The 115343-nt window shown below is 63.4% G+C and carries 99 protein-coding genes and 1 tRNA gene (2 of these 100 running past the window's edge); 45 read left to right on the top strand and 55 right to left on the bottom strand.

The features are described from left to right. A protein-coding gene (locus tag ABDW57_RS08255; RefSeq protein ID WP_343729726.1) for a cation:proton antiporter crosses the window boundary here: on the bottom strand, window positions 1-378 show its 5' end (the start). The gene continues 807 nt to the left of window position 1, outside the view; only the first 378 of its 1185 coding nucleotides appear in the window; the start codon lies at window positions 376-378; its stop codon lies off the left edge, out of view. Window positions 379-464: 86 nt separating this feature from the next. On the opposite strand from ABDW57_RS08255, the gene fghA reads away from it, so the two are divergent. Next, a complete protein-coding gene (gene fghA, locus ABDW57_RS08260; RefSeq protein WP_343729727.1) occupies window positions 465-1307 on the top strand; it encodes an S-formylglutathione hydrolase in 843 nt (280 codons plus the stop codon). Here the strand turns inward: fghA and ABDW57_RS08265 are convergent. Together ABDW57_RS08265 and ABDW57_RS08270 are read right to left on the bottom strand one after the other, a co-directional pair. Further along, window positions 1297-1878 carry a DJ-1/PfpI family protein gene (locus ABDW57_RS08265; RefSeq protein ID WP_343729728.1) on the bottom strand — a complete coding sequence of 194 codons (582 nt, stop codon included), beginning with the start codon at window positions 1876-1878 and terminating at the stop codon, window positions 1297-1299. The genes fghA and ABDW57_RS08265 overlap by 11 nt on opposite strands. A gap of 154 nt (window positions 1879-2032) precedes the next feature. Further along, entirely contained in the window at window positions 2033-2302 is a 270-nt protein-coding gene (locus tag ABDW57_RS08270; protein WP_343729729.1) for a hypothetical protein, read from the bottom strand. A 222-nt stretch (window positions 2303-2524) separates the two neighbouring features. Between ABDW57_RS08270 and ABDW57_RS08275 the strand changes: the two genes are divergently transcribed. Together ABDW57_RS08275 and ABDW57_RS08280 are read left to right on the top strand one after the other, a co-directional pair. After that, window positions 2525-3058, top strand: coding sequence for a DUF1993 domain-containing protein (locus tag ABDW57_RS08275; protein WP_343729730.1), 534 nt, complete (start codon window positions 2525-2527; stop codon window positions 3056-3058). 2 nt (window positions 3059-3060) lie between these two features. Next, complete coding sequence (locus ABDW57_RS08280) at window positions 3061-3804, top strand: LuxR family transcriptional regulator (protein WP_343729731.1); 744 nt, start codon at window positions 3061-3063, stop codon at window positions 3802-3804. 88 nt (window positions 3805-3892) lie between these two features. On the opposite strand, the gene ABDW57_RS08285 is transcribed toward ABDW57_RS08280, so the two are convergent. The 3 genes from ABDW57_RS08285 to ABDW57_RS08295 form a co-directional block, all read right to left on the bottom strand. After that, window positions 3893-4060, bottom strand: a complete 168-nt coding sequence (locus ABDW57_RS08285; RefSeq protein WP_343729732.1) for a Flp family type IVb pilin — start codon at window positions 4058-4060, stop codon at window positions 3893-3895. A 239-nt stretch (window positions 4061-4299) separates the two neighbouring features. Beyond that, window positions 4300-5268, bottom strand: coding sequence for a chemotaxis protein (locus tag ABDW57_RS08290; RefSeq protein WP_343729733.1), 969 nt, complete (start codon window positions 5266-5268; stop codon window positions 4300-4302). A 136-nt stretch (window positions 5269-5404) separates the two neighbouring features. Further along, window positions 5405-5480 (bottom strand) — tRNA-Gly (locus ABDW57_RS08295). Window positions 5481-5595: 115 nt separating this feature from the next. Between ABDW57_RS08295 and ABDW57_RS08300 the strand changes: the two genes are divergently transcribed. The 5 genes from ABDW57_RS08300 (at window position 5596) to ABDW57_RS08320 (ending at window position 12270) form a co-directional block, all read left to right on the top strand. Then, window positions 5596-7230 carry a Na+/H+ antiporter gene (locus ABDW57_RS08300; RefSeq protein WP_343729734.1) on the top strand — a complete coding sequence of 545 codons (1635 nt, stop codon included), beginning with the start codon at window positions 5596-5598 and terminating at the stop codon, window positions 7228-7230. A gap of 3 nt (window positions 7231-7233) precedes the next feature. Further along, on the top strand, window positions 7234-8292 hold the full coding sequence (locus ABDW57_RS08305) for a histidine kinase (protein WP_343729735.1): 1059 nt from the start codon (window positions 7234-7236) through the stop codon (window positions 8290-8292). After that, on the top strand, window positions 8280-8999 hold the full coding sequence (locus ABDW57_RS08310) for a response regulator (protein ID WP_343729736.1): 720 nt from the start codon (window positions 8280-8282) through the stop codon (window positions 8997-8999). Before ABDW57_RS08305 ends, ABDW57_RS08310 begins: the two co-directional genes overlap by 13 nt. A 69-nt stretch (window positions 9000-9068) precedes the next feature. Next, on the top strand, window positions 9069-10958 hold the full coding sequence (locus ABDW57_RS08315; RefSeq protein WP_343729737.1) for a DUF3857 domain-containing protein: 1890 nt from the start codon (window positions 9069-9071) through the stop codon (window positions 10956-10958). A gap of 103 nt (window positions 10959-11061) precedes the next feature. Next, window positions 11062-12270, top strand: coding sequence for an acyltransferase family protein (locus ABDW57_RS08320; RefSeq protein ID WP_343729738.1), 1209 nt, complete (start codon window positions 11062-11064; stop codon window positions 12268-12270). On the opposite strand, the gene ABDW57_RS08325 is transcribed toward ABDW57_RS08320, so the two are convergent. Together ABDW57_RS08325 and ABDW57_RS08330 are read right to left on the bottom strand one after the other, a co-directional pair. Next, window positions 12206-14614 carry a penicillin acylase family protein gene (locus ABDW57_RS08325; protein ID WP_343729739.1) on the bottom strand — a complete coding sequence of 803 codons (2409 nt, stop codon included), beginning with the start codon at window positions 14612-14614 and terminating at the stop codon, window positions 12206-12208. The two genes, ABDW57_RS08320 and ABDW57_RS08325, sit on opposite strands and share 65 nt — an antisense overlap. A gap of 70 nt (window positions 14615-14684) precedes the next feature. Next, window positions 14685-15623, bottom strand: a complete 939-nt coding sequence (locus ABDW57_RS08330; RefSeq protein ID WP_343729740.1) for a bifunctional helix-turn-helix transcriptional regulator/GNAT family N-acetyltransferase — start codon at window positions 15621-15623, stop codon at window positions 14685-14687. A 127-nt stretch (window positions 15624-15750) separates the two neighbouring features. Here ABDW57_RS08330 and ABDW57_RS08335 point away from each other — a divergent pair, with 127 nt between their 5' ends. From ABDW57_RS08335 to ABDW57_RS08345, 3 genes are all read left to right on the top strand, one after another. Then, the gene (locus ABDW57_RS08335; RefSeq protein ID WP_343729741.1) at window positions 15751-16254 is read left to right on the top strand and encodes a GAF domain-containing protein; all 504 of its coding nucleotides are present in this window, start codon (window positions 15751-15753) and stop codon (window positions 16252-16254) included. Next, window positions 16247-16669, top strand: a complete 423-nt coding sequence (locus ABDW57_RS08340; RefSeq protein ID WP_343729742.1) for a response regulator — start codon at window positions 16247-16249, stop codon at window positions 16667-16669. Before ABDW57_RS08335 ends, ABDW57_RS08340 begins: the two co-directional genes overlap by 8 nt. Before the next feature lie 71 nt (window positions 16670-16740). Then, the gene (locus ABDW57_RS08345; protein WP_343729743.1) at window positions 16741-17070 is read left to right on the top strand and encodes a four-helix bundle copper-binding protein; all 330 of its coding nucleotides are present in this window, start codon (window positions 16741-16743) and stop codon (window positions 17068-17070) included. Window positions 17071-17295: 225 nt separating this feature from the next. Here the strand turns inward: ABDW57_RS08345 and ABDW57_RS08350 are convergent, their stop codons facing one another. The 19 genes from ABDW57_RS08350 to ABDW57_RS08440 form a co-directional block, all read right to left on the bottom strand. Further along, entirely contained in the window at window positions 17296-18234 is a 939-nt protein-coding gene (locus ABDW57_RS08350; protein ID WP_343729744.1) for a LysR family transcriptional regulator, read from the bottom strand. 56 nt (window positions 18235-18290) lie between these two features. After that, on the bottom strand, window positions 18291-19232 hold the full coding sequence (locus ABDW57_RS08355; RefSeq protein ID WP_343730007.1) for a glycoside hydrolase family 43 protein: 942 nt from the start codon (window positions 19230-19232) through the stop codon (window positions 18291-18293). Window positions 19233-19270: 38 nt separating this feature from the next. Further along, window positions 19271-20248 carry a galactofuranose ABC transporter, permease protein YjfF gene (gene yjfF, locus ABDW57_RS08360; RefSeq protein WP_343729745.1) on the bottom strand — a complete coding sequence of 326 codons (978 nt, stop codon included), beginning with the start codon at window positions 20246-20248 and terminating at the stop codon, window positions 19271-19273. Between the two features lie 5 nt (window positions 20249-20253). Next, window positions 20254-21342, bottom strand: coding sequence for an ABC transporter permease (locus tag ABDW57_RS08365; protein ID WP_343729746.1), 1089 nt, complete (start codon window positions 21340-21342; stop codon window positions 20254-20256). Next, complete coding sequence (locus ABDW57_RS08370) at window positions 21335-22870, bottom strand: sugar ABC transporter ATP-binding protein (protein WP_343729747.1); 1536 nt, start codon at window positions 22868-22870, stop codon at window positions 21335-21337. Before ABDW57_RS08370 ends, ABDW57_RS08365 begins: the two co-directional genes overlap by 8 nt. 5 nt (window positions 22871-22875) lie before the next feature. After that, entirely contained in the window at window positions 22876-23832 is a 957-nt protein-coding gene (locus ABDW57_RS08375) for an ABC transporter substrate-binding protein (RefSeq protein WP_343730008.1), read from the bottom strand. A gap of 106 nt (window positions 23833-23938) precedes the next feature. Next, window positions 23939-26365 (bottom strand): glycoside hydrolase family 127 protein, encoded by a 2427-nt coding sequence (locus ABDW57_RS08380; protein WP_343729748.1) that lies wholly within the window; start codon window positions 26363-26365, stop codon window positions 23939-23941. After that, on the bottom strand, window positions 26365-27378 hold the full coding sequence (locus tag ABDW57_RS08385) for an arabinan endo-1,5-alpha-L-arabinosidase (protein ID WP_343729749.1): 1014 nt from the start codon (window positions 27376-27378) through the stop codon (window positions 26365-26367). Before ABDW57_RS08385 ends, ABDW57_RS08380 begins: the two co-directional genes overlap by 1 nt. Window positions 27379-27391: 13 nt before the next feature. Beyond that, window positions 27392-28975 (bottom strand): glycoside hydrolase family 43 protein, encoded by a 1584-nt coding sequence (locus ABDW57_RS08390; RefSeq protein WP_343729750.1) that lies wholly within the window; start codon window positions 28973-28975, stop codon window positions 27392-27394. 4 nt (window positions 28976-28979) lie between these two features. Then, window positions 28980-30521 (bottom strand): alpha-L-arabinofuranosidase C-terminal domain-containing protein, encoded by a 1542-nt coding sequence (locus tag ABDW57_RS08395; RefSeq protein ID WP_343729751.1) that lies wholly within the window; start codon window positions 30519-30521, stop codon window positions 28980-28982. A 15-nt stretch (window positions 30522-30536) separates the two neighbouring features. After that, window positions 30537-32471, bottom strand: a complete 1935-nt coding sequence (locus ABDW57_RS08400) for a glycoside hydrolase family 97 catalytic domain-containing protein (protein ID WP_343729752.1) — start codon at window positions 32469-32471, stop codon at window positions 30537-30539. Between the two features lie 83 nt (window positions 32472-32554). Continuing rightward, entirely contained in the window at window positions 32555-33322 is a 768-nt protein-coding gene (locus ABDW57_RS08405) for an SDR family oxidoreductase (RefSeq protein WP_343729753.1), read from the bottom strand. 93 nt (window positions 33323-33415) lie between these two features. Beyond that, the gene (locus ABDW57_RS08410) at window positions 33416-34984 is read right to left on the bottom strand and encodes an aldehyde dehydrogenase (NADP(+)) (RefSeq protein ID WP_343729754.1); all 1569 of its coding nucleotides are present in this window, start codon (window positions 34982-34984) and stop codon (window positions 33416-33418) included. Next, complete coding sequence (gene araD1 / locus ABDW57_RS08415; RefSeq protein ID WP_343729755.1) at window positions 34981-35973, bottom strand: AraD1 family protein; 993 nt, start codon at window positions 35971-35973, stop codon at window positions 34981-34983. The genes ABDW57_RS08410 and araD1 overlap by 4 nt, the downstream gene beginning before the upstream one ends. Before the next feature lie 99 nt (window positions 35974-36072). After that, window positions 36073-37815 (bottom strand): IlvD/Edd family dehydratase, encoded by a 1743-nt coding sequence (locus ABDW57_RS08420; RefSeq protein WP_343729756.1) that lies wholly within the window; start codon window positions 37813-37815, stop codon window positions 36073-36075. A gap of 131 nt (window positions 37816-37946) precedes the next feature. Beyond that, window positions 37947-39005, bottom strand: a complete 1059-nt coding sequence (locus ABDW57_RS08425) for an aldose epimerase family protein (RefSeq protein ID WP_343729757.1) — start codon at window positions 39003-39005, stop codon at window positions 37947-37949. A gap of 71 nt (window positions 39006-39076) precedes the next feature. Then, complete coding sequence (locus ABDW57_RS08430; protein ID WP_343729758.1) at window positions 39077-40024, bottom strand: glycoside hydrolase family 43 protein; 948 nt, start codon at window positions 40022-40024, stop codon at window positions 39077-39079. 16 nt (window positions 40025-40040) lie between these two features. Beyond that, entirely contained in the window at window positions 40041-41393 is a 1353-nt protein-coding gene (locus ABDW57_RS08435; protein ID WP_343729759.1) for an MFS transporter, read from the bottom strand. A 70-nt stretch (window positions 41394-41463) separates the two neighbouring features. Next, window positions 41464-44091, bottom strand: a complete 2628-nt coding sequence (locus ABDW57_RS08440) for a TonB-dependent receptor (RefSeq protein ID WP_343729760.1) — start codon at window positions 44089-44091, stop codon at window positions 41464-41466. Between the two features lie 293 nt (window positions 44092-44384). Here ABDW57_RS08440 and ABDW57_RS08445 point away from each other — a divergent pair, with 293 nt between their 5' ends. From ABDW57_RS08445 to ABDW57_RS08455, 3 genes are read left to right on the top strand one after another with little or no spacing between them, the layout of a single operon-like run. Beyond that, a complete protein-coding gene (locus ABDW57_RS08445; protein WP_343729761.1) occupies window positions 44385-46499 on the top strand; it encodes a TonB-dependent receptor in 2115 nt (704 codons plus the stop codon). Between the two features lie 13 nt (window positions 46500-46512). Further along, the gene (locus ABDW57_RS08450) at window positions 46513-48273 is read left to right on the top strand and encodes a PepSY-associated TM helix domain-containing protein (RefSeq protein ID WP_343729762.1); all 1761 of its coding nucleotides are present in this window, start codon (window positions 46513-46515) and stop codon (window positions 48271-48273) included. Then, window positions 48270-48590, top strand: coding sequence for a DUF3325 domain-containing protein (locus ABDW57_RS08455; RefSeq protein WP_343729763.1), 321 nt, complete (start codon window positions 48270-48272; stop codon window positions 48588-48590). Before ABDW57_RS08450 ends, ABDW57_RS08455 begins: the two co-directional genes overlap by 4 nt. Here ABDW57_RS08455 and ABDW57_RS08460 read toward each other — a convergent pair. Then, window positions 48568-50073: an AMP nucleosidase gene (locus tag ABDW57_RS08460; protein WP_343729764.1), complete on the bottom strand. Its 1506-nt coding sequence runs from the start codon at window positions 50071-50073 to the stop codon at window positions 48568-48570. The two genes, ABDW57_RS08455 and ABDW57_RS08460, sit on opposite strands and share 23 nt — an antisense overlap. 127 nt (window positions 50074-50200) lie before the next feature. Here ABDW57_RS08460 and ABDW57_RS08465 point away from each other — a divergent pair, with 127 nt between their 5' ends. From ABDW57_RS08465 to ABDW57_RS08480, 4 genes are read left to right on the top strand one after another with little or no spacing between them, the layout of a single operon-like run. Next, entirely contained in the window at window positions 50201-54262 is a 4062-nt protein-coding gene (locus ABDW57_RS08465; RefSeq protein ID WP_343729765.1) for a Pls/PosA family non-ribosomal peptide synthetase, read from the top strand. Further along, window positions 54259-54861 (top strand): 4-phosphopantetheinyl transferase, encoded by a 603-nt coding sequence (locus ABDW57_RS08470; protein WP_343729766.1) that lies wholly within the window; start codon window positions 54259-54261, stop codon window positions 54859-54861. Before ABDW57_RS08465 ends, ABDW57_RS08470 begins: the two co-directional genes overlap by 4 nt. Next, on the top strand, window positions 54858-55574 hold the full coding sequence (locus tag ABDW57_RS08475) for a polysaccharide deacetylase family protein (RefSeq protein ID WP_343729767.1): 717 nt from the start codon (window positions 54858-54860) through the stop codon (window positions 55572-55574). Before ABDW57_RS08470 ends, ABDW57_RS08475 begins: the two co-directional genes overlap by 4 nt. A gap of 11 nt (window positions 55575-55585) precedes the next feature. After that, window positions 55586-56167, top strand: a complete 582-nt coding sequence (locus tag ABDW57_RS08480; protein WP_343729768.1) for a DUF1801 domain-containing protein — start codon at window positions 55586-55588, stop codon at window positions 56165-56167. A 23-nt stretch (window positions 56168-56190) separates the two neighbouring features. Here ABDW57_RS08480 and ABDW57_RS08485 read toward each other — a convergent pair whose 3' ends face one another. Genes ABDW57_RS08485 through bla form a run of 5 tightly spaced genes read right to left on the bottom strand, consistent with a single transcriptional unit; the run spans window position 56191 to window position 58434 of the window. Next, window positions 56191-56538: a type II toxin-antitoxin system ChpB family toxin gene (locus ABDW57_RS08485; protein ID WP_343729769.1), complete on the bottom strand. Its 348-nt coding sequence runs from the start codon at window positions 56536-56538 to the stop codon at window positions 56191-56193. After that, window positions 56532-56783 carry an AbrB/MazE/SpoVT family DNA-binding domain-containing protein gene (locus tag ABDW57_RS08490; RefSeq protein WP_343729770.1) on the bottom strand — a complete coding sequence of 84 codons (252 nt, stop codon included), beginning with the start codon at window positions 56781-56783 and terminating at the stop codon, window positions 56532-56534. The genes ABDW57_RS08485 and ABDW57_RS08490 overlap by 7 nt, the downstream gene beginning before the upstream one ends. Window positions 56784-56843: 60 nt before the next feature. Continuing rightward, entirely contained in the window at window positions 56844-57341 is a 498-nt protein-coding gene (locus ABDW57_RS08495) for a GNAT family N-acetyltransferase (RefSeq protein WP_343729771.1), read from the bottom strand. Further along, window positions 57338-57556: a hypothetical protein gene (locus ABDW57_RS08500; protein ID WP_343729772.1), complete on the bottom strand. Its 219-nt coding sequence runs from the start codon at window positions 57554-57556 to the stop codon at window positions 57338-57340. The genes ABDW57_RS08495 and ABDW57_RS08500 overlap by 4 nt, the downstream gene beginning before the upstream one ends. Beyond that, on the bottom strand, window positions 57553-58434 hold the full coding sequence (bla, locus tag ABDW57_RS08505; protein WP_343729773.1) for a class A beta-lactamase: 882 nt from the start codon (window positions 58432-58434) through the stop codon (window positions 57553-57555). Before bla ends, ABDW57_RS08500 begins: the two co-directional genes overlap by 4 nt. Window positions 58435-58543: 109 nt before the next feature. Between bla and ABDW57_RS08510 the strand changes: the two genes are divergently transcribed. The 4 genes from ABDW57_RS08510 (at window position 58544) to ABDW57_RS08525 (ending at window position 64253) form a co-directional block, all read left to right on the top strand. Then, window positions 58544-60046, top strand: a complete 1503-nt coding sequence (locus ABDW57_RS08510) for an FAD-dependent monooxygenase (protein ID WP_343729774.1) — start codon at window positions 58544-58546, stop codon at window positions 60044-60046. Between the two features lie 67 nt (window positions 60047-60113). Continuing rightward, window positions 60114-61964: a DUF885 family protein gene (locus ABDW57_RS08515; protein ID WP_343729775.1), complete on the top strand. Its 1851-nt coding sequence runs from the start codon at window positions 60114-60116 to the stop codon at window positions 61962-61964. A 48-nt stretch (window positions 61965-62012) separates the two neighbouring features. Further along, entirely contained in the window at window positions 62013-63272 is a 1260-nt protein-coding gene (locus ABDW57_RS08520; RefSeq protein ID WP_343730009.1) for a D-amino acid dehydrogenase, read from the top strand. A 42-nt stretch (window positions 63273-63314) separates the two neighbouring features. Beyond that, window positions 63315-64253, top strand: a complete 939-nt coding sequence (locus tag ABDW57_RS08525; RefSeq protein ID WP_343729776.1) for a tetratricopeptide repeat protein — start codon at window positions 63315-63317, stop codon at window positions 64251-64253. Between the two features lie 5 nt (window positions 64254-64258). Here ABDW57_RS08525 and ABDW57_RS08530 read toward each other — a convergent pair whose 3' ends face one another. Further along, a complete protein-coding gene (locus tag ABDW57_RS08530; RefSeq protein WP_343729777.1) occupies window positions 64259-65233 on the bottom strand; it encodes a LysR family transcriptional regulator in 975 nt (324 codons plus the stop codon). Between the two features lie 121 nt (window positions 65234-65354). Between ABDW57_RS08530 and ABDW57_RS08535 the strand changes: the two genes are divergently transcribed. Next, complete coding sequence (locus ABDW57_RS08535) at window positions 65355-66287, top strand: MBL fold metallo-hydrolase (protein ID WP_343729778.1); 933 nt, start codon at window positions 65355-65357, stop codon at window positions 66285-66287. 1 nt (window position 66288) lies between these two features. Further along, a complete protein-coding gene (locus ABDW57_RS08540) occupies window positions 66289-66912 on the top strand; it encodes a response regulator transcription factor (RefSeq protein WP_343729779.1) in 624 nt (207 codons plus the stop codon). On the opposite strand, the gene ABDW57_RS08545 is transcribed toward ABDW57_RS08540, so the two are convergent. Genes ABDW57_RS08545 through ABDW57_RS08560 form a run of 4 tightly spaced genes read right to left on the bottom strand, consistent with a single transcriptional unit; the run spans window position 66909 to window position 70159 of the window. Beyond that, on the bottom strand, window positions 66909-67565 hold the full coding sequence (locus ABDW57_RS08545) for a YoaK family protein (RefSeq protein ID WP_343729780.1): 657 nt from the start codon (window positions 67563-67565) through the stop codon (window positions 66909-66911). The genes ABDW57_RS08540 and ABDW57_RS08545 overlap by 4 nt on opposite strands. Next, window positions 67552-67977, bottom strand: coding sequence for a DoxX family protein (locus tag ABDW57_RS08550; protein ID WP_343729781.1), 426 nt, complete (start codon window positions 67975-67977; stop codon window positions 67552-67554). The genes ABDW57_RS08545 and ABDW57_RS08550 overlap by 14 nt, the downstream gene beginning before the upstream one ends. Further along, complete coding sequence (locus ABDW57_RS08555) at window positions 67977-69896, bottom strand: amidohydrolase (protein WP_343729782.1); 1920 nt, start codon at window positions 69894-69896, stop codon at window positions 67977-67979. Before ABDW57_RS08555 ends, ABDW57_RS08550 begins: the two co-directional genes overlap by 1 nt. Then, on the bottom strand, window positions 69896-70159 hold the full coding sequence (locus ABDW57_RS08560; protein WP_343729783.1) for a DUF1427 family protein: 264 nt from the start codon (window positions 70157-70159) through the stop codon (window positions 69896-69898). Before ABDW57_RS08560 ends, ABDW57_RS08555 begins: the two co-directional genes overlap by 1 nt. A gap of 141 nt (window positions 70160-70300) precedes the next feature. Here ABDW57_RS08560 and ABDW57_RS08565 point away from each other — a divergent pair, with 141 nt between their 5' ends. Continuing rightward, entirely contained in the window at window positions 70301-73300 is a 3000-nt protein-coding gene (locus ABDW57_RS08565; RefSeq protein ID WP_343729784.1) for a two-component regulator propeller domain-containing protein, read from the top strand. Window positions 73301-73309: 9 nt separating this feature from the next. On the opposite strand, the gene ABDW57_RS08570 is transcribed toward ABDW57_RS08565, so the two are convergent. Beyond that, window positions 73310-73963, bottom strand: coding sequence for a response regulator transcription factor (locus ABDW57_RS08570; RefSeq protein WP_343729785.1), 654 nt, complete (start codon window positions 73961-73963; stop codon window positions 73310-73312). A 204-nt stretch (window positions 73964-74167) separates the two neighbouring features. Between ABDW57_RS08570 and ABDW57_RS08575 the strand changes: the two genes are divergently transcribed. From ABDW57_RS08575 to ABDW57_RS08640, 14 genes are all read left to right on the top strand, one after another. Then, the gene (locus ABDW57_RS08575; RefSeq protein ID WP_343729786.1) at window positions 74168-74476 is read left to right on the top strand and encodes a hypothetical protein; all 309 of its coding nucleotides are present in this window, start codon (window positions 74168-74170) and stop codon (window positions 74474-74476) included. A gap of 27 nt (window positions 74477-74503) precedes the next feature. Next, the gene (locus ABDW57_RS08580) at window positions 74504-75193 is read left to right on the top strand and encodes a response regulator transcription factor (protein WP_343729787.1); all 690 of its coding nucleotides are present in this window, start codon (window positions 74504-74506) and stop codon (window positions 75191-75193) included. 35 nt (window positions 75194-75228) lie between these two features. Continuing rightward, a complete protein-coding gene (locus ABDW57_RS08585) occupies window positions 75229-75543 on the top strand; it encodes a hypothetical protein (RefSeq protein WP_343729788.1) in 315 nt (104 codons plus the stop codon). A gap of 69 nt (window positions 75544-75612) precedes the next feature. Next, the gene (locus ABDW57_RS08590) at window positions 75613-77724 is read left to right on the top strand and encodes a TonB-dependent receptor (protein WP_343729789.1); all 2112 of its coding nucleotides are present in this window, start codon (window positions 75613-75615) and stop codon (window positions 77722-77724) included. A gap of 51 nt (window positions 77725-77775) precedes the next feature. Then, the gene (locus ABDW57_RS08595) at window positions 77776-78429 is read left to right on the top strand and encodes a MarR family winged helix-turn-helix transcriptional regulator (protein ID WP_343729790.1); all 654 of its coding nucleotides are present in this window, start codon (window positions 77776-77778) and stop codon (window positions 78427-78429) included. Window positions 78430-78464: 35 nt separating this feature from the next. Then, entirely contained in the window at window positions 78465-79007 is a 543-nt protein-coding gene (locus tag ABDW57_RS08600) for a carboxymuconolactone decarboxylase family protein (protein WP_343729791.1), read from the top strand. A 9-nt stretch (window positions 79008-79016) separates the two neighbouring features. Further along, a complete protein-coding gene (locus ABDW57_RS08605; RefSeq protein WP_343729792.1) occupies window positions 79017-79529 on the top strand; it encodes a redoxin domain-containing protein in 513 nt (170 codons plus the stop codon). Window positions 79530-79605: 76 nt separating this feature from the next. Next, window positions 79606-80301 (top strand): type II CAAX endopeptidase family protein, encoded by a 696-nt coding sequence (locus tag ABDW57_RS08610; RefSeq protein ID WP_343729793.1) that lies wholly within the window; start codon window positions 79606-79608, stop codon window positions 80299-80301. Continuing rightward, window positions 80288-81121 (top strand): rhombotarget lipoprotein, encoded by an 834-nt coding sequence (gene rhlP, locus ABDW57_RS08615; RefSeq protein WP_343729794.1) that lies wholly within the window; start codon window positions 80288-80290, stop codon window positions 81119-81121. The genes ABDW57_RS08610 and rhlP overlap by 14 nt, the downstream gene beginning before the upstream one ends. Continuing rightward, on the top strand, window positions 81099-81650 hold the full coding sequence (gene rrtA, locus ABDW57_RS08620) for a rhombosortase (protein WP_343729795.1): 552 nt from the start codon (window positions 81099-81101) through the stop codon (window positions 81648-81650). The genes rhlP and rrtA overlap by 23 nt, the downstream gene beginning before the upstream one ends. Window positions 81651-81715: 65 nt before the next feature. Then, a complete protein-coding gene (locus ABDW57_RS08625; RefSeq protein ID WP_343729796.1) occupies window positions 81716-84109 on the top strand; it encodes a TonB-dependent receptor in 2394 nt (797 codons plus the stop codon). Between the two features lie 38 nt (window positions 84110-84147). Further along, window positions 84148-85479 carry a serine hydrolase gene (locus ABDW57_RS08630; RefSeq protein ID WP_343729797.1) on the top strand — a complete coding sequence of 444 codons (1332 nt, stop codon included), beginning with the start codon at window positions 84148-84150 and terminating at the stop codon, window positions 85477-85479. Beyond that, window positions 85476-86366 carry a MaoC/PaaZ C-terminal domain-containing protein gene (locus tag ABDW57_RS08635; protein WP_343729798.1) on the top strand — a complete coding sequence of 297 codons (891 nt, stop codon included), beginning with the start codon at window positions 85476-85478 and terminating at the stop codon, window positions 86364-86366. Before ABDW57_RS08630 ends, ABDW57_RS08635 begins: the two co-directional genes overlap by 4 nt. A gap of 25 nt (window positions 86367-86391) precedes the next feature. Beyond that, window positions 86392-86967 (top strand): NnrU family protein, encoded by a 576-nt coding sequence (locus tag ABDW57_RS08640; protein WP_343729799.1) that lies wholly within the window; start codon window positions 86392-86394, stop codon window positions 86965-86967. Here ABDW57_RS08640 and ABDW57_RS08645 read toward each other — a convergent pair. The 6 genes from ABDW57_RS08645 to ABDW57_RS08670 form a co-directional block, all read right to left on the bottom strand. Further along, window positions 86964-87341, bottom strand: a complete 378-nt coding sequence (locus tag ABDW57_RS08645; RefSeq protein WP_343729800.1) for a hypothetical protein — start codon at window positions 87339-87341, stop codon at window positions 86964-86966. The two genes, ABDW57_RS08640 and ABDW57_RS08645, sit on opposite strands and share 4 nt — an antisense overlap. Next, window positions 87338-88357 carry a GGDEF domain-containing protein gene (locus tag ABDW57_RS08650; RefSeq protein WP_343729801.1) on the bottom strand — a complete coding sequence of 340 codons (1020 nt, stop codon included), beginning with the start codon at window positions 88355-88357 and terminating at the stop codon, window positions 87338-87340. Before ABDW57_RS08650 ends, ABDW57_RS08645 begins: the two co-directional genes overlap by 4 nt. Before the next feature lie 8 nt (window positions 88358-88365). After that, complete coding sequence (locus ABDW57_RS08655; RefSeq protein ID WP_343729802.1) at window positions 88366-91437, bottom strand: efflux RND transporter permease subunit; 3072 nt, start codon at window positions 91435-91437, stop codon at window positions 88366-88368. Between the two features lie 12 nt (window positions 91438-91449). Next, on the bottom strand, window positions 91450-92595 hold the full coding sequence (locus ABDW57_RS08660) for an efflux RND transporter periplasmic adaptor subunit (protein ID WP_343729803.1): 1146 nt from the start codon (window positions 92593-92595) through the stop codon (window positions 91450-91452). Between the two features lie 23 nt (window positions 92596-92618). Then, complete coding sequence (locus tag ABDW57_RS08665) at window positions 92619-94076, bottom strand: efflux transporter outer membrane subunit (RefSeq protein WP_343729804.1); 1458 nt, start codon at window positions 94074-94076, stop codon at window positions 92619-92621. Between the two features lie 181 nt (window positions 94077-94257). Next, window positions 94258-94896 carry a hypothetical protein gene (locus ABDW57_RS08670; RefSeq protein WP_343729805.1) on the bottom strand — a complete coding sequence of 213 codons (639 nt, stop codon included), beginning with the start codon at window positions 94894-94896 and terminating at the stop codon, window positions 94258-94260. A 371-nt stretch (window positions 94897-95267) separates the two neighbouring features. On the opposite strand from ABDW57_RS08670, the gene ABDW57_RS08675 reads away from it, so the two are divergent. From ABDW57_RS08675 to ABDW57_RS08695, 5 genes are all read left to right on the top strand, one after another. Continuing rightward, window positions 95268-95822, top strand: a complete 555-nt coding sequence (locus ABDW57_RS08675) for a PEP-CTERM sorting domain-containing protein (RefSeq protein ID WP_343729806.1) — start codon at window positions 95268-95270, stop codon at window positions 95820-95822. A 27-nt stretch (window positions 95823-95849) separates the two neighbouring features. Beyond that, the gene (locus ABDW57_RS08680) at window positions 95850-99389 is read left to right on the top strand and encodes a pectinesterase family protein (protein WP_343729807.1); all 3540 of its coding nucleotides are present in this window, start codon (window positions 95850-95852) and stop codon (window positions 99387-99389) included. Window positions 99390-99490: 101 nt separating this feature from the next. Then, window positions 99491-99670 carry a DUF3311 domain-containing protein gene (locus ABDW57_RS08685; protein ID WP_343729808.1) on the top strand — a complete coding sequence of 60 codons (180 nt, stop codon included), beginning with the start codon at window positions 99491-99493 and terminating at the stop codon, window positions 99668-99670. Next, window positions 99670-101145 (top strand): sodium:solute symporter, encoded by a 1476-nt coding sequence (locus ABDW57_RS08690; protein WP_343730010.1) that lies wholly within the window; start codon window positions 99670-99672, stop codon window positions 101143-101145. The genes ABDW57_RS08685 and ABDW57_RS08690 overlap by 1 nt, the downstream gene beginning before the upstream one ends. Window positions 101146-101229: 84 nt before the next feature. Continuing rightward, complete coding sequence (locus tag ABDW57_RS08695) at window positions 101230-102888, top strand: alkaline phosphatase family protein (protein WP_343729809.1); 1659 nt, start codon at window positions 101230-101232, stop codon at window positions 102886-102888. A 146-nt stretch (window positions 102889-103034) separates the two neighbouring features. Here ABDW57_RS08695 and ABDW57_RS08700 read toward each other — a convergent pair whose 3' ends face one another. From ABDW57_RS08700 to ABDW57_RS08745, 10 genes are all read right to left on the bottom strand, one after another. After that, a complete protein-coding gene (locus ABDW57_RS08700) occupies window positions 103035-103403 on the bottom strand; it encodes a response regulator (RefSeq protein WP_343729810.1) in 369 nt (122 codons plus the stop codon). Between the two features lie 75 nt (window positions 103404-103478). After that, complete coding sequence (locus tag ABDW57_RS08705; protein WP_343729811.1) at window positions 103479-103952, bottom strand: VOC family protein; 474 nt, start codon at window positions 103950-103952, stop codon at window positions 103479-103481. A gap of 89 nt (window positions 103953-104041) precedes the next feature. Continuing rightward, a complete protein-coding gene (locus ABDW57_RS08710) occupies window positions 104042-106420 on the bottom strand; it encodes a glycoside hydrolase family 3 N-terminal domain-containing protein (RefSeq protein WP_343729812.1) in 2379 nt (792 codons plus the stop codon). A 27-nt stretch (window positions 106421-106447) separates the two neighbouring features. Then, window positions 106448-107587 carry a sugar ABC transporter permease gene (locus ABDW57_RS08715; RefSeq protein ID WP_343729813.1) on the bottom strand — a complete coding sequence of 380 codons (1140 nt, stop codon included), beginning with the start codon at window positions 107585-107587 and terminating at the stop codon, window positions 106448-106450. 15 nt (window positions 107588-107602) lie between these two features. Continuing rightward, on the bottom strand, window positions 107603-109129 hold the full coding sequence (xylG, locus tag ABDW57_RS08720; RefSeq protein WP_343729814.1) for a D-xylose ABC transporter ATP-binding protein: 1527 nt from the start codon (window positions 109127-109129) through the stop codon (window positions 107603-107605). 9 nt (window positions 109130-109138) lie between these two features. Continuing rightward, the gene (gene xylF / locus ABDW57_RS08725; protein WP_343729815.1) at window positions 109139-110143 is read right to left on the bottom strand and encodes a D-xylose ABC transporter substrate-binding protein; all 1005 of its coding nucleotides are present in this window, start codon (window positions 110141-110143) and stop codon (window positions 109139-109141) included. Between the two features lie 34 nt (window positions 110144-110177). Further along, window positions 110178-111953, bottom strand: a complete 1776-nt coding sequence (locus ABDW57_RS08730) for an IlvD/Edd family dehydratase (RefSeq protein WP_343729816.1) — start codon at window positions 111951-111953, stop codon at window positions 110178-110180. Window positions 111954-111961: 8 nt separating this feature from the next. Next, window positions 111962-112837, bottom strand: a complete 876-nt coding sequence (locus ABDW57_RS08735) for an SMP-30/gluconolactonase/LRE family protein (protein WP_343729817.1) — start codon at window positions 112835-112837, stop codon at window positions 111962-111964. Beyond that, window positions 112834-113601, bottom strand: a complete 768-nt coding sequence (locus ABDW57_RS08740; protein WP_343730011.1) for an SDR family oxidoreductase — start codon at window positions 113599-113601, stop codon at window positions 112834-112836. The genes ABDW57_RS08735 and ABDW57_RS08740 overlap by 4 nt, the downstream gene beginning before the upstream one ends. 29 nt (window positions 113602-113630) lie before the next feature. Beyond that, window positions 113631-114818: a fumarylacetoacetate hydrolase family protein gene (locus ABDW57_RS08745; RefSeq protein WP_343729818.1), complete on the bottom strand. Its 1188-nt coding sequence runs from the start codon at window positions 114816-114818 to the stop codon at window positions 113631-113633. Between the two features lie 167 nt (window positions 114819-114985). Between ABDW57_RS08745 and ABDW57_RS08750 the strand changes: the two genes are divergently transcribed. After that, a protein-coding gene (locus tag ABDW57_RS08750) for an SGNH/GDSL hydrolase family protein (protein ID WP_343729819.1) crosses the window boundary here: on the top strand, window positions 114986-115343 show its beginning. 842 nt of this gene lie beyond the right edge of the window; 358 of the gene's 1200 nt are visible here — the first part of the coding sequence; the start codon lies at window positions 114986-114988; its stop codon lies beyond the right edge, outside the window.

Raw genomic sequence — 115343 nt, forward strand, 5'->3', positions numbered from 1 at the left:
CGAGGCCAGCAGCAAAGAGGTCAGCGGCGGCATGCCGGTCAGATGCGAGATCAGGTAGACCACGCCAAAGGTCGCGGCCGATTCGACCAGCCCGCTGACCGCGATCCAGGGATTAATCCGCAGCCAGTGCAGATTGATGCGATATCCAAATTCAAACAGGATCAGACCAAAGGCGAGGTTCGCCAAGACCGTCACATTGCTGGACGCGCCGCTGCTGAGCGCCTCCGGGAATGCCTGTGCCAGTAAAAACCCAATCAAACCGTAGACACTGATGCGCGGCAGCCGCGTCCACCGGTGCACGAATTCGCCCGACAGCCACGCCACGGCAACCGCCAGCGGCCAGCCCAGATCGGCCAAGATGCCTTGAATATCCGGCATGCACTTCTCCTTTGTAAAGATACTTGTACAATTCTGGGCTAATGCCAGCTTTTTCACTGTGCGCTGGGGAACATAAGGAAACAAATATGCTGGAAATCGTTAGTGAACACGTCTGTTTCGGCGGCGTTCAACGCTTTTACCGTCACGATTCGCGCGAGATCGGTTTGCCGATGCGCTTCTCGGTGTTCATGCCGCCGCAAGCGGCGCACGGCCCGGTGCCGGCGCTGTTCTACCTCGCCGGCCTGACCTGCACCGAAGAGACTTTCATGATCAAGGCCGGCGCGCAGCGCGTCGCCGCTGAGCTGGGCCTGATGCTGATCGCGCCGGACACCAGCCCGCGCGGCGCCGGCGTGGAAGGCGAAACGGCCAGCTGGGACTTCGGCGTCGGCGCCGGTTTCTATCTCGACGCCACGCAGCCGGCATGGTCGCGGCACTACCGCATGTACAGCTACCTCCACGAGCTGCGCGAACTGGTGGCGCGGGAACTGCCGGTTGATGCGCAGCGCATCGGCATCTTCGGCCATTCCATGGGCGGCCACGGCGCGCTGACCGTGGCGTTGAAGCGTCCGGACCTGTTCCGCTCCGTCTCCGCGTTTGCGCCGATTGCCGCACCGTCGCAATGTCCTTGGGGCGTGAAGGCGTTCAGCGGTTACCTGGGCGAAAACCGCGCCGCTTGGGCGCAGTATGACGCCAGCCTGCTGATGGCGCAGCTGAAAACGCCCTTCCCGGCCGGCATCCTGGTTGACCAGGGTCTGGGCGACAAGTTCCTGCAAGAGCAGCTGCATCCGGAAGCATTTGAAGCCGCCTGCCAGACCGCAGCGCAGCCGCTGACCTTGCGTCGGCACGCTGGCTACGATCACGGCTACTACTTCATCTCAACCTTCGTAGAAGACCACCTGCGCTTCCACGCGAAGAACCTCACAGCTTGATCTCGGTGCCCAGCTTCTGCAGGAATTGGGCAATCCACGCCGGATGCGCAGGCCATGCCGGCGCGGTGACGAAGATGCCATCAGTGACGGCCTGATCGACCGGAATATCGGCATAGTTGGCGCCGGCCAGCTTGACCTCCGGTGAGCAGGCCGGATAAGCAGAGATAGTCTTGCCGCGAATGACCTCGGCCGCCGCCAACAGCTGCGCGCCATGACAGATCGCCGCAATTGGCTTATTGGCGGCAGCGAACTGCTGCACCAGCGAGATCACGCGCGGATTCAGGCGCAGGTATTCCGGCGCGCGGCCGCCGGCAATCGCCAGCGCATCGTATTTGCTGACATCGGCGTCGGCAAAACTGGCGTTGAGGGTGAAGCGGTGGCCCGGCTTCTCGGTGTAGGTCTGATCGCCTTCAAAGTCGTGAATGGCGGTCTTGATGGTGTCGCCAGCCTGCTTATCGGGGCACACGGCATGCACCGTATGGCCCACCGCCTGCAGCGCCTGGAACGGCACCATAGTCTCATAATCTTCCGCAAAATCGCCGGTCAAAAACAGTATCTTTTTCGCTGCCACGGTAGATCCTTTCATAGAAGTTAAAAGGGCCGCAATGCTCCCATTGTGACCACAACATACTAACCTCTTTGCCCGCTCTTTGCTCACGAACACCGCGACAACCGGGGACGTTTTGCCCAAATGAAAACTCATGAACTTTACTATCGCGCAACTGCTATACCGGGAGCCAATTAGTCGTGGCGGCCGTCGCCGGTCCGTCCTGCCAGGGACAGGGCGGCGTCGACGGCAGTCTTCGGTTCTCGTGTGTAGGCGGATAGCGAAGGTGATAGGTCGGATGGGCCTCAAGATGATGCCGCGCGACGACTCCGGTCTGCGCGAGGTTCGCCAGCACAGGCACGACCACCACCCAGGCGGCGGCATACCCTGCCAGAATGATCACGAGGCTGAGACGCCGCCGCTCGCTGGCGGCTGGGTGGATGTGCATGCTGGCTCCTCCGGTTGGGTTGATTCAAGAGCCATTCTGAGGCGCTGCCTGCTGCATGTGAAGCTGTCAGATCTCCCTGTTAGATGTGGCAGGGAGCGCTGTGTCAGATCTGACAGGTGAGCAGGCCGGGGCACTTCGCTATAGTATCGGGGGCGGCGCGGCAAAACGCGGTTACGTGCCGCCATCGACATGCTAACCGTGCCGGGAACAGGAGTAGACAACGTGGTCGTGCCAACCAAAATTTTCTTGCATTACCTGAGCAGGCTGCGCGAAGTGCTCGAACGTGTACGCGCTGTCGATAAAGCGATCGGCAGCCAGCGGCTCTATCCGGATATGTTCCCGCTGCTGCAGCAGGCGAAAACGGCGATCGGATTCACGCTGCGCACCGTCTGCCCGCTGGCCGGCCGGGACATCGTCTCCTTCAGCGACGACGTCGACAGCTTTGAAAGCGTTCTGGCCGAGCTAGATTCGACCTGCGCTTATCTGGCGGCCATTCCCGATGACGCGTTCGGCCGGATTGGTGCGCGGTCCGTCTCAACGGCGGCAGGCTTTGCCGATCTGAACCTGGACGGCTGGGAGTACTACCAGATGTACGCCATGCCGAATTTCTTCTTCCATTATGCGATGGTGTATGCGATCGCCCGCCATGCCGGGGTGCCGATCGGGAAAGCCGACTTCGACGGCTATCATCGATACCCGCTCGGCTTCGTCTTCACCGACGAGTGCGATCCGGCCGATCTGGACAACCTCCAGTAGCGATGGACTATTCCCACCTCCGCGCATTCCGCGATGCCTTGTCGAAGGCGCCTCACCTGACGGATTTGAAATCCATCTGCAGGGACTTCTGTAGCGCGACAGGCATGCCGCACTATATGTTCGCCGTGTGCGAGGCGGTGTCGCTGACCGCGCCGCGCCTGATCACCGTGACGAATTTTCCCACGGAGTGGGTCGACCATTATCTGCAGCGCCGAGCATCCTCGGTCGATCCGATCCTCCAGTACAGCTTTTCCAATACCGCGCCCATCCTCTGGAGCGAACTGGAACATCTGCCCGCTGCCCAGGGCGGCGCCGGGGCGGGAAAGGCCTTCATCGAGCGCGGCAGGGCGCATGGCCTGCACCGTGGCTTGACGGTGCCGCTCAGCCCTCCGAGCGGGCAGACCGCCTTCTTCAGCCTGGCCAGTTCGGATCAGACGCTGGACGACGACCGACTCGGCAATCTGCTGCCGGCCGCCGGCATCTTCAGCAATTACCTTTTCGACGCTTACATCCGCATCGACAAGATCGACAACCCCAAGGTCAACGAATTGACCGAGCGCGAACTGGAGTGCGTGTTCTGGGCGTGCGAGGGCAAGACCGCGTGGGAAATGGCCCAGATCGTCGGCGTGGCGGAACGCACCATCAATTTTCACCTGACTTCGGTGATCAAGAAGCTGGGCGCCTCGAACCGCCAGCATGCCGTGGCCAAGGCCGTCATGTACGGCCTGGTCAAGCCGCGCGCCTAGTGCCGCGTGGGGCAGCGCGCATGAAGCCAGCCTAAATAGTGACAAAGCCGGAACAACTGTTCCGGCTTTTGTTCGTCGCAGACAGCGATTACGACGATTTGATCAGACCGGAGATGTAGGTCAGCGAAGCGGTGATTTTCGGGCCAAGAATCGCCAGGCCAGCGGTGATCGCTGCGGCGATGGCAGCTGCCATCAGGGCGTATTCGATAGCGGTGATGCCGTCTTCGTTGCGGAGGAAGTTGGTGATTGCGTTCATGATGAGCCTCGTTAAAGTTGGTTGAGTAAGTGGGTTGCTGCGTCAACTAAAACGGGGTTCGGGTTTTAGGTACTGCGTTACTGCTTGTGTGCTGCCGATGAAAGACATTCTACCCACCGCACCGCCACCTTACAGCGGACAAATATCACTTTATGCGGTGACATTTGTCACGCCCTGAGAGCTAAAAATAAAAAAGGCCGCAACGTTACCGTTGCGGCCTCACCATGCAAGGCCTGGGTTTAAGCGGCAGTCGCAGCCTTGCCCAGCACATTGCGGATGGTGCCGGCCAGATCCTCTGCCGAGAATTTGGCCACATACGCATCCGCGCCCACGCCCTTGACGTGGTCTTCGTTGGTCTTGCCCGACAGCGAAGAATGGATCACCACAGGGATCTTGCCGAAGCGCGGGTCCTGTTTGATCAGACGCGTCAGCGTGAAGCCGTCCATCTCCGGCATTTCCAGGTCGGTCAGCACCATGGCCACGCGGTCGGTGATCGGCAGGCCTTCCGCCTTGGCGCCTTCCGCGATCGATTGCAGACGGTCCCAGGCTTCCTTGCCGGACTTGGTCATGATGAAGTGCACGCCCATCGCTTCCAGACCTTTTTCGATCAGGTTGCGCGCCACCACCGAGTCGTCGGCGGCCAGCACCACGGAGCCCGGCTTGAGCAGCACTTTCGGGCCGATGGTTTCCGGGTCGACGTCCTTGCCTTCCGGCGGCACCAGCTCGCGCAGGATGGTTTCCACGTCCAGCACCTGCGCCAGGCGGGTGTTCTGGGTGTCGCCGTCGATGCGGGCGATGCTGGTGACCTTGCCGCCGGCCGTGCCTTCGGCAGTCAGCACCTGGCTCCAGTCCAGGCGCACGATTTCATCCACCGACTCGACCGCGAACGCTTGCGTGGTACGCGCGAATTCAGTGACCAACATGATATTCAGACCGGTTTTTGGGGTCACACCGACGATGCCTGGCAAATCCAGCACCGTGATGATTTGTCCGCGCAGGTTCACTACACCCAGCATGTGTGGCGGGGATCCGGCCACAGCAGTTACTTCGGGCATCGCCACGATCTCGCGGATTTTGAAGACGTTGATACCGAACAGCTCCGAATGTTCGCCTTTGGCGTCGCCGCCCAGGCGGAACAGGAGGAGTTCGAATTTGTTGGAGTTGGTTAAGTTACTGCGCTCATCAACTTCCTGTTGAACAGATTTCATGGATTTCGTCTCCTTCGGTGGTCCTCGCCCAGTATAACGTTTGCAACGCAAAGTGTCGTATCGGATGTTGTATTGGAGAACGATAAACAACAAAAAAGGAAGCCCGTGGGCTTCCTTGTTATTTGCTACTGAATTCTGGAGCGGGAGAAGAGTCTCGAACTCTCGACCTCAACCTTGGCAAGGTTGCGCTCTACCAACTGAGCTACTCCCGCAGAAGGCACGTATTATGACAGAACCATTTCCATTCCGCCAGAGCTGACTGGCAACTTTTTGTAGAACTTCCAATAGTGTAAGCTTAGTCTCGTTTTGCAATGAACAGGGACGGGAATGGATTCAATTGAAGTCGTGTTGATTATGTTGTTGGCGGTGGTGGCCAGCGCCTACATCCGGCGCCTGCTGCCGCGCGCGATTCCACTGCCGCTGGTGCAAATCGGCCTCGGTGCGCTGATCGCCGCCAAATCCTCGCACGGCGTCGACCTGGAGCCGGACCTGTTCTTCCTGGTGTTCCTGCCGCCGCTGCTGTTCCTCGACGGCTGGCGCATTCCCAAGAGCGGCCTGCTGCGCGACAAGGGCACCATCCTGGAACTGGCGTTCGGACTGGTGGTGTTTACCGTGGTGGGCGCCGGCTTCCTGATTCACTGGATGATACCGGCCATGCCGCTGCCGGTGGCATTTGCACTGGCGGCCATCGTCTCCCCCACCGACCCGATCGCGGTCAGCTCGATCGCTTCCAGCTCGCCGATCCCGAAACGGCTGATGCACATCCTGGAAGGCGAATCGCTGCTGAACGACGCCTCCGGCCTGGTGTGCTTCCGCTTTGCCGTGGCGGCGGCCGTGACCGGCGCCTTCTCGCTGCAAACTGCCGCCCTCACCTTCGTCTGGCTGGTGGCGGCCGGCATCGCCGCTGGTGTCGGCCTGACGCTGGTGGTGACCTGGGTGCAGCGCTGGCTGGTGCGGCATTTCGGCGAACCGCCCGGCTCTCCGATCCTGGTCAATCTGCTGATCCCTTTCGGTGCCTATCTGGTGGCGGAACGTCTGCACGCATCCGGCATTCTGGCGGCGGTGGCGGCCGGCATCACCATGAGCTACGTCGAATTGAGCGGTCACGCGCACGCCAACACCCGCATCCAGCGTTCGGCCGTGTGGGACACGGTGCAGTTCGCGCTCAACGGCGTGATGTTCGTGCTGCTGGGCGAACAACTGCCGGACATCTTCCGGCTGGCGGGGGCCTCGCTGGAAGAAAGCGGTCATGTCAACCGCTGGTGGCTGGTGGCGTATGCGTTTGCCATTACCGGCGGCCTGCTGGCGCTGCGCATGGTGTGGGTGTGGGCTTCGCTGCGGCTGACCATCTTCAAGCAGAAAGTGCGCCACCAGCCGCGCCACAAGATCAATCCGCGCCTGCTGCTGGCGACCACACTGGCCGGCGCGCGCGGCACCATCACGCTGGCTGGTGTGCTGACGCTGCCGCTGGCGCTGCCGGATGGTTCGCCGTTCCCGGCGCGCGCGCTGGCCATCTTCCTGGCCTGCTCGGTGATTCTGATCTCGCTGCTGGTGGCCAGCATCGCCCTGCCCCGCCTGTTGGCCGGTATGACCTTCCCGGCCGAGCCGGAGGAACAGCAGGAGGAAGACCTGGCGCGGCGCGCGGCGGCCAACGCGGCCATCACCGCCATCGAGAAAACGCAGATCGAGCTGATGGAGTCCGACGCCTGCGTTGATCCCGAGGTGTATCCGCAGGCGGCGGCGCGCGTAATCGCCTTCTATGAGCACAAGCTGAAAGAAGTCGATCCGGAGAGCGAGCAGGCGTGGCGCAAGACCGACTACGCGGAAAAGGAACTGCGCCTGGCGGCGCTGGAAGCCGAGCGGCGCACCGTGTGGGATCTGGCCAAACATGACCACATCTCCGACGAAATCTCGCGCAAGCTGGTGCGCGAGATCGATCTGATGGAAGCGCGCTACCGCTAAGCCATGCAAAAAACCCGCTCCGTTATCGCGATCGCGTGGGTCCTGTTCTGGATCCTGATGGTTTCCACCTCGGTGCAGGAATACCTGCGCGGACACGATCATGATTTGTGGAAGCCGGTACTGTGGGAGACTTCTTCCGCCTTGACCGGCACCCTCCTGTTGCTGGCGCAGCGCCGCTTCACGCGCAAGCACGACGCGCTGATCGCTTCGCCGGCACGCTGGTTCATGCGCCAGCTGGCGTGGCTGCCAGTGTACTGGGTGGCATTCGTGCCGATCGCCTTCGGCATGCGCCACGTCGTCTACGCGCTGATGGGGCAGGAATATCCGCACGAAGGCTGGGCTGAGGTGTACCTGTATGAGGACGTGAAGATGACGGTGTTCTTCTGCATCTTCGCCACGATCACGTTTGGCGTGCTGTCCTTCCACGCCATGCTGGATGAGAAGGTGCGCGTGGAGCGGGCCAATGCCTCGCTGCGCGAAGCGCAGCTGCTGCGACTGAGCCAGCAGATGCAGCCGCACTTCCTGTTCAACGCCCTGAACACCATCTCCTCGCTGATGTACAGCGACGTGCAGCGCGCTGATGCCATGCTGGTGCAGCTGTCCGACGTGCTGCGCGCCACGCTGGACGTGGGCGAGCGCCATCTGGTGCCGCTGGAGACCGAACTGCGCATCCTGCGCGGCTATGCGGCGCTGATGAGCGAACGCTTTGCGGACCGGGTCAGCATCGCCTGGGACATCGACGACACACTGCTTGGCTGCGAAGTCCCGGTGATGAGCATGCAGCCCTTGCTGGAGAATGTATTCAAGCACACCGTGGAAAAACGCCGCCAGCCAAACGCCATCCGCATCAGCGCCCGGCGCGACGGCGGCACCCTGTGCCTGCGCATCGAGGACGACAGCGGCGCCTTGCCTGCGGCCGGCAGCTTGCCAGGCAGCGGCATCGGCGTGCGCAATCTGCGCGAGCGGCTGGATGCGCTGTATGGTGGACGCGCGGGGTTCGATCTGACGCAACTGTCGCCGGCCGGCGTGCGCGCGGAAGTGAGGCTGCCATGCGCATCCTGATCGTTGACGACGAACGTCCGGCGCGCGACAAGCTGCGCCGCATGCTGGCCTCAGAGCCCGGCGTCACCGCCATCGAGGAAGCCCGTGACGGCGTGGAAGCACTGGAGCGGCTGCCGGCCTTTGCGCCGGACCTGCTGCTGCTCGATATCCAGATGCCGGAAATCAGCGGCCTCGATGTCGCCGCCTCGCTGCCGACGCCCGCGCCGCTGGTGATCTTCGTCACCGCCTACGATGAATATGCGATCCGTGCCTTCGACGCCAACGCCATCGACTACCTGCTCAAGCCCTACGACCAGCCACGCCTGCAACGCGCCCTGCAGCGCGCGCAGGAACGACTGGCTACACGCCCTGCCGCAGCGCCCCTGCCCTCGGTCACGCAACTGCTGGTGCCGGAGCGTCAGGGCACGCGCATCGTCAAGGTGGAGCAAATCCAGTGGATCGAAACCGCCGACAACTACGTCGTCCTGCACACCGCCGGCGGCGAACCGCTGATGCGCCAGACACTGGCCGGCCTGCTGGACAAACTCGGCCCGCGCTTCATCCGCTGCCACCGCCGCGCAGCGGTGCAACTGAGCTGGATCGCCAGCATCGTCAACCTGGACAAAGGCGACGGCGAACTGGTTCTCCACAACGGCGCCCGCGTACCTTTGAGCCGCCAATACCGCGCCGAGGTGGAAGCGCGGCTTGTATCGGATTGTAAAAAGTGAGGAAGCGTGTATTTTCAACCTGGTGGCCCTGGTTACAATCCCTGCATTAAAAATACCATCCCGGGCCACATGAACCTGAAGTCAATCGCGCTGCTGTGCGCCGCCGTTCTGTTTTCTGCTCACGCACTGGCAGCCGACGACGGCAGCGATCCATCTCACACCGTCCTGAAAAACCTGCAGCACTTCGTCGTCCAGCGTGACGGCAGCTATGCACTGACCGAGGAGTTGCTGCTGCAACTGAACGAACAGCGTGCCGTTGGCTACGATGCTCAACCCCACTTCCACTTCAACCGCACGCTGGAGAATGTCGAGGTGCTGGAGGCCTACACGGAAAAGCCGGACGGCCGCCGCCTACCGGTGCAGCCGGACCAGATCAAATTGCAGCAGGAGCCGGCCTACAACGGTGCCCCGATGTTCCAGGACATGCAGATCAAGGCCGTCATCTACCCGGATGTCGCGGTGGGTGACAAGCTGTATTCAAAAATCCGCAAGACCCGCAATATCGCGCTGTTCGGCGGCCAGTTCTACGACTCCACCTATCCGCCGTACCGCCCGCTCAAGCAACTGACGCTGATTTACGACCTGCCCGCGGACATGGCGCTGAAGTCCGACGCACTCGGGTTCAAGCCCGCCCCTACGGAACGTCATGACGGCCGCACCGTCTATCGCTGGGACTACACGCCGGCAGACAATCCGCGCCTGGAGTTCGATGCTGTTGCGTACTCGGATTTCGGCCGCCACCTGATTGTCTCCACATTCGATAACTACCGCGAGATCGGTCTGGCCTATGATGTGGCAGCCAGGCAGGCCGCAGCACCTACCTCGCGCATACAAGCCAAGGCGCGTGAACTGGTGCAGGGCTTGAGCGACCCGCGCGACAAGGCCCACGTCATCGGCAACTGGGTGCGCACCAACATCCGTTATGTCGCCGTGTATATCGGCAACGGCGGGCGCGAACCACACAGCGCCGAGTCGGTGCTGGACAACCGCTACGGCGACTGCAAGGATCACGTAGCCCTGATGGAGGCGATGCTGAGCGCCGTCGGCATCGACAGCACGCCGGCACTGATCAGCGCCGGCAACGCCTACAAGCTCTCGCCCGTCGCCAGCATGGAGCCGTTCAACCACGTGATCAACTATATTCCCGCGCTGGACCTGTACATCGACACCACGGCGGACAATCTCAGCGTCGGCTATCTGCCATTCTGGGATCTGGACAAGCAAGTCATCCTGACCAGGAGCGGCAAGATGGGGCATACGCCGACCTCCCAACCCGGCAAGATCAAGAACCGCTACACCGTGCAGATCGCAGCGGACGGCTCGGCCAAATTCGACTTCACGCGCGAAAATCTCGGCGCATGGGATGAAGAAGTCCGTACCGAGCAGCGCAACTGGAGTAAAGCCGACCAGGAACGATTCGTCGAAAGCCTGCTGAAAAATGTCGGGATCAAAGGCAGCGGCACCGTGGAGCTGGGCGACCTTGACAGCGCCGCCGACGGCAAAGGTTACCGCTATAGTTTGCACGGCAAGGGCGAAAACTGGGTCTACCTGCCTGGCACCATCGGCATACCGGCATCGAGCAGCTTGTATGCAGGCCTGTCGGACCAGGTTTTCAGACTGACCAATGAAGTAACACGCACCCAACCCTTCGTCTGCGGCGACAACGATTACGAAGAACGCGCCGAGTACAGCTTCCCCGGAAACGCCAGGCTGCTCGCGGTGCCGCCAGACGTCCATATCGTCAGCCCCTATTTCCAGTACGACGCCAGATTTACCCCAACCGAGGGCAAACTGCTGATTGATCGCAGCTTCAAGAGCGGCAAGGCAGGCACCAAGGTATGTACGCCGCAGGATCACGTGGCGATGCAAGCCGATATCAGGAAAATGGTGCGCGACCTGCGCAGCCAGTTCATCTTGCAGGTACCGGACGTGCCGGGTGCGACTGCCGCCGCAAACTAGCGGACTATTTCCGGCTCGCCCCACGCCGCACCCGACTCGCCCCATCACAATAGACCGGCGACGCGCGCGCCGGTAATCTGGCTCCATTAACAAGGAGCCAACAATGAACAACAACCGCCTCTACTTCCTCGACTGGATACGCATCTTCGCGTTCTTCGTGCTCATCTTCTACCATACCGGCATGTATTACGTGACCTGGGACTGGCACGTGAAAAGCCCGGACGCCAGCCACGCCATCGAGCCGCTGATGATCCTGTCCTCGCCATGGCGTCTCGGCCTGCTGTTCATGATCTCCGGTGTGGCCACGGCCTTCATGCTGAAGAAAATCCGCATCGGCGCGCTGCTCAAACAGCGCAGCTGGCGTCTGCTGGTGCCACTGATTTTTGGCATGTTCGTGATTGTGCCGCCGCAAGCGTATTTTGAAGTGGTGGAAAAAGTCGCCTACCAAGGCAGCTACGGCGACTTCATGCGCCTGTACCTCGCGCGCTACCATGGCTTCTGCCGCGGCGACGACTGCCTGATCATGCCGACCTGGAACCACCTGTGGTTCGTGGCTTACCTGTGGGCCTACACGATGATCGGCGGTTTGATCGTGTGGCTGCTGGGCGCTCGCTTCAACGCCGTGTCGGACGCGCTGGGCCGCCTGTTGAGCGGCTGGCGCATCGTCGCGCTGCCAGTCGCCGCGCTGGCGCTGGCGCGCTTCACGCTGGCCGATCACTTCGAATCCACCCACGCCCTGGTCGATGACTGGTACAACCATGCCCAATACTTCCTCCTGTTCGCACTGGGCGCGCTGATGGCGATGCAGACCGAGCTCTGGGCACGGATCGAAGCGCTGCGTTTCACCAGCCTGGGTCTGTGGCTTGCGAGTTGGGCGCTGATCGTCTGCTACTGGTCGATTCCGGAGGCGCTGGCCAACACGCCAGAGGTGCAGCAGTGGAAGCCGGTGTTCCGCACCATCTACTGCCTGTGCCAGTGGGCGCCGATCCTGACCGTGTGCGGCTTCGGCCGCCGCCACTTGAATTTCGACAGCGGCAAACGCCGCTACCTGACCGAAGCCGTGTTCCCGGTCTACATCCTGCACCAGACGCTGATCGTCTGCATGGCGCACTGGATGAAACCACTCAAACTGGCCCCGGGCGTCGAAGGCGTGTTCCTGATCGTGCTGACCTTCGCCATCAGCTTCGGCGGATTTGAAGTGGTGCGCCGCATCGCCGTGCTGCGCCCACTGTTTGGGCTGGGCCGGATTACTTCACAAACGTCAGCGTATGCTGCGCAGGCCCCGGCAGCAGCGGCGATGCACGTCCGGTAACCCAATCCGTGCGGCCTTCCAGGAAGTACGGCGACAACGGATGGCCGCTCTGCCCGGCCGGCATGTTGAAGATGCCCTGCTCTTCATGCCCCGGCGAGACGGTCAGCCGTTCGGACTGGCCGAAGGTCGGACCGGAGACGCGCGGCATATGCTGGTCACCCGGCAGCATGTCCGGCGCCACCTTCAGGTATTTGCCCAGCAGTGGAATCGCAGACGCCATCGGATGCGCGCTGGCCGCCGTATTACGCTGGCCCCAGGTGGCGGCCGACAGTGGCTGGCCATCCTTGGTCAGATCCTTGATCACACGGTCCATCGCCGCCACCTGCAAGGCCTGCCAGTCGGCGTACTGCGGCGGCAGCCAGGCTGCCGGCTGCTGATCCAGCAGACGCGCCAGCACCACCGGCCAGCGGGAACTGACCGATGCCATGGTCGATTTGGGATCGATCTTCGCCAGCTCCACGTTGGCGCTTTCGTAGACGATGTCATACACCGCATACATGAAGCCGCGCGTGATCCGATAAGCGACCGAATCCACGCTGGCTTTGCCGGACCAGCCATCCTTCAACAACGCCAGCGCCTCGGCGCGCTGCGCGTTGCCGGCGATGGCCTTGGCGTCCAGCGCGGCGATAGCGCGCTCGCGCCAGGCGGTAAGGAAAACAGCGCGGTCATCGAGGCCGATGGCGTACACTTTTTTTACGTCCGTCTTCGGCCCCAGCGCAGCCAGATCGTCGCGCACCTGATGCGTGCGGGCGCCCAGATCAAAGCCGCCGTCACCGATCAGCTGCGCGCCGCTGCCTGCCAGCTGGCGGCTGTTGGCGGTGCCGATATGACCATGCTCCGGATTCACCACTTTCGGGTACTCCTCCGGCGCCAGCCAGCCTTGCCACACGCCGGCGGCATCGTCGGCACTCATCGGATAAGTCGACGCCACGCCAGCCGGCGCGCGGCGCGGCAGCGGGCCGGCGATGGTCCAGCCGATGTTGCCCTTGTCGTCGCCGCCGACAAAATTCTGCGCCGGAATGCCCAGCGTCGGCGCAATCGCCAATGCCTGTTCCAGCGTGTCGGCCAATTCCAGCTTGCCGGCGTTGAAGTTGACCGCGCCCGGCAAGTGCGCCGTCCAATGCAGCGCATAGCTGCGGCCCTGTGCCTCGCGGATCGGGCCCAGCGAGGTTTCGCGCACGGCCAGCCTGGCGGCAGGCGCACCTTTGATCAGGATGGTTTCCTCATGCACCACCGGCGTTTCCCAGCCGGCCTGCGTGCGCACCTGCCCAGGCTTGGAGGCATCGCTCTCCAGCGCGATAAAGTCCATGTAATCACCGTAGCTGTTGGTGAAGCCCCAGGCCACATGGCCATTACTGCCCACCACCACAAACGGCGTGCCAGGCAGCGTCACGCCGACCATGCGACGCTGGCCGCCTTTCCCATCCGGGAATTGCAGCACCGCGCGATACCAGGTATTAGGCAGCTGGATGCCGAGGTGCATATCGTCTGCAACTATGGCGGCGCCGGTGTCCGTGCGGCTGCCGGCGACAGCCCAGTTGTTGCTGCCTACTGTATTGAGGAATTCGGCGGCGGCGACTTTGGCGGGTGCCGGCGCATCGGCAGCTTTCGGCTTGCCCCACCATGCCGGCGGTGCGGCCGGAATCACCACATCGGCGGCGGCGATGGTTTGCGCATCGAGCGGCGCATCCCATGGCGTCGACTCCGGCGCCAGGAAAACACGCTGCTCCTCGCTGGCGTTGTCCTTGAACCAGCCACGCGCCAGTTCGCGCGGCTCCTGGCTGCCTTGCAGATCGAAGTACATGGCCCAGATCACCAGCATGGTGTCGGCGGGCGACCACGCGCGCGGCGGCAAGCCGACCAGCGCATACTCAAACGGCTTGGCGCTCAGGGCGGTGAGACCATCATTGACGCCGGCCACATAACGGTCCAGCAGCGCGCGATCGGCTGCCGGCATGGCCTTGATCGCCAGCTCGGCGCGGGCGCGGAAGCGATGCAGGCGGTGCGATTTATCGAGCGGCAGCGCGCGTTCGCCAAACAGCTCGGACAACTCGCCGGCCGCCACGCGGCGCAGCAGATCCATCTGGAAGAAGCGTTCCTGCGCATGGACGAAGCCAGTCGCATAAGCCACATCGCCGCGGCTGCCGCCGCTGATGACCGGCACGCCGTGTTCATCGCGCGCCACGCTGGCCGTGGTCTCCAAGCCGGCCGCCTGGCGCGTACCGTCCAGCTGCGCCAGACTGCCGCGCAGATACAGCCACGCTGCGGCGATCGCCAACAACAGCAGGACCACAGCGGCAATCAAAATCCGCCTTGACCAGACCATCACCCGATTCTTTTGCATACCATCCCCGTGATAAAAATCTCCAAGTTGGCAATACTGCCAGAGAGACAGGGTGTGGGCAATCAGCTACTTACAGATCGAGTTCCCAGGTTTCGTTGACCATGTCCCTGCCGAAGGCGTGCACCGCCTCCTCCGCCACCAGCACATAGCCCTTGTTCTGATAGATGTGGCGCGCCTCCTTTTGCTGATCCGTGGTCCAGAGACGCATTTTCTTGTAGCCGGCGGCGCGGGCGAAGCTGTGGCACTCATCAACCAGGCGCGTACCCAGGCCATAGCCGCGCGCCTGCTCTTCCACCAGCAGCAGACGCAGTTTGGCCACCCCCTCCTCGCCACTGCGCGCCAGGGCGATGGAACCGACGCGCTGGCCATTCATTTCGGCGATCCAGCAATGCTCCTGTGCCGGATCAAAATCACGTTCAAAGTCGGCGCAGATCTGGCCGACCAGCGTTTCAAAACTGCGATCCCAGCCCTGCTGGGTGGCGTAAATGTCGCCGTGGCGGCGCATGATCCAGTCCATGTCACCGGGGCCGTGGGCGCGCAGCACAAAGGGCTGGGCGTATTTCAGGCCGCTCTCAGTGTCGAGCAACTGGCGGATGGTGCGCATGGCGTCCAGCATGCGCAGCTGGTCCGACTCGTCAAAACGCGACAGCATATCGCCAACCTCCTCGCGCGAGCGGCGGTCCAGCGGCTCGTAGACCGCGCGGCCATGCTGCGTGAGATGCAGCAGCTTGGAGCGGCCGTCAGTGGCCGATGGCACCTTGCTGACCAGTCCCGCGCTTTCAAATTTGGCGATGATGCGGCTCAGGTAACCGCGATCCAGGCCCAGGTCGCGGCACAGCGCGGCGGATGGCTGGTCGCCGTGGTGGGCCAGCTCATACAGCACGCGCATCTCGGTCAGCGTGAACTCGCTATGCAGCAGACCTTCGCGCAACACCCCGATCTGGCGGGTAAAAAAGCGGTTGAACGAACGGACCGCGGCGATGCGGTCATTGAAAACAGGGACAGGCATAGGCACTCCGGCTATCGGTATCATGCCATTCTGCGACAGATTGCTGACTCAGTCAACATTGTGTAGCATCGACGATGATGCTAAAGTAAGAGCAACACGACCACGCGGCCGCGCGCCGTCTCTTGCCATGTTAGCTGCGCCGATACCCGCCAACGACAAAGAGCGTCTAGCCGCCCTGCGCGAGCTGCTGATCCTCGACACGCCGCGGGAGGAGCGCTTCGACAAGATCGTGCAGTTCGCCGCGCACGAATTCGAAGTGCCGGTCGCGCTCATCACGCTGGTCGACGAACAGCGCCAATGGTTCAAGGCACAGGTGGGACTGGACGTGTGCGAGACCGGGCGCGACGTCTCCTTCTGCGGCCACGCCATTCTGCAACCGGACATCTTCGTCATCCCCGACTCGCGTAGCGACGAACGCTTTGCCGACAACCCGCTGGTGACCGGGCCGCCGCACGTGATCTTCTATGCCGGTGCGCCGCTGCCGATGCCGTCGGGTTACGTGATCGGCACGCTATGCCTGATCGACCACAAACCGCGCAATCTGGACGCCACCGAACTGGCGATCCTGTCAACGCTGCGCGATCTGCTGGTGGAAGAACTGGCCAACCCGGCGGAGGCGCGGCATGGCTGACACGGCGCGAGCTCATCTCAACATGCTGCTGGTGGAAGAGCAAAACCTGCTGCGCAAAACAGTGTCGCTGACCGCGCGCTCGCTGGGGCTGGGCGCTGTGCACGAAGCGGCCACCCTGCAGGCGGCCGAGCGGCTGCTGCGTGAACGCGCCTTCCAGGGTGCGGTCATCTCGATCGATTGCGGCGCCCAGGGCGACTGCATGTACAACCTCACGCTGCTGGACAAACTCCGCAACGGCCTGTCGGCCAGTCCGGCCACCATCCCGATCGCCGTCATGGTCGACCAGGCCACCACCGACCTGATGCGAGAGCTGCGCGAACGCCAGGTCAACCGGGTCATCCTCAAACCCTTCCGCGCCAAAATTCTGCTGGAAGCTTTCGAGTCCTTCAGCGGCGCGCCGCCGGCACAAAGATAGGCAACGCACAGAACCCGGTTGCCGACCCGCCTAGCATGGACCATTTCCACGCTGCGAACGAGGAGCCGAAAATGGATCAGATACCTGACATGCAGGACTGCATAGACGCCTGCACCAACTGTCATCAAGCCTGCCTGCAGACGGCACTGGGCCACTGCCTGCAGCAAGGCGGCAGGCACGTCGAGCCCAAGCACTTCCGCCTGATGATGGACTGCGCGGCCATCTGCGAATTGTCCGCCAACCTGCAACTGAGCGGCTCACCCTACAGCGCACGGCTATGTGCCCTATGCGCCGACATCTGCCATGCCTGCGCCGTCAGCTGCCTGGAACTGGACGGCATGGAAGAATGCGCCCGCGCCTGCGAAGCCTGCGAAAAAACCTGCCGCGCGATGGCAACCTAAAATTCGGGGTCAGCTCTGACATTCGGACAGCCGCGCACTAAATTTGAGCAACATCAATACGCTCGTAAAATTCATAGGGCGAATTAGGGACCAGCTAATAACCATAAAAATATACAACCGGCTTTGATCTTCAACAAACATTGCTCACGCATGTCCGAATGACAGAGCTGACCCCGAATTTTACGCTTGCATTTTGCTCCTCCATTTTTGCCGGAGGCGGGTGTTTTAGTAGATTTCGCGCGCAACTTCGCGCACGGATTTGAGCAGCAGTTCGGCGCCCGGCGAAAGGATGTGGCCATCCACGGTGATGATGCCGAAAGCATCCATCCGGCACGGCAGCTCGATCGGCAGGATGTTCAGCACGCCCTGCGATTCATAGTACTTGGCCACCGCGATCGGCATGACGTTCAGCGCGTCGGTCTGCTGCAGCAGCGGTTTGATCAGCAGCACCGCGGTGGTGTCGACCACGTTGATCGGCACTTCCAAGCCCGCCCGGCGGAACATCAGTTCGCAACGCGCGCGCAGAATGGAGCCTTGCGGCGGCAGGATCCACGGCTGGTTGGCGATGTCGCGCAGCTGCAGGTTTTTCGATTGCAGCAGCGGATGCCCCACCCGCACCACCGCACACGCCGGTTCGTCGCCCAGTTCTTCGTAGCTCAGCCCCTCGGCACTCTCGCGCTCCGGTATCCGCCCGATCATGAAGTCCAGCCGCCCACGCTGCAATTGCTCCAGCAGCACGTTGGATTGCTCCATCTCGACGCCGATGCGCAGCTTGGGCGCGGCCTGTTTGGTGCGCGTGATCGCCTGCGGCAGCAGCGCGATCCCCGGCGTCATGATGGTGCCGATGTCCACCTGCCCGGTCAGACCGGCCTTGATGGCGACGATGTCCTCGTGCGCCAGCGAGAGGCTGGTCAGCGCCATGCGCGCGTGACGGATCATGGTCTCGCCGTAGATGGTCGGCTCCATGCCGCGCGGCAGCCGCTCAAACAGCTGCACGCCCAGCATTTCTTCCAGATCCTTGAGCTGCTTGGACGCGGCAGGCTGCGTCATGTGCAGCTCTTCGGAGGCACGGTGGATGTTGCGTTGTTCGTCCAGCGCGATCAGCAGCAGCAGCTGGCGCGTTTTCAGACGCGCGCGCAGGAACCAATTTGGGTTAGTATCCATGGTCTGATGATATCATGTTCGATATTGATTTATACACAATACCGCCATTATCGATATCACTTGCAAGCAGCACTCGGGTTGGCCGCCGGGCCTTCCTTGGTCTGCTTGATGAATGGAATGGTGCCGTCGGCGTTGTACTGGAACTCTTCCACCGCCACCGAACGACGGTATTCGCCGCCGCCCTGCAGTTTGGCGTTGTGGTAGAAGATGTAGTTCTTGCCGTTGAATTCCACAATGGCCTGGTGGATGGTTTTGACTTTGTCGTTCTTCGACATGATCACGCCCTGGTACTTCCACGGGCCGGTGGCGCTCGGGCCGGTGTAGTACGCCGTCTCTTCCGGGAAGTCGCGCGAGTAGGACAGGTAGTAGGTGCCCTTGTGCTTGTGCAGGTAAGGCGCTTCGGTGAAGCGGTCCATGCCGACGGTGTGGATAGGACCATCCAGTTCGGTCATGTTGGCTTTCAGCCTGGCGTACTTCAGCACCGTGTTGCCCCAGTAGAGATAGGCCTGGCCGTCGTCGTCAATGAACACGCCCGGATCGATGTCATCCCATGCGATCGGCGCTTCCAGCGTCATGTTGTTGGTGATGAGGGCCGAGCCGCGCGCGTCGACGAACGGGCCTTCCGGCTTGTCCGACACCGCCACGCCGATGGCGCGGCCTGGAATCGAGGCGTGATCCACGGTGGCGTAGAAGTAGTATTTGCCATCGCGCTTGGTGATGTCGCCAGCCCATGCGTCGACTTTGCCGATCGCCCATTTGAAGGCGGACGGCTGGATCGGCGAGCCGCGGTCGGTCCAGTTCTTCATGTCGCAGCTGCTGTACAGGCGCCATTCCTTCATGACGTAGTCCTTGTCGGTTGGCGACGCCTGGTCGTGGCCGACGTACAGATACACCGTGCCGTTTTCCACAAAGGCCGCCGGATCGGCGGTAAACAGCTTGGGCAGGATAGGATTGGCCGCGTGCGAGGCGCACGCCAGCAGGCTCGCCGCAGCGAACATCAAGGTCTTCTTCACGATACTCTCCAGTGTTTTTTGGTTTATTTTTTATTGGTGCGCATGGTCATCACGCGCTGTACTACGCAGAACACAAACAACAGGCCGCCGATGACGATCTTGGTCCACCACGAGCTCAGTGTGCCGTCGAAGGCGATCAGGGTCTGGATGGAACCCAGCACCAGCACGCCGGTCAGCGCGCCAGCGACGTAGCCGTAGCCGCCGCTCAGCAGGGTGCCGCCGATGACCACCGCCGCAATCGCATCCAGCTCGGTGCCTTGTGCGTGCAGCCCGTAACCGGACAGCATGTAGAACGAGAACAGCACGCCGGCCAAGGCCGCGCAAAAGCCGCTGAAGGCATAGATCAGCACCTTGGTGCGCGCCACGCGCAGGCCCATCATCAGCGCCGATTGCTCGTTGCCGCCGATGGCGTAGATGGCGCGCCCAAACGGCGTGCAGTGCGCAACGTAGATGGCGCCAGCCAGCGTTGCCAATGCAATCAGTGCGCCCGGCGAGATGAAGCATTCGCCAATCGGCAGCTGCGTTTGCGACAGCGCGACGAAGAACGGGTCTTCGATGGTGATGGAGTTGATGCTGATCAGGTAGCACAGGCCGCGCGCCAGGAACATGCCTGCCAGGGTGACGATGAACGGCTGCAGCTTGAAGTAGTGGATCATTGCGCCCATGGCGGCGCCGAACAGCGTGCCGATGGCCAGCGCGATGGCAATCACCAGCAGCGGATTCCAGTGCCAGGTTTGCAGCATGTAGGCGCAGATCATGGTGGTCAGCGCCAGCACCGAGCCGACCGACAGGTCGATGCCGCCCGACAGGATCACAAAGCTCATGCCAACCGCGATCACCAGCAGGAAGGCGTTGTCGATCAGGAGGTTGAACAGCACCTGCAAGGACAGGAAGCCCGGATAGGCGGCGCCGCCGGCGCCCAGCAGGACCACCAGCAGGAACACGGTGATCAGGGAGGTGAAGTACGGCGACGAGGCGATCGACGGCCGTGGAAGATTCATGGTGCTCATTGGGTCTTGCCTCCGCGGGCGCCAGGGAAGGCACGGCGCCACATGGTTTTGAATTCCGCCGACTGCGACACGCAGATCACAAACACGACGACCGATTTGACCACCATGTTGACTTCCGGCGGCAGGCCAAGGGAGTAGATGGTGTAGGTCAGCGTCTGGATGATCAGCGCGCCGATCACGCTGCCGGCCAGGCTGAATTTACCGCCGGCCAGCGAGGTGCCGCCCAGCGTGACGGCCAGGATGGCGTCCAGTTCCAGCAGCAGGCCGGCGTTGTTGGCGTCCGCGCTCTTGATGTTGGAGGTGATCATCAGCCCCGCCACGCCGGCGCAAGCCGCGCAGAACACGTAGACGAAGAAGATCAGCGATGCCGTCTTCAGGCCCGCCAGGCGCGCGGCCACCGGGTTGATGCCGACCGACTGGATGAACAGGCCAAGCGCGGTTTTACGCAGCAGCAGCGCGGTGACGATGAACACGGCGGCCACGATGTACAGCGAGAACGGCAGGCCAAACAGATAGCCGCTGCCGAGGAAGAAGAACGGCTGGTAGTAGACGGTGATGATCTGGCCATCGGTGAACAGCTGCGCCAGGCCGCGCCCCGCCACCATCAGGATCAGGGTGGCGACGATCGGTTGCAGGCCGAGCCAGGCCACCAGCGCGCCGTTCCACGCGCCGCACAGCAGCGCCGCGCCCATGGCGGCGCCCAGCGCCATCCACATCGGCGTGTTGGCCACGTATTCCGGTGTGCCGTTGTTCATGACCATGGTGCCGCCGATCAGCATTGCGGCGACAGTGCCGCTGATGGCGACGGTGGCGCCGACCGAGATGTCGATGCCGCGCGTGGCGATCACCAGCGTCATGCCGATCGCCGCCAGTATCAGCGGCGCGGCGCGGTTGGCGATGTCGATCAGGCTGCCGTACAGGTGGCCGTCCTTGATCTCAAGGTGAAAGAAGCCGGGGATCATGATCAAGTCGATCAGCAGCAGGATCGCCAGCGCGGCCAATGGCCGGAAAAGTGGGTGTTGCACGAACATGGGCAAGCCTGGTTTGGTTGGTGCTCCGGCGGCGCGGGCCGCGGGGCTATGCATGCTGGTCTCCGGCTGCGATCACGTGCAGCACGGTGGTTTCGTCCAGCGCACCACGCGGGTATTCGCCGCCGGTTTTGCGGTCGCGCATGACGACGATGCGGTCGCTCACACGCAGCACTTCGGGCAGTTCGGACGAGATGAACAGGATGGACATGCCTTTCTTGCACAGGGCGGAGACGTAGTCCATGATTTCCTGTTTGGCGCGCACGTCGATGCCGCGCGTCGGTTCGTCCAGGATCAGCAGTTTTGGATCGGTGACCAGCCAGCGCGCCAGCAGCACTTTTTGCTGGTTGCCGCCGGAGAGTGAGCCGATCGGCGTTTCGATGCTGGCGGTCTTGATGCCGAGCGCCTTGACGTATTCTTCCGCCAGTTGCTGCTGGCGCCTGAGTGGAATGGCACGCATGATGCCGCTGCGGGCCTGCAGCGCGAGGATCAGGTTTTCGCGCACGGACAGGTCGAGCACCGCGCCTTCCAGCTTGCGGTCTTCCGAGCAGAAGCCGATGCCGGCGGCGATGGCGTCACGCGGCGTCGAGAAGCTTTGCTCCTTGCCGTTGATGGTGATGCTGCCGCTGTCGGCCTTGTCCGCGCCGAACAGCAGGCGCGCGGCCTCGGTGCGGCCGGAGCCCAGCAGGCCTGCAAGGCCCAGCAGCTCGCCTTCGCGGATTTCCAGATCGATCGGCGTGAGCGCGCCCTTGCGGCCCAGGCCCACGGCGCGCAGGAAGGCTTTGAAGCGGCTTTCGCCTGCCGCAGCCGGTGCCGCAGCGGGGGCCGAGGCCGGCGCCGCGACCGGCGCGCCAACCATCTTGTTGACCAGCTCCACACGCGACAGGTCGGCGGCAAGGTATTCCCCTTCCCGCTCGCCATTGCGCATGACGGTGATGCGATCCGAGATCGCGTAAGTCTGATCGAGGAAGTGCGTCACAAACAGAATCGCCATGCCCTGCTCGCGCAGGCCACGCAATACGCTGAACAGCAGATCGACTTCTTTTTCATCCAGCGAGGAAGTCGGCTCGTCGAGAATCAGTACCTTGGCCGACACCAGCAGCGAGCGCGAAATCGCCACCATCTGCTGGATCGCCAACGGATAGTGCGCCAGCGGCAGCGTCACGTCGATGCGGATCTGCATGCGCTCCAGCAGCTCGGTCGCCTGCCTGGCCATGCCGGCCCAATCGATGCGTCCCAGCTTGCGCGGATAGCGGCCGATGAAAATATTCTCCGCCACCGACAGATTCGGGCAGAGATTCACTTCCTGATAAACAGTGCTGATGCCGTGGTTCTGTGCGTCCAGCGTGGACTGCGGTTGTATCGACTGCCCGGCCAGCACGATCTGGCCGGAGTCCGGGGTGTAGACACCGGTCAGCACCTTGATCAAGGTCGACTTGCCGGCGCCGTTCTGGCCCATCAGCGTGTGGACTTCACCGGGATACAGATTGAGCGAGACGCCGTTCAAGGCCTGCACACCAGTGAAGGCCTTGCTGATGCCGCGCAGCTCCAGCACGGGCGCCGCAGCAGTAGAGGTAATCGTCATCGGAATCAGTATTTACGGTTCGGGAATTCCTTGGCCGCGACTTCGGCCGGGAACACGCCCTCCTGCGTCACAACGCGCTTCGGAACGGGCTTGCCGGCGACGACGTCTTTGGCGATCTGCATCAGCTGAGGGCCGAGCAGCGGGTTGCATTCCACCGTCACGTTCAACTTACCGGCGATCATGGCTTCAAACGCGCCCTTCACTCCGTCGATCGAAATCACCAGAATGTCCTTGCCTGGTTTCAGGCCGGCTTCTTCGATTGCCTGGATCGCGCCAATGGCCATGTCGTCATTGTGCGCATACAGCACGTTGATCTTTTTGCCTTCCGCTTTCAGGAAGGCTTCCATCACTTCCTTGCCCTTGGCGCGGGTGAAGTCGCCGGTCTGGGAGCGGATCACTTTCAGCTTGGGATTGCCGGCGATGACTTCCTCGAAGCCCTTTTTGCGGTCCAGCGCGGGCGCGGAGCCCACGGTGCCTTGCAGCTCAACGATATTCAAAACGGCATCGGGGGTTTTCTTCTGGCGCTCCACCAGCCAGCGGCCAGCGCGGCGGCCTTCTTCCACGAAGTCCGAACCCAGGAAGCTGACGTACAGCGAAGGATCGCTGACATTGACCGCGCGGTCAGTCAGGATCACCGGAATATTGGCGCGCTTGGCTTCGCGCAGCACGGTATCCCAGCCCGATTCCACCACCGGCGAGAACGCAATCACGTCCACGCGCTGGGCGATGAAGGAGCGGATGGCCTTGACCTGATTTTCCTGTTTTTGCTGGGCGTCCGCGAACTTGAGGGTGATGCCCTCTTTCTTGGCGGCGTCCTTGATCGACACGGTATTGGCGGTGCGCCATTCGCTCTCGGCGCCGACCTGCGAGAAGCCGATCACCAGCGGCTTGGCGGCAAAGGCCGGCATGCTCAGGGCGGCAGCAGCGGCCAGAGCGGTGGCCAATACGGTTCTACGATTCATCATGGCTAAGTCTCCTGATAAGTTTTATTTTTCAGATAAATACTATGAGAAACACAAATATCTATCCAATGATATTTTCACATCTTGCGATATCAAATTTGATATGTCAGCGTAACAAGCGCACCCCGTACAAACCGCCCGCCACCGAGCCCTCACGGGCCACAAACTTGACTACCAGCTTGCCAGCCATTGCCGCGTCTGCGGGTATCGGGTAGTCGCGGGTGTAGAACTCCTGCGGCGCGCTGGCGTCCAGACGCACTTCCGCCAGCAACTTGTCGTTGATCAGGATATCGAAACGGCGGCCGGCGTCCAGTTTTGAGTATGTCAGCCGCAGTACGCGCGCCTCGCCCTTTTTATCGGTCAGATCGTAGCTGAACCAGCCGCTGGCGTGGCGCCAGTGTTTGCCCTTGTTTACGCCGGCGTCCGCGCCTTCGGCCTTGAAGAAGTGGTCGGACTCCGGCTGCTGCTCGCCCGGCGCCACCTGGTCGATGGTTTGGGCGTCCAGCGCCAGGCGTTCCTTCTCGTCTTCCGCGGCTTTGGCGCGGCGCTGCGCCAGGTCGGCGGGCGTGGAATACGGCCAGTAGACTACGTAGCGGGCATCATGAACGCGGAAGAACGGCACGAAGGTGGTCGGGCCGCTGTCCCGGGCCTGCACCAGTCCCGGTGCGGTGAAGGTCAGCGGGCGGCCTGGCACCGGGCGGAAACGATCGGCAAAAGCCGCATTCTCGCTCACCAGCACCGGCGCTTGCTCCAGCGGGCATACCGGGCCGCTGGCGATGTGCCCCATGCGGCTGTCGTCGGCCAGATAGTTAAGCTGCTCGCCGGGGAACGGATTGGTTTTCGCCGCCAGCACCACGGGGCCGTGCAAGACGGCGTAGTAAGCCGATTTGTCGGGCATCTGTTCAAGACGCGTTTTCATCGGCAGCTGGATCTCGACCTTGTCGCCGTCGCGCCAGGCGCGGCGCACGTTCGCATAGCGGTCGGCGCCGACTGCGGCGGCGGTCTGCTTGCCATTGACGGTGATGCGCAAGGCACCCTGCTCTACCCATTCCGGATAGCGGATCTTTAGCGTGAAGGTCTTGTTGCCCTTGACGGTGATAGTGCTGCGGTCTTCATCCGGGAAGCGGTTGGCCTGGCGGATTTGCACGCCCTGCTCACGCCAGTCCAGCGTGGACGGGATGAACAGGTTGACGTATAAGTTGTCGCCGCGATGGGCATAGATGAATTCCCCGTACTTGGCGTGGCTTTCCAGGCCGGAGCCGACGCAGCACCACATGGCTTTCTGCGGTTGCGAGTAGACGCGGTAGTGGTTCGGCCGCATCGGCGTGAAGTAGACAAAACCGCCGCTGCCGGGATGCTGCGACGACAGGATATGGTTGTACAGTGCGCGCTCGTAGTAATCGGCGTAGCTGCCTTTGGCGTCACCGAGGAACAGCAGTTCGGTGAGCTTGAGCATATTGTAGGTGTTGCAGGTTTCCGGCCCCTCCACTTCCTCGATCATGGACGTAAAGTCTTTATCGTTGTGGAAGTGTTCCCTGACGCTGTTGCCGCCGATGACAACGGTGCGGTGGTCGTGGACGGTCTGCCAGAAGAAGGCCGCGGCCTTCTGCCAGTCCTTGCGGCTGGTCATATCGCCGATGCGCTTGAAGCCGATGACTTTCGGGATCTGGGTGTTGGCGTGCAGGCCGGTGAGCTGGTCTTTGCCCTCTTCCAACGGGCGCAGGATGGCCTGATGGGAAAAGCGCACGGCCAGATCCATGTATTTCTGCTGGCCGGTCATCTGGGCGACGTCGGCCAGCACTTCGTTCATGCCGCCATGTTCGCTGCGCATCATGGCCTGCATCTGGTCGTCGCTGAGATGCGAGGTCAGTTCCAGCGTCCAGTCGCACAAGGCGATCAGCATGGTGCGGGCTTGGGCGTTGCCGGCGTAAGTGTAGGCGTCGCGCAGGCCGGCATAGGTTTTGTGGAGGTTGTACCACGGGACCCATTTGCCGTTGACCGAGAAGTTGTCGGCGTGGAGTTTGCCTTGGGCGATGTCTTTCCATGCCGCCGCGCCGCCAGGCACGCCGCCAAGGTAGCCGTTGCCATTGGCTTGCTGGCAGAGGTTGAGCTCTGCGACGAAGTAGTTCAGGCGCCGGTGGACTTCATTGTCGCCGGTGGCGGCGTACATCAGGGCCAGCGCGGACAGATAGTGGCCGCCCATGTGGCCATCGAGGCCGGACGATTCCCAGTTGCCGTAACCCGGCTGCTTGAGCGGCAGGCCGGCCTCGCGGCGGAATGGCGCCAGCAGACGGTCCGCATCCAGCGACAGGATGTAGCGCAGGTCGGTCTGCTGGGCTTCCAGGAATGGGCTTGACCCAAGGCGTACCGCGTTCAGCGGGAACAGCGACACCGCACCTGCCGCAGGGCCGACGCCAGCCGGCGTGCTGGGCGCGGCGGCCGCACCGTCAGCCAGTGCACGGTGCGACGCGACCGTCGCCGCCGCGCCTGCCGCCAACCGCAGCGCTGCGCGGCGTGAAAGCCGGGCGGCCATTATTTCGCTGGCAGCTGGACGCTGCGGTATTTATTCAGGTCGGCCTGATCGACGGTTGGCCAGCCGGCGGCATCGAATTTCATTTCCATGATCTTCAGTTTCTGCAGGTAGTTGTCAGCCGTCTCGTAGGCATGCAGTACGAGATAGTCCTTGCCGTCCATGGTGTAGGCGCTGTTGTGGCCCAGACCTTTCCAGTCCTTGTCGCCGGCGATCACCAGCGAACCGCCGCCCTTCATCATGTCTACGCCTGCCTTGTCGACATACGGCCCGGTTACCGATTTCGAGCGGCCAACCATCACGTGATAGGTACTGTCGCCCTTCCTGCAGCACAGCCCAAACGATACGAACTGGTAGTAATACTCGCCCTTCCTGAAAATGAACGGCGCTTCAATCTCGCCCACGCCAGCCTTCTCGCCGGAGCTGGATGTGCCATTGGTGCGGCTGGCGATGGCGTGCCACTCCTGCGGCTCCGCCAGGCCAGTCCACTCCTTGTTCAGCTTAACGATTTTCAGCCCGCTCCAGAACGAACCAAACGCCATCCAGGCATCGCCCTTCTCATCCTGGATCACATTCGGATCGATAGCGTTCCAGTCGTCGCGGTTAGGCACCGACTGGAGCACCATCCCCTTGTCCTCCCACTTGTAGTCAGGTGAACGAGGGTTCAGCGTTTTATTGACGGTGACGCCGATCCCGGAGGTATTCTTGCCAAAGCCCGAGACGGAATAATACAAATAGTATTGACCGTTATGAAACTGAATGTCCGGCGCCCAGATATGGTCGTCAAACGTCGGCGCAGCCTTCTTCGCCCACACTGGCTGGCCTTTGAAAACGCGGCCCTCCGGCGTCCAGTTCTTCATATCTTTCGAGCTGTAGAAAGTGATGCCAGGTCCCGTGCTGAACACGTACCAGGTATCGCCTTCCTTGGCCATCACGGGATCATGCACGCTGACTTCCTTGGCCGTGCAGCCCACAGCAGCCAGCGCAAACGCCACCATCGATAAAACATACTTCATTACGAACCTCTTATCAGTTACCGGTGCGCGCGCCCCAGATGGAGACGCCATCCACCGATTGCGCCGTCCACGTCACCACAAACGCGCTGGCGTTGGTATTCCACTGGCGCGACAGCATGCCAACGAAAGTCCCGGTCGCACCGAGCGAAATGGTGATCTTGTTGCTGCCGTCATGCTTCCACGTACCAGACGCCGAACCGGACACCGTGCCATCCGCCGCCAGCACCACATTCTGCGATGCCTTGATGGCGGCCGAAATATCCTTGCCATGGTTGATCATCTTGTACGAGCCAGCCGCATCGGCCGCAGTCACCTCCGCCGACAACGGCGTCGCGTTCTTGCTGAGCGGCGCGTAACGGAACGGCGCCACCACCGGCCAGCCGTCGGCATTGATGAACATCTCGTGCACACGTACCTGATGCAACTCACCCGTCCCAGGGAAGCGGGTATGGAAGATCAGGAAGTACTGGCCAGTCGAGGCTTCGTAGTAAGCCGAGTTGTGACCCGGCGATACATAGCCCAACGGCGTTCCCGTCTCGCCAGCCGCCAGCGCGAACTGGTGATTGCCCATGATTTTCTGGCCGTATGGCGCGATCGACGCGTCGTCAAACAGCGGCAGCGCGGGATTCGACTTGACGTTGGCCATGTCATTGCCCTTCGCATCCAGATACGGGCCATTCGGATTGAGCGAACGCGATACACGCATGTTGTACGCGCCGTTGGCATCCAGGCCGCCAAAGGACGTGAACATGTAGTAGTACTTGGACTGCGGGCTGTACATCACATACGCCCCCTCGATGCGGCTGTGGTTACCGCCCATCAGATGCTTGCCATAGCCCTGCCCCGGCTTCTGCACGCCGGTGGTGGTATCCATCTCCAGAATGAAGATGCCGCCAGAGTACGAGCCGTAAATCATCCACAGCCTGCCCTGCTGGTCGAAGAAGGTGTTCGGGTCCACCACGTTCGGCATGGTCAGCGCGTCGTAGATGGTGACGCCGTCTTCGCCAGGCTGGCCCCATTGGCCCGACTTGAGCAGGATCTGCTTGTTGACGTACGGGCCTTCGACCTTGTCCGCCACCGCGAGACCCAGCGCCGAGCGCGGGGAATCGCCCTTGCAGGCGCAGTAGTAGTGATAGAACTTGCCGTCGGCAAGCTTCACCACGTCCGGCGCCCACAGGTCGGTTACCTGCGCCCAGGCGAAGGTATCGGCCAGCGAGGTCACCACGTTGTTGAACAACGGGTTGGCGGCGTTGACGCCGTCCGCGACCTTGGTCCAGTTCATCAGGTCCGTCGACTTGGCCGCGGCCAGGTGCGAGCCGAACACGTAGAACGTGCCATCCACCTTGATGACGGATGGATCGTGCACCGAAACGTCCGCAAACGTGATGCTGGTCGGCGTCGGCGTCGGCGTCGGTGTTGGCGTCGGCGTCGGCGTCGGTGTTGGCGTCGGCGTCGGTGTTGGCGTCGGTGTTGGTGTTGGCGTCGGCGTCGGCGTTGGCGTCGTTCCGCCACCGCCGCCACCGCCGCAACCAGCCAGCATCAACGCCACGCCGCCAGCGGTAATCACCTTGCGGCGCGTGATCTTGACTTCATCCATGACTTTACTCCACTGCCACCACGATTACGGCCTTGGCAGGCACTTTTACCGACAGCTTGCCATCTGCGCCCGCAGTTGCGCTGAACGGCGCAGGCTTGATCGCTTGCGGCGCCGCGAAGGTGTTATGCGCATCCATCGCAGCGGCGGTCAGCACGCGGCCCTTCACAGCCTTCACACTCTGGCCCGGAATATTCAACGCCACGTCGGCCGGCTTGTTCGGGTTGGTGTTCACCAGCGCCACATACAGCTTGCCATCGGTGCCGCGCGCAGCCGATGCGCTAACCTCAGGCACTTTTACGTTACCGACGCTGTAGTCCGCATTGTCCTTGAGCGACACCGGCAGCGAAGTCGCGCCCTGGAACGGCACGTACATCTGGTACGCGTAGTAGGTCGGGGTCAGAATCATCTTGTCCTTGTCGGTGATGATCATCGCCTGCAGTACGTTCACCATCTGCGCGATATTGGTCATGCGTACGCGGTCCGCGTGGGCGTGGAAGATGTTGAAGTTGAGCGCTGCAACCACGGCATCGCGCAGGGTGTTTTGCTGGAACAGGAAGCCAGGATTGGTGCCCTTTTCAACGTCGTACCAGGTGCCCCACTCGTCAACGAACAGGCCCAGTTTCTTTTCCGGGTCATGTTTGTCCATGGCGGCGGTATTCTTGCGGATGTGGTCTTCCATGCGCAAGGTGTTCGATACCGTGGAAATCCATTCGTTTTCCTGGAAGCCAGTGGAGGCGCCTTTCACTTCCCACTTGCCGGTCGGGAGGGTGTAGTAGTGGAAGCTGATGCCGCTGGTTTGCTTCTTCAGCTCCTTGCTCAGCACATCGGTCCAGCTCACATCGTTATCATTGCCGCCGCTGGCGATGATCTTCGGACGATACTGCTGCGGCGCGCGCAGGAAGGTTTCAACTTGCTTGTACAGGTCCGAGTAGTACTGCGGGCTCATATTGCCGCCGCAGCCCCAGGCCTCGTTACCGACGGCGAAATAAGCCACCTTGAATGGTTTGTCGCGGCCATTCTTGCGGCGCAGGTTGGCCAGCGTCGATTTGCTGTCGGAGGTCATGTACTCGACCCACTCCGACATCTCTTGCGCGCTGCCGGTACCCAGATTGCCGTTGACGTAGGCGTCTGCGCCCAGCAGGTCAACCAGGTCAAAGAATTCGTGCGTGCCGACAGCGTTGGATTCATCCACGCCGCCCCAGTTGGTGTTGACCTTGACCGGACGCTTCTCGCGCGGGCCAATGCCGTCACGCCAGTGGTATTCGTCGGCAAAGCAGCCACCTGGCCAGCGTACCAGCGGCACCTTGATGTCCTTCAGCGCGCCAACCACGTCGTTGCGCCAGCCTTTGGTATTAGGGATCTTCGACTTCGGACCGACCCAGATGCCCTCGTAGATGCCGGTGCCGAGGTGCTCTGCAAACTGGCCGTACACGTCCTTGTTGATGACGGCGCCCGGTTTGGCGGTGTCGATGGTCAGTTCGGCGGCGAACACGCCGCCGGAGGCCAGCATGCACAATGCCAGTACGCCGCGTTTGATTGGATTCATTCTCAGGTCTCCTGTTTATAGTTGGATGACAAAGCCGCCGTGCGGCTTGACGGTTACTGCTACTTTTTTGCTGGCAGCGATGCTGCGCTGGCTAAAGCTGCGGGACTGGTCGCCATCGGTAAAGATGACGCCCTGCTTTTTGCCGACGAAGGACAAGTCCAGCGTCAGCGTTTTTTCTTTGTCGCTGCCGTTGATGCCAGCGATGTACCAGGTGTCGCCGCTGCGGCGCGCGATCACTGCATACTGGCCCGGATAGCCGTCCACCAGGCGGCTGTCATCCCAGCTGCGCGGCAGGTTTTGCAGGAATTGTTTGATATAGGCCGGCGCGGTGCCCATGCCTTCCGGGGTATCGGCAAAGTGCTGGATGCCGGACAGGTACAGCACGGAGGTAGCCAGCTCAAAGCCGTTGGTACTGGCGCGCTTGATGTTAGGGATATCACCGAACACCATCGGTGTGAAGTCCATCGGATCGAACAGGTTGCGCGTGAATGGCAGCATGGCGGCGTGGCTCGGCATCAGATCCTGGTCCTTCTGTTCGAAGGTGGTGAACTCGAAACCGCGGATGGCTTCCATGGTCATCAGGTTCGGCCAGGTGCGCGCCCAGCCTCGCGGCAGCGTGGAGCCGTGGAAGTTGACCAGCAGGCCAGCATCGGCGGCGTCGCGCAGGATGTCGTTGTAGTAGGCGATCATGGACTGGCCATCGCCGGCAAAGAAGTCGATCTTCAGGCCTTTGATGCCCATATCGCTGACGCGCTTGAATTCCTTTATACGCTGTTCGCGAGTCAGCAACTGATTCTTCGGAGAGTATTCGGTCTTGTTCCAGGCGCCGGAGGAGTTATACCAGAGGATAAGGCCGACGTTTTTGGTGGCGGCGTAGTCGGCCAGTTCCTTGATCTTGTCGTAGCCGATGTTACGATCCCAGTTGACGTCGATCAGGGTGTAATCCCACTTCATGTCGGCGGCGTAGTCGATGAACTTTTTCTGTACATCGTAGACGATGGAGTCGTCTTTCAGGATGGCCCAGCTCCACGAGGCGTGGCCGGGCTTGACGCGGCTGGCGTCAAAGGCGACGGCGGGCGCGGCGAGGTCGGTGCCGAGGGTGGAGTTGGTGACGGTGGCCAGCGAACCCAATGCGATCAGGCGCCATGGCGATGTGAGGGTGCCCTCCACTTCCGCCATCAGGCCGCCGTTGGTGTAGACCTCGGGCGCCATCGGGTTGCCGATGCTGTATTTGCCGCCGGTGGAATCCGCGGACAGGCGCGACGCTTGCCAGCTGCCGTCCATATTGGCTTCGGAGATGGCGAGCCAGTTGGCGCCGGTCTTGAACAGTGCCGGGAACACCCATCCAGCTTCGGTTGGGGCTTTGGTGCCGGCCGGGATGGCCATCTGGTAATGCTCTTCGTACGATGGATTGGTGTTGCTCCAGCCGGTTTGCGCTACCGCCATCGGTTGCAGCCAGGCCTTGGCGCCGCCTGGCAGGGCAAAGGTGGTGTGTTCCTGTACCAGCTTTTTCAGCGGCAGCGATGGCTCGGCCACGATGTAGCGGAAGGCGACGCCATCGTTCGAGACACGGAAAACGATGTCGATTTTTTGCTGTCTGGCGTTTTGCAGCGAGTACGTTTGCTCGTTGGCGCGGTAGGTGATGTCACGCTTTTTGCCGACGGCCATCTGATAGTGGTCTTCGACGACGCGCGGAGTGCTGACGGTGAGCAGCGTGAGGTCGTTGCTCAGATCCGCGCCGGCCAGTTGCAGGCCAAGATCGGAGGCCAGCAAGACCGGCTTGCCGTCGCGGGCAATGGCGTAAGTCAGCTTGCCGCCATCGGCGCGCACGCTGACGGCGATATGCTGGTCCGGGCTGCGCAGCGCCGACGGCGCGTCGGCAGCGCTTGCGGTGGTTGTGATGATAGCCGCAGCGCTGGTCAGCGCGGCGGCGATGGTTGTCTTCACCATGTTCCTACCATTTTCGATGGTTGCTATACCCCGCCGCGTCAAGCGCGGTGTCTCCGGGGGCGAACGGTGCTGCTACAGGCGGCCTATACCCATCCTGCGTCGACGATAAACTCTTGCGCGGTACACATGGCGCCGTCGTCGGCGGCCAGGAACAGCACCATCGATGCCACGTGCTGCGGCATCAGTTTGTTTTGCAGGCACTGGTTGCGCTTGATGTCCTGCTCACCGGCGTCGTCCAGCCACAGGTCGATCTGGCGCTGAGTCATGACCCAGCCCGGTGTGACGGTGTTGACGCGAATGCCGTGGGCGCCGAATTCGCGCGCCAGGCCGCGGGTCAGGCCATGCACTGCGGCCTTGGTGGTGGCATACGCTGGATAGCCCGCGTTCTTGACGTGCCACGAGATCGAGCCGACGTTGATGATGGAGCCTGCGCCCTTTTTCTTCATGCCTTCCAATACGGCCTGGCAGGTGAAAAACATCGGACGCTGGTTGACGGCGATGCACTTGTCCCAGAATTCTGGCGTGACTTCGGAGGTTTCGTGACGCTGGTCGTTGGCGGCGTTGTTGACGAGGATGTCGAAGTCGCCCACCAGGCCGGCCAGTTCGTTGATGGTGGCCTGCAGGGCCGGGATGTCTGTAATGTCGCACTGGCGGAACAGCGGTTCGGGATAGCCGGCTTCCTTCACGCGGCGGATCAGCGCCAGGCTGGCGTCGCGGGCGATGTCGACAAAGGCGACTTGCGCGCCCTGCTCTGCGAAGGAAATCACCATCGCTTCGCCAATGCCGGTACCACCGCCGGTAATGAATACGCGCTTGCCGCGCAAGCTGCCAAACTTGGCCAGTTGAGTCATACAGTCTCCTGTTATCCGTCGCACCGGCGAACGCCGGTGCCCATGCTGAGCATGCGTTCTATGGGTTCCGGCCTTCGCCGGAACGACGTGTTTTTAGTTGCGGGTCAATTCGCCTTCGCGGCGCAGCCATTTGGCCGAGCCGTTGTCGCGCAGGACTTCAGGCAGCAGTGCTTGCGACAGGTTCTGGTAGCACACCGGACGCAGGAAGCGCGTGATCGCGCCCGTGCCGACCGAGGTGGTACGGCCGTCCGAAGTCGACGGGAACGGGCCGCCATGCACCATGGCGCTGCACACTTCCACGCCGGTCGGATAGCCATTGGCCAGAATCCGGCCAACCTTGCGCTCCAACACCGGCAGCAACGCTTGCGCGGCTTCCAGATCGCCATCGTCCATTTGCAGCGTGGCGGTCAGCTGGCCTTCCAGCTTGTCCGCGACCTGGCGCAGTTCCGCCACGTCCTTGCACGCCACCACCAGCGATGCCGGGCCAAAGATTTCCTCTTGCAGCGCGTGCTGCGACAGGAAGGCCGATGCCGACGACACGAACAGCGCCGGCGCGCCCTTGCCTTCCGCTTGCGGCGCCAGGGCCAGGGTCTTCACATCCGCATGCTCCGCCAGCTGGTTCACACCGCGGGCGAAGTTACCGGCGATACCCGGCGACAGCATGGAGCAAGCCGCACCGCCCGCCAGCGCCTGCGAAGCAGCCGCCGTGAAGCGATCCAGATCAGGGCCAGCAATCGCCAGCACCAGGCCAGGATTGGTGCACATCTGCCCCACGCCCAGCGTCAGCGACGCGGCGAAGCCGGCGGCGATATCTTCCGCGCGGTTCTTCAGCGCCTGCGGCAGCAGGAACACAGGATTGATCGAGCTCATTTCGGCATACACCGGAATCGGCACCGGACGCGCAGCCGCGGCAGCCATCAGCGCCATGCCGCCGCCGCGAGAACCGGTGAATCCCACCGCCTTGATGGCAGGATGGCGCACCAGCTCAATACCGAGTTCATTACCGACACCGGTCAGCAGCGAGAACACGCCAGCCGGCAGGCCGCAGATCTCTACCGCTTTGACCACGGCGCGGCCAACCAGCTCCGAAGTGCCAGGATGCGCGAAGTGCGCCTTCAGCACCACCGGGCAACCGGCAGCCAGCGCCGACGCGGTATCGCCGCCTGCCACAGAAAAAGCCAACGGGAAGTTACTGGCAGCGAAAACCGCCACAGGGCCAAGGCCGATCATGCGCATGCGCAGGTCCGGACGCGGCGGCGTCCGGTCCGGCAGCGCTTTGTCGAAGCGCACATCGTGCCACGAGCCTTCGCGCAGCAAGTTGGCAAACAGTTTCAGCTGGCCGACGGTGCGGGCACGCTCGCCTTCCACGCGCGGGCGCGGCAGGCTGGTTTCGGCCATCACACGCTCCACCAGCACATCGCCCAGTTCCATGATCTGGTCTGCGATGGTTTCAAGGAACACGGCACGCTTCTCGTCGCCCAGCGAACGGAAGGTGTCGAATGCTTCATCGGCCAGGCGGCAGGCCTGGTCGATCTGCGCCGCGTCCACGGTGCGGAATTCAGGATCAATCACCTGCTGCGTGGCCGGGTTGTAGGCGCGGACGCCAGCGCCCGTGCCCTTGACGTCCTTGCCGCCGATCAGTGCATCGCCGGTGATGATCATAATGCCTTCACCTTGGCCACTTCGGTTTTGTAGACGGCCAGCTTGTTGCGCAGGGCCGGGCCGAATTGCGGCGAGTGAATCTCGAACGTTTCGCCCGGCTGCACCGAGATGTTGTCCGCCACGCTCAGGGTCGCGGTGCCGAAGAAGTGCACGTGCACGTCGCCCGGACGCTTGAACAGCGGGTATTTGAAATGATGGTGCTCCAGGTTGGCGATGGTGTGCGACATATTCTGCTCGCCGCTGAAGAATGGCTTCTCCCAGCGTACCTTGCCTTCCTTGTCCAGGATGCGTGAGGTGCCGTCGATGCTGGCAGGGGCTTCGCCCACCAGCAGCGCAGGACCGAGGCCGCACACGCGCAGCTTGGAGTGCGCCAGGTACAGATAATTCTGGCGTTCGGTCACGTGGTCCGAGAACTCGTTGCCGATGGCGAAACCGAGGCGGTATGGCTGACCGTCGTCACCGATGATGTACAGGCCTGCCACTTCCGGCTCTTCGCCGCCGTCCAGTGCGAAGTCCGGCATGTTCAGATCCTGGCCGCTGGCAGCTACGATCGAGCCGTCGCCCTTGTAGAACCACTCAGGCTGCACGCCTGCCTGGCCGGCGGCTGGCTTGCCGCCTTCCACGCCCATGCGGAACATCTTCATGGAGTCGCTCAGGGATTCGACGTCGCCGCCGATTTTCTTGTGCATGGCGTCGCGAGTGTCGGCGGAACCCAGGTGGGTCAGGCCGGTGCCGGTAACGTAGGTGTGGGCGTCGTCGCTATGATCCAGCGGCGACAACAGGCGGCCGGCGGCGGCAACTGCGTCAAACGAGGTGGTTTGCGCGCCGATGGCTTTTTCAGCCAGTGCGGCCAGCCCAACCGATTTGCGGATCGCATCCTGGGCCAGCGCGTAAGTGGTGCTGTAGCCGTCGATGATGCGGATGGTTTTATCTTCCAGCACGCCGATCTTGCGCGCGCCTTGTTCGTTCTTGAATTGTACGAGTAACATTAACAGTCTCCTAAGCGTCGTCGTTCCGGCGGAAGCCGGAACCTATAGAACGCATGCTCAGCATGGGTCCCGGCCTTCGCCGGGACGACGTGATTGATATTAGTGCGAGTGACGCGGAACAGCCGAACCGCGCTTACCGACCAGGAAGTCGAAGTCGCAGCCTTCGTCCGCCTGCAGCACGTGTTCGATGTACAGCTGCTGGTAGCCGGTCTTCGGGCCTGGCGCGCTGCCTGCCACGCGGGCAGCCTGGCGCGCCGCGATCTCTTCGTCGGACACTTCCAGATTCAGCTGACCGCCCGCGCAATCCAGCGTGATGTAATCACCATCCTTGACGATGCCCAGCGGGCCGCCGGCCATCGCTTCCGGCGCCACGTGCAGCACCACCGTGCCGTATGCCGTGCCACTCATGCGCGCATCCGAGATACGCACCATGTCTTTCACGCCAGCCGCCAGCAGTTTTGGCGGCAGGCCCATATTGCCCACCTCCGCCATGCCCGGATAACCTTTCGGGCCGCAGTTCTTCATCACCAGGATGGAATCCTTGTCGACTTCCAGGTCCGGATCCATGATGCGGGCTTTATAGTGTTCGAAGTCTTCAAACACCACAGCCTTGCCGCGATGCTGCATCAGTTCAGGGGTGGCAGCCGACGGTTTCAGCACCGCGCCGCGCGGCGCCAGGTTGCCGCGCAGGATGCAGATGCCGCCGTCCTTGCGGATCGGATTGTCCAGCGTGCGGATCACTTCTTCATCGTAGATCGGCGCGTCGTTGCAGTTTTCCCAGATAGTCTTGCCGTTGACGGTCAGCGCGTTCGGGTGCGGCAGGATGTTACCGTCGCCCATGCGGCGGATCACGCCCGGCAGGCCGCCGGCGTAGTAGAACTCTTCCATCAGGAAGCGGCCCGAGGGCAGCAGATCGACGATGGTCGGGGTGCCACGGCCCACACGGGTCCAGTCTTCCAGCTCAAGATCAACACCGATACGGCCAGCGATGGCTTTCAGGTGGATCACGGCGTTGGTCGAACCACCGATGGCGGCGTTGACGCGGATGGCGTTCTCGAAATTCTCTTTGGTCAGGATCTTCGACAGCTTCAGGTCTTCCTTCACCATCTCGACGATGCGGATGCCCGACATGTGCGCCAGCACGTAGCGGCGCGCGTCCACTGCGGGGATGGCGGCGTTGTGCGGCAGCGAAGTGCCCAGCGATTCGGCCATGCAGGCCATGGTCGATGCGGTGCCCATGGTGTTGCAGGTGCCAGCGGAACGGGAGTGGCCCGCTTCCGCAGCGATGAAATCGTGCATCGAGATTTCACCGGCCTTGACTTGCTCGTGCAGCTGCCAGACGGCGGTGCCGGAGCCGATATTCTTGCCGTTCAGTTTACCGTTCAGCATCGGACCGCCGGTCACGACGATGGTCGGGATGTCGACCGAGGCGGCGCCCATCAGCAGCGCCGGGGTGGTCTTGTCGCAGCCCACCAGCAGCACCACGCCATCCATTGGATTGCCGCGAATCGACTCCTCCACGTCCATCGAGGCCAGGTTACGGGTCAGCATCGCGGTAGGACGCAGATTCGATTCGCCGTTGGAAAACACTGGGAACTCAACCGGGAAGCCGCCGGCTTCGTAGATGCCGCGCTTTACGTGTTCCGCCAGCTTGCGGAAGTGCGCATTGCATGGGGTCAGTTCGGACCAGGTGTTGCAGATGCCGATAATCGGCTTGCCTTCGAATTCGTGATCAGGGATGCCCTGATTTTTCATCCAGCTCCGGTACATGAAGCCGTTTTTGTCTTGGGTACCAAACCACTCGGCGGAGCGCAGCTTCACCTTTTTGTCATTCTCAGACATGCATTTCTCCTCAGTATTTTCCTGTGCGGAGGCCTGAATATCACGCCCCCGCATCGATAAGGCATACTAAGATGTACTGAGATAACTTTCCAATAAATTGTTTATCAATATCGATACCGAAATTGATATGACTACGCTACCGAGAAGCGGTAAGCCATCACCGTGGCGTATTCCTCGCCCGGACGCAGCACGGTCGACGGGAAATCGGGACGATTTGGCGAATCCGGGAAGTGTTGCGGTTCGAGGCAAAAGCCGCTGCGATAGCTGTAGATGCGCCCTTTTCCACTGATCGTGTCGTTCAGGAAGTTCCCGCTGTAGAACTGGATGCCGGGCTCCTGCGACAGCACTTCCAGCACCCGGCCCGATACCGGTTCCACTACCCGCGCAGCCACTTCCATCGCTTTTTCCGCCGATTTGTTCAGCACAAAGTTATGGTCATAGCCCGAACCCAGGGCCAACTGATCATCTTTTTGATCGATGCGTGCGCCGATGGTATGCGGCGTGCGGAAATCGAACGGCGTGCCGGCCACCGGCGCCGGGGCCCCAACCGGAATCAGCCCCGGGCCGACCGGCGTGTAGGCGTCGGCCGTGATGGTCAGTTCGTGGCCGAGGATATCGCCCTTGCCGGCCAGGTTGAAGTAAGCGTGATTGGTCAGGTTCATCGGCGTCGCCTTGTCGGCCACGGCATGGAAGGCGATGCGCAACTCGTTATTTTCGCGCAGCTCGTAGATGACGGTCACTTCGGCGGTGCCGGGATAACCCTGGTCGCCGGCGATGCTCAGGTAAGTCAGGATCAGCCCCGCCGATTTCGGTGTCTCGAAGGTTTCGGCCTCCCACAACTGGCGATGGAAGCCATCGGCGCCGCCGTGCAGGTGATTGACGCCGTCGTTCACGTCCAGCTGATAGCTCACGCCATCCAGGGTAAAGCGGCCATTGGCGATACGGTTGCCATAACGGCCGATCAGCGCGCCGAAGTACTGCGATTCGCCCAGATAGGCGTCCACATTATCGTAACCATGGCAGACGTCGGCCAGCACGCCGTCGCGGTCCGGCACGTGCAGCTCGACGATCACGCCGCCCAGGTTACTGATCTTGGCGATCATGCCGTTGGCGTTGGTCAGGGTGTAGAGGTGGGCCTCGCGGCCGTCCGGCAGTTTGCCAAATGGGGATTCAGTAATCGTTGCTTGCATATTGACTCTCTAATGACAAGGCGGCCGAGAGGTTCCCCTGCTCGGCCGCCGGAAGTGGTGCGTTCGCTCTTTCAGGCGATCGACGGTTTTCCGAATACGGGCATACCCTGCTCGTCCCACTTCAGCGGTTTAACGTAGGTGTGACGGTCCGGATTCCACAGCGGGTCGCCGATAATCTCGGTGTAGGTGCGTGCATGATAAACCAACATGACAGTTTCACCATCATCCGCTACGGTAAAACTGTTATGGCCGGGGCCATACACCTTGTGCTCGAAGCAGGTTTGCAGCACCGGATCCTTCAGTTTGGTCCACGAGGCCGGGTCCAGCACGTCGGCATTTTCGTCCGCCCACAGCAGGCCCATGGCGTAATTCTCATCCGTGGCGCTGGCCGAGTAGCTGATGAAGATTTTGCCATTCTTTTTCAGGACCGACGGACCTTCGTTGACCCAGAAGCCGCGGATCTCCCAGTCGAATTCCGGTTTGCTCAGCATGACCGGCGCGCCGCCCAGCTGCCACGGCGTTTTCATCGGCGCGATATAGATGTTCGAATTGCCCTCGATGGCGTTGTCCTTCTGCGCCCACACATAGTAGAGCTGCCCCTTGTGGGTAAAGGTGGTGGCGTCCAGGCAGAAGGTGTCGATGCCGGTATCGATCTGGCCCTTGAACTCCCACTCGCCTTCCAGCGGATTGGCTGCGCTGGTGCTGATGACGTACATGCGGTGTTGGAACAGTTTGTCCTTGATCTCACGGCTCGGCGCAGCGGCGAAGTAGACGTACCAGGCGCCCTGATTGAAGTGCAGCTCCGGCGCCCAAACCAGTTCGCTGTATGGGCCGGTGTCCGGCTTGCGCCAGACGGTGACCTTCTCGGCATCCGCCAGGCCGGCGATGGTTTTGGCACGACGCAGCTCGATGCGGTCATATTCCGGCACCGAGGCGACGAAGTAGTAATAGCCGTCGGTGTGACGGTAGATGTGCGGATCGGCGCGCTGCTCGATCAGCGGAGTAAGTACGTTTTCCATTTCAATTTCCATAAAATTAGACTGCCACATAGCCTTTCGCTCCCAATTCCTGTTTCACCTGCGCGTAGTAGCCGTCATTGATACGGTACTTGAACATCAACAGACCCATGACGGTATGGAAGAAACCTGGAATCAGCGTCATCATCAGGACGATGCCGTGCAATGCGAATTCAGTTTGCTCGACGTTCGGCACATAAGCGAAGTACGCCAGCAGCTTGCCGACCACGATGCCGGCGATGCCCATGCCAGCCTTCTGGCACACCGAAATGCCGCCGAAGGCAAAGCCGGACACGCGCTTGCCGGTCTTGACCACGCCGTAGTCGATGGTCTCGGCAATCGCCGACCAGAACACCGGCGCGTGCAGATCCACCACGAAGGACAGCAGGAAGTACAGCACAAAGGCCAGCGCCACGTCGCCCGGCTTGACCAGGAAGTAGATGGCGGCGCTGATCAGGCCCACGCCGACCTGGGTCCAGCGGAACAACTTGATCTTGCAATAGAACTTGGTGATCCAGGTCGAGGCGATCATCGACAGGATGGCCGCCACCACGCCGGTGGACAGGAAGGCCGAGATGGTGGCTTCGTCGGCATGCAGATAGTACTTGGCGTAGTAGATCGCCACCGACCCGCGCAGCACATAGCCGATGGTGCCGGTCACGCAGACGGCGCACAGTATCAGCCACTGGTCGTTCTTCAGCAGCACCTTGACCTGCTCCAGCAACGGCTGGCGCTTGATTTCGTGCTGCACACGCTCCTTGGTGGTGAAGAAGCAAAACAGGAACAGGATGATGCCGACTGCCGCCATCACCGCCATCGCCAGCTGATAACCGGCGGCCGGATCGCCATTACCGAGGCGTTTGGACAGCAGCGGCACCACCACCGCCACCATCAGCGCGCCGATCTTGGCGAAGAACAGGCGGTAGCCGTTGGCCGACAGGGTCTCCTGCGGGTCCTTGGACAGGACGCTGGGCAGCGAAATATAGGGAATGCCGACGCCGGCGGTCATCAGCGTCATGATGATGTAGGTCGAATAGGCCCAAACCAGCTTGGCGCTGTAGCCCCAGTCCGGCGTGGAGAATACGAAGAATACACTGACGCCATACGGCACCGCCAGCAGCAACAGCCACGGGCGGTAACGCCCCCAGCGCATGGTGATGCGGTCGGTGATCTGGCCCATGGTCAGGTCGGCAATCGCGCCGACGAATTTCACCACGCCGAACAGCAGTGCGAGGTCGGTGGTCTTCAGGCCGTAGATATCGGTGTAGAAGAAGGTGATCATCAACATCATCGTTGAAATGACCACATTCAGCGCCATGTCGCCGGCGCCAAAACCGATTTTCTCCAGCACCGACATTTTTTGATTCGACATCGTGATTACCTCAAAGTGCGAGGCCGCGCCCTCGCTCAGGCGGGGACGCGGCCAGGTGACATCAGCCTACTCAGATCTTCCAGTTCAGGAACAGGCCAACCGAACGATCATACTTGCGCGTATCGCGCGGGTACAGATTCTTGTTGGTCCAGTAGTCCGTGTACTTGAAGTTCAGCAGATTGGTGCCGGTCAGGGTGATCGAGGTATTCTCGTTGATCTTGTAGCCCAGCGAACCGTCCAGCGAGGACATGGCCGATGCGATCAGGTCCAGGCCCGGGCCGCCGTCATTGTAGACCTGCGTGAACTTCGAGCGCCAGTTGTACGCCAGGCGGGCCGACACGCCATACTTCTCATACAGGCCCACCACGTTGTACGACCATTTCGACATGCCGGCAAACGGCTTGCCGTTCAGGTCAGGATTGCTCGACGAGCTGGTTTCGCCCTGGGTGTAAGTCGCATTCGCTTCCACGCCGAAGCCGCCCAGCCAACCTGGCAGTTTGTCGAAGAAGGTGCGGTACGCTACTTCAGCACCCTGCAGGTAGCCGTCGTCCGTGTTGAACGGACGGGTGGTGTCGTAGGACACGCCGTTGAAGGTCTCCTTCACCACCTTGTTCATGATATAGCCTTTGAACTCGTGGCGGAACAGCGCAACGCTGGCAATGCTGGTCGAGGTGAAGTACCACTCCAGCGAGCCGTCGTAGTTGCGCGCGGTGAACGGCTTCAGGTCCGGATTGCCGCCCGACGCAGTCGCCTGCACGGTGGTGCCGTTGGCGTTGACGTAGGCGGTGCCTGGATTCAGCTGCGAGAAATCAGGACGGGTCAGGGTCTTCGACACCGAGAAACGGGCGATCACGTCGTCGCGCAGCGAGGCCTTGAAGTTGGCGCTCGGCAGATAGGAAGTGTCGCTCGACTTTTTCGAGGTCGGCACGTAGGCGCCGTTGCTCTGCGAGTTACCCAGCAGGTCCGAATCGGTCTTGGTGACGCGCATGCCCAGCGTGCCGTCGATCGGAATGCCGGCCGTTTCCCAACCGATGTGCGCCTTGCCGTACAGGGCGTAGTTCTTCTCTTCGTCAGCGAAGAACGAGCCTGGGTCCAGCGACTTGGCGGCGCTGTTGCCGGTGACAGCCTTGCGCACGGCGGCGGTATTGGAGATCAGGTAATCAGCGCACGGGGTGTACCACGAAGTGGTGCCCCAGTTGTTGTTCATCTGCGCGGTGCAGCTCATGCCCTGCAGCGAGGCGGCGCTGATGCCGGCCGGTGCGGGGGTCGAACCTTCGAACGATTTGATCGAAGCGGCAGTACGCTTGGCCGCACGGACGCCGAAGCCGATATCCTTCAGCAGGCCGTCATCCTGCAGGGTGTAAGTACCGTCAGCGCGCCAGTCGGTCGAGGAACCCTGGTCATGGCCGTAGCGGTCGAACAGCTGCGACAGCGTGTATTTATTAGGATCGTTCAGGTCCATGCCGCCGTAGGCGACGTAAGAGCTGCCGCCGACATTGGTGTTCACCGTGGCGTTAGGCACGTTGGTGATGGTGTCCAGGATCGGGTTCTGCCAGTCGTAGTCCGACAGCGTGCGGGCGATCTCGGTGCTCAGGCGCAGGCCCGGCGCGGCGGTCCAGCGGCCGCCAATGGCGTGCTGCTGGGTCACGTTGCTGGCGCGGTTGGCCTGGGTCGACATGATGGTGTTGACGTTGTGCGAATTCAGGGTCTGCAACTGGTCCGAACCCGGAATCTTGGTGGCGCTCATCTGATCGCCAGGACCCCACCACGGCAGACCGACGAAGAAATCGGTCTCGAAGTTGTTCAGATAGTGCGAAGTCAGGCCTTCAGCGTACAGTTCGACGTCCTTGTTCGGCTTCCACTGCAGCGCGTAGTTGGCGGCGCTGCGGCGGCGGTCGCCCTTGATGCTTTCCAGGCCAACCAGGTCTGGACCGGTCAGCTTCGGCAGCAGCCAGCTCTTGTCGATCGGCTTGGTGTTGAAGACGCGTTCTTCGGTGTAGTGGTTGCGCAGGTACGATACGCCCACCAGTGCGCCGAATTCGCCGATGTCGGTTTTCCAGCGGTTGGAAATCATGCCGCTGACGTTAGGGTCGGTGCGGTCGGCCAGCGAGTTGTTGGTGGCGCCGCCGTTGATCACGGCGGTGAAGCCCTTGAAGTCGAACGGACGGTTGGTGCGCACGTCGATCACGCCGGCGATGCCGCCTTCATTCAGGTCCGCGCTCTGCGACTTGTACACGTCCACGCGCTGCAGCATGGTCGATGGGATATCGGCCAGCTGGATGTAGCGGCCGGTGGTGGTGAACAGCTCGCGGCCGTTCAACAGGGTAGCGATGCCCGGCAAGCCGCGGATCAGCACCGTGTTGGCTTCGCCGGCATCGCGGCGGACTTGCACGCCGGTGACGCGGGCAATGGTTTCGGCCACGTTGGTGTCCGGGAATTTGCCGATGTCGTCGGCAACGATGGAATCGATAACGTTATCGGCATCCTTTTTGATCTTTTGGGCGCTTTGCGCGGCACGGCGCACGCCGGTCACCACCACGGTGGCTTCCGCGCTGGCCGATGGCGTGCCCGGGGCTTCTTGCGCCATGACTGGGAAGGTGCTTAACAGGCCTGCGGCGGCCAGGACGGCCACGCCGGATTTCAGGGCGAGGCGATGCTTCGCCTGGGGCTCGAAAGCCCCGGATGCTGTGTGTTTCATACGTCTCCAGTGTTTGTCTGTTTGCCGGGAGAGCTGATTGATATTCAGCCTTCTGAATCAAATCTTATTGGCTGGCATAAAAACAAACCAATCAATTTTTGGCGGTTTTTGATACCAAAAAGGGTATCAGCAGGGGCTTGCAGCCGTATTTGCGTGCCGCTTGCCGTGCCGGTCACTTGCAATTTAAAAGATTGTGCGGCATCGACGCCACACTTCCGCTGCAATTTGACGCTGCAACTTTATTTGAATGATAATGATAGCAATTCTCATTTAAAACTCAGGAGTTCTTGCTTATGTCTTGCCGATATCGCCCGCTGGTCGCCGCCATGTTGCTGGGATTGCACGCCCATACTGACGCCGCCGACCAGCCGGACGCCGACATGCCGGCCGGCCAGGCGGTGATTATCTCGGCCTCGCGGTCCAACATCGAGGGCGACAAGGCGCCGCAAACCGTGGTGGTCATCAGCAAGCAGGAAATCGCCCAGCAACTGGCGCTGTCCAGCAATTCGTCCGACGTGCTGGCCAATATCCTGCCCTCCTACACGCCCAGCCGCGGCAAAATGAACGGGTCCGGCGAAACCCTGCGCGGCCGCACGCCGCTGATCCTGATCGATGGCGTGCCGCAGTCCAACCCGGTGCGTCCAACCGGCCGCGAGGCGCACACCATCGACTATTCGATGGTTGAGCGCATCGAAATCATCCAGGGGCCGAACGCCATCAACGGCCTGGGCGCCACCGGCGGCACCATTAACATCGTCACCCGCCGCCCGGAAAAAGGCGCGATGAACCAACTGGTCGAGGTGCAGGTCACCGCCCCCACCACGCAGGTGGAAGGCGACACCCTCAACTACAAGACCACCTACCGCATCGACGGCCGCCTCGATAAGCTCGATTACCTGTTCTCGGCCGCCTATGAAGACCAGGGCCTGTACCTGGACGGCAAGGGCCGCAGTATCGGCGTCGACGTCACTCAGGGCGACCTGATGGATTCACGCAGTTACGACCTCCTGGCCAAGCTGGGCTATCGTCCGGACAGCCAGCAAAAGCTGCAATTTTCGGTCAACCGCTACCGCATCAAGTCCAAGGCCAGCTACGTCGGCGTGGCCGGCAACCGCGCGCTGAACATTCCTTCCACTTCGCGCGAGGGCACGCCGCCCGGCACGCCGGCATGGAACGATGCCTGGACCGTCAGCGCCAGCTACAACCATTACGATCTGGCCGGCATGGAGCTGTCGGCCATGGTCTACCACCAGCAATTCGTCGGTCTGTTTGGCGCCGATAACTCGGCCACCTTCCAGGACGTCCGTATCGCGCCGCGCGGCACGCTGTACGACCAGTCGCGCGCGGTGGCCTTCAAGTACGGCAGCAAGGTCGGCCTGACCAAGGCCGGCCTGCTGGACGGTCGCCTGAAACTGACTGCCGGTGTCGATACCCTGCTGGATGAGGGCAAGCAGGATCTGTACGGTACCGGCCGCACCTTCGTGCCGGAATCGAAATACAGCAACCTGTCGCTGTTTGCGCAGGGCGAATACAAGCTGCTGGACAACCTCACCCTGCACGCCGGCGTGCGCCGCGAGAACGCCGACCTCAAGGTCGATACCTACCGCACGCTGGCCGCCTATAACAACACGCTGGTGGAAGGCGGCAAGATCAAGTTCAATGAAACGCTGACCAACGCCGGACTGGTGTTCAATCCGGTGCATGACGTGACGCTGTATGCCAGCTACTCGGAAGGCTTCGGCCTGCCCGACATCGGCCGCACGCTGCGGTCGATTAACACCGCCGGCCAAAGCATCAGCAAGCTGCGCAGCCTGGAGCCGATCCTGACCGAAGGCGTGGAACTCGGGGCGCGCGTGCGCAAGGACAACTGGGAACTGGACGCGTCCTATTACCGCTCGGATTCGGATTTCGGCACGCGCATCGTCTCGGTCAACGGCGTGTTTGCCATGGCGCGTGAAAAGACGCGGCTGGAAGGCTACGATGCCAGTGCCGCCTATCGCTTCAGCAAGGCGCACCGCGCCAGTCTGGCTTACGCCTACACCAAGGGCCGCTACGACAGCAACGCCGATGGCAGTCTCGATGCCCGCCTCGATGGCCTGAACGTCGCCCCCAACCGCATCATCGCCCGCTGGAACGCCAGCTGGAACGACAAGTTGTCGTCGCTGCTGCAAGTGCAGCACGCCTTCCATCAGCGCTTGGACGATCCGGCCAAGGAATTCAGCGGCTACACACTGGCCGACGCCTCCCTCGACTACAAGCTGGACAAGGGCGCCGTGCGGCTGGGCATGGCCAATCTGTTCGACCGTAGCTACATCACCTACTACTCGCAGAGCGCACTGGTCGAGCCGGCGCGCTACTTCGCCGGCCGCGGCCGCACTGTGACGCTGGGCTACGCGCTCAATTTCTGACCGGAGGACCGCCATGCAATCCAGACCGCCATTGATCCGCTGGCTGCAAGTGCTGGCCGGGGTGCCGGCCGCCTGGCTGCTGTCGGCACTGGCGGTGGGCGGCATCGGCGCCGCCCTGGTCTGCGCCGGCATGGCGCGGCCCGAGGCCGTGGTGCTGGGCGCCATGCTGGGCTTCGTCATCATGCTGCTGTTGATCCTGTGGGGCTTCCGCGCCGCACTGACCTGGCTGCATACCTGGGCCGGCGTGGTGCTGGGCGGGGTGTTGTTCGCGGTGTTCTGGATGGGCTCACTGAGCGTGTTCGACCGCGAGATCGACCGCTGGATGATGCCCGCCACCCGCCTGCCGCCCGCGCCGCAGCAGATTTCGCTGGACCGCGTGGCCGCGGCGGTCACGCCCACCCTGCCCGCCAGAACCACGCAGTGGCGGGTCGATCTGCCGACCGAACGGGTGCCGGTGATGCGCCTGACCTACAAGGCCGGCGCCGGGGACGCGCCGGCACGCCAGCTCGATCCGGCCACCCTCAGCCTGCTGCCGGAGCCGGGCAGCAAAGGCGGCAGCGGCTTTATCTTCCCCTTCCATTACGGTCTGCATCTGGCCTGGTTCGATCTGGGCAAATGGATCGTCGGGCTGGCGGGGATGGCGATGCTGGTGCTGCTGGTGTCCGGCGTCATCATTCACAAGAAAATCTTCGTCCAGTGCTTCACCTTCCGGCCAAAGAAATCGCTGCAGCGCAGCAGCCTGGACCTGCACAACCTGACCGGCGTGCTGGGCCTGCCCTTCCATTTCGTGATGACCTTGTCGGGGCTGATCATCTTCATCACCATCTACTTCCCGCAGGCGCACTGGAGCGTATTCGGCAGCGGCAAGGACGGCAAGGCGGCGTTCACCGCCGAGGCTTACGGCAAATTCTCCCGCGCCAGGGCCAAGGCGCCCGGCACGCTGGCGTCGCTGGACGCCATGGTGGCCAGCGCGGAACAGGAGTGGGCCGGCGGGCGGCCTTACTTCGTGCGCGTCTGGCATCCGGGCGACGCCAATAGCTACGTCGAACTGCGCCGCTCCTACGCACGCGACGTCACCATGAACCTCGACCAGATTTATTTCGACGCCGGCACCGGCGCCATCCTGAGCCGCTTTGAAGCGGGCAAGGTGATGACGGTGCAGCGCTTTATCTCGGGCATCCACTTCATTCAATACGAGCATTGGCCGCTGCGCTGGCTGTACTTCCTCGCGGGCCTGAGCGGCTGCGCGATGATCGCCACCGGTTTTCTGTTCTGGCTGGAGGCCCGGCGCGCGCGGCACGCACGCAAAAACCTGGCTGGCGTGCCATTCGTAGAAGGACTGGCAGTCGGCAGCATCAGCGGCGTGATGATCGCCACCCTGGCGCTGCTGGCCGCCAACCGACTGCTGCCGGCCAACGCCAGCTGGGGCGGAGAAGACCGTGCCACGCTGGAAATGTGGGCCTTCTTCCTCACATGGCTGCTCACTTTTGTCCACGGATGGTTGCGCCGCCGCGCCGCCTGGCGCGAGCAGGCCTGGGCCATCGCCGCCGGCGCCGTGGCCTGCGTGCTGCTGAACGCCATCACCACCGGCGACCATCCGCTGCGCGCACTGGCCGACGGTAAATGGGCCGTGGCCGGCGTGGATCTGATGCTGTTGACGGTCGCCGGGCTGGCGATGGCTGCCGCCCGGCGCATGGCCCGCAAGCGCGCAGCCGCATCGGCCGGGGCGCCGGTCCCGCCGGTCGGCCGTCCGGCGGTGGAGACCATGCCATGAACGCGGTCTTGCTGCTGCTTGCCGGACTGGCCTCTTACACCGGCTTTGCCTGCATCGCGCTGGCCATGCCGGATTACTGGGAACGCGCGGGCGGCGATTCCGCCGGCCACGCGCCGCTGCGCCGTCCTTTGCGCGCCAGTGGCGGCCTGCTGCTGTGCCTCGCGCTGGCGCTCTGCCTGTGGCGCGATGGCGCCAGCTTCGGCAGCCTGCTATGGATGATCCTGCTGACGGCCGGCGCCATCGCCGTCGCCTTCACCCTGACATGGCGTCCGCAACTGCTGCGCGGGCGCCTGCTTACTGGAACGCCACCTCGGTGAAGCTGCGCAGCTTGCGACTGTGCAGTTTGTCCACGCCGAGGGCACGCAACAGCTCCATCGCGCGGATGCCGATCCGTAAGTGTTGGTCGACACGGTCGCGATAGAACTGGTTGGCCATGCCCGGCAGCTTGATTTCGCCGTGCATCGGCTTGTCGCTCACGCACAGCAGCGTGCCGTACGGGACGCGGAAGCGGAAGCCGTTGGCGGCGATCGTGGCGCTTTCCATGTCCAGCGCGATCGCCCTGCTCTGGCTGAAGCGCCGCTCCGGCGTCCGCTGCGGCATCAGCTCCCAGTTGCGGTTGTCAGTGCTGGCCACGGTGCCGGTGCGCATGACGCGCTTCAGATCATGCCCGGTCAGTTGGGTGACCTCGGCCACGGCAGCCTCGATCGCCACCTGCACCTCCGCCAGCGGCGGGATCGGCACCCACAGCGGCAGATCCTCATCCAGCACATGATCTTCACGCACGTAGCCGTGGGCCAGCACGTAATCGCCCAGTTCCTGCGTGTTGCGCAGGCCGGCGCAGTGGCCCAGCATCAGCCAGGCGTGCGGACGCAGCACGGCAATGTGATCGGTGATGGTCTTGGCGTTGGCCGGGCCGACACCGATATTCACCATCGAGATACCGGTGCCGTCGGCGCGGATCAGGTGGTAGCCCGGCATTTGCGGCATGCGCGGCGGCGCGGCGCCCAGCGCGTCGCCCGGCTGCACCGACTGGCCCACGCGGCGCGTCACCAGGTTGCCCGGCTCGACGAAAGCGATGTAGTCGTCGTCCGGCGCGTCCGAGGGGCGCGCCATCAGCTCATGCCCCAGCTGGATGAATTCGTCGATGTAGAACTGGTAGTTGGTGAACAGGACAAACTTCTGGAAATGCTCGCACGAGGTGCCGGTGTAGTGGCGCAGGCGCTGCAACGAGTAGTCCACGCGCGGCGCGGTGAACAGCGACAGCGGCTGCGCCTCGCCCGGCGGCGGCTCGTGGGTGCCGTTGGCGATGCCGTCGTCCATGGCCGCCAGGTTGGGCAGGTCGAACACGTCGCGCATCAGCAGACGGCGCTCGGCGGTCAGGCTGCCTTCAATGTGCTCATGCTCGGCAAACGAAAAGTGGATCGGAATCGGCTGAGAACTGGTGCCGACTTCGATCTTGACGTGGTGGCTGCCGTGATTTTTCAGCAGCAGTTTGAATTGCTGCAGGTAGTAGCGGGCGAACAGATCGGGCCGCGTCAGCGTGGTTTCGTAGGTGCCGGGACCGGCCACGAAACCGAATGCCAGACGCGAATCGGCGCGCGCCACGGTGTCCGTATGCACGCGCACGAATGGGTAGCAGGCGCGCACATGGTCGCCGACGTTTTCGCCTGCCACAAAACGCCGCATGGCGTCGCGCAGGAAGGCGATGTTGGTGTCGTAGATGGCCAGCACCTGATCGTAGGCCGCCTGCGGGTCGTCAAACTGCATCGGGGCGATGAATGGGCGATGATTCGTAGACATGCGGCTCCTTCGGTTGTCAGCTCGTATTTCCTATTGTAAAGGCTGTAAGCAGAACTTGCATTCCTCCTCTATGGGAACCATCTGGCGTACCGTACAATGGCAGGCTGAATCCGAATAAAGTATCCGCATGACTCACGCCGTAACATCGCCCCATCCTGACGTTCTTTTTGGCCCGCAGCAGGACAGCCTGCTGCGCGAGGAAATCCTCGCGGACCTGCTGGAAGCCAGCGCCGCGCGCCATCCGCAGCGGCTTGCACTGATTTTCGGCGAACGGCAGCTGAGCTACAGCGAGCTGGATGCGCAGGCCAATCTGGTGGCGGCGCGGCTGATCGCGGCCGGCGTGCGGCCGGGGCAGATTGTCGGGCTGTGGCTGCCGCGCGGGATCGAGCTGCTGGTGCTGCAGGCGGGCATCGCCAAGGCGGGCGCCGCGTGGCTGCCGGTGGATGAGGACACGCCGGTCGAGCGTCTGCAGGTATGCCTGGACGATGCGGCCGGCGCCGGCGTGCTGACTTGCGCGGCGTTTGCGCCGCGTCTGGCGGAAATTGGCCGCCCCGTGTGGACCGCCGAAGCGCTGCTGGCCGCGCCCTCGCCCGGCGAGCCGCTGGCGCGGCGCGGCGCGGTGCCGCCGGACGTTCCGGCTTACGTCATCTACACCTCCGGCTCCACCGGCAAGCCTAAAGGGATTTTGATCACCCAGCGCAGCATCTGCCACTTCCTGCGCAGCGAGAACGAAGTGCTGGGCGTGACCGGCGACGACAAGGTGTATCAGGGCTTCTCGGTGGCCTTTGACATGTCGTTTGAGGAGATCTGGATTTCATATCTGGTCGGCGCGACGCTGTGGATAGGTCCGAAAGAAATCAGCGGTGATCCGGAGACCTTGCCGCGTATGCTGGAGCAGAACGCCGTGACCGTGCTGCACGCGGTGCCGACCCTGCTGGCCTTGTTCAATCAGGAGGTGCCCAGTCTGCGCCTGATTAACCTGGGCGGCGAAGCGTGCCCGGAATCGCTGGTGCAGCGCTGGTCGCGCGCGGGCCGTCAGATGTTCAACACCTACGGCCCGACCGAAGCCACCGTCTCCGCCAGTCTGGCGCGCCTGCGCCCCGGCCACCCTGTCACCATCGGCCGCCCCCTGCCCAACTACGGCCTGCTGGTTATAGACGCGAATACCGAACCAGCCGCCGCACCGCACGGCGCGACGGCTGCAGCTAACGCCGCTGCCGGCCCGGTCCTGCGCCTGCTGCCGCACGGCGAGGTTGGAGAACTATGCATCACCGGCCCGGGGCTGGCCGCCGGCTACCTCGGCCGCCCTGACCTCACCGCCGAAAAATTCCTGCCCAACCCCTGGTCCAGCGGGCCGCATGACGCGCGCCTGTACCGCACCGGCGACCTGGCGCGCATCGGCCCTGACGGCGAAGTGACGTGCCTCGGCCGCGCCGACGACCAGGTCAAAATCCGCGGTTTCCGCGTTGAACTAGGCGAAATCGAAGCCCTGCTCGCGCAGCAGCCAGGCGTCGGCACCGTTGCCGTCCTGCTGCGCAAGGACGACGGCATCGACCAACTGGTATCCTACATCGTGCCCGAAGGCGCCACCACGCTCGATCCCCGTGCGCTGCGCAGCGCGCTGGCGGAAAAGCTGCCGCCCTACATGGTCCCGAGCCGCTACGAAATGCTGGACGCCATGCCGCGCCTGACCTCCGGCAAAATCGACCGCAAGACGCTGAAAGCCACGCCGCTCAGCGCGCCGCAACCCGGCAGCGCCGAAGACTCCGACCTGCCCGAAACGCCAGCCGAGCAAGCCCTGTTCGCCGCGCTGGCGAGCCTGTTCCCCGGCCAGGCTATCCTGCGCAACGCCGACTTCTTCAGCGACCTTGGCGGCCACTCCTTCTTTGCCGCCCGCCTGGCATCATCGCTGCGCGCCGACCCGCGCTACGCCCACATCACCGTGCGCGACATCTACCAGCAGCGCCAGATCGGCAAAATCGCCCAGACGCTGGCCGACGCGCCCAACGCCGGCGCCGAGGAACAAGCGTGGACGCCACCGTCCACAATCAAGCGCTGGATCTGCGGCATCGCGCAGGCAGCCGCCATGCCGCCGCTGGTCACGCTGCGCATGGCGCAATGGCTGGCGCCCTTCTTCACCTACCATTTCTTCACCGGCGACCCCGGCGACTCGGTGGCGCGCGCCATCGCCGCCTCGGTCGGCGTGTTCCTGCTGGCGACCATCGGTGAATTCGCCATCGCCATCGCCGGCAAATGGCTGATTGCCGGCCGCCTGAAAGCTGGCGTGTATCCGCTGTGGGGCCTGACCTACTACCGCTGGTGGCTGGCCGACCGGCTGGTCGAAGCCGCGCCGGCCTACCTGCTGAGCGGTTCCTCGCTCAACGCCTGGTGGCTGCGCGCGCTCGGCGCCAGGATCGGCAAGGAAGTCACCATTGGCTCCATGACGCTGCGCGCGCCGGACCTGCTGCACATCGGAGACCAGGTCAGCATCGGCAACGCCGTCAACTTTGAAAACGCCCGTGTCGAACGCGGACAACTGCACCTCGGCCAGATCACGCTGGAGAAGGATGCGTGCGTCAGTTCCTTCGCCATCATGGAAGGCAATACCCGCATCGAAGCGCTGGGCCACCTGGAAGGCCAGTCCGCCCTGAGCGACGGCGGCGTGGTGCCGGCCGGCCGGGTGTGGGCCGGTTCGCCGGCACGCGACATGGGCGCGTTTGAAGGCAAACTACCGCCGCGTCCACCAGTCAGCAACGCGCGCCGCGCCGGCGAAGCGCTGTTCTTTGTCGCCGGCATCCTGCTGATCGTGACGCTGTTCTTCATGCCGGTGTTCCCCAGCTTTGTGCTGATCGACTGGTTTGACGAAGCGGGCTGGCTGCCGTGGATACAGGGCGACGACATGCGCATCCGCCTGCTGCGCTACTTCCTGCTGGCCTTCCCCGCCAGCACGGTGCTGATCGTGCTGACCGCGCTGATCTCGGCCGGCATCCGCTGGAGCGCGCTGCCGCGGCTGAAGCCGGGCCAGTTCCCGGTTCATGGCAATACCTACTGCGCCAAATGGCTGGTGAGCCAGATTCAGGAATCAAGCCTTAACGTTTTACACGGCATTTACGCCACCGTGTTTGCGCCCTACTGGTATCGCCTGCTGGGCGCCAAGGTAGGCAAGGATGCCGAAATCTCCACCGCGCTGGGCGTGGTGCCGGACATGCTCACGCTGGGCGACGAAACCTTCATCGCCGACGCCGTCATGCTGGGCGACGAGGAAATTGACGGCGGCTGGATGGTGATGAAGCCCACCGTGGTCTCGCATCGCAGCTTCGTCGGCAACGGCGCCTACATCCCGGACGGCACCGTGCTGCCGGAGCATGTGCTGATCGGCGTGCATTCGCGCGCGCCGGACAACGCGCAGATGAACAGCGGCGATACCTGGCTCGGCTCCCCGCCGATCAACCTCCCTGCGCGCGAGCAGACCAGCGGCTATCCGGAGTGGCTGACCTTCCATCCATCGCCGTTGCGCCGCCTGGGGCGCGGCCTGATCGAGGCATTCCGCATCGTCGCGCCGCACGCGCTGGTGATCGCGGTCGGCTACACGCTGGTGCTGGCGGTAATGCCAGCCGCCGGTGCGGGCCGCTGGGGTGAGGTGATCTGGGATCTGGCGCTGGCGGGGCTGGCCTACGGCGTGGGCAACTACGTGTTCGTGGTGCTGCTCAAGTGGCTGCTGATCGGCCGCTATCGCAAGCAATCGGAGCCGATGTGGACGCCGTTCGTGTGGCTGTCGGAAGGCGTGACCAATCTGTACGAAGGCATCGCCGTGCCGAACTTCATGCGCTACCTGCGCGGCACGCCGTGGCTGCCGATTGCCTTCAACCTGCTTGGTTCGCGTATCGGCAAAGGCGTCTACATGGACACCACCGACATCACGGAATTCGATTGCGTGCAGATTGGCGACAACAGCGAACTGAATGCCCTCACCTGCCCGCAAACCCATTTGTTCGAGGACCGCGTAATGAAGATCGACCACGTGGTGATCGGAGAGCGTGTCTACATGGGGCCGCGCGCGGCCGTGTTGTACAGCGCTGCCGTCGGCGACAACGCCCGCCTCGGCGCGTTGACGCTGGTGATGAAGGGCGAGCACATCCCGGCCAACGGCAACTGGGCTGGCTGCCCGGCTGCTCCGGCGCGTAAATGAGAGCGCTGGCCGTCCAGCTCTGGCCCGGTGCCTCGCCGACGCCGCAGGACGGCCTGCTCGCCATTCTGATCCGCACCTCCCCCGCCGTGCCAGGCGAGAACGCCAGAGCGCAGCACAGCGCCGGCGCCGGAGCAACGCGCGATGCGGCGCGGCGTCAGATCCGGCTCGCCAGCCGCGCAGCCCTGGCGGCCGCACTCTGCGTGCCTGCCAGCGATATCGAAATCATCTCCCCCCCCGGCACAGCGCCACGCGTGCTGCTGGCCGGCCGTGAAAGCCGCATCGGTTGCTCCTTCAGCCATGAAGCGGACTACTCGCTGGCCGCCATCAATCTGCAAGGCCCCATCGGCGCGGACCTGATGTACGTGCAGGACATCCCCGACTGGCCCAGCGTGGCGCGCGACTACCTCGGCCCCAGGGCCGCCGTCCGGCGCACCCCGGCCGAATACACGCAGTTGTGGACACAGCGCGAAGCCGCGTTAAAATGCCATGCCCTACAACTCAGCGAATGGCAAGCCGACCTTCCCGGCCAGTCCATCACGCTGGCCCTGCCGGTCGCCAACCTGGTGGGACACCTACATATCGGAGACAGAAGCGCATGAAGGTCATCGCATTGATACTGGCAGCACTTGCAGGAACCGCCAGCGCCGCGGACTGCGGCCCGGACAAACTGAACACCTCCCGTACTCTCATCCTCAAACGCGAAGGCGCAGCCTACGGCGTACCGCAACACGGTCCTCTGCCGCTGCAAAAAGGCGAAGTGGTGCTCACCTTCGACGACGGCCCATCGCCGCAAAACACGCCGCTGGTACTGAAAGCCCTGTCCGAGCAATGCGCCAAAGCCACCTTCTTCATGGTCGGCCAGAACATCGGGCAGCAGCCGGACCTGGCGCGCCGCGTGGTGAGCGAAGGCCACTCGGCCGGCATCCACAGCGATACCCATGCGAATCTGACCTCGCTCAGCGCCTGGCAGCAGCTGGAAGACCTCAAGCGCAGTCGCGCCATCTACAAAACCACCTTCGGCGTAGAAACCCCGGCCTACCGTTTTCCCTTCCTGGCAGAGACGCCGGTAACGCTGGAAGCGCTCAAGCAGGCCAACATCACCGTCGCCTCGGTCGACCTGGGCATCAACGACTGGATACCGGAAGACACCACCGCCATCCTGGCGCAACGCCTGAAGGACAGCCTGGATAAAACCGGCGGCGGTATCATCCTGATGCACGACGCAAACGGCCCGACCGCGCAAGCGCTGCCGACCCTGCTGCAAGTCCTGAAAGACAAAGGCTATAAAGTCGTCCACCTTGAATGGCAATGAGAGGAAACGCGATGAGCAACGATAAAGTAGACGCCTTCCTGGAGCGCGCCAAGAACTGGCGTCCCGAATTTGAAGCCCTGCGCGCCATCATTGCCGACAGCGGCCTGGAAGAAGACTTCAAATGGGGCCAGCCCTGCTACACGCTGGACGGCCACAACGTAGTGCTGATGCACGGCTTCAAGGAATACTGCGCGCTGCTGTTCTTCAAAGGCGCGCTGATGAAAGATCCCAAAAACCTGCTGATCCAGCAGACCGAAAACGTGCAAGCCGCGCGCCAGATCCGCTTCAAGGAACTGGCCGAGATCACGCGCCAGGAGAAAGTCCTGAAAAGCTACATCAAGGACGCCATCGCGCTGGAAAAGTCCGGCGCCAAGGTCGAAATGAAAAAGACCGCCGAGTTTTCGTTCCCCGAAGAGCTGGAGCGCAAGATGGACGACGTCCCCGCCTTGCGCGCCGCCTTCGAAGAATTGACGCCCGGCCGCCAGCGCGCCTACCTGCTGCATTTCTCCTCCGCCAAGCAAGCGAAGACGCGCGAATCACGCATCGACAAATGCGTCCAGCGCATCCTCGACGGCAAAGGCATGGATGACTAACTCTACTGCGCTAAAGTTGCGCTCTAATCCGTAATCGCGCGAAGACGCGCCAGCGCGTCTTCCACGATGTGCTCCGGAACCGTCTCGACGCGCCTGGCCTTTCTCGCCTCAAGATCAAGCATGCGAATCTGGTTAACCAGGACGACGCCCTGAGTCCTGGTGCCCGCGCCACTCAGCGCCGTAGCAAAACCGGCATGACGGGCAAAATCTCCACCCTGGGTAATTGGAGCAACCAACACCACACCTAATGCATTGTATGCCGCCGGAGACAACACCAGCGCGGGGCGTGTGCCCCTCTGCTCATGTCCTTGCGTAGGGTCCAGATTGACCATAACGATATCGCCACGGCCATAGCGGGTTCGCTTTACCACGCTTCGCGTCCGATTGGTTTCATGTTTTGCCAGTCTGCCAGATCAGCCGGTTCGGGCGCTGACGGATCGCACTGCGCCACCAGTTCAGCCAGCGAATATGTCGGTTTGGCTGCTCTCAACAGAAGCCCATCCGGCTGGACGTTGACAGTCAGCTTGTCGCCCAGTTTCACATTGAGCAGTCCCAACAACTCAGTCGGCAAGCGCACCGCTGCGCTATTGCCCCATTTTTGCACCGAGAGTTCCATCTGCACCTCCTTTAACGTATCTACATAGTAGACACGCAAAATTCCGCTGTCAAACGGTCGCTATCTCAGATTCGGGATGATCCATTCCATTTTCTGAACATCGATCTGCGGGTGGCTTGCCAGAGGTCCCCATTCTGGGAGGAAGTGGAATCCTTGTTTTTGGTAGAAGGCGGTGGCTCGCTGATTATCCGGGGCGACGTCCAGCAAAATACGGGCGTGCCCCTGAACCGCTGCCGCTCTTTTGACCGCTTCGACCAGACGGCTGGCAGTCCGCGTGCCGCGCTGCTCTGGCGTTACCCACATGGCGATCAGGTTGAGCTCCTGGCTGGCGTCCGGCACATGGGCGACGAGGCCGACTGCCACGCCGCCGTCAAACGCAAGGATGTAGCGTGCCGGGCCTCGCCCCGCTGCGCGGTCGCGCCATGCCTGCTCGCTGTAGGCGGCGGCGCTCGCATGGCTGACACTGAAGGCCATCGGCGCATCCAGCAAGGCTGCAAGGCGGATGCGCTTCAGTTCTTGCCAATCGTCTTCGGTGGTACAGGCAATCCGGATATTCATGGCATGGGCGCGGCTGTGCTGTTACGTGGAGTGGCGTGTTCGTGGAACAGGTCGGCCAGGTATTCGCACAGATCCTGCTCCGCCACGTCGCCGGGAATGATGAAGTCTGCCGGGCGGCGCTTGCCTTCGCTGCCGAAGTACCACGCGCGCCAGGCGCCCGGTGTGCCGGTCACCAGGATGAAGGAGCCGAAGATGTTGAACCTGAGTTCTTTCATCGGAACGCTTCGATCACCACCCTGGCTACCTCGCCGTGGATTTCCGGCCGCAGTTTGTCGTCCTTGTTGGGCTGCGTCAGATACACCGCCAGGACGATCGGCGCTTTGCCCGGCGGCCAGATGATGGCGATGTCGTTGACGGTGCCATAGTCGCCGGCGCCGGTTTTGTCGGCCACCGGCCAGCCCGACGGCACGCCGGCACGGATGCGCGTGGCGCCGGTGGTGTTCCCCAGCATCCAGTCCTTCAGTTGCCTGCGCTGCGCGGCCGGCAGCGCGTCCCCCAGCACCAGCTTTTGCAGCGACTTCGCCATCGCCAGCGGCGTGGTGGTATCGCGCGCGTCGCCGGGAACGGCGGTGTTCAGTTCCGTTTCCCAGCGCTCCAGCCGGAATTCGTTATCGCCGATCGAACGTGCATAGGCTGTCACGGCGGCCGGCCCACCGATTTGCTTCATCAGCAGATTGGCGGCAGGGTTGTCGCTGTATTGCATGGTCGCTTCGCACAGTTCGGCCACCGTCATGCCTTCGCCCACATGCTTGCTGGTGATCGGCGCATGCGGCACCAGATCATTCTTGTCGTAGGTGATGTGCTTCTTCAGCAGCGCCGGCTCGCGCGCCAGCACCGCCGCCGCCAGCATCATCTTGAAGGTGCTGCAGAACGGGAAACGCTCGTCGGCGCGATGCAGCAACTGCCGGCCGTCGGCAGTGTTCAGCGCCGCCACGCCCAGGCGTCCGCCCGATTCCTTCTCCAGCCGCGCCAGCAGCGCGGTCGGTGTCCATGGCGTGGCCGTGGGCGACTGGTCCAGCAGTTCGGCGGCACCGGCAAAGGGAGTGGAGACCAGCGCCAGCATCAGCGCGCGACGGGTTGTGAAATCGCTCATCGGCTACGTATAACAGTTAAGGAAAAAGTAACTAATCATACCAGCGTCGGCCAAACCGTGGCTACCCAATTGCGCGCACCCTATTCCAAGGCGGTTGTAGACTGGCTCCATGGCGACCCAAGTGCTTATCGTCGGTGCCGGGCCTACCGGCTTAGTGCTTGCCATTGCGTTGGCGAGACGGGGCGTCGTTGTCCGCATCATCGATAAAAACAGCGGTCCGGGGCTGGCCTCGCGCGCCATGGCGGTGCATGCGCGCACGCTGGAGTTCTACCGCCAGCTGGGCTTTGCCGAGGTGGTGGTCAACCAGGGCATCAAGATAGAAGCCATCCACCTGCGCGAACACGGCCAGGACATCGTCGAGCTGCCGCTCAAAGACATCGGCGCCGGCCTCAGTCCCTATCCTTTCGTACTGGCCTACCCGCAGGACGACCATGAGCGCCTGCTGGCGGCCCAGCTCAAGGCCGAAGGCGTGGAAGTGGAATGGAACACCGAGCTGGAATCATTCACGCAGGATGAATGGGGCGTGCGCGCGGTGCTGGAACGGGACGGCGACCGCCACACCTGCAGCGCCGCCTACCTGTGCGGCTGCGACGGCGCCCGCAGCCGCGTGCGCGAAACCCTCAAGCTGGAATTCACCGGTGGCACCTACGACCATCTCTATTACGTGGCGGACTTGCAAACGGCCGGGCCGCCGAACCAGGACCTGGTCGGCCACCTGGGCGCCAACACGTTTGCCCTGATGCTGCCGGTGCGCTCGCGCGGCATGCAGCGCCTGATCGGCATCATGCCCGAGCACGCGCCGGCGCACGCCGACTTTGAATCCGTGCGGCCGGTGCTGGAACCGCTGCTGGGCATACGGGTGGCACAGCTGAACTGGTTCTCCACTTACCGCGTGCATCACCGCGTGGCCTCGCACTTCCGCACCGGCCGCTGCTTCCTGGCCGGCGACGCCGCCCACATCCACAGTCCCGCCGGCGGCCAGGGCATGAACACCGGCATCGGCGACGCCATCAACCTGGCCTGGAAGCTGGCCCACGTGCTGCAAGGCCGGGCCGACCTGTCCCTGCTGGACACGTACGAGGCGGAGCGCATCGTCTTTGCGCGCAAGCTGGTGGCCACCACCGACCGCGCCTTCCAGCTGATCGTTTCGCAGGGCACCGGCGGCCAGCTGCTGCGCAGCTGGCTGCTGCCGCATGTGTTCCCGATGCTGAGCGGCTTGGGCGCCGCCCGCCGCACGCTGTTCAAGACCCTGTCGCAGGTGCTGATCCATTATCCCGACAGCGCCCTCAGCGCAGGGCGCGCCGGTGACGTCATCGGCGGCGACCGGCTGCCGTGGGTGCCGGACAATTTCGCCGCGCTGCAATCGCTGGACTGGCAATTGCACGTCTACGGCCGCACGACGCCGCAACTGGCCGCAGCCGCGCAAGCCCTGCGCCTGCCGGTGCACGTCTGCAGCTGGAACGAGGCGGCCGAACACGCCGGCCTGCTGCAGGATGCGGCCTACCTGGTCCGCCCGGACATGCACGTGGCGCTGGCCCTGCCGCGCCAGGAGGTCGACGTGCTGCAGGAGCTGACGGCCCGCTTCAAATTACGGTTCGGCAGGGATAGCTAAATGCCATTGACATGCCGGCGGGCGGCAAGCTAAGGTCGGCCTTTCGCCGCTTCTTACAAAGGATGCCATGACTTACACCCGCCGCGACTTCCTCCTGGCCACCCTCGCCGCTACCGCAGCCCCGGGCCTGGCCTTTGCCGACACCGCCAACCCGGCCGACGCCAACTTCACCCGGCTGCTGGACGAGATCGCAGAAGAAGTACTGCGCCTCTCCCCCACCAGCGCCACCGGCCTGGGTCTGGACAAAGGCGGGCGCGCCGCGCTGAAGGCGCAGCTGGAAGACATTTCGCCGGCCGGCGACGCCGCCTGGGAAGCCGAAGTCAAATCCATCCAGACCCGCCTGCGCGCGATCAACCGCGCCGCACTGAGCGAGACGGCGCAAACCCGCTACGACACCGTCGCCTACGCGGCCGAATCCGGCATCGCCGGCCTGCGCTTCCCGTTTGGCGGCGCGGCGGCAGGCTTCAACGGCGGCACCGCGCCGTTCCCGGTCACCCAGCAGGACGGCGCGCTGACCCGCATTCCGGAATTCCTCGACTCCCAGCACGCGATCGCCAACGCCGCCGATGCCGAGGCCTATATCGCGCGTCTGGCCGCCATGGCGCGGATGCTGGACCAGGAAACCGCGCGCATCGCGGAGCAAGCCGGCAAAGGCATCATGCCGCCGGACTTCATCTGTCGCACGGCCTTGGCCCAGCTGCAGAACTTCCGCAAGACCGCCCCTGCCCAGCAAAAGCTGGTCACCTCGATCACCGGGCGCACGCAAAAGCAAGGCATCGCCGGCGACTGGCATGAGCGCGCCCTGAAACTGGTTGAAGGTTCGGTCTATCCCGCGCTGGACCGCCAGATCGACGCCTTCGGCAAAGCCGCCGCCAAGGCCACCAACGTGGCTGGCGTGCACCGCCTGCCGGACGGCGCGGCCTACTACGAGTGGGCGCTGCGCCTTGGCACCTCGACCACCCGCAGCGCCAGGGAAATCCACGCCATCGGCCTGGAACAGAACAAGCAGCTGCAGGCGCGCATCGACGCCATCCTGAAAAAACAGGGCATCACCCAGGGCACGGTGGGCCAGCGCCTGCTGGCGCTGTCGAAAGACCCGCAGCGCTTCTACGCCGACAACGACCAGGGCCGCGAAGAGCTGATCGCCTACTGCAACGAGCGCGTGCTGGCGGTGCGCAAGCTGATGCCGCAGATTTCGCATCTGGACCTGAAAGTACCGCTGCAGATCAAGCGCGTGCCAACCGATATCGAATCCGGCGCGCCGCTGGGCTATATGAACTTCGCCTCGCTGGACGGTTCGCGCCCGGCCATCTACTACATCAACCTGAAGTCGACCACGTTGTGGCCGAAGTCGGAAATCGCCACCCTGACCGCGCACGAGGGCTTGCCGGGCCACGCCTGGCAAGGCGCCTACCTGGCCGAGCACCACGGCGAACTGCCGCTGATCTCTTCGCTGATCGGCTTTAACGCCTTTGTCGAAGGCTGGGCGCTGTATGCGGAGCAGCTGGTCGACGAATTCGGCCTGTACGTCAACGATCCGTTCAGCCAGATCGGCTATCTGCAGGCGCAGCAGTTCCGCGCCTGCCGCCTGGTGGTGGACACCGGCATGCACGCCATGCAGTGGACGCGCGAACAGGCGATCCGCTTCCTGGTCGAGAACACCGGCCGCGGCCAGCAAGCCATGACCAGCGAGATCGACCGCTACACCGTGTCGCCGGGCCAGGCCTGCGGCTACAAGATGGGCCACAACGAAATCCTGCGCCAGCGCGAGCGCGCCCGGGCGGCGCTGGGCGGCAAGTTCGACCTGGCCGGCTTCAACGACGCCCTGGTCACCAGTTGCGGCGTGCCGCTGACGGTGCTGCCGACGGTGATCGACCGCTACATCGCCACGCAGCGCGCGAAACAACAGAAAGCATAAAATTTGTTTCGGCGGCGATGGTTTTCTTGTAACATTGTTATGCCTATCATGAAAACCATCGCCATCATCGGCGGCGGGGTCACCGGCGTGACCACCGCTTACGCCCTCGCCAAGCGCGGCTTCGCCGTCACCCTGCTGGAACGTCATCGCTACGTGGCGATGGAAACCTCCTATGCCAACGGCGGCCAGCTGTCGGCCTCCCATGCGGAAGTCTGGAATCACCGCGCCACCATCGCCAAGGCGTTGCAATGGCTGCTGCGCAGCGATGCGCCGCTGCTGGTGCATCTGCATCCCAGCTGGCACAAGCTGTCCTGGTTTGCCGAGTTTATCGGCGCCATGCCGCACTACCACGACAACACCATCGCCCTCGCCCGCATGGCGGTGGCCGCGCGCGAGCATTTGTTCCAGTGGGCCGACGAAGAAGGCATCGAATTCGACCTGAAACGCCAGGGCATCCTGCATATCCATCGCGACCGCGCCGAGTTTGACCACGCGGTCGCCGTCAGCAAGCTGCTGGCGCGCGGCGGCGTGCCGCGCCGCGCCGTGACGCCGGATGAGATGCGCGCCATCGAGCCGGCGCTGAAGGGCCAGTTTTACGGCGGCCATTACACCGAGAGCGACAGCAGCGGCGACATCCACAAATTCACCACCGGCCTGGCGCAGGCCGCGCAACGGCTGGGCGCGCAGCTGCGCTGCAACCAGCAAGTGGTGCAGCTGAGCGCCGGCGAGCACGGCGTCAGCGTCACCGTGCTGCAAGGCGACAGCGCCGACATCACCGATTACGACGCGGTGGTCATCTGCGCCGGTGCGGCCAGCCGCCAGTTGGCCGCGCAGGTGGGCGACGACGTCAATGTCTATCCGGTCAAAGGTTACTCGGTCACCGTGCATCTTGAGGATGAGGCCAGCCGCGCCGCCGCGCCGCGCGTCAGCCTGGTGGACGACACGGTCAAGCTGGTCAGCAGCCGCCTGGGCGAGGAGCGCTTGCGCGTGGCCGGCACCGCCGAGTTCCATGGCTTTAACCGCGACATCCGCGCCGACCGCATCGCGCCGCTGACGGACTGGGTGCAACAGAACTTCCCGGACGTCAGCACCCACAGCATCACACCCTGGGCCGGCCTGCGCCCGATGATGCCGGACCTGATGCCGCGCGTTGGCCCCGGCAAGGCGCCGGGCGTGTTTTACAACACCGGCCACGGCCACCTGGGCTGGACCCTGTGCGCCGCCACCGCCGACATGGTGGCCGCCAGCGTGGCCGCATCCCGCGACTCTGTGCTGCAACGCACCGCTGCGCCCTTGAAATTGGCGTAAACTGTCTTCATCTTAGGCCTGTCTTCACCAGGAGGTATAGAAATGACGGCGAAATCTATTGCACGTATTACCATGCTGGCCGGCGCCCTGGCGTTTGCGGCCCCTGTATTTGCCGCCGAGCCCACCATTCACGAGGTGTATGTGGCTGCCGAAGCAGGCAAATACGCCGAAGCGCAGGCGATGATGGATCAGGTGCTGAAGGCACACCCCAACAGCGCCACTGCGTACTTTGTCGAAGCCGAACTGCAGGCCAAACAAGGCCAGTTCGTTGCTGCGCAAGCTTCGCTGGCCAAGGCCGAGCAGCTGTCGCCTGGCCTGCCCAAGGTCAAGCCGGAGGCAGTGGCCAAGCTGAAAGCGCTGCTGGCCGAAGGCCAGAAAACCAATTACACCCAGCAGCCGGCGCGTCACGCCAATAACGGCGGCGGCGCCAATTACGGCAGCGGCGGCTACGCCAATGCGCCGCAAAGCAGCGGCATTTCGTTTAGCGGCATCCTGATTATCGGCCTGGGCCTGGCCGGCTTCATCTGGCTGGCCACGCGCTTCATGCAGCGCCGCCAGCAGCAAGCGGCCAGCGATCAGTACAACCCAGCCGGCTACCATCCGGGCGCGGCGCCAGGCTATGCGCCAGGCGGCTATCCGCAACAAGGCTATCCGCAGCCGGGTTACGGCCAGCCCGGTTATGGCCAGCCGGCGCAGCCGGGCATGGGTTCGCGCATCATGGGCGGCCTGGCGACCGGCGCGGCGGTGGGTGCCGGCTTTGTGGCGGCTGAAGCGCTGGCGCGCCAGTTCACCGGCAACCACGATTCCAACGCCGGCCACGATCAGCCGCGCAACGACATCATTTACGACGATCCTTCGTCACGCGATGAACTGCTGCGCCGCGACGACATGGGCGGCAATGACTTCGGCGTCAGCGGCGGCTGGGATGACGGCGGCGGAGGCGGCGGTGACAGTGGCGGCGGTGGCGGCGACTGGGACTGATACAGCTACATCTTCCTGGGGCGGCGCTCTGCCGCCCCGGCAGCCAGCATGGCCACATCCCAGTAAGCCGGACTGCCAAAATACTCCCTCAAATGACGTATCAACAGCTGCGCCTTGGCCTGGTTGGAGCGGCCCGGCATGTGCACCGCGTGGATCGCCGGCTCGTTCGGATCGCGCCGCAGGGTGGCGTCGTTCTCGATCGGCAGCATGGGGAACACCGGCACCAGCTGCCCGGCCACGATCGCATCGCTGGCCAGCCAGTTCGCCAGATGGACAATACCGGCGCCGTTGATGGCCGCATGCAGCAGCGAGTCGGTATCGTCGCACCGCAGCCTTCCCTTCACCGGCAAGGGCTGATACCCGTTCACGCCCTGAAAACGCCACCAGCCGCGCGGCGGCACACGTCCGTTCACCGTCAGGCATTCATGATTCAGCAGGTCTTCCGGCGAGGCCGGCCAGCCATGTTTTTCAAGATAGGCCGGGCTGGCGCTGACCACCCGGTTCATGCCGGCCAGGTGGGTCGCCACCAGATCGCTGGCCGGCAGCACGCCGGCGCGCACCGCGACGTCGACGCGGCGCGCCGACAAGTCCACCACATCATCGCTGACGTGCAGGTCGACCTCGATCAGCGGGTGGCGCTGCAGGAAGCTGGCAATCGCGGGGGCGACATGCAGACGGCCGAACGCCGCTGGCGCGGTCACCGTCAGCAGGCCGCGCGGTTCGACGTCCAGCTCCTGCACCGCATTCCTGCCATCGGCCAGCTCCGCCAGGATATTGCGGGCACGCGGCAGGAAGCGCTCGCCGGCGTCGGTCAACAGCACCTGCCGTGAACTGCGCAACAGCAGGCGCGCGCCCAGCTCCTCCTCCAGCGCATCGATCTTGCGCGACACCGAGGACACCGCCATTTCCAGCTGTACCGCCGCCCGCGACAGGCTGCCTAGTTCCACTACCGTAACAAAGCATTCCAAACCATCAATCATCTTTTCCCCTCGAACGGCATCTTTGCGCATTCCGCAAAGAACATTTGCCTTTTTGCATATTGTGCCATTTTTTGCAAAGCAGCATACTTCGTTCTATCGATGAATTATTAAGGACACCAGCATGAAATTCACACCACTGATCGCCGCCCTGTTCGCCGCCCCCGCCTTTGCCGCCGCGCCGCTGGCCGGCACCAACGCGCCGGGCTTCCATCGCATCACGCTCGGCGATTTTGAGGTGACGGCCATCAGCGACGGCACGGTCGACCTGCCTATCGACAAGCTGCTGCATGAGCCGGCGGAAATCACCGCCAAGGCGCTGGCCCGCAATTTCCAGTCGCTGCCGACCGAGACCTCGGTCAACGCCTTCCTGATCAACACCGGCAGCAAGCTGATTCTGGTGGACACCGGCGCCGGCGGCCTGTTCGGCCCGACCCTCGGCAAGCTGGCGGCCAACATCAAGGCCTCCGGTTATCAGCCGGAGCAGATCGATGAAATCTACCTGACCCACCTGCATCCGGACCACGTGGGCGGCCTGGCCGCCAACAGCCAGATCGTGTTCCCCAACGCCGTGGTACGCGCCGACAAGCGCGATACCGATTTCTGGCTGAGCCAGGCCAACCAGGACAAGGCGCCGGCCGACAGCAAGGGCTTCTTCCAGGGTGCGGTGGCATCGCTGTCGCCCTACGCCAGCGCGCAGCACCTGAAGCCTTTCAGCGGCGACACCGAACTGGCGCCGGGCGTGCGCGCCACCTCCAGCTATGGCCACACGCCAGGCCACACCATCTACACGGTGGAAAGCAAGGGCAAGAAGCTGGTGCTGCTGGGTGACCTGATTCACGTCGGCGCGGTGCAGTTCGACCACCCCGAAGTGACCATCGGCTTCGACAGCGACGCCAAGGCCGCCGCCGCGGCGCGCGCCAAGGTGTTCCAGGCGGTGGCCAAGGATGGCACGCTGGTCGGCGCATCGCACCTGTCGTTCCCCGGCCTGGGCCACTTGCGCAGCAACGGCAAGGGTTATCAGTGGGTGCCGGTGGCTTACACGCAGCTGCGCTGACATGAGCACCCCGATCTCGGTACTGGTCGTCGACGACCACCCGCTGCTGCGCGCCGGTCTTGGCGAGGCCATTTCCAACCAGCCGGACATGCAGGTGGTGGGCGAAGCGTGCAACGGCCGCGAGGCGGTGGACGCCTTCCGGCAGCTGCGGCCCGACGTCACCATCATGGATATCGCCATGCCGGAGATGGACGGCGTGACGGCGCTGCAGGAAATCCGCCGCGAGCATAACAACGCCCGCGTCGTCATGCTGACCACCTACAAGGGCGACGCCCAGATCCTGCGCGCCGTGCAAGGCGGCGCGGCTGGCTTCCTGTTGAAAAGTACTTTGCGCAAGGACTTGCTGGACACCGTGCGCGGCGTGCACATGGGCCAGCGCCGCATTCCGCCGGAAATCGCGATGGAACTGGCCCAGCACATGGGCCAGGGGCCGTTAAGCTCGCGCGAAATGGAAGTGCTGAATTATGCGGCCAGTGGACACTCCAACCGCCGCATCGCGGAGCGCCTGGCGATCTCGGAGGAAACCGTCAAGGCGCATATGAAGAACGTGCTGGCCAAGCTGGCCGCGAACGATCGCACTCATGCGGTGACGATCGCCCTGAAACGCGGGATTATTACCATTTAATCCCTGGCTGCCGCCGCGAGCCACACCAGCATCGCGCACGGCAGCAGCAGGCCATGGAAGCCGGTCAGCACGAAGGCAATGCCGCCGCTCATGCAGCCGGCGGTAAAGCCCAGCACCGGCCAGGTCAGCTTCTTGCAGCGGCCAATCGCCTCCTGGTCGCCGCGCAGCGAATCCACCAGCTCGATCACCAGCGTCGTGACGTTACCGGTCATGACCGTGGTGGCCGCCGCCTTGCCCAGCAATAGCTTGCCGTAGGCGTTTTGCACCGCCATGGCGCCGGCGCACAGCGAGCCAGTCAGCAGCGTCAGTGGCGCCGACGCTTCCACCACCGGCGCCGCCTGCCACGCGCACAGCACCGTCGCCAGCATCATGAACAACTGGAACAGGAAGCTGTTGCGCAGCGTCTTGCTGCCGTTGCGGTCCCAATGCAGTATCGCCAGCCGCGCCAGCGCGACAAACAGGATAAACACCGGGAACACCATCAGCTTGATGGCGATGGCCTGGGTCGGTTCGATCAGCGCGCGGCCGATCAGCACGAAGTTGCCTGTTACGTGAGCCGTGAACAGGCCGAACAGGCCGACAAAGCCCAATGTGTCGACGTAGCCGGCCAAAAAGCCCAGCGCTGCGCCTTGTTTGATATCACCGCGTTCCATCACTACCTTTCTGTAAATCGAGCCATGCCACCAGCAGGAAAGCACCGGTCAGGCCGAGGTGCTCGAAGAAGCTGTTGGCGGCCATGAAGCGTTCCTGGCCGCCCATCTCCCAGAAACGGTTGGCCACGAAGGTCGCCATCAGCGTGAACACGCCGAGGAAGCCCGCGCCCAGCCAGCGGTAAACGCCAGTCAGGATGGCCAGCGAGGCGCCCAGTTCCAGCGCGATCACCAGCGCCGCCAGCGGCGCCGCCGGCGCCAGGCCGAAATGCCGCATCTCGCCGATGGCGGAGTTGAAGTCGGTCAGCTTGTTGATGCCGCCCTGGATATAGGCGGCACACAGCAGCAGCAGACACACCCAGCGTATCCAGGGTGCGTGCTGCGCCGCCGATGTCGCAATCGCCGGCGCCCGCATCACACTGCCCAGCAGGCGCAGCCCAGCGCGCCCCAGAAGCTCTTGAGGTCCGACACCGGCATCTTGCTGGCCCACGAGTTGGCGTGCTGGTGGCCGTGCACGTTGCAGTTGTTGGCGCAACCGCAGGCAGCGGCCTGCTGCTCGCGTTCGCGCTTCTGCTGCAGCTGGCGTTTTTCCAGTTCCTTGAGCGCGGCGCGGCTGGTGCCCTGCTTCTCGCCCCAGCCGGCGTAGCCGCCGTAACGGCGCACCGGCGACCAATCCGGCATGGCCGGCGGCGGCGGCGTGTCATGGCTGGCGAAGGCGCCGGCCGCGTACACCACGTTGCCGCCAACGATGGTCAGGTTGGAGGTCAGGTCCCAGATCTCGCTTTCGGCGCAGGCGAAGAAGTCCTTGTCCGGTACGATCAGATCCGCCAGCTGGCCGACCTGAATGCGGCCCTTCTTGCCTTCCTCATTGGAGAACCAGGTGGTGTTCTCGGTCCACATGCGCAGCGCGGTTTCGCGGTCCAGGCAATTGGCGCGCGGGTAGAGCTGGGCGCCGCTGACGGTTTTACCGGTGATCATCCAGGCCAGCGAGACCCACGGGTTGTACGAGGCCACGCGGGTGGCGTCGGTGCCGGCCGAGGTTTTCACGCCCGATTCGAGAATCTTCTTGATCGGCGGCGTGGCTTCGGCGGCGCCGTGGCCATAACGCTCGATGAAGTATTCGCCCTGATACGCCATGCGGTGCTGCACGGCGACGCCGCCGCCCAGCGCGGCGATGCGGTCGATCGACTGCTGCGAGATGGTCTCGGCGTGGTCGAAGAACCAGTTCAGGCCTTCCAGCGGGATGTCCTGGTTTACGCGCTCAAACACGTCCAGCGCGCGGCTGATGGTTTCGTCATAGGTGGCATGCATGCGCCATGGCCAGCGGTTCTGCGCCAGCACGCGCACCACGCCTTCCAGGTCGTCTTCCATATTCTCAGGCATGTCCGGACGCGGCTGGCGGAAGTCTTCAAAGTCGGCCGCCGAGAAAGTCAGCATCTCGCCGGCGCCGTTGTGGCGGAAATAGTCGTCGCCCTGCTGGTACTTGACGCTCTGGGTCCAGTTGATGAAGTCTTCCTTCTCCTGCTTGGGCTTTTGCGTGAACAGGTTGTAGGCCATGCGGATGGTCAGCTGTTTGGCGTCGGCCAGCTGCTGGATCACCTGATAGTCTTCCGGATAGTTCTGGAAGCCGCCGCCGGCATCGATCACACCGGTCACGCCCAGGCGATTCAGCTCGCGCATGAAGTGGCGGGTCGAATTGACCTGGTATTCCAGCGGCAGTTTCGGGCCCTTGGCCAGGGTCGCATACAGGATGGAGGCGTTCGGCTTGGCCAGCAGCAGGCCGGTCGGATTGCCCGAGCCGTCACGCAGGATCTGGCCGCCCGGCGGCTCCGGCGTGTCCCTGGTGTAGCCGACGGCGCGCAGCGCGGCGCCATTCAGCAGCGCGCGGTCGTACAGGTGCAGAATGAACACCGGCGTATCGGGCGCCACTGCGTTCAGTTCCTCGATGGTCGGCAGGCGCTTCTCGGCAAACTGGTGCTCGGTGAAGCCGCCCACCACGCGCACCCATTGCGGCGCCGGCGTGATCGCCACCTGCGCTTTCAGCATGGCCATGGCGTCGGCCAGCGAACGCACGCCGTCCCAGCGCAGCTCCAGGTTGAAATTCAGGCCGCCGCGGATAATATGGCAGTGATTGTCGATCAGGCCTGGCAGCACGCGCTTGCCTTGCAGGTCGATGATTTTGGTGGCCGGTCCGGCCAGCGCCATGATCTCGTCGGCGCGGCCGACATGGGTGAATTTGCCGTCCTTGATGGCGACGGCTTCGGCGTGGGGGTTGCCGCGGTCCAGGGTGGTGAACAGGCCGCGATGGAGAATCAGGTCAGGTGTTGGGTTCATTAGGTGCTCCGGGTTTCATCGGTCTTCTGCGCGGATGGCAGCTGGCCGAAACAATGCGGCTTGACGTGGTCTTCGATCCACGACACTTGTTTGGCTTCCGGCTTCCAGATCTGGCGCAGCAGCGGCGGCAGCTGCTCACCGAGCAGCATGCCGAGCAAACCGACCAAGGCGATCACCGGCGGCGCCGGCGAACGCACGTTCAGGAAGCCGTATATGAGGCCGACCAACAAGCCGACGGCCAGCGAAACGATATACATTTTCATGATTTAGCATAGCTCCAGTAAGTAAATCGTGCCCACAGTGTAGAGAGCACGCCCGCTTCTGGCATCACTGGTATTGATCGTGCGCCTCCCTTCCTTTTGGGGGATCTCAACTTGCGGTTGGATAGGTGCTAAAATGACCAGATGACGACAGCACGCGCATCCCTGCTCCTGCATGCCGCAGCCTTTTGCGGCTTGTTATGGTGCGCGCCGTCACCCGCCCAGCAGCCGGCCTCGCGCCTGCAGGAACAATACACCCACACCGCGTGGAGCGCGCTTGACAGCGCGCCGGTCGACATTCTCAACATCACCCAGACCCGCGACGGCTGGTTATGGCTGGCCGCGGGCACCGGCTTGTACCGCTTCGATGGCCGCCAATACGAACGGGTGGACAGCGTAGAAGGCCACGCCCTGCTGTCCTCCAACGTGCGCACCCTGTATGCGCCGCCCGAAGGCGGCTTGTGGGTCGGCTACCGCACGGGCGGCGGCATCAGCTACTTTCACAACGGCCAGGCGCGCCACTACGCCGCCGGACAGGGATTGCCGGCCGGCGCCATCACCAGTATCGCACGGGGGCCGGACGGCGCGTTGTGGGTGGCCGCGCGCGACGGCCTGGCCCGGCTTGATGGCGACCGCTTCGTCACCGTCGGCGCGGAAGCCGGCCTGCCGCAGCGGCGCGCGCGGCAAGTGCTGTTCGACCGCAGCGGGCGGCAATGGGTGGCCATGCAGGGCGGGATCTACAGCCGCGCCGACCAGCGCGCGCCGTTCCGGCAGGCCTGGCCGCATGGTGATTTGCGCGGCATGGCATTGGCGCCGGATGGCGCCGTGTGGGCCTCGGATGTCGACAGCTACTACCGCATGCAGCCGGAAGCGCCGGCCGGCGGGGCGGCCGCCAGGCCGGCGCTCAGCGGCACCAATATGTACTACGACCGTGACGGCAATATGTGGCTGTTCCGCGCTGGCGGCATGGAACGACGCAGTGCCGGCAGCAGCGAAGCCGGTCAGCAGCAGGACCTGAGCGGCGGCCTGCCGCAAAGCTTTTTCCAGGATCGCGAGGGCAATGTCTGGATCGGCACCTCGGCCGGCTTGAACCGCTTCCGCCGCAACCGCTTGCTGACACTGCCGCTGCAAACCATTTTCAACCATCCGGCAATCGCCCCGGTCAATGGCGGCGGCGTCTGGGCCGGCGACCGGGCCGGCGCACTGCATGCGCTGGGACCGGAGGGCGAGCGGCGCAGGGTGCTGTCGGGGCACATTTCCGCGCTGTACCGCGACCCTGACGGCGTGCTCTGGGCCGGCAATGACGACGAGGTATGGAGCGTGGATGGCGGCCGCGTGGAACGCTATCCGCTGCCGCCGGAAGCCCGCAGCTACGAAGTGCAGGCCATGAGCCGCGCGGCCGGCGGCGGCTTGTGGGTCTCGGTGGTGCGCGAAGGGCTGTACCTGCTGAAGGATGGCCAGTGGCAGCGCCAGACCGCCCTGCCGCTGGCCGCGCCGGCCACGGAAGACCAGTTCCCCATCTGCCTGGCCGACGGCGGCGATGGCGCGCTGTGGGCAGGCTACATCCGCAATCACATTGTCCGCATCGCCAACGGCAAGAGCACCATCTTCGGCGTCGAGCAAGGGGTAGAACTGGGCAATGTACTGACCATGCACCGCCACGACAAGCAGCTATGGGCCGGCGGTGAACGCGGCGTGGCATGGTTTGACGGCCAACGCTTCGTTCCGCTGCATGGCCGCAAGGGCGAGACCTTCCGCGGCGTATCCGGCATCGCGCTGACCGCGCATGGCGACCTGTGGCTGTTTGGTACCGAGGGCCTGAGCCGCGTCAGCGCGGAGCAGGTGGCGCTGACCCGGCGCGCGAGCGGCCATGAAGTGGAGTACGAGCGCTTTGACGCCCACGACGGCCTGCTGGGCGCAGCCTCGCAGCTGCGTCCCATGCCTTCGCTGGTGCTGGGTGACGACGGCCTGCTGTGGATGGCCACCGCCAACCGCATCAACTGGATCGATCCGTCGCGCATCACGCGCAACCCGGTGCCGCCGGCGGTGATGGTGCAGGGTGTGGCGATCGGGGAGCAGCGCTACAGCCCCCTGCCCGGTCTGGAGCTGCCGCACGCCACCAGCAGCCTGCGGCTCGACTACACGGCGCTCAGCCTGGGCGTGCCGGAGCGGGTGCGCTTCCGCTATCGTCTGGACGGCGTGGACAACGACTGGCAAGACCCCGGCACCCGGCGCCAGGCCTTCTACACCAACCTCGATCCCGGCCATTACCGCTTCCGCGTGATGGCCGCCAACGAGGACGGCGTATGGAATCCGCAGGAAGCGCAACTGGCGTTCAGCATTCCGCCCACGTTTATCGAAACCATCTGGTTCAAGCTGTTGTGCGCCATCGCGCTCGGCCTGATGCTGTGGGTGGCTTACCGTCTGCGCCTGCAGCATGTGACCAACCAGCTGCGGCGCGGTCTCGAAGACCGCGCCGATGAACGTGAACGCATCGCCCGCGCCCTGCACGACACCTTCCTGCAAAGCGTGCAGGGACTGATGCTGCGCGTGCAGACGCTGCTCAAGCGCCTGCCGCCCGGCGGCGAGGCATATCAGCTGGTCGAAAAAATCCTCAACCAGGCCGACGAAGTGCTGGCCGAAGGCCGCGAACAGGTCAGCGGCTTGCGCAGCGTGGGCGCGTGGCAGCATGACTTGCCGCGCCTGTTCAGCGAACTGGGACAGAAGCTGCGCGAGGAACACGCTGCCGACTTCGCACTGATCGTCACCGGCCAGCTGTCGGCCCTCACCGATCACGCCGGCGAGCATCTGTTCCACATTGGCCGCGAGGCGCTGCTGAATGCCTTCCGCCACGCCGGCGCCTGCCGCATCGAGCTGGAACTGGGCTATGGACGCGACCACGTCACACTGGAAGTGCGCGACGATGGCCGCGGCATCCCCGATGATGTGCTGGCAGCTGGCGAGCTGCCCGGCCATTGGGGTCTGATCGGCATGCGCGAGCGCGCCGCCAAGATCGACGCCACGCTGGATTTGTGGTGCCGCTTCGCGCTCGGCACAGTGGTGCAGGTGCGGGTGCCGGCGGCGGCTGCGTATCAGCGCCGGCGCGGCGCGCTGCGCCGCTGGCTGCTGCGGGAAGCCGCTTAGCTATTCAGCTTATTGAATCACGCCGCAGGCGTGCAGGTCGAGGATGCCGCGTTCGATCGCCAGCGTGACGGCATGCGTGCGGTCGCTGGCATTCAGCTTGGCCAGGATGCTCTTCATGTGCACCTTGACCGTCTCCTCGGAAATCGCCAGGTGCATGCCGATGCGCTTGTTGCTCTGGCCTCCTGCCACCAGCTGCAGCACTTCCACCTCGCGCTTGCTCAGCGCTCCCTCATGCCAATGCTCGGCAATGCCGCTGGCGACAGCGGCCGGAATGCTGCGACGTCCTTCGTGCACACAGCGGATGGTGGCCAGCAACTCCTTGCGCAGCATGCTCTTTAACAGATAGCCGGCGGCGCCGGCGGCGATCGCGCGCTGCGCCAGCACGTCGCCCTCGTAGGTGGTCAGCACCACGATGCGGGCGTTGGGGAATTCCTTGCGGATGGCGATGGTGGCGTCGATGCCATTCATCTCCGGCATCTGGATGTCCATCAGGGTGACGTCCGGCTGCAGGCGGCGGTAGGCGTCCACCGCCTGCACGCCATTGGTGGCTTCTTCCACCAGCTGCATATCGTCTTCGTCGGCAATCACGCTGGCTATGCCTTCCCGGAACATCGGATGATCATCCACGCTCAGGATGGTGATAGGCGGCGGGTTCATGGGCATCTCGCGAATAAAGTTCTGACATCTGGCCCCAAGCATGCCACAAATGCAAGTGGCTGGCTATACCTCCATCTGGGTAGGGGCATACTCCCGGATCGGGGCGTGGCAAAACCGGTTGGAAAGCTTAACCTTCTGTTCATGCGGGGATTCAGTTCCAGTTTTCCGCGCGGTAGCGCGGGTGCCGGCCTCTTGATACTAAGGGCAGCGGTGGGTTTGCAGCTGTTGCTGGAAAGCGGCTGCGGCGGCGTCACGCCCTGGTGGCTGGTGGTGCTGGAGCTGGTGCTGGTGCTGGCGTTGACAGCCGGCTTCCTGACGCCGGTGGCGGCGCTGGTCAGCGGCGGCTTCCAGGTGGCGTGCATGCTGCACGCGAACTGGCAGCATGCGGCCACGCTGATGATTGCCATGGTGACGGCGATCGCACTGGTACTGCTGGGCGCCGGCGGCTATTCGGTGGACGCGCGCGTATTCGGACGCCGCCGCCTGATCGTGCCGCACGACCCGATGAACAGCGAATGATTGAGTTTTCATTTTTAGGAGAGTGACATGCGAGTGGATACCCGAACCTGGCCACAGACCGCCGTTGGCGGCGCCGCTAACACCAATACCGTCGCCCAGCAAGGCGACAAGGTGCGCGTGCAGATCGCGCACGCGGACGCGATTGTCAGCGCCGGCCTGGCCGCGCTGCTCGGCGCGCACGAAGACATGCAGATCATCGCCGGCGATACCGCCTCCCTTGCCGCCGCCGACGTCATCATCCTCGACCACCGCGGCGGCCTGGAACACATGCGCCGCAGCGCCAGCGCCCACCACGGCGAGGCCCAGCCGCGCGTCCTGATCGTCACCCAGCTGGAACGCGAGTGGGAAGTGCGCACCGCCATGATGGCCGGCGTGCATGGCTACCTGCTGCAAAACGCCGATACCGAACAACTGCTGACCGCCGTGCGGGCCCTGAGCCGCGGTACGCGCTACCTGAGCGCGGAACTGAGCCGCTGCGTGGCCGACAGCTTTACCCGCATCGGCCTGACCAGCCGCGAGACCGACGTGCTGCAACTGCTGGCCCAGGGCCAATGCAACAAGTCGATCGCGCGTGAACTTGGCATCGGCGTGGGCACCGTCAAGACCCACGTCAAGGGCCTGTTTGACAAGCTGGGCGCAACAGCACGCACCCATGCGGTGGTGCTGGCCACCCGCCGCGGGCTGGTGAGCGACTCGTACCTGAATCAGCCGCATTGATGTAAAATTATGGGATGCAGGCCCAGACCATCAACATGAGCACCTCCCAACGTCAGACGCGCTACCAGCGCGTCATGATGTTTTTCGTGCTGCTGTTCCTGGCGCTGCAACTGCTGGGAGCCAACTCCCATACCCACGCCTACACCGAACACGAACCTGATTGCGCCGCCTGCTCGGTGGTGCATTTGCCGGCGGGCGGCGTACCGCCGGCAACGGTGTCGGTCGCGCCGCTGGCGCCGCCAGCCAGCCTGCCGGTACTGGCGCCGCCAACCGTGGTGCGCGCCGCGCAAACCAGCTATCTCACTCCGCCTTCCCACGCGCCGCCCGGCGTTGCTGCTGCTTCCATCTGAATCTCATCGCACGCTTGCGCCCTGTGCGGGCGCTGCCTGCGCACGTCTGAACATATTCAAGGATTTAACATGCAACGCAAGCCACAACTCCGTACCCTGCCCCTGCTGATCGCAGCCGTCTTCTACGCCCAGCACGTCCATGCGGACGATGATGCCGTGATCCCGCAAGTGGACGTCACCGCCCACCTGAAAAGCGCGCGCATCGATCTGTCGCCCAACGTCGGCACCACCGTCTACAGCATCGACAAGCACATGATCGACCAACTGGGCCAGGGCGACAACACGCCCTTCAATGAAGTGCTGCTGCGCCTGCCGGGCGTGAGCCAGGATTCCAAGGCCTCGGGCTCGATCCACGTGCGCGACGACCACGCCAACGTGCAGTACCGCGTCAACGGCGTGCAGCTGCCGGAATCGATCAGCGGCTTTGGCCAGTCGATCGATACCCGCTTCGTGGCATCGACCGACTTCATTACCGGCGCGCTGCCGGCGCAATTCGGCCTGCGCACCGCCGGCATTGTCGACATCCAGACCAAGGAAGGCCAGCCGGGCAGCGGCGGCCGTATCGGCATTTTGGTCGGCAGCCATGACCACGTCGAGCCGAGCGCGGAATTCTTCGGCGCGCAGGGCGCGTTCAATTACTACCTGTCCGGCAGCTACCTGTCGAACAACCTTGGCATCGAAAATCCGCTGCCCACCACCAGCGCCCTGCACGACCGCACCAAACAGGCCAAGTCCTTCGGCAGCCTGTCCTACTTCGTCGATGACAGCACCCGTCTTGGCCTGATGTTCGGCACCTACAATGGCCGCTTCCAGATTCCGAACAATCCGGATCAGCAGCCGTCCTACGCCATCACCGGCGTGACCCCGCCCGATTCCGCGCAGTTGGACCAGCGCCAGCGCGAGCTGAATCGCTTCCTGGTACTGTCCCTGCAAAAAAGCCTGGGCGACCTGAATTACCAGGTATCGGCCTTCCATCAGTATTCGGAACTGCACTACACGCCCGACCCGGTGGGCGACCTGGCGTACAACGGCGTGGCATCCGACACGCTGCGCTCCAATTCGGCCAGCGGCCTGCAGTTCGACGCCAGCTACAAGCTGAATAGCGCCCATACCCTGCGCACCGGCCTGGCCTACACCCGCCAGACCACCCACAGCAACAACAGCGTCGGCGTGTTCGACCTGAATGACGACGGCAGCCAGGCCAGCACCGATCCGCGCACCATCGTCGACAACAGCAGCAAGACCGGCAAGCTGTCCAGCATCTACCTGCAGGATGAATGGCATATCGGTGCGCCGCTGACCATCAACTACGGCGTGCGCTTCGATAAGGTAGACGCCTTTGTCAACGAACAGCAGTGGAGCCCGCGCGTCAACGTGGCTTACCAGCTGGCCAAGGGCACGGCGCTGCATGCCGGCTACTCGCGCTACTTCACGCCACCGCCACAGGAGCTGGCTGCGCAGTCGAGCATCGACAAATACGCCGGCACCTCGAATGCGCCGGAAGTGCCGGTCTCGGACAACGTCAAGTCCGAGCGTACGCACTACTTCGACGTTGGCGTCAGCCACCAGCTGAGCGATGCGCTGACCCTGACCGCCGACGCCTACTACAAGAGGATCCGCAACATGCTGGACGAAGGCCAGTTTGGCCAGGCCCTGATTCTGTCGCCGTTTAACTATGACCGCGGCTACGCCAAAGGACTGGAGCTGTCCGGCGTGTACAGCCAGAAGAACTGGGGCGCCTTCCTGAACCTGACCACGCAAAAGGCCGAAGGCACCAACATCACCTCCGGCCAGTCCTTGTTCGGTCCCGATGAACTAGCGTATATCGCCAACCACTACATCCACGTCGACCATGACCAGACCGTGACGCTGTCCGGCGGCGCGCATTACCACTGGGGCGATTCGCAGGTCAGCGGCGACTTCCTGTACGGCAGCGGCCTGCGCATGACGCCGGACGACGGCGCGCCGAACTCCGGCCACCTGCCGCACTACACCACCGTCAACCTGGCACTGACGCATACCTGGAAAGCTACCCCGGTCGGCACGGTGGAAGGACGCCTGGCCCTGATCAACGCTTTCGACAAATCTTATCTGCTGCGCGACGGCTCGGGCGTGGGCGTGGGCGCGCCGCAGTACGGCGAGCGCCGTTCGCTGTATGCGGGCCTGTCGACCAGCTTTTAAATATTATTAGGAGTCCTTGCTAATTTAGATTTGCTGTGTATAATACGAAGCATGGACACCAAATCTAAAAAGCCGTGGCAGGATACGCCGGATGTTTCAGCGCGCATCGTCACCACTATCGGGCGCATCGCCAGCGTGATGCGCTCCGGTATGTGGGAGTTTGCCACGGCCGAAAACCTCAACCCCACGCAGGCCGAGATGCTGCAGTTGCTTCAAGGCCGCAAGCAGGGGGTGCGCTTGTCCTGGCTGGCGTCGCAGTTGTCGATCAGCGCAGCCAGCGCAAGCGATTCGGTATCGGCTCTGGTGTCCAAGGGTTTGCTGTACAAGGCGCGCGCAGAAGATGACGGCCGCGCCACTGCACTCTTCCTCACCCCGGAAGGTGCGGCCATGGCAGCCCGTATCGGCAGCGCTTTGCATTTTGCGGAACAAGCGGCGGATGCCCTGCCTGCGTCGCAGCAGGCGGAACTTCTCACCGGCTTGTTCAAACTGATCGCGCAGTTGCAAAAGACAGATCGCTTCCCCGAGATGCGAGCCTGTTTGTCGTGCCGGTTCTTCGAACCGAACCGCCATCCTGGCAAGCCTGCTCCGCACCATTGTGGTTTGGTGGATGCGCCGCTGTCCGTTCCGCTGTTGCGCACGGACTGCCTTGAACACCAGCCGGCCGATCCGGCAGCCAAGGCGCGTAACTGGAAAGTCTTCGCTTAACATTTTTTTTGACCAATTTAATTAGGAGTCCTATCATGTCGCGTATTAACCTCGTTACTCCAGCCGACACCACCGGCGAACGTCAACAACTGCTGGCGCAGATCCAGGGCGCTTTCGGTGCCACGCCGAATATGTTCAAGGCTGTAGGCAATTCCACCGCTGCTCTGAAAAGCATGTGGGGCTCGTTCGGCGCGCTGGGTGGCGGCGTCATCAACGCCAAGCTTGGCGAACAGATTGCCGTTGCCATTGCCGACCGCAATGAATGCGAATATTGTCTGGCCGCGCACACCGTGTTGGGCCGCAAGGCCGGCGCCACCGCTGAAGAAATGAGCGCCGCCCAGGCCGGCCAGTCGGCCGATCCGAAGACCGCTGCAGCCCTGCGCTTTGCCGTGGCCGTGGTCAACAACCGCGCCCAGATCGCGGATGAGGAAGTAAGCGCCCTGCGCGACGCCGGCTTCAACGACGAAGAAATCGTCGAGATCCTGGCACACGTGGCGCTCAACCTGTTCACCAACTACGTCAACGTGGCGTTCAAGGTGCCGGTGGACTTCCCGTCGGTCAAACTGCGCGCCAAGTAAGGAGTCGACATGTTCCCTATCGCCCCCGAACTGCAGGTTGCGGCATGGCTGAACACTGCCAGACCGCTGTCGCTGCAGCAGTTACGCGGCAAGGTCGTGGTGATCTACGCCTTCCAGATGCTGTGCCCCGGCTGCGTTTCGCACGGCATCCCGCAGGCCAGGACCATCCGCGCCGCGTTTGAAGAGAAGGACGTGGCGGTGCTCGGGCTGCACTCGGTGTTCGAGCACCACGCGGTGATGAATCGCGACGCGCTGGAAGCCTTCGTGCACGAGTACCGCATCGGCTTCCCGGTGGCGATAGACCAGCCTGCGGCCCATGGGCCGATTCCGCTGACGATGGAAGCGTACCAGTTGCGCGGCACGCCGACCCTGATCATCATCGACCGCCAGGGACGGCTGCGGCTCAGCCACTTCGGCCGCGCCGAAGACATGCAGGTCGGCGCACTGATCGGCCAGCTGGTGGCGGAAAGCGCCGCCGCGCAGCAGGTGCAGTGCGACGATACCGCGTGCAGCATCAGATAGCATGTCGCCGCCAGCGCTTCCTGATTGATTATTTCGTAACGTATAATCGGCCGACTATCTTCATCACGGCCATGACATGATCGATCTCGCGCTGGCGTTTTACCTCGTCTTCATCCTGCCCGGCAGGACTTTGTGGCACAGCACGCGCAAGCACGACAAACCCAAACGTCCGCTGGTCACACGTTATCTCCGCTCGGTCCGCGATATCGGCCTGACGCTGCTGGTGCTGCTCTTTATCTGCTGGAGGAACGGCTACAGCGCCGCCGACATCGGCATCGCCCTTCCCGCTGCCGGCGCGCCGCTGTGGTGCCTGATCGTTGCAGTCCTGGCCATGTCCGCACTGCTGATCGGCAGCTGCCTCACCAGCCACAAAATAAATGACGAGAAGCGCGCCGCCATGCTGGAAAATGGCCGCGAATCTGGCATGCCCACCAATGCCGCCGAGATGCGCCTGTTCCTGGTCCTGGTGCTGTTCATCGGTGCCGGCTGGGAGCTGCTGTATCGCGGTTTCCTGCTGCTGGCGCTCACGCCCCACATCGGCACCTGGGGCGCCGTCGTGGCGTCCGGCCTGGCCTATGGCGCCGCGCACGGCTACAAGAATCCCAAACAGATCACGCTCAGCATCATCTCGGCGCTGCTGTTCGCCGCCGGTTATGCCCTCAGCGGCAGCCTGTGGTGGCTGATGGTGATCCACATCGTGCTGCCGCTGACGGGGGCCATCAGCGTCTACCAACTCCACAAACAAGAGGAAGCAAACCATGCGCTATCTTAAACTCCTGCTGCTGATGCTGGCCGCCGCAAGCCTGAGCAGCTGCGCCCTGTGGCACAACCCGAACACCCGCCAGCACACTGGCAGCGTGGTTGATTACCTCTACCCGGACGCCAAGACGCCGCCGTCGCTGACGCCGACCGTGGTCAAGCTGCGCCCTCCGGTCAAGGTGGGCATCGCCTTTGTGCCGGGCGGCGGCTGGGGTGCCAGCCTGCCGGAAGCGGGCAAGATGAAACTGCTGGAGCGCGTGCGTGACTCCTTCACCAGGCACGAATATATCGGCAAGATCGAAATCATCCCGACCCAGTACCTGCGAGCCAAGGGCGGCTTCGCCAATCTGGAGCAGGTCGGCCGCATGTTCGATGTGGAGGTGATCGCCCTGCTGTCCTACGACCAGGTGCAGTTCAACGACAGCAACGCGCTGTCAGTGCTGTACTGGACCATCGTCGGCGCCTACATCATCAATGGCGACCAGTACGACATCCAGACCATGCTGGACGCCTCGGTGTTCGACGTGCAAAGCCACAAACTGCTGTTCCGCGCACCGGGCACCAGCCGCGTGAAAGGCAGCGCCACCGCGGCCGGCTTCAGCGAGAAAGCGCGCGCGGCGCAAAACGAAGGTTATGAGCGCGCAGTCGATGAACTGATCCCCCAACTGCAGGCGCAGCTGGACGGCTTCCGTGAGCGCATCAAGAACGACACCACCAACTACAAAGTCGAAAACAAGGCCGGCTACAAGGGCGGCGGCAGCATGGGCTGGATCAGTCTCGCGCTGGCGGCCTTGCTGGGTGGCGTGGCATATGCCGTTCGACGCCGCGCCTGAACTGCTGCAGTTCGACCGCCACGCCATCCTGGCCGGCGAGGCGTGGCGCTTGTGGACCTGCCACGCGGTCCACTACTCGCTCCAGCATGCCTTAATCGACCTGGCCACCGCGGGCGCTGCGGCAGCGGTGGCGCTGCCCGCACTCGGCTGGCGCCGGCTGTGCATCCTGCTCGCCTTGGGCGCGCCGCTGATCAGCGCCGGCTTGCTGTTGCTGGCGCCGGAGTGTCTGTACTATCGCGGCGCCTCCGGCATCGCGGTGATGCTGGTGGTGCTGGCGGCCGGCACGCTGTGGCCCAGGGCCGGGATGCGCGGCCGCGCTGCACTGGTGGTGCTGGCCGCAGCGCTGCTGACCAAGATCGCCGCAGAGGCGTCCGGCCACGCCGCCGGCTGGTCCGACCTGCCGCCAGACGTGCGCGTGGCATGGCAATCCCATCTCATCGGCGCCAGTCTCGGGGCATTTTTCAATATGGCTTCACTCCTCCTGACCCGTTTGTGTTCGTTACACGTCACACGGGCCGGTACTTCTTGAATATTTGGCATTGTTGTAGGCATAATCGATGCGCCGCGCTAAGCAATACTTCAACGGAGGACGACATGAAAACGCATCGCACCGTTATCGCAGCCAGCCTGGCTGCGGCCTTCTTCGTGCCGCCGGCGCGGGCTGCCGACGACATGCAGTCTGTGGTGGTGACCGCGCAGTCGCGCAAGCAGCTGGTGCAGGACGTGCCGATGACCATGCAGGTCGTCACCGGCAAGGATATTGAAGCCATCGGCGCCAAGGATCTGGCGGACCTGAACGGCTACGTTCCCGGCCTGAGTGTGGACGCCATCGAGCCTACCCAGCCGCAGTTCGGCATCCGCGGCGTGCAGGCCGGCGACTTCGGCATCGCCACCGATTCGCCGGTCGGCATTTATGTCGACGGCGTCTACACCGGCAAGACCGGCGGCGCGCTGATGAACTTTATCGACGTGCAGCGCATCGAAGTGGTGAAAGGCCCGCAGGGCACGCTGTTCGGCCGTAACAGCGCGGCCGGCGCCATCGCCATCGCCACCAATGAACCAGGCAGGGAGGTCGACGCCGCGGCCCACGTGAAACTCGGCCGCTTCGGCCGCGCCAACGCCGACGTGATGCTGAACTTCCCCATCACCGACACCCTGGCCACCCGCATTGTGGTGGTGCGCGCCGGCAGCGAGGGCTGGGTCGACAACACCGCCACCGGCAAGAAGTCCGGCGGCGACAAGGACTGGGCCACCCGCGTCTCGCTGCGCAAGGAATTCGACGCCGCCAGGCTGGTATTCTCGTGGGAGCACGAGAACATGGAACAGTATGGCCGGCCTGCCTTTGGCGTCATCAAGGATCCAGCCCTGCCGCTGGCCGGCTATCGCGGCGTGTACGACGCCGCCTACACCGCCAACTTCGTCAACCCGCTGGGCGCGCCACTGGCCAACGACCAGCAAGGCAGCGAAGGCCGCCTGTTCGATGGCGCTACCCTGCGCCTGGAGGCGCCGCTGGCCGGCATGACCTTCAATGCCATCACCGCCTACCGCCGCTTTAAGACCCACAATCTGACCGACAACGACGGCGGTGCGCGTTCCGATCTCTATCTCACCACGCAGGACGCCAAGCGGGCGCGCAGCTTCCAGCAGGAGTTCAAGCTGTCCGGCAAGACCGATCGTCTGGACTGGATCGCTGGCCTGAGCTTCTATCACAACAATGAACACCAGGACGCCGGCGCCTATGTCACCACCGGTACGCTGGACACCCTGAGCCAGTTCGGCGGCGGCGATCCCAATTTCGCCATGCTGTTCGGCGGACTGGCGGCAGCCGGCCTGCCCGGCATCAGCGCCAGCTCGGTGTTCTCGTGGGATGAAACCCACTACAGCGATGTGCGCACCAAATCCGCTTCAATCTACGGCGACACCATCTGGCACCTGACGCCGCAGACCAACGCCACCGTCGGCCTGCGCTACACCAGAGACAACAAGCGCATGACATGGCATGTGCCGGGCCGCGTGTCGCCGCAACTGGATGATTTCCTCAACCGCTTTGGCCCGCTGGCCGGGCTGGATGCCTCTTCCTTCCCGTCCAATGTGATCTTCGCCACGGCGGCGCAACTGGCGTCGTCGCCGGTCAGGCGCGAAAAAGACTGGACCGACTGGAGTCCGCGCCTGGTGCTGGACCATAAGCTGAACAAGGACACTTTGCTGTTCACCTCCCTGTCGCGCGGCTACCAGGCTGGCGGCTTTAACATCTTCACGCCGCCCAATCCGGCCGCCGCCAGCCGCACCGGCCGGGACCCGAGCTTTGAACCGGAAAAGATGACCAATTTCGAGGCCGGCGTGAAGCTGGCTTTGCCGGACATCCGCGCCACCGTCAACGCCTCGCTGTTCGCCTACAAGTTCAAGAACCTGCAGGATATCCAGCTGTACAGCGTGGGCACCATCCCTACCTATAACGTAATCTCCAGCGACCAGAAGGCGCACGGCCTCGACGTCGATGGCCGCATCCGCCTGTCGCCGCGCGTGACACTGTTCGGCGGCCTGGAATACATCGACCACAGCTACACCCGCTACCAGCGCCTGGACGCCAGCGGCAACGTCACGCTGGACCTGGGGGGCCAGCCGGTCGGCACACCGCGCCTGAGCGCCATGGCCGGGATTAACATGAACTGGGAGACCGCCAATGGCCGCGCCAGCGTCAACTTCCAGGGCACGCACGCCAGCGCCACCCGCTGCAACAGCGACACGGCGGACCTGAGCTGCCTGCGCACGGCCAGGCTGAAAACCGGCACCGCCACCAGCAAGTTTGACCTGCGGGTGGGCTGGGATAGCCCAAGCTCGCGCTACGGCATGGCGCTCATCGTCAATAATGTATTCGATCAGCGCTACATCCAGTCGCTGGCAGGTCAAACCGAACAATACGGCGCGCCGTATGCCAACATCACGCCGCCGCGCGCTATCGGCGTGGAATTCAGGGCTAGCATGTAATGGCATCAAAAATTGTACTGACTGTTGCGGCAGTATTGGTGGTTGCAGCGGGCGGTGTGGCGACGCTGGCGATCCATCCGCCGGAACTGGCCAGGGTGGGCGCCAACTACAGCGCCAAAATCGTGTGTTCCAATGTGTTTATCGCCGGGCGCGACGCGCACGCCGTGCTGGCCGACGATGTGCAGGCGCCCGGGCATCCGGCCCTCGGGCACCTGAAGATCAGCGTGGACCAGGCGCGCAAGACGGTGCGTGCGCAGTTCTTCGGCTTTATCGGGGACGGCATGGCGGTGTACCGTCCCGGCACCGGTTGCGCGGCGGTGCCGGACGGCGACGTGGCGCAAGCCGCGCAATATCAGTTCAAGCCGATCAAAATCTGGGCGCCCTCGCCGAATGTGGCATGGCCGACCGGCTCGCAGGCCGAGGGCAATCCGGCCGTGCAGGCCTTGCTGGAGCAGGAAGCGCTGGCCGGGCCGGGCATGCGCGGGATGGCGGTGATCCACCGTGGCCGGCTGATCGCGCAACGCTACGGCGCCGGCTTCAACGCCGCCACTCCGCTGCTGGGTTGGTCGATGACCAAGACGGTGACGGCGGCGCTGGTCGGCATGCAGATCGCGGCGGGCAAGCTGGCCCCGGAGCAGAACGGCTTCTGGCCGGACGAGGCGGACCCGCGCGCGCAGGTCACACTGGCGCAACTGCTGTCCATGACCAGCGGCCTGCGTTACAACGAAAGCTACGGCGATGTCTCGGACGTGACGCGCATGCTCTACCTTGAGCCGGACATGGCTGCCTTCACGGCGGCGCAGCCGCTGGAGCACCCGCCCGGCAGCAAATGGAATTATTCAAGCGGCACCACGGTGCTGTTGTCGCGCATCTGGCAGCGCGCCGCCGGCAACGATGCGCTGTCGCTGCCGCACGACCGCCTGTTTGCACCGCTGGGCATGAACAGCGCTGTGATCGAGGCCGACGCGCGCGGCAATCTGGTTGGCTCCAGCTATATGTACGCCAGCACGCTGGACTGGGCGCGCTTCGGCCAGTTCCTGCTGCAGGACGGCGTCTGGCAGGGCAAGCGCATCCTGCCGGCCGGCTTTGTGGCCGGCATGCAGCAGCCGGTCGCCGCGTCCGGCGGCCAGTACGGCATGGGACAGGTATGGCGCCGGGGGCCGGGCGGCGATACGCCGGAAGGCCAGAATCCCGATGCCCGCTTCCAGCTGCCGCCCGATACCTATTGGATGGAAGGCCATGATGGCCAGAGCATCGCCATCGTGCCGTCGCAGCAGCTGGTGGTGGTGCGGCTCGGCTTGACGCCGCAGCGCCTGCTGTATCAGCCGCAGGCGCTGCTGGCGGCAGTGGTGAAGGCGGTGCAACAATGACGCCCGTGCCCTATGGCCTGCTGCGCCACCAGGCGCCAATGCTGCTGACCGGTGCGCGCGTGGTCGGCCACACGCTGCTGCATGCGTTGGTGCCGGCGACGCAGCGGCAGCCCGCGCGCATCGCCGCGGTAACGCGGGTGATTGCCGCCCCGCCGGCGGAGCTGGTCGAGCAGTACCTCGCCTGGGCCGGCGCCGCCGGCGGTTACGATGGCCTGCTGCCGCCGCACATGGTGTCGCAATGGAGCCTGCCGCTGGTCGGAGAGCTGTTGCTGCGCATGCCCTACCGCCTGACCAGCGTGATCAACCAGGGCGTGGGTTTGCGGATACACGGCCCGCTGCCGCGCGAGGTGCCGCTGCAGGTGAGCGCCGCGGTCGAGCGGGTCGAAGAGACGCCAGGCCGCGTCAAGGTGGTGGTGGCCGTCACCAGCGGCACGCGGCAAACGCCGTCGCTGGTGGAGGCGCGCCTGCATATGAGCTTTCTGCTGCCCGGCCCGCGCGCGCCGAAAGCGCCGCCGGCGCGCGGACCGGAGCCGGACTGGATCACCGCCGGCCTGTGGCACGCCGATGCCCGCGACGGCCTGCGCTTCGCGCTGCTGACCGGCGACTTCAATCCCATCCACTGGTGCGGGCCGCTGGCGCGGCGCTCGGTGTTCCGCGGCATGGTGCTGCACGGCTTTGGCAGCTTTGTGCGCAGCTATGAAGTGCTGGCGCAGCAAGGCGTGCGTTTCGACGAAATCGATGTCCGCTTCGTCAAGCCGGTGGCGCTGCCCTGCACTGCGCTATCGGTGCAGGTGGCGCCGGAGGGCGCGGCCGATGCCCAGGGCTGGCGCGGCGTGCGGCTGGCCGGCAACGGCGATGCGGTACACTTGGCGGGCCGGCTGCGATAGCCTCAACCCATTTTAGGAAGATGCGATGACAATACTGATACTGGGCCTGATCATTTTTCTCGGACTGCATTCGATCCGCATTTTCGCGGAAGACTGGCGCAACGCCACCCGTGCACGCATCGGAGAAAATGCCTGGAAAGGCCTGTACTCGGTCGTCTCGATCATCGGCTTCGTGCTGATTATCTGGGGCTACAGCGTGGCGCGCGAGGCTCCGGTGGTGATCTGGACACCACCGCCATTGACCCGCCACCTGGCCGCGCTGCTGGCGGTGATTGCCTTCGTGTTCCTGGCCGCCGCCTATGTGCCGCGCAACGGCATCAAGGCCAGGCTGCATCATCCGATGACGCTGGGCGTGAAGACCTGGGCACTGGCGCACCTGATCGCCAACGGTACGCTGCATGACATCGTATTGTTCGGCGCTTTCCTGGTGTGGTCGGTGCTGCTGTTCAGCGCCTCGCGCCGGCGCGACCGCAAGGCCGGCACGGTTTACCCGGCCGGCAGCAGCGGCGCCACCGCGCTCACCATCGTGGGCGGCGTCGTGGCGGCCGCGGTGTTCGCCGGCTGGCTGCACGCGCCGCTGATCGGCGTGCGTCCGTTTTAATTGCACTTGCCGCGCACTGCGGCAGCGATAATCCACGGCAGCGACAAGGGACCGACCACGCCGATCGGCCCTATCCTCGCCGGCTGCAGCTTGAGCGCATCGTCGTGCAGGCAATCCGGCACCTTGGCGTCATTGAATGCGGTGGTCATGCGCGATTGCAGGGTGGTGGTTTCGGCACGCAGCACGCCGGCCTGCTGATTGGCCGCCGGCGCCGGGCGCGGATCTTCGGCGATCGTGTCGCGCACTGCTTTCCTGATCACTTCATCGGTAATGCCCGGCGTGGCTGACGGCGCCGCCAGGTCGATGGCGGGTGTCTGCTGCGCAGCGGCAGCCAACGCATGCCCGGCCAGCAAGGCGGCAAGCAAGCGCTTCATGGCGCCTCCGCCACCCGCACCGCATTGCGCCCCCCCTGCTTGGCGGCGTACAGCATCTTGTCGGCCTGCGCCAGCCAGTCGGCCGGCGTGTGCTCCTTGTCCATATAGGCCACGCCGATGGAGATCGTGATCGGGTGCCCTTCCAGCAGCGCAGCCGACGCCACCGCCGCACGCAAGCCTTCCGCCAGCTGCTCCGCCGCGCTCAGACCCGCGCCGCAGGCCATGATGGCAAACTCCTCGCCGCCGAAACGGAAGATGCGGTCGGACGAACGCGTGTGGCGCCGCATCAGTTCCGCCAGCCGGATCAGCACCTTGTCGCCGGCCGCGTGCCCATACTGGTCGTTGACTTGCTTGAAGTGGTCCAGATCCAGCAACAGCAGGCTCGATTCCAGATGCGGGCGGCGCTCCTGCGCATGCTCGGCCAGCCGGCGCTCCATGGCGCGGCGGTTGCCGACGCCGGTCAGGAAGTCCAGCTCCACCGCCGTGTGCAGCTCCTTGTTCTGCAGGCCGGTGCGATGGGCGAAAATATAGGCGAAGAAGTTCACCAGCGCGATGGTCACCACGATGGTCAACAGGTTGAGCATCTCCAGCCGCACCATCAGTATGCCCACCAGTATCAGCAAACCCACGCTGTTGATCCCGAGCGCCACCACCGGCCGCAGCACGAAATAGGCAGCGATCATGGTCGGATAAACCCAGTACACCAGCGATATGCCGCGCAGGTACACGGTCACCAGCATGCCAGCCGAATAGAAGATGGTAACGCCCAGGCTGGCCACCTGATAGCGGCCGGTACGCCACACGTGCACGATCACCGCCATCATGCCGATCACCAGCGCCATATCCACCGCCGCCGATGCCCAGCTGCCTTGCAGCAGGCGGTAGATACCGAACGGCAGGATGCTGGGGATGCTGAGGGCGCACAGCATCATCAGGATGACTTCTTCCTGACGGCGCTGGCGCCCTCCCGACAGCCAGCGCCAGCGGCCCGCGTTGGCTTGGTCGGTCTTGCTCATGACGGTACTCAGTGGGCGCCCTGCGGTGCCGGGACGTCGCCAGCGTCGGCCGGCTTGGCCTGCGCCTTATGCTCACCCGCCAGGAACATGTACATGGCAGGCACCACGAACAGCGTGAACAAGGTGCCGATCGACAGGCCGGTAAAGATCACCAGCCCCATGGCGTGGCGGCCGGCCGCGCCGGCACCCGATGCGATCACCAGCGGCACCACGCCAAACACCATGGCGGCGGTGGTCATCAGGATCGGGCGCAGACGAGTGGCCGCCGCTTCCTCGATCGCTTCGCGCTTGGACTTGCCGGCCTCGCGCAGATGATTGGCCACCTCCACGATCAGGATACCGTGCTTGGAGATCAGGCCCATCAGCGTCACCAGCCCCACCTGCGTGTAAATGTTGATCGAGGCGAAGCCGAGGAAGATAAACGTCATCGCGCCAAACAGCGCCATCGGCACCGAGAACAGGATCACCACCGGATCGCGGAAGCTTTCAAACTGCGCCGCCAGCGCCAGGAACACGATGATGATCGCGAACAGCATGGTCACCAGGAAGCCGCCCGACTCCGCCGCGTACTGGCGCGATTCGCCCGAGAAGTCGGCGGTGTAGCCCGACGGCGCCACTTCCTTCAGCGCGTCGCGCAGGTACTGCTGAATCTCGCCCTGCGAAGCGCCGGTCACGCCGGAGATGGTGGCGGAGTTCAGCTGCTGGAAGCGGGTAATCGATTCCGGTTGCACGCTGTACTTGATGGTCGCCACCGTGCTGGCCGGGATCATGTCGCCACTTGGCGTCTTGATGTAGAAGTCCAACACATCGCTTGGATTCAGGCGGTCCACCTGCTGCACCTGCGGGATCACCTTGTACGAACGGCCGGCGATCGAGAAGTAATTGACGTAGCCGCCGCCCAGCGCCGCCGCCATGGCGTTGCCGAAGTCCTGCTGCGTCAGTCCCAGGGTGGCCAGCTTGTCGCGGTCCACGTCCACGCGCGCCTGCGGCGTGTCGATCTTGAGGTCGACGTCAACGAAGTAGAACTTGTTGTCCTTCTGCGCTTTTTCCAGCACCGCGTGCGCCACCGTGTTCAGGTTCTCGAACGGTTCGGTGGTGGTGATCACGAACTGCACCGGCAGGCCCGAGCTGCCCGGCAGCGCCGGGAACTGGAACGCCGCCACGCGGCCGCCGGCGATGCCGTTCCACTTGGCCTGCAGCTCCTGCTGGATCTCATGCGCCGAGCGGCTGCGCTTGTCCCACGATTTGAACAGCACGCCGCCGATACCGGCATTGGTGGTCGGCACACCGGTGATCTGGAACATCTGCTCATATTCGGGCAGCGACTTGGCCACTTCGAAAATCTGCTTGGCGTAGGCCTGCATCTGGTCCGAGGTGGCGGTTGGCGCGCCGACCACCTGCGACAGCACGATGCCCTGGTCCTCTTCCGGCGCCAGCTCGGACTGCGACATCTTGAACTGCAAAATCAGCAGCACGAACACGATGACGCCAAACACGATCAGCACCGGCCAGGTATTCAGCAAACTATGCAGCACGCGCAGATAGCCGTTATGGACCTTCTCGAACACCCGGTCGATGGCCTTGACGAACTTGCCCTCATCCTGCGAATGGTCGAAGAAATGGCCGCACATCATCGGCGACAGCGTCAGCGCCACGATGCCGGACACCGCCACCGCCCCCGCCAGCGTAAAGGCGAACTCGGTGAACAGCGCGCCGGTCAGGCCGCCCTGGAAGCCGATCGGCACGTACACCGCGATCAGCACCACCGTCATCGCCAGAATCGGGCTGCCCAACTCGCGCGCGGCGACGATGGCTGCATCGAACGGCGTCATGCCCGCCTTCATATGGCGGTCGACGTTCTCCACCACGATAATCGCGTCATCCACCACCAGGCCGATGGCCAGCACGATCGCCAACAGCGTCAGCAGGTTGATCGAATAACCCAGCATCAGCATCACGAAGAAGGTACCGATCAGCGACAGCGGCATCGCCACCACCGGCACGATCACCGCACGGAAGCTGCCGAGGAACAGATAGATCACCACTGTCACGATGATCAGCGCTTCCACCAGCGTCTTCACCACCTCCTCGATCGAGGTGTTGATGAACTCCGTGGAGTCGTAGACGATCTCGCCGGTCAGGCCCGAAGGCAGCTGGTCGCGGATGGCCGGGAAGGCGTCGCGCACACGCTTGGCGACATCCAGGATGTTGGCTTCCGGCGCCACCTTGATACCGATGAACACCGAACGCACGCCGCTGAACGCGACGTTGAAATCATAGTTTTCCGATCCCAGCGTCACAGTGGCGATGTCCTCCAGCCGCACGATGGCGCCGGCCTCCTGCTTGACGGCCAGCTGCTTGAATTCGTCCACCGTGTGCAGGTCGGTGCCGGCGGTCAGCGGCACGGTCACCATCTGGCCCTTGGTCGAACCAAGACCGGCCAGGTAGTTGTTGGCGGCCAGCGCCTGGCTGACTTCCGCCGCCGTGACGCCGTGCGCGGCCATCTTGCCGGCGTCCAGCCAGGCCCGCAGCGCGAACTGGCGCGCGCCCAGCAGCTCGGCGGTCTGCACGCCCTGGATCGAATCCAGCTTGGGCTTGACCACGCGCGCCAGGAAGTCGGTCACGTTATTGGTCGGCAGCGTGTCGCTGTAGAAGCCCATGTACATGGCGTCCGTGGTCTGGCCGGTCTGCACCGTCAGCACCGGTTGCTGCGCCTGTTGCGGCAACTGGTTCTTGACCGAGTTGACCTGGGTCGTGATCTCGGTCAGCGCACGGTTGGAATCGTAGTTCAGGCGCAGCGTGGCAGTGATGGTCGACACGCCGCTGTTGGACGACGACGACAGGTAATCAATCCCCTGCGCCTGCGCGATGGCCGATTCCAGCGGCTGGGTGATGAAGCCCGCCACCGTGGCCGCATCGGCACCATAGTAGGTGGTGGAGATGGTCACCACCGCATTCTGCGTCTTCGGATACTGGTTGATCGGAAGGCTGAACAGCGAGCGCAAACCCAGCACCACGATCAGTAAACTGATCACGCTGGCCAGCACCGGCCGTTTGATGAAGATGTCGGTAAAGTTCATGGCGCGCTATCCTCAGTGTTCCTGCGGCGTCGGATTCGGGCTGTTGGCCGGCTGCACCTTGTTGTCGATGGTGGCCGGCGTGCCGTTCTTCAGTTTCAACTGGCCGCTGGTGACCACGGTCTGGCCTTCCTTCAAGCCGGTGAGGATGGCCACTTGGTCGCCGCGGGTCGGGCCGGTGGTGACGAACACCTGCTGCGCCACCAGGTAAGGCTGGCCCTTGTCATCCTTGAGCGTATCCTTGGCGTTGGCAGGCGGCGGCGCCAGCACAAACACGGTCGAGCCATACGGGTTGTAGGTAATGGCGGTCTGCGGCAGGGTCAGGTATTTTTTCTGCTCGCCCTGATCCAGCGCCACGTTGGCGAACATGCCCGGCAACAGCTGGCGCTTGGCATTCGGCACCGTGGCCTGCACTTGCACGTTGCGGGTGGCCGCGTCCACTTTCGGGCTGATGGAAGTCACCTTGGCCGGGAAGGCCACACCCGGGTAAGCGTCGCTGGTCAGGTTCAGCTTCTGGCCGATGGACAGGCCGGCCAGCTGCTTTTGCGGCACATAGAAATCGACATACACGGTATCGATGGTCTGCAGCGTCACCAGCTTGTCGCCGGGATTGAGGTACTGGCCCGGGTTGATGGCGGTGATCCCCAGCTTGCCGGCAAACGGGGCGCGGATGGTCTTCTTGTCGACCAGCGCTTTTTGCTGGGCGACCAAAGCCTGCTTGCTCTTCAGGTCCGCCTCGTCGGCGTCGACCTGCGCCTGGCTGATGGCTTGCGCCGCCAGTTGCAGCTTGTCGCGCTTGAGGGTGGTGGCCGACAGGTCGGCCGAGGCCTGTAGGGCGCGCAGTTGCGCGATGTCGGAATCCGCATTCATTTCAAACAGCACCTGCCCTGCTTTCACCTCGTCGCCCGACTTGAAGCGCACCTGGCGCACCAGGCCCGCGATCTCGGTGGTCACATCCACGCCGCGCACCGGCGTCAGCGTGCCCACGGAGCTGAGCTGCGGCTGCCATTCAGCCGTTTGCGCCTTGACCGCGGTGACCACCTGTGCGCCCGGCTTGGGCGCGCTGGCAATCAGTTTTTTAATCTGCATGTACTTCCCGAAGGCCAGCACCGCGACCAGTAACAGAACGGCGCCTACCATGATGAGCATACGCTTGGTCATGAAGTTATCTCCTGCAGTATTGATTATTGATTTGTACGATTCCACCAGCCGCCACCCAGCGCCTGGAACAGCGCCGCAGTGTCGGCGTAGCGTGCTGCCTGCGCCTGTACCAGGCTGATATGGGTTTGCTGATAGCTGCGCTGCGCATCCAGCAGCACCAGGTAGCTGATGCCGCCCAATTTGTACTGCTGCTCGGCCAGCGTCAGCGTTTCCTTGGCCAGCGCTTCCGCTTCCGCCTGCGATTTCAGCGCGGCCGCATCGGCTTCCAGCGCGCGCAACGCATCGGCCACGTTCTGGAAGGCGGCCAACACGGTGGCGCGGTACTGCGCCGCCGCCGCGTCGTACGCCGCTTCCGCCGCGCGCCGCTGCGCGCTCAGGGCGCCGCCGTTGAAGATAGGCTGGGTGATGGCCGCCGCCAGATTCCAGGCATTGGTATTGGAATCAAACAGCTTGCCGAAACTCGGGCTCGCGGAACCGTAGCTGCCGCTGAGCGAGAATTGCGGATACTGCGCCGCCGTCGCCACGCCGATGGCGGCGCTGGCCTGATGCAGCAGTTCCTCGCTGGCGCGGATGTCCGGACGCTGGCGCACCAGCGCCGAAGGCAGCGACACCGGCAACTGCTGCGGCAAGGTGAGCGACTCCAGCGCAAACTCCGGCATGCCCGCCTCGCCCGGCAGCTTGCCGGCCAGGACGGACAGCTGGTGGCGCGCGGATGCCAGCGCCTTTTCCAGCGGCGCCACAGTGGCGGCAATCTGCGCCACCTGGTTGCGCTGGCTGAGCACCGTGGTGCGCGGAACGGCGCCATATTCAAACTGCTTCTCGATCACGCCGAGCTGCCGGTTCAGCGCCTCCAGTACCTCGCGCGTAGCCTGCAACTGCGCGCGCAGCGAAGCTTCCTGGATGGCGGTGGTGACCACGTTGGCGCTCAAGGCCAGATAGGTCGCCTCGACCTGGAAGCGCTGGTAGTCCACTGCCGCCTGCGCGCCTTCCAGCGTGCGGCGGGTGGCGCCGAAGACGTCCGGCGTGTACGAGACATTGACCGAAGCGTTATACAGATTAAAGACGCCGGCCGCGCTGCCGGCGGTGGCGGTGCTGGTCTTCTGGCGCGCGGCGCCCAGTTGCGCGCTCACCGCGGGATACACCAGGTTGCCCGCCTGCGCGTTATAGTTTTCCTGCGCCTGCCGCAGCGTCGCTTCAGCCGCCGCCATGCTGGGATTCTGCGCCAGCGCATTGCGGATCAGCTGATCCAGCGCCGGAGAGCGGAACAGCGTCCACCACTGCGCCGGAATCTCCTGCCCGATGGCGAATTGCTGGGCCGCGCCGCCCACGCCAGGCGCGGACGCGGTCTGGCCCGGCAAAGGCGTGGGAGTATAACTGTCGCTGGCGGTGGCTGGCGCCGCAGGGGTTTTGAAATCCGGCCCAAGCGCGCACCCGCCCAGGCCTGCGGCGATCAACGCCGCGGTGAAGATCCGTTTTCTCACTACAGTCTCCCGCACCTTGTGACTAATTTTAAAAATTAACACTCACCAAAGGTTAAATAATATGCATTAACTAACATGTTCGCATTTTTTCCAGCCCAAGTGTGGGTTTATTGCCGTGCGGAGATAAAAAAAACGGGCTTTGCCATTTCTGGCAAAGCCCGTTTTGGGGATCGGGTAGCGATCAGGCCGGTTCAGGCGTCGCCACCGCACCGTAAGCGCGGTTGACTTCAGTCAGCGAGAACAGGTTAGGACCGTTGGTTTGGGCATCGGCCGCCTCTTCATGCGCCAGGCTGCGGTAGGTCAGCGGCGCTTCATAGCGGATACGCTCGTCTTCGCTGATCTTGCCGTCGTGGTTGGCGTCGGCGCCCAGCTCAGCCTCTGGCGGCGGCACGCCCAGTACCCCGTCTTCGCCCACGCCCGGCAGCGGCTCAGGCGACAGCAGCACTTCCGGCGATGGCTCGGCCTTGTTCTGACCGGCTTCGTTGCCGAAGCGGGCCTGGAAGATTTGGGTTTCCGGACGTTCCACCAGCTTTTTCAAGCCCTCGTCAAACTGCTGCAGCGCGGTCTTCAGCGTATCGTCTTCCGATACGGCCTTGACCAGGGCGTTGGCCTGGTCACCGCTGTCGGCGGTGTTGCTGGTATCAGTCTGCAGGGGACTGGTAGCGTTAAAACCGGGCAGCGACAGGTAGGCAGCCACCGAGGCGCTCAGGTCCGCGTTGGTGCTTTGATCCGTTTCAGCTGGTTTTACAGGCGAGAGCGCCTTATCTGCAACCAGGGCTGCGGACAGGGTGGCACCACCAATATTGTTGATCATAATCATAATCGACTCCTGCAAGAAGATTCCTCACCCCTACATTCTATCAGCGTTTTGGCAATAGTTTCCATTTCTTGCCAGCTTCTCCCGCAAAAAAGTGCCTTTTTCCTCAAAAAAAGTTTCCATACAACACTGGGGTCATTAGCAAAATATATTGCGGTTGCGGTTTGATAGTTTTACATGCATTTCGTTGCGGAATTGGTCAGACCACCGTAGAATTGGTCAACCAGCAGCATCCCACCGCATCACAGATTTTTGACCAACCGCGAGCCCGGCCGTCCCCTGGCCTTCCTTTCGGTGGCACGGCATACGCGAGGTGTGCCGACCGGCGCCGGCAAAGACCGGCGTTGTTGAACTCAAACTATCTGGAGACACAAATGCACCTCTTACTACGCAAAGCTGCGGCCGCGGCATGCCTGTTGCTCGCCGCCGGCGGCGCCCGGGCGGCCGATCCGCTGCAACATGCCGTCATCAGCGCCAGCTACAGCGCCGGCGGCATCCTCGGGATAGCCGACGATTACGCCGGCAGCCCGGTCAGCGGCCTCGATCCGCTCAACACCAGCGTTGAATTTTTCACCGCCGACGCCTTGTTCGGCTTTGATTTCGCGCCGGACGGCCATCTCACCATCTACAACAACCTCGCCATTCCAGCCGGTTCCTACAGCGCCAGCTTTGACTTTGGCGCGACTCTGGGCGCGGCCATCGCCGGCTTCAGCGTGACGGATGCCGGCCTTACCGGCGGCACGCCGGTGCTCAGCATTGTCGACGGCCACACCATCCGCATCGACTTGAGTGCGGTCGAGTGGAACGGCGATTACAACGCGCTGCAAACGCAGATCACGCTGCAGGCGGTGCCGGAACCGGCGGCTGTGCTGATGCTGTCGGCCGGTTTGCTCGGCCTGGGCCTGCACGCACGTCGCCGCCGCGGCTAAGCGCCCTCTCACAATTCAAGGAGCATCATGATGAAACTCTCTCGTTTCAGGGCGGCGCTTTGTCTGCTCGCAGTGAGCGCGGCGCTGCAGGCGGCGACGCTCGATCCGGCGCTGCAAACCGCGCCAGCGGACGGCTTTGGCGCCGGCACGGTGGGCGGCTCGGCCGCCATCAGTTCGCAGATCTACACCGTCACTTCGCGTCCGCAACTGCTGGCGGCCATCCAGCGCGGCGGCGTCAACCCCAAGATCATCAAGTTAAGCGGCACCATCGACATGACCGAGGGCGTGCCGTATGCGAACAGCGGCGACCAGGCCATCCGCGGCCTGATACGCCTGCCCAGCAATACCACGCTGATTGGCGCCGATGGCAATGCCGGCATCATCAACGGACATATCGTGCTGTCCAACGTTTCGCAAATCATCATCCGCAACCTGAAGATCGTGAACCCGTGCGACGTCGGCCCCGTATGGGACCCGAACGACGGCGCGCTTGGCAACTGGAACGCGGCCTTTGACGGCATCGGCGTCTCCGGCTCCGATCACGTCTGGGTGGATCACGTGAGCTTCACCGACGGTGCCATGACCGACGACCTGCTGCCGATCGAGAACGGCCAGGTCAGGCAGTGCCACGACGGCGCACTGGACATCACCAACGCTTCCGATTACGTGACGGTGTCGTACAACGTGTTCGGCCAGCACCGCAAGAATAACCTGATCGGCTCCAGCGACACGGCCACGGCGGACAGCGGCAAGCTGCACATCACCTTCAGCAACAACATCTTCCGCGACATCGTCAGCCGCGCGCCGCGGGTGCGCTATGGGCAGGTCCACCTGTTCAACAACTACTTCGTGGGCAGCGCCTCGCATCCGGCCTACCCTTATGAATACTCGGTAGGCGTGGGCCAGCAGGCACAGATCCTGTCCAACAACAACGTGTTTGAAATTGCCGGCGTCACCCGCTGCGATCAGGTGGTGACGCCGATCGGCGGCACCGTGCCGGGCGCTTTCAGGGATGCGGGATCGGTGCTCAACGGCGCAGCGCTGGCCGGATGTTCGACGCCATCCAGCGTGGCCTACAGCGTGCCGTACGCCTTCAGCGCGCGGCCGGCTGCGCTGGTGAAACCGAATCTGGTGGCGCAGGCCGGCGTGGGCAAGATCAGCACCGCCATCAGCGGCAGCGGCAACGTCACGCCCGATGCCACGATCACCCTCACCTGCCCTCCCACCGGCTTGTACTTCTGCGACGATTTCCAGAACAGCAGCCTGGCCAACTGGAACCTGCTGCCGGCGTCCGGCCCCAACGGCAGCTTCAGCGTCAAAGCGGAGAGCATCGGCGCCGCCAACATCGTGATGCAGTACACCGCCGCTTCGACCGGCGGTGTGCTGGCCACGCTCAAGCCGGCCGCCATGGGCGGCGTACCGGGCGGCGATTACTTCGTTGAAGCACGCATCAAGCCCATGACCAACAGCACCACCAGCAACAAGCTGCTCTACCTGCTGGCGCGCTACAAGGATGCCGCCAACTGGTATGGCGCGGGCCTGAATGTGCAAAGCGCCACCACCAGCACGCAGGTGGAAATCGCCCGCATGCTGAACGGGACGCTGACGCGGCCCAAGCAGGTGAAGAAGCCGATCCAGATGGATGCGCAGTTCTACACCGTCCGCTTTGAGATGATCGGCACCACGCTCACCGTGTATCTCGACGGCGAAGCGCTTGGCAGCGTGACCGACGCTTCGTTTGCCGACCGTGGCTTGATCGGGCTGTACACCACCAACAAGTCGTTCCAGATCGATGATGTGCGCATCGGCGACCCCTCGCTCAAGCCTTCGCAGTTGACGCTGAATCCCTCGACGCTGACCTACGCGGCGGAAGTGGGCGACGCCCCGCTGGCCGTCAGCGTGACTGCGCTCAAGCCCGATGGAAAGCTGGATGGCTTCACCGCTTCGTCCAGCAATCCGGCGGTGGCCGCGGTGGCCATCAACGGCACCACGCTGAGCGTGACGCCGGTAGGCGCCGGCAACGCCACCATCACCGTCACCAGCGATTCCGATCCGACGCTGAAGCGCGCCATTGCCGCCACCATCGCTCCGCAGTTCGTGCAGCCGACGCAAACCTACACGTTGAGCGGCGTGGCCCTGCCAGCGGCGCATGCGGACGGCACTCAGGTTGACGCTTCGCTCAAGCTGATCTTCGACAGTCCGCCTACCCTGGGCTCAGGCGGCAGCATCCGTATCTTCCGCAAGGCCGACAACGCGCTGGTGGATGTGATCCGCCTGTCCGGCGAGACTGATATTCTCGGCTATCCCGGCCAGGCCAATGTGCGCAAGATAAACACCACGCCGGTCGCCATCAGCGGCAATACCGTCACCATCAAGCCCCACGCCAACAAGCTGGCTTATGGCACCGAGTATTATGTGGCGATTTCCAACGGTGTGTTCACTGGCACCACCCTGGGCGGCGTGCCGTTCGTCGGCATCGGCGCGCTGGGCGACTGGTCGTTCACCACCCGCGCCAGCGCGCCCGCCGCCAGCAACAGCATCACGGTGGGCGATAGCGCTGACGCGGATTTCAGCACTGTGCAGGCTGCGCTCAACTTCGCCATGCAGACCCTGGGCGCTGCCGATCCTGTCACCATCAATGTGCGCAATGGCGTCTACAACGAGCTGCTTTACCTGCGCGGCAAGGATAACGTCACGCTGAAAGGCGAAAGCCGCGACGGCGCCATCATCCAGTACACCAACTACGACACGCTTAACACCGGCTCCGGCGCCAGTCAGGCCAACGCCGATGCCGCAGCCGCCGGCGGCCGTTCGGTGATGCTGGTGGAGGCCGCGGACATGCTGGTGCTGGATTCGCTAACCTTGAAAAACACTACCCTGCGCTCCGCCGCCATTTCCGCCCAGGCGGAAACCCTCTATTTCAACAATGACAGCGGGCGCCTGGTCGCCAGGAACGCCAACTTCTACAGCGAGCAGGATACGCTCAACCTGAAAGGCTATGCGTGGTTCTGGCAATCGCTGGTGGCTGGCAATGTGGACTTCATCTGGGGCAGCAGCCGCGCCGCCCTGTTCGAGGAATGCGAGATCCGTTCTGTGGGCGACACCAGCAACGCCACCAGCGGCGGCTATATCCTGCAGGCGCGCGCGGCCAATGCCGGCGACAAGGGCTATGTCTTCCTCAACAGCCGCCTGACGCACGGCCCCGGCCCGGGTCCGCTGCATGGCGACGTGCCGGCCGGCGCCACCTATCTGGCCCGCAGCGCCGGCAACACCGCCTACTGGGATAACATCGCCTTCATCAACACCAGGATGGATGCGCACATCGCGACGGTGGGCTGGGCTTCGGCCGGCGTCAACGGCCAGCCGGCACCCAATCCGGCCGTGGCCAGCGCCGCCAGCGGCTGGCGTGAATACGGCAGCACCACGCTGACCGGCGATCCGATCAACCTGGCCGCGCGTGCCGGCGGCTTCCAGCTGAGCGCCAGCGACGTGGCGGCCAGCTTTGCCGATCGCGCCGGGGTGTTTGCGGCGTACGGCGGCGGCGCGGGCTGGAATCCGCAACCCTAGCCGAAAGTAACAGGCGCGCTACATACGCCACCTCTTTCGGAGGATGCGTAGCGCGCCGTCTTTTTATACGATGCGACGACAACCTATATCATGGAGTCGCCGTGCATTACCTGCTTGCCTTGCCTTTCATCGGCCTACTCTGGCTGCCCTTCTACAACCGCGAACTGCCCTCACTGTTTGGTTTTCCCTTCTTTTACTGGTATCAGTTTGCCTGGGTGCCGCTGACTGCGCTCATCATCTGGCTGGTCTATCAGCATGACCGCAAGAAGGGAGGCGAATGATGCCGGGCGAAATCAACTGGACTGCGCTGGGCGTCTTCATTTTCTTCTTTGTGCTGGTGACGGTGCTGGGTTTCGGCGCCTCGCGCTGGCAAAGCGCCAAACAGCAAGGCAACCAGCTGGAAGAATGGGGACTCGGCGGACGTAACTTTGGCGCCTGGATCACCTGGTTCCTGGTTGGCGGCGACTTCTACACCGCGTACACCGTGATCGCCGTGCCCGCGCTGGTGTATGCGGTCGGCGCATACGGCTTCTTCGCCCTGCCCTACACCATCCTGGTGTACCCGATCGTCTACCTGATCATGCCCAGGCTGTGGCACGCAGCGCAGAAGGCTGGCCACGTTACGGCCGCCGACGTGGTGTTCGGGCGTTATGGTTCGCGCCCGCTGGAATTCGCGATCGCCCTTACCGGCGTGGTGGCGACCATGCCTTACATCGCCCTGCAACTGGTCGGCATGGAGGTGGTGATCAAGGCGCTGGGCCTGACCGGCGAACTGCCGCTGGCGGCGGCCTTCGTCATTCTCGCGCTCTACACCTATGCCGCAGGACTGCGCGCGCCGGCGCTGATTGCCTTCGTCAAGGACCTGATGATCTATATCGTGGTGCTGGTGGCGGTGGTGCTGGTGCCGATCAAGCTGGGGGGCTATGGCACCGTGTTCTCCGCCGCCGGCGAAGCCTTCGCGGCCAAGGGCGGCGCCACCGGCCTGACGCTCACGCCGGCGCAGATCCTGCCGTTCGCCACGCTGGCGCTGGGATCGGCGATGGCGGCCTTCATGTATCCGCATACGCTGACCGGCATCTTTGCCGCCAACAGCGCGGACACCATCCGCAAGAACGCCGTGTTCCTGCCGGCCTACACGATTCTGCTTGGCCTGATCGCGCTGCTGGGCTTCATGGCATATGCCGCGCATATCACGGTGGCCGGCAATAACGATGTGGTGCCGGCGCTGTTCAACGCCTTGTTCCCGAGCTGGTTCAGTGGATTTGCCTTCGCCGCCATCGCCATCGGCGCACTGGTGCCGGCGGCGGTGATGTCGATCGGCGCGGCCAATCTGTTCACCCGCAATTTCTGGAAGCCGTACGTGAATCCGGCCGTCACGCCGCAGGGCGAAGCGTCGGTGGCGAAGGCGGTATCGCTGGTGGTGAAGGTCGGCGCGCTGGTGTTCATCCTGTTCCTGCCGACCAAATTCGCGCTCGACCTGCAGCTGCTGGGCGGCGTGTGGATACTGCAAACCTTCCCGTCGGTGGTGTTTGGCCTGTTCTTCGGCTGGTTCGGCGCACGCGCCCTGCTGTGCGGCTGGGCGGTCGGCATTGTGGCCGGCAGCCTGCTGGCGTTCAGCGACGGCATCAAGCCGGTGCACACTCTGGTGCTGGGCGGCGACAGCTATACCGCTTACACCGGATTGCTGGCACTGGCGCTGAACATCGTGGTGGCGGTGCTGCTCCAGTTGGTGGCTGGCGGCAAAAAGCCGGCCTGATTGGCCGTCATCGTTTCGTCACAAGAATGGGATAACATGGCGTGTTATCCCATTTAATCTACGACGACCTCTATGACTCAGAAAATGTCTTTGCGCGCCATCGTACTGGCGGCATCCTGCCTGGCGCTGTCCAGCGTTTACGCCGCCGCACCGGCGCCAACCACCGCCTCCACCCTGCCCAAGCTCGTCGTCGTGCTGGTGGTGGACGGTCTGCCGAACGAGCAGGTGCAGCGCTACCGCGACCAGTTTGGCCAGGGCGGCTTGCGCCGCATGCTGGACCAGGGTGCATCGTTCAGCAACGCACATCAGGCGCACGGCGTGACGGTGACCGCCATCGGCCACAGCGCGGTGTTAACCGGCGCTTATCCTTATGTGCATGGCATCATCGGTAATAACTGGATCGACCCGGTCACCAAAAAATCGGTCTACTGCACCGAAGATACCAACTACACCTACATCGGTGAAGAGACCAAAACCAGTGACGGCACCTCCCCGGCCAGGCTGAAGGTCAACACGCTGGGCGATGAGCTGCGCTACGCCACCGGCAGCAAGAGCAAGGTGGTCACCGTGTCCGGCAAGGATCGCGGTGCGATTCTGCTGGCGGGTAAAACCGGCACCGCCTACATGTACATGGACAAAACCGGCAACTTCGCCAGCAGCACCTACTACATGAAGCAGCATCCTGAATGGGCCACCAAATACCTGGCCACCAGGCCACAGGATCGCTACTACGGCAAGACCTGGTCGGCCCTGCTGCCGGAAGCCGCCTACGCCGGCGACGCCCCGGAAGAGCTGAACGCGCCCAAGGCCGGTGGCCACAATCGTCTTCCTTACACCTATTACAGCGAAAGCGGCGAGATCGATGCCGGCTACTACGCCAGCCTGCGCGTCGGCCCGTATCTGGATCAACTGACGCTGGACTTCGCGCGCGCGGCGGTGGAAGGCGAAAACCTCGGCCGCAACCCGGCCGGCGTGCCGGACCTGCTGGGCGTCAGCCTGTCGGCGCACGATTATGTGAACCACGCCTTCGGCCCGGAGAGCAAACTGTCGCACGACCACCTGCAGCGCGTTGACCGCATGCTGGCGGACTTCTTCAATTATCTGGACAAACGCGTCGGCATGGACAATGTGCTGGTGGTGCTGACCGCCGATCACGGTTTCGCCAATACGCCGGAATTCTCGCAAACGCAGCACTATGACGCGCAGCGCCTGGATGGCGACCAGCTGATGGCGGCGCTGGACAAGCACCTGGAAGCCAGGTTCGGCGTGGCAAAGCTGGTGCAGGCCTGGTCGCTGCCCAACATCCACCTGAATTATGCGCTGGCCGACCAGAACAAGCTGAAACGGGAAGATGTGGAAAACGCGGCGGCGCAATACCTGCTGGCGCAAAACGGCATTGCCGATACCTTCACCCGCTCCCAGTTTGAAAGCGGTGCGGTACAAGGCACGCATATCAACACCCTGATGCGCCGCGCCTGGAACCGTCAGTTGTCGGGCGATCTGATGGTGATTACCAAGCCGTTCTGGTACTTCGGCACGGGCAACAGCGGCACCTCGCACGGTTCGCCCTACGCCTACGACACCAACGTGCCGCTGATGATCATGGGCAAACGCTGGATCAAGCCTGGCGCCTACGGTGAGTATGCGGAAGTGGTCGACATCGCGCCGACCTTGGCCAAACTGCTGCACCTGCGCCCGCCGGCAGGCTCGGAAGGCCGCGTGCTGACCGAAACCCTGCGCTGATCAGCGCGCAGCTTGCGGCGCCGGTTGCGCATAAACGATGATGGGCGCGACCGGCGCCGGCGGTGATGGACGTGGCCGGTTCAACAGCAATGCGGTGGTGATCGACGTATTCAGTCCTACACCGCCGAGCACGGTTGCCACCCAAGTCAGTTCAGACTGCTCAGGTACTGATTCAAATGGTCAAAATTCAGTGGCTTGGAGAAATGCTGGGTGAAGCCGGCGGCGACGGCCTTTTTGGCCGAGTCACGGTCGGCCGAGCCACTCAGCGCAATGATGGGTACGGCCTGTGCACCAGGCATGCGGCGGATGGCGCGCACGGCGCCGAAACCGTCCATCCACGGCATGCCCAGATCCATGATGATGGCCTTCGGCACCGCCTCGCGCACCCAGTCGCAGGCTTCATAGCCATTATGGGCCGCGGCGGTTTCATAGCCCTGGCACTGCAACAGCGCCGACAGCGACTCCACCACATCGACATTATCGTCCACCACCAACACCTGCTTCGCGCTTGCCATGATATGCCTCACATAGTTGAGATTGTGAGGCCATCGTAACAACGGCTGAGCTAGCCGTATGTTCGCCAGCGCACCTTAGCCGCGCACAGCCGCTTCAATCTTGGCCACGTCGATCTTGCGCATTTCCATCATGGCGGTGAAAGCGCGCTTGGCCACCTCGCCGCCCTGCTTCATGGCGTCGGTCAGCACGCGCGGGGTGATCTGCCACGACAGGCCCCACTTGTCCTTGCACCAGCCACAGGCGCTTTCCACGCCGCCGTTGCCGACGATGGCATTCCAGTAGCGGTCGGTTTCTTCCTGATCTTCGGTGGCAATCTGGAACGAGAAGGCTTCACTTTGCTTGAAGGCACTGCCGCCGTTGAGGCCCAGGCACGGGATGCCCAGCACGGTAAATTCAACGGTCAGGGCCTGCCCGGCCTGGCCGCCGGGAAAATCGGTCGGCGCGCGGTGCACGGCGCCGACGCTGCTGTCGGGGAAAACGCTGGCGTAGAAATTGGCCGCCGCCTCAGCGTCATGGTCGTACCACAGGCAGATCGTGTTTTTGTTCATCGTCTCTCTCCTCTGTTCGCCGCCCAGGCAGCCGGAATGACTGCCGGAGCGGCGATTTTACAGCGAAGAGATCAAGCCCGGCACACTTCTTAGCTCACCATCAGCTTGACCGACTTGAGATTCACGCTGTCCGGACCGGCGTGTATGGTGAAGCTGCCAGGCTCCACCACGCGCTGCATGTCAGTGTTGTAGAACCACAGGTCGGACGGCTTGATGTCAAAGCTCAGCGTGCGCTTCTCACCCGGCTGCAGGGTGACGCGCTTGAAGGCTTTCAGCTCCAGCACCGGACGGGTGACCGAGCTGACGTCGTCGCGGATATAGATCTGCACCACTTCGTCGCCGGCGCGCTTGCCGGTGTTGGTCACGTCCACTTCCACCTTGGTCGACTCGCCCACCGCGATGGCGGACTTGGCCAGGCGCGGTGCGGAAATCGCAAAGCTGGTGTAGCTCAAGCCGAAACCGAACGGATACAGCGGCTTGGTCGAGCCGTCGATGTAACCACGGCGCGCGGACGGCTTGTGGTTGTAGAAGATCGGCAGCTGGCCGACGCTGCGCGCGATCGATACCGGCAGCTTGCCGCCCGGGTTGGCGCGGCCGAACAGCAGGTCGGCCGCCGCGTTGCCGGTCTCCTGGCCCATGTACCAGCCTTCGATAATCGCGTCGGCCTTCTCGGCCAGCAGGTTGATCGACAGCGGGCGGCCATTCAACAGGAATACCACGGTCGGTTTGCCCAGCGCGAAAATGGCGCGCGCCAGATCGTTCTGCTGGCCCATCAGGTCCAGCGTCTCACGGTCGCCCAGGTGGGTATCGGCCCATGCTTCGCGGCTGGTCTGCTCGTTGTCGCCCAGGACCATGATGATGGTGTCGGCCGACTTGGCCGCTTCCACCGCGTCAGCAATCAGCCTGGCGTTGACCGCCGGGTCGGTAAACTTGATCTCATCCTGGCCCCAGATGCGGCTTTCGGTGATGCGCACGCCTTCCGAATACGCCAGCGTGAACCCCTGTGCCTTGGCTTCCGCCTGCAGACCTTCATAGATCGACACCACATGGCGCGGAATATCCGAATAGCCGCCGATCGGCGTGTCCTTGGCGTGGGTGCCAAGCAGCAGCACCTTGCCGACCTTCTTGCCGTCCAGCGGCAGCAGGCCCTTGTCGTTCTTCAGCAGTACCGGCGTGCGGGTCGCGGCCACGCGTGCCAGGGCGACGGCGTCCTTGTTGGCGGTCAGGCCATCGGCGGCCTTGGCGTCCACGTATGGCTGCTCGAACATGCCGGCTTCAAACTTCATGGTCAGGATGCGGCGCACCACCACATCGATCTCGCTCTCCTTGATGCGGCCTTCCTTGACCAGATTACCCAATTCCTTGAAGCCCGCGCCGTCCGGCGTCTCGATATCGACGCCGGCCTTGAAGGCGCGATAGCCGGCCTCCTTGGCCGAATCCACCAGCTTGTGGCGCGACACCAGTTCGGCCACGGCCATGTAGTCGGACACGGTCAGGCCCTTGAAGCCCCACTCATCGCGCAGCACCTTGGTCAGCAGCCAGTGGTTGGCGTGCGACGGCACACCGCCGATTTCGTTATACGACGGCATCACGGCGCCGACGTTGGATTCCTTGATGGCGCGCTCGAACGGCGGGAAGAACTCCTCGCGCAAGGTGCGCTCGGTGACTTCCGCCGGCCCGGTGTTGGTGCCGTTTTCTGGCTGGCCGTGGCCCGTCATGTGCTTCAGCGTGACGAACACCTTGTCCTTGGCGAGCTTTGGACTGGTGCCGGCGAAACCGAGGATCGCGGCCTTGCCCATCTCGCCGCACACATATGGATCTTCACCGAAGGTCTCCTCGATACGCCCCCAGCGCGGCTCGCGCGCCACGTCCACCACCGGCGCCAGCGCCATCTGCGAGCCGGCCGCGCGCATTTCACGTGCGGCCACGCTGAAGATTCTGGTGGTCAGATCGGTGTCGAAGGAGGACGCAATGCCGATCGCCTGCGGGAAGCTGGTCGCATGACGCGCCACATAGCCGTGCAGCGCTTCCTCATGCATGAACATCGGGATGCCGAGGCGGGTCTGTTCCATCGCCCATTTCTGCGCCGCGTTGATGTAGGTGGCGGTTTCCAGCGGCGTGCGGTTCAACACCTGTCCATCGTCGCCGGCCGCGCCGCCGCCCTGCCCCAGACGCCGGTCCGATGGACGCGCCAGCATGCCTATGCCATGCGGGAATTCCTTCTGCGCCTTGGCGGCGACAAATTCGCCCTTGTCATCCTGGATTCTGACCTTGGTCAGCCAGGTGCAGTGCAGCTGCATGATCTTCTCTTCCAGCGTCATGCGGCCGAGCAGATCGTCGACGCGCTTTTCCACCGCCAGCGCCGCATCTTTGTACGGCGCCTTGGCTGGCGCGGCGATCGCCGGCAGCACGGTGAGGCCGGCCAGGCCGGTCATGGAAGTCAGAAATTGCCTGCGGTGGTTGGTCATGCATTGTCTCCTTGGTGGATTTATTTTTTATCGTTTGCCGGCGCGGGTGCTGACGTCCACCCAGACCGCCAGCGTCAGGATGGCGCCCTTGACGATCATCTGCCAGTAGGTGTCGACGTCCAGCATCGACATGCCGTTGTCCAGCGACGCCATCACCAGCGCGCCGATCAGGGCGCCGTGCACGGTGCCCGAGCCGCCGCGCATCGAGGTGCCGCCGATGAAGCAGGCCGCGATCGCATCCAGCTCGCCGGAGGTGCCGGCCGATGGCGAACCAGCCGCCAGACGCGCGGTGTTCACCAGACCCGCCAGTGCGCACATCAGGCCCATGATGCCGAAGATCCACAGCTTGATCGATTTGACGTTGATGCCGGACAGGCGGGTCGCCTCCATGTTGGAGCCGACTGAGTACACGCGGCGGCCAAACACGGTCTGGGTGGTGACGTAGCTGAAAATGCCCAGCAGCGCAAGAAGCAGCAGCACCGGCAGCGGAATGCCTTCATACGAGTTGAAGGTGATGACGAATGCCGCCAGCACCACGCCCAGCATGGCCAGCTTGGCGGCGTCGCGCCACATCGGCGCCACGTCCAGCGCATGCGCGGCGCGGCTGCGGCGCTGCGCAATGATCAGATACACGGCCACCACGAACAGCAGGAAGCCCAGCGCAATGCCCAGCGTCGGCGACAGGTAAGCCTGGCCGATGTAGACCATATCGTCCGAAACCGGCGCGATGGTGGTGCCGCCGGTCACGCCCAGCACGATGCCGCGGTACGCCAGCATGCCGCCCAGACCGACGATGAACGATGGGATGCCCAGGTAGGCGGTCAGGTAGCCATTGAACAGGCCAATCACCAGGCCCACCACCAGCACCACGATCAGCGTCAGCGGCAGCGGCAAATGGTGCGTCACATCCAGCACCGCCGCCACGCCGCCCAGCAGGCCAAGCAAGGAGCCGACCGACAGGTCGATCTCGCCGGCGATAATCACCAGCGACATGCCGCAGGCGACGATGCCGGTGATCGCCATCTGGCGCATCAGGTTGGACAGATTACGCGGGGTGATGAAGCCGCCCTCGGTGTGATAGCTGAAGAATGCCCAGATAATCGCCACCGCAATCAGCAGCGCCAGCATCTTGTACTGCGTGAACAGCTGTTTCAAATTACTTTTCATGAGTAAGTCCTAAAATCAGTGCGCCTGATCCAGCGCCGCCGCCAGTACCGTTTCCTGGCTCAGATTGTCGTTGACGAAATCGCCGCGCAGCTTGCCCTCGCCGATCACCAGCACGCGGTCGGAAATGCCCAGCACTTCGGCCAGTTCCGACGACACCATGATGATCGACATGCCTTCCTTGGCGAGGTTGAAGATCAGCTGATAAATCTCGAACTTGGCGCCGACGTCGACGCCGCGCGTCGGTTCATCGAGGATCAGGATCTTCGGTTTGGTCAGCAGCATCTTGGACAGCACCGCCTTTTGCTGGTTGCCGCCGGACAGCCCGGTAATCGGCAGGAAAGGGCTGGAGGTTTTCAGCTTGACGCTCTTGATCTCCTGGCGGATGGTGGCCAGTTCGGCCTCCTGGTCGATACGGGTGGCGCGCGCGAAGTCCTTCAGCACGGTCAGCGTCATATTATGTCCAACGCCGAGGTCCGGCACGATGCCGTGGTGCTTGCGGTCTTCCGGCACCATGGCCAGGCCATTGCGGATGGCTTTCACCGGCGTGCTGGTATCGAGCCTGACGCCGTTCAGATACACCTCGGCCTCGCTCGGCCCCGGATAGGCGCCAAAGATGGCGGACACCAGTTCGGTACGCCCTGCTCCCACCAGGCCGGCGATGCCCAGCACTTCGCCCTTGCGCAGCTGGAACGAGATGTTGTCGACCCGCTTGCGTTCAGGATTGTCGGCGTCGTAGCAGGTGACGTTGCGGGCCTCGAAAATCACCTCGCCCGGCGTGTGTTCGCGCTGCGGATACAGCTGCGTCATTTCGCGGCCTACCATCTGCGCGATGATGCGGTCGATATTCATCTCCGACATTGGCGTGGTGGCGATGTGCTGGCCGTCGCGGATGGTGACGATGGTGTCGCAGATATCGGCCACTTCATCCAGCTTGTGCGAGATGTAGACGCAGGTGACGCCCTTGGCTTTGAGCGAGTGGATAATATTCAGCAGCACCTTGATCTCTGCCGCCGTCAGCGAGGACGAAGGCTCGTCGAGAATCAGCAGGCGCGCGTTCTTGTTGAGCGCCTTGGCGATTTCAATCAGCTGCTGGTGGCCGCCGCCGTACTGCTTCACCGGCAGCACCACGTTCACATCGTTGATGTTCAGCTCTTTCAGCAGCTTTTCGGCACGGCGGTTCATGGCCGCATAATCCATGCGGCCGCCCGGCAGCGTGATCTCATTGCCGAGGAAGATGTTCTCAGCCACCGACAACTCCGGCACCAGCATCAGCTCCTGGTGGATGATGACGATGCCGGCCGCTTCGGTTTCCCGGATGGACTGCGCCTGCAGCGGCTTGCCATCCCAGATGATTTCGCCGTCCCAGGTGCCGTGCGGGTACACGGCGGACAGCACTTTCATTAATGTCGACTTGCCGGCGCCGTTCTCGCCGCACAAGCCGGCGCATTCGCCGGCTTTGAGCTTGATGTCGATGCCGTTCAGAGCGCGCACACCGCCAAATTCCTTGACGATGTTGCGCATTTCCAGAAGATATTCGGCCATGCTGATTCCTTAATTGGCGGTCAGCTGGGCCTTGGTGTAGAAACCGTCGTCAGACAGCACGTTCACGTTCGCCTTGGTCAGCGCGATTGGCGCCAGCAGCAGCGTGTTCACGTTCTTCATGCCGTTGTTGTAGTTGGCGTTGAAGGCAGGCGCCTCGTTGCGCACCAGTTTGACCGACAGGCGCGCGGCTTCGGTGGCGATCACTTTCAGCGGCTTGTAGACGGTCATCGCCTGGGTGCCGGCGATCACGCGCTTGACGGCGGCGAGGTCGGCGTCCTGGCCGGACACCGGCACTTTGCCGGCCAGTTTTTGCGCGGCCAGCGCCTGGATGGCGCCGCCGGCGGTGGCGTCATTGGATGCGACCACGGCGTCGATCTTGTTGCCGTTGGCGGTCAGCGCGTTTTCCACGATGGACAGCGCTTCCGACGCGCTCCAGTCCTTGGTCCACTGCTTGCCCACGACTTTGATGTCGCCCTTGTCGATCAGCGGCTGCAGCACTTTCAGCTGGCCTTCGCGCAGCACCTTGGCATTGTTGTCGGTCGGCGCGCCGCCCAGCAGATAGTAATTACCCTTTGGCTTGATGGCCACCAGGCTGCTGGCTTGCAGCTCGCCGACCTTGGCGTTATCGAAGGAGATGTAGGCGTCGATGTCGGCGTTCAGGATCAGGCGGTCGTACGACACCACCTTGATCTTGGCCTTCTTCGCTTCACGCACGGCGTTGTTCAGCACCGTGGCGTTGTAAGGAACGATGACCAGCACGTCCACGCCGCGCGAGATCAGGTTCTCGATCTGCGCGATCTGGCGCTGTTCGCTGGCGTCGGCCGACTGCACGTAGACCTTGGCGCCCAGCTTCTCCGCTTCCGCGGTGAAGTAGTCGCGGTCGCGCGCCCAGCGCTCAAGGCGCAGGTCATCGATCGAGAAACCGATCTTCGGGTTCTTGGCATCGGCCATGGCGCCGCCAGCGCCCAGAGCCATCATGGCGCCGAGTACGGCGCTAACTACAATCTTCTTCATTTAATCGTCTCCGTTGTTGTTTTGCGTGAAGGGCTTAGTGGTTGTGGCGTGCCAGTTTGTCGCCCACGCCCTGGTACTTGAGCGCCAGCTCCATGCAGGCCCCGGTTTCCATCTGGCCCACGGTGGAGCGGTACAGCTCCTGCCATGGCGTCTGGCTTTGCGGCACCGGCGGGATGCCTTCCGCCTTGCGCTTCGCCAGTTCCTCATCGCTGATCAGCATATTGCAGCTGCCTTCGTTCAGGTCCACGCGCACGGTGTCGCCGGTGCGGATGTAGGCCAGACCGCCACCCACCGCGCTTTCCGGCGAGGCGTTCAGGATCGACGGGCTGTCCGAGGTGCCGGACTGGCGGCCGTCGCCCAGCGTCGGCAGCCAGTTGATGCCGCGCTTGATCAGCGCATCAGGCGGCTGCATGTTGACCACCTCCGCCGAACCTGGCCAGCCGATCGGACCTGCGCCGCGGATCACCAGCATGCAGTTCTCGTCGATGTTCAGCGACGGGTCGTTGATGCGCTTGTGATAGTCGCCCGAACCATCGAACACGATGGCGCGCGATTCGAAGATGTTTTCCTTGCCCGGCGTGCTCAGATAACGCTGGCGGAATTCCGGCGAAATCACGCTGGTCTTCATGATGGCGAAGTCGAACAGATTTCCCTTCAGGACAAAGAAGCCGGCGTCTTCCTTCAGCGGCGCGTTGAACGGGTAGATCACCTCGCGGTCATTGGTCTCGCGGCCGACCAGGTTTTCCTTCATGGTGGCGCCGGTGACGGTCAGGCGGTTGGAGCGCAGCTTGCCCTGCTGCTCCAGTTCCCACATCACGGCCGGCACGCCGCCGGCGCGGTGGAAGCGCTCGCCCAGGAACTTACCGGACGGCTGCATGTTCAGCAGCAGCGGCACCTTATGGCCATACTCCATCCAGTCGCTCGACTTCAGCTCAACGCCGGCGTGGCGCGCCATGGCGACGATGTGCTGCTGGGCGTTGGTGGAACCGCCGATGGCGGCGTTGACCACAATCGCGTCCAGGAAGGCGTCACGGTTGAGGATCTGCGACGGACGGATGTCCTGCTTTGCCATCTCGACGATGCGCTTGCCGGTTTCGTAGGCCATCTGGCCACGCTCGCGGTACGGCGCAGGAATGGCCGAGCAGCCGGTGAGCGACATGCCCAGTGCTTCAGCGATCGCGTTCATGGTGGAGGCGGTGCCCATGGTGTTGCAATGGCCCGCGGACGGCGCCGATGCGGCGGCGATCTGCAGGAACTTCTCTTCATCGATCTTGCCGGCGGCCAGTTGCTTGCGGCCTTTCCAGATCGCGGCGCCGGAGCCCACCAGCTCACCATCGAGCCAGCCGTCCAGCATAGGACCGCCGGACAGCACGATGGCAGGCAGGTCGATGGTGGCGGCAGCCATCAGCTGCGACGGCGTGGTCTTGTCGCAGCCGGTGGTCAGCACCACGGCGTCGATCGGATAGCCGTGCAGGATCTCGACCAGGCCCATATACGCCAGGTTGCGGTCAATGGCGGCGGTCGGACGGCGGCAGTTCTCGAAGATCGGGTGCAGCGGGAATTCCATGGCGATGCCGCCCGCGTCGCGGATGCCGTCGCGCACGCGCTTGGCCAGCTCCAGGTGGATGCGGTTGCACGGGCTGATATCGCTGCCCGATTGGGCGATACCGATGATGGGACGGCCGGAACGCAGTTCCTCCGGCGTGATCCCGTAGTTCATGAAGCGCTCAAGATACAGCGCGGTCATATCGATGTGGTCCGGATTATCGAACCAGTCCTGCGAGCGGTAGCGACGCGATTGGGTGCTCATAGAGTTGCCTATTCTGGTAAGTACAGATGTTGCAGTTGTCCCGGCGTGGCCACGCGGAAGCTGAATACGCCGCCGGCCAGTGGCTCGCGGCTTAATTCTTCTTCCGTCAGGCCTTTGCGGGCCGTGGTCACAAAGACGGTGCGCAGATCCGCACCGCCAAATGCAACCTTGGTGATATTCGAACACGGCATGGCCACGGTGTCCAGCAATTGGCCCGATGCCGCGTAACGCTCGATGCGGCCGCCGGCAAACAATCCCACCCACAGCGCGCCGTCCGCATCCACCGCCGTGCCGTCCGGGTAGCCGCCGTCCTCAATCCGCACGAAGACACGCTTGTTGGAGAGATTGCCGCCGTCGTCGATGTCGAAGGCGTAGATGGTCTTTTCCAGCGTATCCGTGTGGTAGAAAGTGCGGCCATCGGGGCTGACGCAAGGACCATTGGTGATGACGTAGCCGCCGTCCTTGTGCTGCAAGCCCTCGCTTGCGCTCAGGCGGAACAGCGAGCCGCTTGGCGCCACCTCGGCGTTGTCCATGGAGCCAAACCACAGCGCGCCGTGGCGGTCCACATAGCCGTCATTGAGGCGATTGCCCGGCAGCTCGGTTTCCAGTTCCTGGATGGTGGTCAGCTCGCCGGTCTCGAACGAGAAGCGCTCGATGCGGCCCGGCAGGCCGCACACGAAATCGCCGCCATGCATCGGCAAGGCGAAACCCACTTCGGACGGCACGGTCCAGCTCTGGCGCCGGCTGCCGTCCTCCGCGCAGCGGTGAATGGCGCGCTGCTTGATGTCGACGAAGTACAGCGCCTTGTCCTCCGGGTGCCACACTGGGCCTTCCCCCAGGGTCGCGCCCAGCGACCAGATGCACTCAGGCTGATAGAGGTTCATGCTCCATACCATCCGGCGTCTACGAAGTAATCACGGCCGGAGCAGCGGCGTGCGTTGTCGGACGACAGGAACAGCGCCATGGCGGCGATGTCTTCCACTTCCACGCCTTGCGGCAGCACCTGCGCATTCAGGATCGCCTGGCTGGCTTCCGGCGAATGCCACAGCGCCTTCTGACGCTCCGTCATCACCGAACCCGGGATCACGGTATTGACGCGGATACCGTCCTTACCCAGATCACGCGCCAGACCGCGGGTCAGGCCCTCGATGGCCGCCTTGGCGGTCATGTACAGCGACAGGTCCGGCAGCGCCAGATGCCACGAGATCGAACCGAAGTTCAGGATTACCCCGCCGCCGGCTTGCTTCATGCCCGGCGCCACGGCCTTGGCGCAGAAGAATTGGTGGCGCAGGTTGACCGCCAGGCTCTTGTCCCAGTATTCCGCGGTGACTTCCTGCACCTGGTGGCGATGATCGTTGGCCGCGTTGTTGATCAGGACTTCAATCGCGCCATGATCCTTCTCGATCTGCGCGATGACCTTGGACAGCGCGTCCAGGTCGGTCAAGTCGCAATGGAAAAACACTGGCGGGAACTTGGCGTCCTTCATGCTCGCAGCCAGTTCCTTCGAAGCTTCGACTGCGATATCGATGAAGAACACCTGCGAGCCTTGTTTCACAAAAGCGTCCACAATGCCCGCGCCGATGCCGGTGCCGCCACCAGTAATCAGGACTCGCTTGCCGGCGAGGTCCGGGTAGGTGGCGTAGACCATTGGTTGCACCATCTTTCTCTCCTATTGTTTTAATTGAGCAGGCCGCGTTGGGCCAGGTTGCGATACAGTGCGCGCACGCCGAACGTCCACGGAGTGACGGCGTCGCTGCGATAAACGTGATTGACCAGCATGCCCAGCGAAGGGCTGCTGATGCTGACGCGGTCGCCTAGCTTGTGGGTAAAGCCGGCGCCAGGCGCGCCGCGGTCTTTGATCGGCGAGAACATGGTGCCGAGGAAGAGCATGAAGCCGTCCGGATACTGATGGTGCGGACCGCTGGTTTGCGACACGAGATCAAGCGGATCACGGCTGATCTCGCGCATGCGGCTTTCGCCGTCCAGACGGAAGCCGTCTTCCGCGCCTTCGATCACCAGGCGCAGTTCCGCATTGCGCACGGTGTCAATGGTGAAGCGTTCGTCGAACAGGCGGATGAACGGGCCGATGCCGCAGGAGGCATTGTTATCCTTGGCTTTACCCAGCAGCAGCGCGCTGCGGCCTTCGATGTCGCGCAGATTGACGTCGTTGCCCAGCGTGGCGCCAACCGCTTGCGCGCGGCTGTTCACGGCCAGCACGACTTCCGGCTCAGGGTTGTTCCATTTCGATTCAGGGTGCAGGCCGACGTCCGCGCCAAAGCCCACCGCCGACATCGGCTGCGACTTGGAGAACACTTCGGCATATGGGCCGATGCCCACTTCCATGTACTGCGACCAGGCGCCGCGCGCAATGAACTGCTCTTTCAGTTTTTCCGCTTCCGGCGAGCCAGGCTTGATGGCCGACAGGTCGGCGCCGATATCCTTGAGCAGCGACTGGCGCAGCTCATCGGCCTTGGCCGGATTGCCGCCGGCCTGTTCTTCGATCACGCGCTCCAGCAGGCTGACGGCGAAAGTCACGCCGCAGGCCTTGATGGCCTGCAGATCGTTTGGCGCCAGCAGGCGCACTGGCGCGCTGGCGTCGCCAGCCAGGGCGGCCTCGATCAGCGCTTCCACGCGACCCAGCGATTCGCCTTGCGCCGCGTGGACAAAGGCCACCACGTCGTCGCGCTCCAGCAGATCGGACACGGTCGGCACCGCGGCGGTGATATCAAATACCTCACCTTTGCGCACCACCACCACACTCGGGCCATTGACGTCGTTGCGCCATACACGGCCGACCAGCAAGGCGTCCGGCAGGTCGGCAGGCAGGTGCGCCAGTGCAGGCGCATGTTTCAGATTGTTCTTCATGGAGTCTCCGTGTTCTGACAGGGTAGCGAAGCCGGTGTTTTTGTTGCACCTACCATCTCTTTACCCTAAAATGAATAGCGCTAACATTTTATGAGTGTGAAGGATTTATGCAACCAAGTCAACACGCTTTACGCAGCTGCCTGGGCGCCGTGCTAACGGCCTTTCTGATGAACGCCACGGCTGCGGACCCGGTCCCGCACTGGGTGGCGAGTTGGGGTGCAGCGCAGCAAATTCCCGAGCCGGCGAATGAGCTGGCGGCCGAAAACTGGCGCGACGGCAGCCTGCGCCAGATCGTCCGCCTCACTCTTGGCGGCAAGCAGTTCCGGGTCCGCATCAGCAATGCATATGGCACTGCACCATTGATGCTTGAAGCAGCCAGCGTGGCGCTGGCCCGGGGCCCCGGACAGGCCGGCGTCAACGCCCCTACCCTGCGTCCTTTGACCTTCAACGGCCGCACTTCGGTGATGATCCCGGCCGGCGCGGAATACTACAGCGACAGCGTCGCCATGGAGCTGAAGCCGGCGG

Origin of the sequence: Duganella sp. (assembly GCF_039595735.1) — a bacterium.
In the GTDB taxonomy this organism is placed as follows: Bacteria; Pseudomonadota; Gammaproteobacteria; order Burkholderiales; family Burkholderiaceae_D; genus Rugamonas.

Excerpts from the sequence above, each read along its gene's own strand:
- fghA (WP_343729727.1), top strand. The coding sequence starts at position 465 with ATGCTGGAAATCGTTAGTGAACACGTCTGTTTCGGCGGCGTTCAACGC.
- ABDW57_RS08270 (WP_343729729.1), bottom strand. The coding sequence starts at position 2,302 with ATGCACATCCACCCAGCCGCCAGCGAGCGGCGGCGTCTCAGCCTCGTG.
- ABDW57_RS08280 (WP_343729731.1), top strand. The coding sequence starts at position 3,061 with ATGGACTATTCCCACCTCCGCGCATTCCGCGATGCCTTGTCGAAGGCG.
- ABDW57_RS08285 (WP_343729732.1), bottom strand. The coding sequence starts at position 4,060 with ATGAACGCAATCACCAACTTCCTCCGCAACGAAGACGGCATCACCGCT.
- ABDW57_RS08290 (WP_343729733.1), bottom strand. The coding sequence starts at position 5,268 with ATGAAATCTGTTCAACAGGAAGTTGATGAGCGCAGTAACTTAACCAAC.
- ABDW57_RS08300 (WP_343729734.1), top strand. The coding sequence starts at position 5,596 with ATGGATTCAATTGAAGTCGTGTTGATTATGTTGTTGGCGGTGGTGGCC.
- ABDW57_RS08305 (WP_343729735.1), top strand. The coding sequence starts at position 7,234 with ATGCAAAAAACCCGCTCCGTTATCGCGATCGCGTGGGTCCTGTTCTGG.
- ABDW57_RS08310 (WP_343729736.1), top strand. The coding sequence starts at position 8,280 with ATGCGCATCCTGATCGTTGACGACGAACGTCCGGCGCGCGACAAGCTG.
- ABDW57_RS08315 (WP_343729737.1), top strand. The coding sequence starts at position 9,069 with ATGAACCTGAAGTCAATCGCGCTGCTGTGCGCCGCCGTTCTGTTTTCT.
- ABDW57_RS08320 (WP_343729738.1), top strand. The coding sequence starts at position 11,062 with ATGAACAACAACCGCCTCTACTTCCTCGACTGGATACGCATCTTCGCG.
- ABDW57_RS08325 (WP_343729739.1), bottom strand. The coding sequence starts at position 14,614 with ATGCAAAAGAATCGGGTGATGGTCTGGTCAAGGCGGATTTTGATTGCC.
- ABDW57_RS08330 (WP_343729740.1), bottom strand. The coding sequence starts at position 15,623 with ATGCCTGTCCCTGTTTTCAATGACCGCATCGCCGCGGTCCGTTCGTTC.
- ABDW57_RS08335 (WP_343729741.1), top strand. The coding sequence starts at position 15,751 with ATGTTAGCTGCGCCGATACCCGCCAACGACAAAGAGCGTCTAGCCGCC.
- ABDW57_RS08340 (WP_343729742.1), top strand. The coding sequence starts at position 16,247 with ATGGCTGACACGGCGCGAGCTCATCTCAACATGCTGCTGGTGGAAGAG.
- ABDW57_RS08345 (WP_343729743.1), top strand. The coding sequence starts at position 16,741 with ATGGATCAGATACCTGACATGCAGGACTGCATAGACGCCTGCACCAAC.
- ABDW57_RS08350 (WP_343729744.1), bottom strand. The coding sequence starts at position 18,234 with ATGGATACTAACCCAAATTGGTTCCTGCGCGCGCGTCTGAAAACGCGC.
- ABDW57_RS08355 (WP_343730007.1), bottom strand. The coding sequence starts at position 19,232 with ATGTTCGCTGCGGCGAGCCTGCTGGCGTGCGCCTCGCACGCGGCCAAT.
- yjfF (WP_343729745.1), bottom strand. The coding sequence starts at position 20,248 with ATGAATCTTCCACGGCCGTCGATCGCCTCGTCGCCGTACTTCACCTCC.
- ABDW57_RS08365 (WP_343729746.1), bottom strand. The coding sequence starts at position 21,342 with ATGCATAGCCCCGCGGCCCGCGCCGCCGGAGCACCAACCAAACCAGGC.
- ABDW57_RS08370 (WP_343729747.1), bottom strand. The coding sequence starts at position 22,870 with ATGACGATTACCTCTACTGCTGCGGCGCCCGTGCTGGAGCTGCGCGGC.
- ABDW57_RS08375 (WP_343730008.1), bottom strand. The coding sequence starts at position 23,832 with ATGAATCGTAGAACCGTATTGGCCACCGCTCTGGCCGCTGCTGCCGCC.
- ABDW57_RS08380 (WP_343729748.1), bottom strand. The coding sequence starts at position 26,365 with ATGGCCGCCCGGCTTTCACGCCGCGCAGCGCTGCGGTTGGCGGCAGGC.
- ABDW57_RS08385 (WP_343729749.1), bottom strand. The coding sequence starts at position 27,378 with ATGAAGTATGTTTTATCGATGGTGGCGTTTGCGCTGGCTGCTGTGGGC.
- ABDW57_RS08390 (WP_343729750.1), bottom strand. The coding sequence starts at position 28,975 with ATGGATGAAGTCAAGATCACGCGCCGCAAGGTGATTACCGCTGGCGGC.
- ABDW57_RS08395 (WP_343729751.1), bottom strand. The coding sequence starts at position 30,521 with ATGAATCCAATCAAACGCGGCGTACTGGCATTGTGCATGCTGGCCTCC.
- ABDW57_RS08400 (WP_343729752.1), bottom strand. The coding sequence starts at position 32,471 with ATGGTGAAGACAACCATCGCCGCCGCGCTGACCAGCGCTGCGGCTATC.
- ABDW57_RS08405 (WP_343729753.1), bottom strand. The coding sequence starts at position 33,322 with ATGACTCAACTGGCCAAGTTTGGCAGCTTGCGCGGCAAGCGCGTATTC.
- ABDW57_RS08410 (WP_343729754.1), bottom strand. The coding sequence starts at position 34,984 with ATGATCATCACCGGCGATGCACTGATCGGCGGCAAGGACGTCAAGGGC.
- araD1 (WP_343729755.1), bottom strand. The coding sequence starts at position 35,973 with ATGTTACTCGTACAATTCAAGAACGAACAAGGCGCGCGCAAGATCGGC.
- ABDW57_RS08420 (WP_343729756.1), bottom strand. The coding sequence starts at position 37,815 with ATGTCTGAGAATGACAAAAAGGTGAAGCTGCGCTCCGCCGAGTGGTTT.
- ABDW57_RS08425 (WP_343729757.1), bottom strand. The coding sequence starts at position 39,005 with ATGCAAGCAACGATTACTGAATCCCCATTTGGCAAACTGCCGGACGGC.
- ABDW57_RS08430 (WP_343729758.1), bottom strand. The coding sequence starts at position 40,024 with ATGGAAAACGTACTTACTCCGCTGATCGAGCAGCGCGCCGATCCGCAC.
- ABDW57_RS08435 (WP_343729759.1), bottom strand. The coding sequence starts at position 41,393 with ATGTCGAATCAAAAAATGTCGGTGCTGGAGAAAATCGGTTTTGGCGCC.
- ABDW57_RS08440 (WP_343729760.1), bottom strand. The coding sequence starts at position 44,091 with ATGAAACACACAGCATCCGGGGCTTTCGAGCCCCAGGCGAAGCATCGC.
- ABDW57_RS08445 (WP_343729761.1), top strand. The coding sequence starts at position 44,385 with ATGTCTTGCCGATATCGCCCGCTGGTCGCCGCCATGTTGCTGGGATTG.
- ABDW57_RS08450 (WP_343729762.1), top strand. The coding sequence starts at position 46,513 with ATGCAATCCAGACCGCCATTGATCCGCTGGCTGCAAGTGCTGGCCGGG.
- ABDW57_RS08455 (WP_343729763.1), top strand. The coding sequence starts at position 48,270 with ATGAACGCGGTCTTGCTGCTGCTTGCCGGACTGGCCTCTTACACCGGC.
- ABDW57_RS08460 (WP_343729764.1), bottom strand. The coding sequence starts at position 50,073 with ATGTCTACGAATCATCGCCCATTCATCGCCCCGATGCAGTTTGACGAC.
- ABDW57_RS08465 (WP_343729765.1), top strand. The coding sequence starts at position 50,201 with ATGACTCACGCCGTAACATCGCCCCATCCTGACGTTCTTTTTGGCCCG.
- ABDW57_RS08470 (WP_343729766.1), top strand. The coding sequence starts at position 54,259 with ATGAGAGCGCTGGCCGTCCAGCTCTGGCCCGGTGCCTCGCCGACGCCG.
- ABDW57_RS08475 (WP_343729767.1), top strand. The coding sequence starts at position 54,858 with ATGAAGGTCATCGCATTGATACTGGCAGCACTTGCAGGAACCGCCAGC.
- ABDW57_RS08480 (WP_343729768.1), top strand. The coding sequence starts at position 55,586 with ATGAGCAACGATAAAGTAGACGCCTTCCTGGAGCGCGCCAAGAACTGG.
- ABDW57_RS08490 (WP_343729770.1), bottom strand. The coding sequence starts at position 56,783 with ATGGAACTCTCGGTGCAAAAATGGGGCAATAGCGCAGCGGTGCGCTTG.
- ABDW57_RS08495 (WP_343729771.1), bottom strand. The coding sequence starts at position 57,341 with ATGAATATCCGGATTGCCTGTACCACCGAAGACGATTGGCAAGAACTG.
- ABDW57_RS08500 (WP_343729772.1), bottom strand. The coding sequence starts at position 57,556 with ATGAAAGAACTCAGGTTCAACATCTTCGGCTCCTTCATCCTGGTGACC.
- bla (WP_343729773.1), bottom strand. The coding sequence starts at position 58,434 with ATGAGCGATTTCACAACCCGTCGCGCGCTGATGCTGGCGCTGGTCTCC.
- ABDW57_RS08510 (WP_343729774.1), top strand. The coding sequence starts at position 58,544 with ATGGCGACCCAAGTGCTTATCGTCGGTGCCGGGCCTACCGGCTTAGTG.
- ABDW57_RS08515 (WP_343729775.1), top strand. The coding sequence starts at position 60,114 with ATGACTTACACCCGCCGCGACTTCCTCCTGGCCACCCTCGCCGCTACC.
- ABDW57_RS08520 (WP_343730009.1), top strand. The coding sequence starts at position 62,013 with ATGAAAACCATCGCCATCATCGGCGGCGGGGTCACCGGCGTGACCACC.
- ABDW57_RS08525 (WP_343729776.1), top strand. The coding sequence starts at position 63,315 with ATGACGGCGAAATCTATTGCACGTATTACCATGCTGGCCGGCGCCCTG.
- ABDW57_RS08530 (WP_343729777.1), bottom strand. The coding sequence starts at position 65,233 with ATGATTGATGGTTTGGAATGCTTTGTTACGGTAGTGGAACTAGGCAGC.
- ABDW57_RS08535 (WP_343729778.1), top strand. The coding sequence starts at position 65,355 with ATGAAATTCACACCACTGATCGCCGCCCTGTTCGCCGCCCCCGCCTTT.
- ABDW57_RS08540 (WP_343729779.1), top strand. The coding sequence starts at position 66,289 with ATGAGCACCCCGATCTCGGTACTGGTCGTCGACGACCACCCGCTGCTG.
- ABDW57_RS08545 (WP_343729780.1), bottom strand. The coding sequence starts at position 67,565 with ATGGAACGCGGTGATATCAAACAAGGCGCAGCGCTGGGCTTTTTGGCC.
- ABDW57_RS08550 (WP_343729781.1), bottom strand. The coding sequence starts at position 67,977 with ATGCGGGCGCCGGCGATTGCGACATCGGCGGCGCAGCACGCACCCTGG.
- ABDW57_RS08555 (WP_343729782.1), bottom strand. The coding sequence starts at position 69,896 with ATGAACCCAACACCTGACCTGATTCTCCATCGCGGCCTGTTCACCACC.
- ABDW57_RS08560 (WP_343729783.1), bottom strand. The coding sequence starts at position 70,159 with ATGAAAATGTATATCGTTTCGCTGGCCGTCGGCTTGTTGGTCGGCCTC.
- ABDW57_RS08565 (WP_343729784.1), top strand. The coding sequence starts at position 70,301 with ATGACGACAGCACGCGCATCCCTGCTCCTGCATGCCGCAGCCTTTTGC.
- ABDW57_RS08570 (WP_343729785.1), bottom strand. The coding sequence starts at position 73,963 with ATGCCCATGAACCCGCCGCCTATCACCATCCTGAGCGTGGATGATCAT.
- ABDW57_RS08580 (WP_343729787.1), top strand. The coding sequence starts at position 74,504 with ATGCGAGTGGATACCCGAACCTGGCCACAGACCGCCGTTGGCGGCGCC.
- ABDW57_RS08585 (WP_343729788.1), top strand. The coding sequence starts at position 75,229 with ATGAGCACCTCCCAACGTCAGACGCGCTACCAGCGCGTCATGATGTTT.
- ABDW57_RS08590 (WP_343729789.1), top strand. The coding sequence starts at position 75,613 with ATGCAACGCAAGCCACAACTCCGTACCCTGCCCCTGCTGATCGCAGCC.
- ABDW57_RS08595 (WP_343729790.1), top strand. The coding sequence starts at position 77,776 with ATGGACACCAAATCTAAAAAGCCGTGGCAGGATACGCCGGATGTTTCA.
- ABDW57_RS08600 (WP_343729791.1), top strand. The coding sequence starts at position 78,465 with ATGTCGCGTATTAACCTCGTTACTCCAGCCGACACCACCGGCGAACGT.
- ABDW57_RS08605 (WP_343729792.1), top strand. The coding sequence starts at position 79,017 with ATGTTCCCTATCGCCCCCGAACTGCAGGTTGCGGCATGGCTGAACACT.
- ABDW57_RS08610 (WP_343729793.1), top strand. The coding sequence starts at position 79,606 with ATGATCGATCTCGCGCTGGCGTTTTACCTCGTCTTCATCCTGCCCGGC.
- rhlP (WP_343729794.1), top strand. The coding sequence starts at position 80,288 with ATGCGCTATCTTAAACTCCTGCTGCTGATGCTGGCCGCCGCAAGCCTG.
- rrtA (WP_343729795.1), top strand. The coding sequence starts at position 81,099 with ATGCCGTTCGACGCCGCGCCTGAACTGCTGCAGTTCGACCGCCACGCC.
- ABDW57_RS08625 (WP_343729796.1), top strand. The coding sequence starts at position 81,716 with ATGAAAACGCATCGCACCGTTATCGCAGCCAGCCTGGCTGCGGCCTTC.
- ABDW57_RS08635 (WP_343729798.1), top strand. The coding sequence starts at position 85,476 with ATGACGCCCGTGCCCTATGGCCTGCTGCGCCACCAGGCGCCAATGCTG.
- ABDW57_RS08640 (WP_343729799.1), top strand. The coding sequence starts at position 86,392 with ATGACAATACTGATACTGGGCCTGATCATTTTTCTCGGACTGCATTCG.
- ABDW57_RS08645 (WP_343729800.1), bottom strand. The coding sequence starts at position 87,341 with ATGAAGCGCTTGCTTGCCGCCTTGCTGGCCGGGCATGCGTTGGCTGCC.
- ABDW57_RS08650 (WP_343729801.1), bottom strand. The coding sequence starts at position 88,357 with ATGAGCAAGACCGACCAAGCCAACGCGGGCCGCTGGCGCTGGCTGTCG.
- ABDW57_RS08655 (WP_343729802.1), bottom strand. The coding sequence starts at position 91,437 with ATGAACTTTACCGACATCTTCATCAAACGGCCGGTGCTGGCCAGCGTG.
- ABDW57_RS08660 (WP_343729803.1), bottom strand. The coding sequence starts at position 92,595 with ATGACCAAGCGTATGCTCATCATGGTAGGCGCCGTTCTGTTACTGGTC.
- ABDW57_RS08670 (WP_343729805.1), bottom strand. The coding sequence starts at position 94,896 with ATGATTATGATCAACAATATTGGTGGTGCCACCCTGTCCGCAGCCCTG.
- ABDW57_RS08675 (WP_343729806.1), top strand. The coding sequence starts at position 95,268 with ATGCACCTCTTACTACGCAAAGCTGCGGCCGCGGCATGCCTGTTGCTC.
- ABDW57_RS08680 (WP_343729807.1), top strand. The coding sequence starts at position 95,850 with ATGATGAAACTCTCTCGTTTCAGGGCGGCGCTTTGTCTGCTCGCAGTG.
- ABDW57_RS08690 (WP_343730010.1), top strand. The coding sequence starts at position 99,670 with ATGCCGGGCGAAATCAACTGGACTGCGCTGGGCGTCTTCATTTTCTTC.
- ABDW57_RS08695 (WP_343729809.1), top strand. The coding sequence starts at position 101,230 with ATGTCTTTGCGCGCCATCGTACTGGCGGCATCCTGCCTGGCGCTGTCC.
- ABDW57_RS08700 (WP_343729810.1), bottom strand. The coding sequence starts at position 103,403 with ATGGCAAGCGCGAAGCAGGTGTTGGTGGTGGACGATAATGTCGATGTG.
- ABDW57_RS08705 (WP_343729811.1), bottom strand. The coding sequence starts at position 103,952 with ATGAACAAAAACACGATCTGCCTGTGGTACGACCATGACGCTGAGGCG.
- ABDW57_RS08710 (WP_343729812.1), bottom strand. The coding sequence starts at position 106,420 with ATGACCAACCACCGCAGGCAATTTCTGACTTCCATGACCGGCCTGGCC.
- ABDW57_RS08715 (WP_343729813.1), bottom strand. The coding sequence starts at position 107,587 with ATGAAAAGTAATTTGAAACAGCTGTTCACGCAGTACAAGATGCTGGCG.
- xylG (WP_343729814.1), bottom strand. The coding sequence starts at position 109,129 with ATGGCCGAATATCTTCTGGAAATGCGCAACATCGTCAAGGAATTTGGC.
- xylF (WP_343729815.1), bottom strand. The coding sequence starts at position 110,143 with ATGAAGAAGATTGTAGTTAGCGCCGTACTCGGCGCCATGATGGCTCTG.
- ABDW57_RS08730 (WP_343729816.1), bottom strand. The coding sequence starts at position 111,953 with ATGAGCACCCAATCGCGTCGCTACCGCTCGCAGGACTGGTTCGATAAT.
- ABDW57_RS08735 (WP_343729817.1), bottom strand. The coding sequence starts at position 112,837 with ATGAACCTCTATCAGCCTGAGTGCATCTGGTCGCTGGGCGCGACCCTG.
- ABDW57_RS08740 (WP_343730011.1), bottom strand. The coding sequence starts at position 113,601 with ATGGTCTACGCCACCTACCCGGACCTCGCCGGCAAGCGAGTCCTGATT.
- ABDW57_RS08745 (WP_343729818.1), bottom strand. The coding sequence starts at position 114,818 with ATGAAGAACAATCTGAAACATGCGCCTGCACTGGCGCACCTGCCTGCC.